Here is a 114459-nt window from a genome sequence, read left to right as displayed (position 1 = left end):
GACGTCGAGATTGATGTTCTTCAGGACCTCGTTGCTGCCAAAGCTCTTGCGCAAGGCCCGGATTTCGATCTTCGTTGTGTCGCTCATTCGCTGACCGCCAGTCGCTTCTCGCCGCGCCGGACGATAATGGTGAGCGGGATCAGGATCGCCGCATAGGCAACCGCAACCGCGGTGTAGGTTTCCAGCGGCCGGTAGCTGTCATGGGCGGCAACCTGGCTCTGATAGACCAAATCAGGCACCGCCAGCACCGAGACCAGCGAGGTGTTCTTGAACTGGATGATCGACTGGTTCATCAGTGCCGGGATCATGCGCTTGATCGCCTGCGGCAGCACGATGCGCCGCATGGCCTGGCTCGGCGTCATGCCGAGCGCGGCGCCGGCCTCCGACTGGCCGCTGTCGATCGAGACGATGCCGCCGCGGATGATCTCCGAATAGAACGAGCCGCCATAGAGCGACAGCGCCAGCGCTGAAGCGGTGATCGGCGTCATCTCGACGCCGGCCAGGATCGGCAGCGCGTAATAGAACCAGATCAGCTGCACCAGGATCGGCGTGCAGCGAAACGCCTCGATGAAGGCCAGCGCAGTCAGCCGCAGCGCCCTGAAGCGCGACAGGCTGCCGAATGCGCCGAGCAGGCCGAACAGCAACCCGCAGACGACGATGACCACGGTGAAGCCGACGGTGACGCCCAGGCCGTTGAGAAAGAGCCAGCGATAGCTCCAGAGGATGCCGAAGTCCCACTGATACATATTTCTTTCGGACCTCAGTCGCAAAATGGCTTGGAAAGTTCGAGCTGCGGGCGCGCTGCACCTCTCCCGCTTGCGGGAGAGGTCGGCGCGAAGCGCCGGGTGAGGGTTCTCTCCTCTTGGGGAGTCTCCCTAGCGGAGACACCCTCTCCCCGACCCTCTCCCGCAAGCGGGAGAGGGAGAGGAACGGACCGCGCTTGCCCCAAACGCATCACTTACAGCGACACGCCCGGCGGAATGTCGGCCTCGGTCACGCCCACGAGCTCCATGTTCGTGATGATCGCGTTGCGGATGAAGCCGAGGCCCTTGTTGAAGTCGATCCAGGTGTTGACGTAGTCGCGCCAGGTCTTGTCGGTCTCGCGGCGGAAGCCGGCATTCGATGTCGTCGCGAAGATCGGCGTCGGCAGCACGAACTGGCCGAGCGAGGGGTTCTTCTTCAGCACGGTGAGCGACAGCATGGTGATCAGGCACTGCGCGTCGACGCGGCCGGTCTGCAGCGCGGCGGTGGCATCATCGGCGGTCTTGAGCCGGGTGATCTGCGCCTTCGGCGTCAGGCGGCTGACGACCTGGTCGTGCGAGGAGCCCTGGTCGACCGCGATCTTGACATCGGGCGAGTTCAGCTCGGCCCAGCTCTTCGGCTTGAAGTCCTTCTTGCAGAGGATGCCGAAGGCGTTGTTGAAGACCGGTACCGAGAAGTCGATCACCAGCGCGCGCTTCGGGGTCGGGTTGAGACCGAAGAAGATGTCGATCTTGTTGGATTGCAGGTCGAGCACCGAATTGCCCCAGGTGGTCTCGGTGATCTCGAGCTCGGCCTCCATGTCGTCGGCGAGGCCTTTCGCAATGTCGATGTAGAAGCCCTTCCACTGGCCGGTGGCGAGGTCCTTCATGTAGTACGGTGCGCCGCCGCCGACCGCGCCGATCCGCATCTTCTTGGTCCGGCGGATGCGGGCGAAGGTCGATTCGTTCGGATCGGCGGTCTGGGCCACCGCCGGCGCAGCCAGCGCGGCCGCCGTCACGGCGCCAAGTCCGACAATCGATGCAACATCACGACGTGTAACCATTGGGATCAATCGCTTTTCTGGTTGGGTGGAGTTCCGGCAGCGTTCTTAGCAAGGTGATCCCGGCAGCGAAAGCACAGCCTATCGGCTGGGCAGGTCCGGAATTGCCCGGATGCTGGGCAAGATCAAGCGGTTCAAGCCGATACCCGCTTGCTTTCCGCGCCCTTTGGCCCCAAATAGGGACCGGGAGATTGGCGGTGGACGAGCCACTCGCCAACCGGGTCAGGTCCGGAAGGAAGCAGCCCTAACGAGGTCCGGATCGGGTCGCTCGTCAGTCTCCTACCTGTTTTTCCGAGCGAATTGCGCCGGCGGGCCTTCCCGCCAGCGCGCTCCTTTCCGCAAAAGCCAGCCGAGAGAGATTTCATTGCGGATCGACCGATGACCGATGCTGGCGCCCCTCCCAATCCTGACAGCGCCGGACCGGCCGGCAACGCGCCCTACCGGGTGCTGGCGCGCAAATACCGCCCCTCCAGCTTTGACGATTTGATCGGCCAGGAGGCCGTGGTCCGCACCGTCTCCAATGCGTTCGAGACCGGGCGCATTCCGCAGGCCTGGATCCTCACCGGCGTCCGCGGTGTCGGCAAGACCACCACTGCGCGCATCCTGGCCCGGGCGCTCAACTACGAGATGCCGGACGGTTCGGTGCAGGGGCCGACCATCCACATGCCGACCCTCGGCGTGCACTGCCAGGCGATCATGGAAAGCCGGCATATGGACGTGCTGGAGATGGACGCGGCCTCGCACACCGGCGTCGACGACGTCCGCCAGATCAATGACAGCGTACGCTATGCGCCGGCCAGCGCCCGCTACAAGGTCTACATCATCGACGAAGTCCACATGCTGTCGACGGCGGCGTTCAATGCCTTCCTGAAGACGCTGGAGGAGCCGCCGGAGCACGCCAAGTTCGTGTTCGCGACGACGGAGATCCGCAAGGTTCCCGTCACGGTGCTGTCGCGCTGCCAGCGCTTTGATCTCCGCCGCGTCGAGGCCGACGTGCTGATGAAGCACCTTGCTAACATCGCCGCGAAGGAAAGCGTCGAGATCGAGGCGGAGGCGCTCGGCATTATCGCGCGCGCTGCCGAAGGCTCCGTGCGCGACTCTCTGTCGCTGCTCGACCAGGCGATCGCGCATGCGGCGGGGCAGGTGAAGGCGGACGCCGTCAGGCAGATGCTGGGCCTTGCCGACCGCACCCGCGTGATCGACCTCTTCGACTCGCTGGCGCGCGGCGATATCGCCGCCGCGTTCAAGGAGTTCCGCGATCAATACGACGTCGGTGCCGATCCGATCGTCGTGCTCTCGGACCTTGCCGAATTCGTCAATTTCGTCACCCGCGTGAAGATCGTGCCGGCGACCGCCGACAACGTCGCCTATGGCGAGACCGAGCGGGTGCGCGCGAAGGATTTCGCCTCGAAAATCTCGATGCGCGTGCTGTCGCGGATGTGGCAGATGCTGCTCAAGGGCATCACCGAGGTGCAGGCCGCAACGCGTCCCGCAGCGGCCGCCGAGATGGTGCTGGTGCGCATCGCCTATGTCGCCGATCTGCCGACGCCGGACGAAGCGATCCGGATGCTGGAGCAGAACGGCGGCGGCTCGCCGGTCGTGAACGGCGGCGGTGCTGCGCGCGGCAGTGCGCCGGCCGCACCGGTTGCTTCGGCATCGCCGGTTGCTTCAGCCGTGCCCGTTCGTATGCCGACGTCGTCGCCGACCGCGTTCGGCGGCGCGGCCCGTCCGCAGATGGCGGCGCCCGCGCCGGATACGCAAGGCGCTGCGCCCCAGCTGCGCATCACCAGCTTCACCCAGCTCGTGGCGCTCGCGGGCCAGAAGCGCGACCTCATGACCAAGGGCGCGCTCGAGGGCGACATGCGCCTCGTCCGTTTCGAGGAGGGCCGGCTCGAGGTCGCGCTCGAGCCGAACGCCTCCAAGACCATGATCTCGGAGCTCGCGAAGAAATTCGAGCTGTGGACCGGCCGGCGTTGGACGGTGATCGTCTCGAACGAGCAGGGCCAGCCAACGCTGCGCTCGGTGAACCAGGCCGCCAAGCAGGAGCATGCGCGTACCGCCGAAGCCGACCCGCGCGTGCAGGAGGTGCTGTCGCGCTTCCCCGGTGCGAAGGTCGTCGAGGTCCGCAGGCTTGCCCCCGAGGCGCCGGAATCCGATATTAATGCGGACTATGGCAGTGACGATCCGCCCGACGGTTCCGACGGCGACGATCTCTGAGCCATTCTTTCCAAGGACAAGGCACCGATGGCTGATTTTCTCGGCATGATGAAGCAGGCGGCGCAACTGCAATCCAAGATGCAGGAAATGCAGGAGCAGCTCGCCAATGTGGAGGTTGAAGGCATCTCCGGCGGCGGTCTCGTCGCCGTGCGCATGACCGCCAAGATGGACGTCAAGGGCATCAAGATCGATCCCTCGCTGATGAAGCCGGAGGAGCGCGAGGTGCTGGAAGACCTGCTCGTCACCGCGCTCAGTGATGCCCGCCGCAAGGCGGAAACCGCGGTGCAGGACAAGATGCAGTCGCTCACCGGCGGGCTCGGCCTGCCGCCGGGGCTGTTCGGCCAGTAACATGGGCGCGGTTGCAGGTCCCGAGATCGAGCGGCTGGTCCAGCTTCTCGCGCGGCTGCCGGGCCTCGGTCCGCGCTCGGCGCGGCGCGCGGCGCTGCATCTGATCAAGAAGCGCGAAGCGCTGATGATGCCGCTGTCGTCCGCCTTGCAGGTCGCGCTGGACAAGGTCCAGGTCTGCAAGACCTGCGGCAATATCGACACGCAAAATCCCTGCACGGTCTGCACCGATCCGAAGCGCGATCCCGCGATCATCGTCGTCGTCGCCGACGTCGCCGACCTCTGGGCGCTGGAGCGGGCCAATGCGACCCAGGGGCGCTATCATGTGCTGGGCGCGACATTGTCGCCGCTCGACGGCGTCGGCCCGCAGGACCTCACCATCGACGCACTGGTGGCGCGTGCGCATGCTGCCGAGGTGCATGAGATCATCCTGGCGCTGAATGCGACAGTGGACGGCCAGACCACGGCGCACTACATCACCGACCTGCTTCAGGACGCCAACGTAAAAGTAACCCGTCTGGCCCATGGTGTGCCGGTCGGTGGCGAGCTTGATTATCTCGACGAAGGTACGCTATCGGCCGCCATGCGGCAGCGGACCCTGTTCTAGCTATCCTACAGATCTCACGGAACGGACGACATGACGAAACTTTTCGCCACACGCTCGGCTTTGGTCGCGACGATGATGCTGCTGGTGACGCCGGCCATCTCCGCGCAGCAGGACGAGGCACCGCCGGCCCCCAAACCCGGCAGGCCGATCAACACGGGCGACGTGCTCTCGGGCGAGCTGAACGCGATGAAGGTGCGCGACGTCAAGAACGCCGGCAAGCGTGTTGCGATGTACCAGATCACCTCCGAGCCGCGCCGCCTGCCGGCGCCGAACGGGCTGTGCAATCTCGAGACCGGGCCCGAAACCTTCCAGCTCGTCACCTCCAGCGATGCGCAGGCCACGCAGCTGAAATCGTTCGTCGGCAAGGAGATCTCGGTCAAGGTCGACGAGGTCGCCTGCGCCAGCGATCCCGGCCAGATGAGCGAGGCCGTGATCACGAAGTGGAGCCTGATCAAGAAGCAGTAGGGGGCGGCGGCGCCTCACAACGAACTGCCGTAGGACCTCCTACCCGTGGTCAAGAGGTAGACGTCCTTGATGGGCGAGCATAGCGCCGTGCTCGCCGCCGTCCAGGACGCTTCGCGCCGGCGTTGCCGGTGCCGACGGCCTCCTGGACAGCGTCTGCGCGCGGCGCTGTGGCGATCGGCAGGTCGGGACGAAGGAATGGTCACACCGGCCGAACAAAGGAATGAGGCTCAGGCTTTAGTGGAGGTCCTTGCGCTATAGTCCGCCTCGTATGGGGTGTGTCGCTTGAGCGTCGTGCACAAGGCAAAGAGCAAGCGATCCCCTACAGTGCGCAGAGCACGCGCGTGGCCATGTCCTCGCTGTCGCAAGGCATCATAGCGTCGCCTGCTGGCCTCATCGTGTTGGATGGCGACCCGCGACCAGTGATGGACGGCGCTCTGTAGCCGCCTGTTGCAGGCGAGGCGACGGATCACGAAGCGTTGCTTGCCGCTTTGCCGCGTCACCGGCGCGGCCCCTGCCAAGGCGCGCAGAGCATGATAATCTCGCCTGCGCAGAGGCTCTGCGGCCTCGGCGAGCAGTGTGGCGAGATGGATCCTGCCGATTCCTGGCCAGGAGCGAAGGATCGTCACGTCGCACTGCTCCGAGCTCTGCCCCGAGGCCTTCTCCTCGCCTTCGATTGCGACGCACAGACGGTCCAGGTTCTGATGCGCCTCCTTGATCTGCTGATTGACCAGGTGCAGTCGTGCCGCCAAGCTGCGGATGTGTGCGCAGGCGGCCTCGGTGGTGCCGGGTGCCACGAACAGCGGGGCCTCGCGTAAAGTTTCAAGCACCCCCGCCGCATCAAGGCGGCGGATGCGATGGGCTTTCAGAACGCGTGCAATTGCCTTCTCGCTGGCCTTGGCCGCACGGGCCGGCGTCGGCACCATCTGCCAAAGCGCCAGGAACCATTCGTCAGCGACATCGTCGGTCAGCTTGGTGGCCTGCGGATAATATCGCCACAACTGCTTGCGCAGCCGGTTGGCAAGACGTGTGCGCTCCTGCTGCAGTTCGTCGGCCAAGCGCGACCACTCGCGCAGCTCGATCATCGTGGGATCGTCGACCACAAGCCGACGGAACGCCGCGCGATCCGTGCGGAGCGAAGCTCCGAGCACATGGGCATCGCGGCGGTCATCCTTGGCACCAGCCACCGTGAAGCGATCACGGAAGCGGTCAAGCTGCTTGGGATTGATCGCGAACACCGCAAACCCGTGTTCGAGCAACACCTCCACCACCGGGCCGTGCGGCATCTCGATCGCCACGGCGATCTGCCCCGGTGCGGCGTTGGTCTTCTGCAGCAGCCAGTCGCGCAACTCCGTCAGGCCCGCACCCTCATGGGCGAACTCGCAGTGAGCAACCTGTCTTCCTTCGGTATCCAGCAGGCAAACGCTATGGCTCTGCGTTGCCCAATCGATCCCGACGAACCAGCGTACATCTTCGAGCATTGTTGGGACCTCCTTGCTCTCAAAAAGCGGGCCACCGCGATCCTGATCGATCCCTGTACTGGCGCTCTCGGCGCGAACCTCCTACTGGATCTCGACCGCGGCCGCTCTGCCGGGGCGCGGCTCCTACGTCGGTGTTCAAGACACAGGTGGGCAAGGCTGCTCCCGGCGGATCGGCCCGTGTTCCAGTCTACACCTTCGACTGGATGCGAACCCCAAAAGGGTACAGGGTGGGCAAAGGCGCAGAGCGCCGTGCCCACCACCTGATTCTGATTCATGGCGTGATGGTGGGCACGCTTCGCTTTGCCCACCCTACGGCAGCGGGGGTGGGACGCGAACAGCCTCAAACCCGCACCGGCCCCAGTGCCTCGAAATGCCCGCGCTTTTGCAGCCAGGCCAGCAGCAGCAGGCTCGGGATCGCCACCAGCACGCAGATCACGAAGAACAGCGGCCAGCCGGTGGTCTCCGCGACATAGCCCGCGCTCGATGACAGATACGTCCGCCCCACCGCCGCGAGCGCGGTAAGCAGCGCATATTGCGTCGCCGTGTGCAGCGGATTCTGGCACAGCGCGGAGAGATAAGCGACGAAGATCACGGTGCCGATGGCACTGGTGAAATTCTCGGCGCAGATGGCGAGCGCCAGCGCCCATTGATTGGTGCCGACCACGGCGAGCCAGGAGAAGGACAGGTTGGCGAGCGCCTGCACCACGCCGCCGATCCAGAGCGATGTCGCCAGCGGGTAGCGCCGCGCGACGAAACCACCGGCGAAGCCGCCGATCAGCGTCGCGGCAAGGCCAACGCCCTTCACGATCGCCGCATAGTCGTTGCGGGTGAAGCCGAGGTCGATCACGAACGGTGCCGTCATGGTGCCCGAGAAGGCGTCGGTGAACTTGAACAGCACCACGAAAGCGAGTGCCGCGAGCGCATCCTTGCGCGTCAAAAATTCCGAGAAGGCGCCGATTGCCGCGTGCAGCACGCGCGTGAACGCAGTCTCGGCCTGTGTCGCCGCCTCGGCCCGCACCGACTGTTCGGGCTCGGTCGCGACCAGCGCCGTGATCGTCCCGATCAGCACCATCGCCGCCATCACCACATAGCCCCACATCCACGCCGAGGTGCGGGTGATGCCGGTGCCCTCGAAGCCCGAGACGATGAACAGCGCGCCCGCGGTCGAGACCAGCATGCCGATGCGATAGGCCGCGACGTAGGCCGCCATGCCGGCGGCCTGCTCGCTCTCGGGCAGGCTCTCGACGCGGAAGGCATCGACCACGATGTCCTGCGTCGACGACGTCGTCGCCACCAGCAGCGCGCCGAGCGCGACGTAGAACGGCGAGCGCGCGGGATCGGTCATCGCCAGCAGCAGGATCGCGACGATCAGCAGCAGCTGCGAGAACACCAGCCAGCCGCGCCGCCGCCCGAACGCGCGGGTGAACAGCGGCACATGCAGCGCGTCCACCAGCGGCGCCCACAGGAACTTCAGCGTGTAGGGCGTGCCGACCAGCGCGAACAGCCCGATGGTCTTGAGATCGACCCCGGCCTCGCGCATCCACACCAGCAGCGTCGATCCCGACAGCGCCAGCGGCAGCCCCGAGGAGAAGCCGAGGAACAGCACGATCAGCACCCGCGGTTGCAGGTACACGGCAAGGCTCTCGCGCCAGGAGGGGGCGGCGGCGCTGGTTTGGACGGTTCCGGAAGTCGCGTCGGGAGCGGTCATGAGGTGGTGTTAGCAGATTCTGGGGGCGCTGCCTCTTCTCCCTCTCCCCGTTCTTACGGGGAGAGGGTTGGGGTGAGGGCCTCTCCCCATGCGGGAGGTGGTCGTGAGGCCTGTACCCCCTCACCCGGATCGCAAGAGCGATCCGACCTCTCCCCGCAGGCGGGGAGAGGTAAGCAAGTCACTCCCCCGCCTGAAGCTTCCGCGGAAACAGCTCGCCCGCGCCGGTTGCCACCAGCCGCGGGCCCTCTGCGGGCGCATCGCTCTTGCTGAAGTCGAGTTCCTCGATCCGCCCCGCGCGTTTCTCGATCTTGTCGGCGGAGATCAGCACCTGGCGCACGTCCTCGTTCACGTCGGCAAAATGCTTCTGCAGCTTCAGCACGCGGTCGCGCAGGCGCCCGAGGTCGTCGCCGAGCTTGATCACCTCGGTGCGGATCTGGTCGGCGGCGTCGCGCATGCGCGCGTCCTTCATGATCTGCTGCATCACCTGGATCGCGAGCATCAGCAGCGAGGGCGACACCAGCACCACGCGGGCGCGATAGGCCTTCTGGATCACGTCGTCGAAGCCGTCGTGGATCTCGGCGTAGACCGATTCCGACGGCACGAACATCAGCGCCATCTCCTGGGTCTCGCCGATGACGAGGTATTTTTCGGCGATGTCGCTGACATGCTTCATCACGTCGCCGCGCAGGCGCTGCGTGGCGATACGCCGTTCCTCGTCGGTGCGGGCGTCGTGCAGCGCCGTCATCGCCTCCAGCGGAAATTTGGCGTCGATGCAGAGCGGGCGCTGGTCGGGGAGGAACACGACGCAGTCGGGCCGTTTTCCGGTCGAGAGCGTGAACTGGAACTCGTAGGATCCCTTGGGAAGGCCGTCCTGGACGATCGCCTCCATCCGCGCCTGGCCGAAGGCGCCGCGCGACTGCTTGTTGGCGAGCACGTCGCGTAGCGTCGTCACCTGCGTGGTGAGGTCGGTGAGGTTCTTGTGCGCGTTGTCGATGATGCCGAGCCGCTCGTGCAGGGCGCGCAGGCTCTCCATGGTGTTGCGGGTCGAATGTTCCATGGACTGGCCGACGCGGTGGGTGACCGAATCCAGCCGCTCATTGACGGCCCGCGCCATCTCGGCCTGCCGGCCCGCCAGCGCCTGGGTCATGGCGTCGACCCGCCCCGAGGCCTCGCTCTGGGCACGAAGCACTTGGGCGAGGCGTTCCTCGAGCTCGTCGGCCCGGATCGCGTGGGCCATGGCGAGCTCCGCGCCGCGCCGCCCGGATCGCGCGATCACCACCGCAATCACCACCAGCAGGATGAGGACGAGCGCGCCGAAGCCGATCAGCGCGTCGATGGTGCGCACCGGCCAGTCGCCAGCCGTGAAAATGATCTCGTTCATGCCAGCTGTTCTAACCGATTCGCCTCAAAGCGCGAACGAAGAGGGAACGGTTGGGGTTAAGAACTCCCTACCTTTTATGGTTAACGAAACCTGACGTTTTATGGTTAGCGGAGCGTTAACGGGGTTCCTCGCCGCATTGACCGCATCCGGCGCGGGGCTTAAATCGCGGCCATGGCCCTACGAGAAATCATCATCCTGCCCGACAGGCAGCTGCGCCTGGTCTCCAAGCCGATCGAGAAGGTCACTTCGGAGATCCGCAAGCTTGCCGACGACATGTTCGAGACCATGTACGACGCGCCCGGCATTGGCCTGGCGGCGATCCAGGTCGCGCAGCCCTTGCGCCTGATCACCATGGACCTCGCCAAGCGCGACGAGAGCGGCGAGACCAAGCACGAGCCGCGCGTGTTCATCAATCCCGAGATCCTGGCTTCCTCCGAAGAGCTCTCGGTCTACGAGGAGGGCTGCCTGTCGATCCCCGAATATTACGAGGAGGTCGAACGTCCCGCGAAGGTGCGCGTGCGCTTCACCGATCTCGACGGCAAGGTGCACGAGGAGGATGCCGAAGGCCTCTACGCCACCTGCATCCAGCACGAGATCGACCATCTCAACGGCGTGCTGTTCGTCGATTATCTGTCGAAGCTCAAGCGCGACCGCGTGATGAAGAAGTTCGAGAAGGCCGCCAAGCGCGCGGGCGAGTAGGCTTTCCGTCGTTCCGGGGCGATGCAAAGCATCGAACTATGGTGCGCAATTGCGCACCTGAGAACCTCGAGATTCCGGGTTCGGCTCTTCGAGCCGCCCCGGAATGACTGTCACTGGATCGCGTCCTTCCGCAGGTTCTTTCCGATGTCCCTCCGCCTCATCTTCATGGGTACGCCCGATTTCTCCGTGCCGACGCTGCTCGAGCTGGTCGCGCATGGCCACGAGATCGCGGCCGTCTACACCCGCGCGCCGAAGCCGGGCGGGCGGCGCGGCCTGCAATTGCAGCCGACCCCGGTTGAAGAAGCCGCGCGAAAACTCGGCATTCCCGTGCTGACGCCGAAGACGCTGAAGACGCCGGAAGCGCTCGAGGAATTTCGTGCGTTCGACGCGGATGCGGCCGTGGTCGTCGCCTACGGCATGATCTTGCCGCAGGCGATCCTCGATGCGCCGAAGCTCGGCTGCTACAATCTGCACGCTTCGCTCTTGCCGCGCTGGCGCGGCGCGGCGCCCATCAATCGGGCGATCATGGCTGATGATGCCGAGAGCGGCGTCATGGTGATGAAGATGGATGTCGGTCTCGACACCGGCGACGTCGCCATGGCCGAGCGCCTTCCGATCACCGACACCATGACCGCGCGCGACCTGCATGATCGTCTCTCGCGCCTTGGCGCCGACCTGATGGTGCGCGCCATGGCCGCGCTCGACCGCGGCGGGCTCCAGCTCAAAAAGCAGAGCGAGGACGGCGTCACTTACGCGGCCAAGATCGACAAGGTCGAGGCGCGGATCGACTGGAGCAAGCCGGCGCGCGCGGTGCTGCGCCACATCCACGGCCTGTCGCCGTTTCCCGGCGCCTGGGCGGAGCTCGAGAGTGCGCGTGTAAAGATCCTGCGCTGCGAGTTGGCGAAGGGCTCCGGCGCGCCGGGCGAGGTGATCGACGACCTCCTCACCATCGCCTGCGGCGAGGGCGCGATCCGCATCATAGAGCTCCAGCGCGAAGGCAAGGCCCGGATGCAGGCCGCGGACTTCCTGCGCGGCGTGCCGCTGAAGGCAGGCGCCAAATTCAACTGACGCTGTCATACCCCGCGAAGGCGGGGTATCCAGTACGCCGAGGCTTCTCGGCTGAATACAGATGCCTCGGCGTACTGGATCGCCCGGTCCAGTGCGCAATTGCGCACAAGGCCGGGCGATGACACCACCCGGATTGAGATGCCCCGCTACAAGCTCACCATCGAATATGACGGCGCGCCGTTCTTCGGCTGGCAGGTGCAGGACACGCTGCCATCGGTGCAGGGCGCGCTCGAAGCGGCCGTGAAGGCGATGACCGGCGCGGATTTGCGGGTGCATGGCGCCGGCCGCACCGATGCCGGCGTGCATGCGCGCGGCCAGGTCGCGCATGTCGATGTCGAGAAACAATTTCCGCCCGGCCGTTTTCGCGACGGGCTCAATGCGCATCTGCGCCCGCATCCGATCGCGGTGCTCGAGGCCGAGATCGTGCCTGATACGTTCGAGGCGCGCTTCTCGGCGGTCAAGCGCCACTACCGCTACCGCATCGTCAACACCCGCGCCAATCTCGCGCTCGACGCCGGCCATGCCTGGCGCGTGCCGCGCCGGCTCGATGCCGAGGCGATGCACATGGCGGCGCAGCGCCTGCTCGGCAAGCACGATTTCACCACCTTCCGCGACACCGAGTGCCAGGCCAAATCGCCGGAGAAGACGCTTGACCAGCTCGATGTCCTCCGCGACGGCCGCGAGATCACCGTGATCACCTCGGCGCGCTCGTTCCTGCACAGCCAGGTGCGCTCGATGGTGGGATCGCTGGTCTGGGTCGGCGAGGGCCGCTGGACCGCGGACGATCTCTCCGCAGCCCTCGCCGCCCGCAACCGCACAGCCTGCGGCATCGTCGCCCCGCCGGACGGTCTGTATCTGATGAGGGTGGATTACGAGTGAGGCGTGATGGCACCCGATGTACGGATACACGATCCGACAAACAAAAAAGCCGGCGCTCGCGCGCCGGCTTTTTGATTGATGAAGGCAAAGCCCTCAGTTCAGCTTCTGCCGAACCTCGTTGATGCCCTTGGCGAGCAGGTCGTCGGCGACCTGGCCCTTGACCGACTGCGACAGGATCGTGGAAGCGGCCTGGACGGCGGCTTCCGCGGCTGCGGCGCGGACATCGGCCAGCGCCTGGGCCTCGGCGAGTGCGATCTTGCTCTCCGCGGTCTTGGTACGGCGGGCGACGAAGTCTTCCATCTTCGCCTTGGCGTCGGCAGCGATGCGCTCGGCTTCGGCCTTGGCGTTGGCGATGATGTCGGCCGCCTCGCGCTCGGCCGTGGCACTGCGCGCCTTGTAGTCGGCGAGCACCTTGGCCGCCTCCTGCTTGAGGCGCGCAGCGTCGTCGAGCTCGGCCTTGATGCGGGCGGCGCGATGATCCAGCGCCGTCATCGCCGACTTGAAGACCCCGAGATAGCCGAACACGATCATCAGGATCACGAAGGCGACGGCGACCCAGGTTTCAGGATCGAAGAACATATCGACTAACCCTTCAAGGACGCATCAACGGCGGCATTCACCGACGCCGCATCCGGAACGAGGCCGGTGAGCTGCTGCACGATGGTGCCTGCCGCATCGGCCGCGATGCCGCGGACGTTGCTCATGGCGGTGGCGCGGGTCGAGGCGATGGATTTTTCCGCCTCGGCAAGCTTGGCCGCCAATTGCTCCTCCAGCGCCTTGCGCTCGGCGTCCGCCTGCGCATTCGCCTTGTCGCGGGATTCGTTGCCGATCGCCTGTGCCCGCGAACGCGCTGAAGCGAGCTCGGCTTCATAGGCCTTCAGCGCCGCGTTGGACTGGTCCTTCAGCGTCTGCGCCTCAGTGAGGTCACCCTCGATCTTGTTTTGACGCGCTTCGATCGCACCGCCGACCTTCGGCAGAGCGAGCTTGGACACGATCACGTAAAGCAGGACGAAGAAGATCGCGAGCGACACCAGCTGTGAAGCGAAGGTGCTGCTCTCGAACGGCGGAAACCCGCCACCGTGGTGACCACCGTCAGCCTCGGTGTGAGCGCCCGCCGTCGGACCTTTTGCGCCGCCATGACTCTCAGCCATGGAGTACTCCCGTTGCTGTCACGCGCCGCTTCGGATGAAGCGGCGCGAAAGAAGTCGTTCTTAGAAAACGAACAGCAGAAGCAGCGCGATCAGCAGCGAGAAAATGCCGAGCGCTTCGGTCACGGCGAAGCCGAAGATCAGGTTGCCGAACTGGCCCTGAGCGGCCGAGGGGTTGCGAACGGCCGCGGCGAGGTAGTTGCCGAAGATCACGCCCACGCCGACGCCCGCACCGCCCATGCCGATGCACGCGATGCCCGCGCCGATAAGTTTTGCTGCTGCCGGATCCATTTTAGACTCCTTGGAAGAAAGATTGGGTTGTGGGTGGAAATTCCCCGGACCGCTCAGTGTCCCGGATGAATGGCGTCGTTGAGGTAGATGCAGGTCAGGATCGCAAACACATAGGCTTGCAGGAACGCGACCAGAATCTCGAGGGCGTACAGCGCAACCGTGAGCGCCAGCGGCAGCACGCCGCCGACCCAGCCGATGGCGCCGAGCGAGAAGCCCAGCATGGCGACGAAGCCCGCGAACACCTTCAGCGCGATGTGGCCGGCCAACATGTTGGCGAACAGACGAATGCTGTGCGAGACCGGCCGCAGGAAGAACGACAGAACCTCGATGAACATGACCAGCGGAAGGACGTAGCCGGGGACGCCGTGCGGAACGAAAATCGAGAAGAATTTCAGGCCGTTCTTGGCGACGCCGTAGATCAGGACGGTGAAGAAGACCAGCAGCGCCAGCCCTGCGGTGACGATCAGGTGGCTCGAGACCGTGAAGGTGTAGGGGATGATGCCGACCAGGTTCGAGACGCAGATGAACATGAACAGCGAGAAGATCAGCGGGAAGAACTTCATGCCTTCCGCGCCGGCCGTCGAACGGATGGTCGAGGCGACGAATTCGTAGGAGATCTCGGCGACCGACTGGAGGCGCCCGGGAACCAGCTGCGTGCCGCTGGCAAGCATCAGGAGCGAGATGATCGCCACCGCCACCAGCATGTAGAGCGACGAATTGGTGAAGGCGATCGTGTGATTGCCGATATGGCCAAGGGTGAAGAGAGGCTCGATGTTGAACTGGTGGATCGGATCGATTTTCATCAGCGCGGCATCTCTTGGTCTGCCGGGCAATGCCGGCTGGTCTCGGTCTACCGGCCGGGCCGGCCCGTACCGGCACTAGGCGCCGGCACGATCACTCCTCTCCTGTGCGGATCGCCTTACGAACCACCGCGCCTGTTTTGACCCGCGCCCGCCGATCTCACCACATTCACCACGCCGGCCACGAAGCCCAGCAGCAGGAACACGATAAATCCGAAGGGCGACGTCGACAGCAAGCGGTCGAACCCCCAGCCAATCCCCGCCCCGACAGCGACACCGGCGACCAACTCGGAGGATAACCGAAAACCAAGCGCCATCGCCGAGGCTCTGGCCGCTCTGTCCTCACCGTCACCTGCGGGTTGCTCGGTCTTGGTGCGGCGGTCGCGAAACTCGGACAACCGCTGATCAAGATTTCCGAGCCGTTCGGAAAGCGCAGCTTCCTCGGGCGATCTATCGCGATCTCCATTCTCGCCGTGTCCCGTGCCCTGTGTCATGCAACGAAGACCCGAAACGCACCGGCTGAATGGAAATTACGCCCGCCACCCTCAAAAGCCGCGCGGACCATACTGATGGCCTATAATCAAGTCAAGCCAAGTCACGATTGCGTCGCTTTCCGCTATGTAGCTGATTTATTTGATGATATTGGCGCGCGCGGCAGCGCTGCGCACAGCGTGACGCCGCACCGCAGCAGCTGTCCTCTTGATCGGTGGACGTGGCCGCCATTTCGCCGCGCTGCAGGGATCAAACGGGCCGGCGGGATCGTTGATTTCGCGCGGGTGTTTTTGGCGGCAGATCGCCGCGCCGCGGTGTAGAATTGCGGACATGCCACCTGCGCGTCGTGGCGGAGAGCGCGATGAGACCAATGACGTCATCCACAGCATCATGGCTCGCGGCGTCCTTCGCTGCTGTGATGGTCGTCAGCGGCAGTCTCGTGGCCGCGCAATCGGCGCCCGACGGCGAAAACGGCCGCTACACCATGACGCCGATCCCGGAGGGGGTGCTGCGGCTCGACACCCGGACAGGAACGATGTCGACCTGCACCCGGAACGGGACCGGCTGGGCCTGCTACGCGGTGCCCGACGAGCGCGCCGCGTTCGATGCCGAGATCGGCCGACTCCAGGCCGAGGTCGAGAAGCTGAAGGGGCAGCTCGCGGCCGGGCCGACCGTGTCGGGCAAGATCGAGGAGGCGCTGCCGAAATCCGATCCGCTGAAGAAGGCGGAGCCGAAGGTCGCCGAGGGCGACCGCAAGATCGAGATCCCGCTGCCGAGCGATCAGGACCTCGATCGCGTGATGTCGTTCCTGGAAAAGGCCTGGCGTCGGCTGATCGACATGGCCAACCGGGTGCAAAAGGACGTGTCGGGGAAGATTTAGCGTGTGACGAGCTGCCGTAGGGTGGGCAAAGGCGCGAAGCGCCGTGCCCACCACCTCGATATCGTCGCGGGGATTGATGGGCACGCTTCCGCCGTCGCTCTTCGAGCTATGGCGGACAAGTCGCTTTGCCCACCCTGTACCCTTTTGGGGTTCGCATCCAGTCGAAGGTGTAGACTGGAACACGGGCCGATCCGCCGGGAGCAGCCTTGCCCACCTGTGTCTTGAACACCGACGTAGGAGCCGCGCCCCGGCAGAGCGGCCGCGGTCGAGATCCAGTAGGAGGTTCGCGCCGAGAGCGCCAGTACAGGGATCGATCAGGATCGCGGTGGCCCGCTTTTTGAGAGCAAGGAGGTCCCAACAATGCTCGAAGATGTACGCTGGTTCGTCGGGATCGATTGGGCAACGCAGAGCCATAGCGTTTGCCTGCTGGATACCGAAGGAAGACAGGTTGCTCACTGCGAGTTCGCCCATGAGGGTGCGGGCCTGACGGAGTTGCGCGACTGGCTGCTGCAGAAGACCAACGCCGCACCGGGGCAGATCGCCGTGGCGATCGAGATGCCGCACGGCCCGGTGGTGGAGGTGTTGCTCGAACACGGGTTTGCGGTGTTCGCGATCAATCCCAAGCAGCTTGACCGCTTCCGTGATCGCTTCACGGTGGCTGGTGCCAAGGATGACCGCCGCGATGCCCATGTGCTCGGAGCTTCGCTCCGCACGGATCGCGCGGCGTTCCGTCGGCTTGTGGTCGACGATCCCACGATGATCGAGCTGCGCGAGTGGTCGCGCTTGGCCGACGAACTGCAGCAGGAGCGCACACGTCTTGCCAACCGGCTGCGCAAGCAGTTGTGGCGATATTATCCGCAGGCCACCAAGCTGACCGACGATGTCGCTGACGAATGGTTCCTGGCGCTTTGGCAGATGGTGCCGACGCCGGCCCGTGCGGCCAAGGCCAGCGAGAAGGCAATTGCACGCGTTCTGAAAGCCCATCGCATCCGCCGCCTTGATGCGGCGGGGGTGCTTGAAACTTTACGCGAGGCCCCGCTGTTCGTGGCACCCGGCACCACCGAGGCCGCCTGCGCACACATCCGCAGCTTGGCGGCACGACTGCACCTGGTCAATCAGCAGATCAAGGAGGCGCATCAGAACCTGGACCGTCTGTGCGTCGCAATCGAAGGCGAGGAGAAGGCCTCGGGGCAGAGCTCGGAGCAGTGCGACGTGACGATCCTTCGCTCCTGGCCAGGAATCGGCAGGATCCATCTCGCCACACTGCTCGCCGAGGCCGCAGAGCCTCTGCGCAGGCGAGATTATCATGCTCTGCGCGCCTTGGCAGGGGCCGCGCCGGTGACGCGGCAAAGCGGCAAGCAACGCTTCGTGATCCGTCGCCTCGCCTGCAACAGGCGGCTACAGAGCGCCGTCCATCACTGGTCGCGGGTCGCCATCCAACACGATGAGGCCAGCAGGCGACGCTATGATGCCTTGCGACAGCGAGGACATGGCCACGCGCGTGCTCTGCGCACTGTAGGGGATCGCTTGCTCTTTGCCTTGTGCACGACGCTCAAGCGACACACCCCATACGAGGCGGACTATAGCGCAAGGACCTCCACTAAAGCCTGAGCCTCATTCCTTTGTTCGGCCGGTGTGACCATTCCTTCGTCCCGACCTGCCGATCGCCACAGCGCCGCGCGCAGACGCTGTCCAGGAGGCCGTCGGCACCGGCAACGCCGGCGCGAAGCGTCCTGGACGGCGGCGAGCACGGCGCTATGCTCGCCCATCAAGGACGTCTACCTCTTGACCACGGGTAGGAGGTCCTACGGGGCTGTCGGAGTTGAGAGAATTTGATGACATCAGGCAAATCCGTAACCCGCTCGGCGCCATCGACGGTGCAAGCCACCACCGTCTCATCGTCGCTGCTCACCGTGCAGACCCCCGGTCGCGGCTTCACCGACCTCACCAGCGAAGCCGCAAAGTTCATCGCCGAGGCGCACGCGCGCGAGGGCGCGTTGACGCTGTTCATCCGCCACACCTCGGCGTCGCTGACGATCCAGGAGAACGCCGACCCGTCGGTGCTGGTCGATCTCACCACTGCGCTGTCCCGGCTCGCGCCGGAGAATGCGGGGTGGACGCATGATACCGAGGGACCGGACGACATGCCTGCGCACGTCAAGACCATGCTGACGCAGACCTCGCTGCAGGTCCCGGTCCTGAACGGCAAGCTCGCGCTTGGCACCTGGCAGGCGATCTATCTGATCGAACATCGCAGCCGGCCGCACCGGCGCGAGGTGGTGCTGCAGTTCGTCGGCAGCAATCAGTAGGGGCAAAACAAAACCGGCCGCGGAGACCGCGGCCGGTTCGTGTTGTCGATCGGTGCCTTCGATCAGGTCGCCTTGATGTCGACGTCCTTGGTTTCAGGCAGGAAGAGGAAGCCGATCACGACGGTGATGGACGCGAAGATGATCGGATACCAGAGGCCGGCATAGATGTCGCCGGTGGAGGCCACGATGGCGAAAGCGGTCGCCGGCAGCAGGCCGCCGAACCAGCCGTTGCCGATGTGGTAGGGCAGCGACATCGAGGTGTAGCGGATGCGGGTCGGGAACAGTTCGACCAGCATCGCCGCGATCGGGCCGTAGACCATGGTGACGAAGATCACCAGGATGAACAGCAGCCCGATGGTCGCGGCCACCTGCGGACGGAAGATGTCGAACGGATGCGCCATCTTCACGATGCCCGCATCGCCGGGCTTCGGATAGCCGGCCGCCTGTACGGCGGCGAGGATGGCCGGATTGCCGTCCTTGGCGTTGGCGTAGGCGACTTCCTTGCCGTTGACCATCACCTTCACGCCGGAGCCGGCCGGACCCGACGTCGTCGTGTACTTGACCGACGATTGCGACAGGTAGGCGCGTGCGGTGTCGCAAGGCGCGGTGAAGACGCGGGTGCCGACCGGGTTGAACAGGTCGCCGCAGCCCGCGGGATCGGCCACCACGTCGACCTTCACCGACTCAATCGCCTTTTCCAGCGCCGGGTTGGCGTTGGTGGTGATCATCTTGAAGATCGGGAAGAAGGTCAGTGCCGCGATCAGACAGCCGCCGAGGATGATCGGCTTGCGGCCGATCTTGTCGGAAAGCACGCCGAACACGATGAAGAAGCCGGTGCCGAGCAGCAGCGACCAGGCGATCAGGAGGTTGGCGGTATAGCCGTCGACCTTCAGGATCGATTGCAGGAAGAACAGCGCGTAGAACTGGCCGGTGTACCAGACCACGCCCTGGCCCATCACGCCGCCGAGCAGGGCGAGCAGCACGAGCTTGCCGTTCTGCCAGTTGCCGAAGGCTTCCGTCAGCGGCGCCTTCGAGCTCTTACCCTCTTCCTTCATCTTCTGGAAGATCGGCGATTCGTTGAGGCGGAGCCGGATCCAGACCGAGATGCCGAGCAGCAGCACCGAGACCAGGAACGGAATGCGCCAGCCCCAGGCCGCGAAGTCGGCTTCGCCGGTCGCGGTGCGGGTGAACAGGATCACCAGCAGCGACAGGAACAGGCCGAGCGTCGCCGTGGTCTGGATGAAGGAGGTGTAGTAGCCGCGCTTGCCGTTCGGAGCATGCTCCGCGACATAGGTCGCCGCACCGCCATATTCGCCGCCGAGAGCCAGGCCCTGGGCGAGGCGCAGCGCGATCAGAATGATCGGGGCCGCGATGCCGATGGTCGCCGCGTTGGGCAGCAGGCCGACGATGAAGGTCGACAGACCCATGATCAGGATGGTGACGAGGAAGGTGTATTTGCGGCCGACGATGTCGCCGATACGGCCGAACACGATCGCGCCGAACGGACGCACCAGGAAGCCCGCGGCAAAGGCCAGCAGCGCGAAGATGTCGCGGGTTGCCGGCGGATAGGCCGAGAAGAACTGGGCGCCGATGATGCCGGCCAGCGAACCGTAGAGGTAAAAGTCGTACCACTCGAAGACGGTACCGAGCGAGGAGGCGAGAATGACGAAACGTTCGTCCTTCGTCATCCCTCCTGCGCCAGACTGAGACACAGCCATTGTCGACATATTGAGTCGCTCCCCGAAATGCGTTTCCTCGCGCCCCCAGGTGTCCGGACATGCCGGATCGCCCCAGGTCTTGCCCGCAAGGTAACATCGGCGTGAAACCCGCCCCAATACGACTTTCGGCCTTGCGCACTGACGCGCACCTGACTGCCCGGTATCGGGCGCCGGTGCGCGCCGCGAAGGCTTGCGGATTAACCCCTTTGCAGCAAAGGGATAATGTGCACTTGCATGCCACGGCCGGGCAGGGAAGAATTGACCTGCCGCGGCATCGACTCGCCGGGCGGTCGCGAACGACAGCAAGAGAACGATGAACGCTCCCTCGACCCATCTCGTCATTGCCGATGATCATCCCCTGTTCCGCGACGCGCTGCGGCAGGCTGTGGCGAGCGTCCTGACCTCGGCCAGGATCGACGAGGCCGGATCGTTCGAGGATCTGACCAAGCTCCTGGAACAGACCTCAGACGTCGACCTGATCCTGCTCGATCTCTCGATGCCCGGCATCTCCGGCTTCTCCGGCCTGATCTATCTGCGCGCGCAATATCCGGCAGTCCCGGTGGTGATCGTCTCGGCCTCCGACGACAGCGCGACGATCCGCCGTTCGCTCGATTTCGGCGCCTCCGGCTTCATCCCCAAGCGCTTCGGCGTCGAGACGCTGCGCGACGCCATTCTCAAGGTGATGGAAGGCGACGTCTGGGTTCCCGCCGACACCGACCTGTCCGCCGCTGTCGACCCCGACATGACGCGCCTGCGCGACCGCCTGGTGACGCTGACCCCGCAGCAGGTCCGGGTCCTGATGATGCTGTCAGAGGGACTGCTCAACAAGCAGATCGCCTACGAGCTCGGCGTCTCCGAAGCCACCATCAAGGCCCACGTTTCGGCCATCCTGCAAAAGCTCGGTGTCGAGAGCCGCACGCAAGCGGTGATTGCGGCCGCGAAGATCGCCGGCGGCCAGTGGAAGCAGGGCACGCCGACGGGGTGAGTCTCCTGTCGTCAACAGACCCGTCATCCTTCGAGGCTCCCGGCGCGATGCTTTTGCATCGCGCCACTCGCACCTCAGGATGACGGGGTTGATAATGTCCGTCGCAGTTCGTTGGCGACCCTAATATCCGCCGTATCAGAACCTTCGGCAAAGCCCTCAAGAACAGATTGAAGCAATCGCTTCGCTTCCTGGTGCCGGCCGCGTTCGGCAAGAAGTCCGGCGAGATCGATCGCTGCCCGGAGCTCCCAGGCTTTCGCGCCCTTGCGGTGGCCAAGTTCGAGCGACTGAATCAGGAGGCCTTCCACGTCGCCGGTGCTTGGCGCCGGGAGCGACAGCTGGACCTTGCCCTTCATCCGCAGCAGCTCGGGCATGTAGAGATGATCGCCACTTTGCTCGACGAGCCGGATCGCATCGTCGATCAGGCACGCGCTCTGTTCGACCTGCCCGAGCGCCAGAAGCCCCTGAACCAGCGCGATGTTGAACGTCGTGGTGAGCAGCTCGTAACCGGCGCCGTGGAGCTCGCGCAGGCTGGCTCTTATCGTCTCGACGCCTGCGGCGGCGTCGCCGCGCCGGATCGCCAGCTCGCCTTTGACGCCCCGGCCGACCGCGAGGTAAGGGCCCATCGAGCGCGACTCGGCATGCGCGATGAAGCGGTCGATGTTCTCTTCCGCATCGTCGAGCTCTCCGCTCCAGAGATCGATCGAAACCGCCCAGATCAGCGCGATGCAAAGCGTGATCGGATGGTCCATCTGCGCGGCCTCGTCGACCGTCTGCCGCGCCAACTGCCGCGCCTCCGCGGGCCGGCCCTGCAACCAAAGCTCCCGTGCCAGCGAGATGCCGGCCCGGTTGCGGTGATCGAAGCCGTGGACCGTGCTGATCCGCTCCGTGCCTGGCCCCTGCCAGGCAGCCTGCAGCATGTTCAGCGCGTCACGATGCTCACCGGCCAGATGCAGCGAAACGCCCAGCAGGGAATGGGCGAGGGCGATCGAGGCGGCATCGCCCAGCGCCTCGGCAACCGTGAGGCTCTGCCGCGCGTAACCAAGTGCGGCGTCGAACTGTCCCATCCGCTCGTGGAAAATGTGCATCCGGCCGAGCAGCTGAAGCTGGTTCGGCGCGTCGCTGCGCGCCTGCGCGATCGCGAGACCCCGGCTCAAGGCCGTGCGCGCCGCCTCGCTGCCGCCGCGCGTGAACATCAAGGTCAGGCCGAGAGCGGCCTGGATGTGCATCTCCTCGGCGCTGCCGCGCGAGGACGCATCGACCGCAAGCAGCGCCCGTTCCGACCATCGCCGGCATTCGATCAGCAGCGACATCGCCAGAAAGATGGGCGCGGCCGCAGCTGCAAGCGCGATGCCGATGCCTGCATCGCCGTTCGCGCCGAAGCACCAGTCCAGAGCGGCGCGCACGTTGTGAAGCGCCGAGAAATGGATGGCCCGTTCGTCGGCGCTCGGCACCGTCGCCCATGTCGTGCCGGCCTGCTCCAGCCATCGCCGGTAGTAGGTCGCGTGGCGCGCCGAGAGTGCCGCGTCGCTTGGCTCGTTCTCGAGCAGATAGGCGCGCGTCGTGTCGAGCAGGCGGTAACGCATCATGGCACCGACCGGTCGCGGCGCGACCATCGACTTGGCGACGAGGCTGTCGATGGCGTCGAACAGCCGGGCGCGGTCGACGTGTTCGTCCGGCACGACCTCGAGCGCGGCGTCGATGGTGAAATGGCCGGCGAAGACCGCGAGCCTGCGCAGCACGAGGCGCTCGATGTCGGACAGCAGCCCGTAGCTCCAGTCCAGCGTCGCCTGCAACGTCCTTTGCCGCGGCGGCGCGGTGCGCTGGCCCTGCCAGAGCAGATTGAGGCGCTCGTCGAGCAGCGCCGCCGTCTGCTCCAGGCCGTAGGCTTCGACCCGGCCGGCGGCGAGCTCGATCGCCAGGGCCATGCCGTCGAGCTTGCGGCAGATGCCGGCGACGATCGCGGCATTGCCGTCGTCGAGCGCAATCTGCGCGCCGGCGGCGGTCGCCCGTTCGATGAAGAGCTGAAGCGCGGGATAGGTCTGCGCGGCCGCAGCAGTCAGTCCGGCACTGTCCGGCGGTACGGCGAGGGGCGCCAGTCGATAGACCTGCTCGCCCTCGACACGCAGGGCTTCACGGCTGGTTGCAAGGATATGGACATGCGGTGCGGCGTGGAAGATCTCCGCCGCCAGCGGTGCCGCCGCGGCGATGACGTGCTCGCAATTGTCGAGGATCAGCAGCATCCGTTTGTCGCGCAGATGCGCGAGCAGCGCGGGCAGGGGATCGTCGGCCTCGGCCGGCAGGCCCAGCATCAGCAGGATCGACGTGATCACAAGATCGGGATCGCTGAGCGCGGCAAGATCGACAAAGTGTGCGGCGTCGGAGAACGTTTCGAGCAGGTCGTGAGCGATCGCCACGGCAACGGCCGTCTTGCCGACGCCGCCCGGGCCGGCGATCGTGACGAAGCGGGCGGTGATGAGCTTGTCCGAGATGGCGGCGACCGCATCGTCGCGTCCGACCATGCGTTGCAGCCGGTTCGGCAGTTTCACCGGCGGCAGCTCCATCCGCGGCGCGGGGCGCGGCTTCGCCGCAATCTCCGTTTGCGAGATCGGCGCCACGAAGCAATAGCCACGGCCCGAGAGCGTGGTGATGTAGCGGGCGCCGTCCTTGCCGTCGCCGAGGACTTTGCGAAGCGCCGCAATGTGAAAGCGCAAGTTGGCCTCCTCGACGGCCATGCCGGGCCAGACCTGCGCCATCAGGTCCCACTTGCTGACGGCCTCGTTCGGCCGCGACATCAGTGCGATCAGCGTATCGAAGCTCTTGGCGCCCATCGGCAGCGCGACGCCGTCGCGCATCACGAGCCTCTCATGCGGCCTCACGGTGAATGGCCCGAACGACAGTGTCGTTGCCGCGGGCGCGGCCGGTTCAGTCATCGCGAAATCTTGCTCATTTGGAAAACCGGATAGCCAGCGGGCGCCGATCCGGCAAGACCGGCCTTGCATCGGCATCAGACCGCGTATGCAGGTCTCCTGACCGGGTTCCCTGCCGGCCTCACAACTTCTCACAAGTCCCAACGGGTGTCCTGCCGGGGCGGCTGATAGTCAGTTGCGCGACGGCAAGGAGACTTTCATGACGCAAGCGGCAAAGCTGCTCTACACGGCCAGGACCCGCACCAGCGGCGGGCGGCAGGATGGCATGTCCCGCAGCTCCGATGGCCGCCTGGATGTCAGAGTGTCGCCGCCGGGCGGTACCGGCATCGGCACCAATCCCGAGCAATTGTTCGCAGCCGGCTGGTCGGCATGTTTCGAAGGCGCCATGGAGATGGCCGCGCGCAAGCGGAAAATCGTGCTTCCCAGAAAAAGTGCGATCGATGCGGAAATCGACCTGCTCCTCGATGAGGGCACTTTCGCGCTGCGTGCGCGGCTCAATGTCAGCCTGCCGGGCCTCGATCGCGAGGTCGCGCGCGACATCATCGATGAGGCGCACCAGACCTGTCCCTATTCCAAGGCCGTCCGCGGCAACATCGACGTCGCGGTCGCGCTGACCTGACGCACCACCACCACCCTCAACGAGGTAACCCATCATGAAGCAGCTCATCGACCAGCACCGCCGCAAGTTCTTTGGCCTCGCCGCCGGAACGGTCGCCGTCGGTCTCGGCGTGATCGACCTTGCCCGCGCCGAAACGGAAGCGCCGCGCGCCTCCACATCGAATGCATCCTTCGGCCCGATCAAGCAGATCGAGGCCGGTGTCCTCAATGTCGGCTATGCGGAGGCGGGTCCATCGAACGGTCCGGTGGCGATCCTGCTGCACGGCTGGCCCTACGACATTCACGCCTTCGTCGATGTCGCGCCGATCCTCGCCAAGGCCGGCTATCGCGTGATCATTCCTTACCTGCGCGGCTACGGCACGACGCAGTTCCTGTCCAGCGAGACGCCGCGCAACGGCGAGCCTGCCGCGATGGCCGCCGACATCATCGCGCTGATGGACAAGCTCGAGATCAAGAAGGCCGTCGTCGCCGGCTTCGACTGGGGCGCGCGCACCGCCGACATCATCGCCGCGCTGTGGCCGGATCGCTGCCGCGCACTGGTGTCGGTCAGCGGCTATCTGATCTCCAGCCAGGCCGCTGGCGGCGCCCCGTTGCCGCCATCGGCCGAGCTGCAATGGTGGTACCAGTTCTATTTCGCCACCGAGCGCGGCCGCGCCGGCTACGAGAAGTATACGCACGATTTCGCCAAGCTGATCTGGAAGCTGGCCTCGCCGCAGTGGAAGTTCGACGATGCCACCTTCGACCGCAGCGCGGCGGCGCTCGACAACAAGGATCATGTCGCGATCACGATCCACAATTATCGCTGGCGGCTCGGGCTCGCCCAGGGCGAGGCGAAGTATGAGGAGCTCGAAAAGAGGCTCGCGGCAGCTCCCGTCATCAGCGTGCCGACGATCACGATGGAAGGTGACGCCAATGGCGCGCCGCATCCCGATCCCAGCGCCTATGCCAAAAAATTCTCCGGCCGGTACGACTTTCGCCTGATCACAGGCGGCATCGGCCACAACTTGCCGCAGGAAGCCCCGCAGGCCTTTGCCAAGGCCGTCATCGACGCCGACGGCGCCTGAGGACTCATTCGATGCCTCGGTCCAGCGCGGCTGGACCGAGGACATTCCGCGATCCCCGTTTGAAGAAACATCATGACGCCTGTCGAACCTGAAACGAAAAAGCGCTCCTACGCTACGGTGATCACGCTTGCCGTGCTCCTTCTCGTCGTTCTCCTGACTTGCGTGCCCTATTTGGTCTCGATCGCCGTTGCCGAAGAACCGGCGCAAAACAACACGGCAGACGCCTCGCCGATCTTCGGCGTCACGATTCCGCAGGGCTACAAGCAGTGGGAGCTGATCGCGCCAGCCGAAGAAGCGGCGCCGCTTGACGAGCTTCGCGCTGTCCTCGGCGACCAGACTGCCATCGAGGCCTATCAGGCCGGCAAGCTTCCGTTTCCGGACGGCACCATTCTGGTCAAGCGCGCCTGGAAGCGGAAACAGTCACCGGAATTCGCATCCGCGACGATTCCCGGCGCCGCCACCACGGTCCAGGTGATGGTCAAGGATTCCAAGAAATACGCCTCAACCGGCGGCTGGGGTTTTGGACGGTTCATCAACGGTAAGCCGGTCGACGAGGCCCAGCACCGCACCTGCTGGGGCTGTCACGAAGCCCGCGCCAGGAGCCGCGATTATGTTTTCACCCGGCTTGCGCCTTGAGACCTTGCGGAGGCCAGCATGAAGACCTGGTTCGTCAGCGGCAGCTCGCGCGGGCTTGGCCGTGCTATCACGGAAGCGGCGCTCGCCGCGGGCGACCAGGTGGTTGCCACTGCGCGGACGCTCGGACCGCTCGAATCGTTGCGGGAACGTTTCGGAAGACTGCGGCTCGCAACGCTCGACGTCACGGATGAAGCTGCCGCGCAAGCAGCCATTGCGCTCGCTGTGACGACGTTCGGTGGCCTCGATGTGGTCGTGAACAACGCCGGCTATGGTGACCTCGGATCGGTCGAGGACACGAGCCTGGACTCGTTCCGGCGGCAGATCGAGGCCAATTTGATGGGGACCATCATCGTCACCAAGGCAGCGATTCCGGTGCTGCGCCGGCAGCGCCGCGGTCACATCGTGCAAGTCTCGTCCGTCGGCGGCCGGATCGGCTCCCCGGCACGCGCGGCCTATTCGGCCGCGAAATGGGGAATCGAGGGCTTTTCGGAGTCGCTGGCGCGCGAGATGGCGCTGGTCGGCGTGCATGTGACGATCGTCGAGCCCGGCGGCTTCCGGACCGGCTTTGCCCAGGCCGCGCACGCGACCGGCGAAGGACGTCCGGAGTACGACGCCGTCGTTGGCGCCGCCGTCAGGATGCAGCGCAACTATGACGGCCGCCAGCCGGGTGATCCGGCCAAGGCGGCCGCCGTCGTTCTGAAGCTCGCCGACTTGGATCGTCCGCCCTTGCGGATTGCGCTCGGCAGCGACGCCGTCAACGCCATCGCCGCGACGGACAGGCACCGCCTCGAGGAATTGGAGAAGTGGCGCTCGCTCAGCGTCTCCACGGACTTCTGAGCAGCGGCGCGTCTTACTCCGCCGCCACCATCTGCTGCGTGCGCCATTGGCCGAGCAGGGCGCGGAGCGAGGCCGGCTTCACCGGCTTGTTGAGCACCGCGATCTTTTCCTCGCGCGCGGCCTGTTGCACGGCGGGGCTGCGGTCGGCGGTGATCAGGATCGCGGGAATGGCATCGCCAAAGCGGCGGCGGACGTCACGGATCGCGGCGATGCCGTTGCCGCGGTCGAGGTGATAGTCGACGAGCAGGCCAGTGACGCGCTTGCCGGCAGTCTCGATCGCGGCGATCGCGGCTTCGGGATCGGCGACGGCGATCACTTCGGCGTCCCAGGCCTTCAGGAGCGTGCGCATGCCGTCGAGGATCGCGGCATCATTCTCGATGCAGACGATCAACGCGCCCGCGATCGGCGTGCGCGCCAGCGGCGTGGCGCTGGTGACGGCGGCGGTGAGGGTGATCGCCTTCGCCGTCGGCACCGTCACCGAGAAGACCGAGCCGCCGCCGACATTGGAACCGATGGCGATGCTGTGGTTGAGCACGCGCGCCAGCCGTTCGACGATCGAGAGCCCGAGGCCGAGGCCGCGCGCAATCCGCGCGCCTTGCTCCAGGCGATGGAATTCCTTGAAGATCTCGCCGCGCTTGACCGGCGGGATGCCGACGCCGGTGTCGTAGACGCAGATCTTGAGCGAGGCGCCCTGGCGTCGGCAGCCGACCAGCACGCGGCCGCGCGGGGTGTATTTGATCGCATTGGAAATCAGGTTCTGGAGCAGGCGCCGCAGCAGCAGCCGATCCGACTGCACCGGCAGCGAGCAGGGCACGAAGGCGAGATCGAGGCCCTTGGCGCGCGCGATCGGCGCGAACTCGATCTCCAGCGAGCGCATCAGATCGGCCATCTTGAAGCTCGAGATCGAGGTCGCCATTGCGCCGGCATCCAGACGGGATATGTCCAGCAGCGCGCCGAGGATCTCCTCGATCGCCTGGAGCGACTCGTCGATGTTCTCGACCAGCCGCGTCTCCTCGCCGCTGTGCTGACGCTCGACCAGGCTCGTGACGTAGAGCCGCGCCGCGTTCAGCGGCTGGAGAATGTCGTGGCTCGCGGCAGCGAGGAAGCGCGTCTTGGAGATGCTGGCATCTTCCGCCGTGCTCTTGGCAAGCGCGAGTTCCGAGTTCAGCCGGGTCAATTCCTCGGTGCGGTCGCGCACGCGCTTTTCCAGCGTCGCGTTGGCGCGCTCCAGCGCTTCCGCTGCCTCGAAGGTCGGCGTGACGTCGGTGAAGGTGATGACGAAGCCGCCGCCGGGCATGCGGTTGGTGAGCACCTCGATCACCATGTGGCGTTCCGGCAGACGCTCGAGATAGGGCTCGCTGTCGGTGGTGTAGGCCACGAGCCGCTGCTCGATCATCGCCTCGCGGTCGGCCTGATTGTCCGGATCGCTCACGCCCATGAATTCCAGGATTTCACGCAAGGGCGTACCGAACTGGATGAAATGCGGGGGGACGTTGAGGAGATCGCCAAACTGCCGGTTGGAGCAGATCAGTTGCAGATCGGCGTCGAACACCGCAATGCCCTGGCGCACATGATTGAGCGCGGTCTGAAGGATTTCGCGGTTGAAATGCAGCGCCGCATGGGAATCGTCGAGCAGCTTCAGCGCGGCTTTGGCGGAGACCGTCCGCTTGCGCAGCAGCAGCGACATCACGAGGCGCGAGGAGGCAGCGCCGATCGACGAGGCGATCAGGTGCTCGGCGTGCTGCAACAGCTCGAAATCGGCGGGTGCCCCGGGCTCCAGCCGCACATTGCGCCGCGCCGTGAAGGCTTCGAAGGAATGCCGGGCGCGGTCGGGCCCCAGATATTGCGCCACCGTGGACTGGATATCCTGCACCGTGACGGTGGTGCGCCAGCGACGGAAATTCGGGGCGATCGGGGCGAGCGTGTTGGGCACGAACAGATCGGCCTGCACCAGCTCGATCGACGACGGCCGCCGCGCCAGCGAGAGCAGCACATAGGTGAGGATGTTGAGCGACAGCGACCAGATCACGCCGTGCATCAGCGGCGGCAGGTCGGCGCCGAACAGCGCCTGCGGCCGCAGCGCCTCGATCCCGAACGGGCCGTGCTGGAGCCACAGGATGCCCGTCGTCGAGGAATCCATGAAGCTCGGCATGAACAGCGTGTAGAGCCACACCGCAAAGCCCACCAGCATGCCGCCGATCGCGCCGCGCGCGGTCGCGCGCCGCCACAACAGCCCGCCGAAGAAGCTCGGTGCGAGCTGGGCGATGGCGGCAAAGGACAACAGGCCGATCGCGGCGAGCTGGGTGTTGCCGAGCGCGCGATAGTAGAAATAGGCCATCACCATGATGGTGAAGATCGCGAGCCGGCGCGAGCGCAGGAGGAAGTCGCTGAAATCGGCGCCGCCGGTGCGTCCCTCCGGCCGTCGTTGCAGCACCAGGGGCACCACGAGGTCGTTCGAGACCATGATGGAGAGCGCGACGCATTCGACGATCACCATCGCGGTCGCCGCCGACAGGCCGCCGACGAAGATGGCGACGCTGAGCAGATCCGCGCCGCCCTCCATCGGCAGCGCCAGCACGTACATGTCGGGGTCGGCCGCACCGAACGGGAAGGTGACGAGGCCGGCGAGCGCGATCGGGATCACGAACAGATTGATGGCGACGAGGTAGAGCGGGAACAGCCAGCGCGCGCGGCCGACCTCGGCATCGCTGGAATTCTCCACCACGCTGACGTGGAACTGGCGCGGCAGCAGCATGATCGCGCACAGCGACAGCAGCGTCATGGTCAGGAAGTTGCCGATCGACGGCGAATAGTTGATCGCGCGCACCGCCTCCGGCGTTTTCATGGCGCGCTCGATCAGCTCGTGCGGCGAGAACATCCAGAAGGTAACGAAGATGCCGGCGGCGAGGAAGGCGACCAGCTTGACGATGGATTCGGTCGCGACCGCCAGCATCAGGCCGTGCTGGTGCTCGGTGGCGTCGGTCTGCCGCGTGCCGAACAGCACCGCGAAGGCCGCCATCGCCAGCGTCACCATCAGCGCCATGTCGCCGAGGATCGGGATGTGGGAGAAGGCCTGGTCCTCGCTCAGGATCGTCTCCAGCGAGGAGGCGACGGCCTTGAGCTGGAGCGCGATGTAGGGCACCGAGCCGATGATCGCGATCAGCGCCACGGTGGCTGCCACTGCCTGGCTCTTGCCGTAGCGCGCGCCGATGAAGTCGGCGGTCGAGGTGATGTTATGAGCCTTCGCGAGCTGGATCACGCGGCGCAGCACGCCGGTGCCGAGCCCGATCATGAGGATTGGACCGACATAGATCGCAAGGAAGTCGGTCGAGGTGCGGGTGGCGAAGCCGACCGAGCCGAAGAAGGTCCAGGAGGTGCAGTAGATCGCCAGCGACAGCGGATAGATCAGCCCGGACGCGCGGCCGGGTCCGGCCAGCGAACGGCGGTCGCCATGGCTCGCCACCAGGAACAGGAAGCCGATATAGCCGAAGGCGGCGGCGATCACGCCCCAGTCGTGCAGCATGGCGAGCGCGCTTCTCCCTGGGCGCCAACGCGCCCGGTCTCATTTTCCCTGCAAATCTAGCGCGTTGGACGGGTGCAGGCGACAGCGAAATGCCGTGCCGGGGGAGGAACTGGGGTTGTCGTTAAGCCGTAAGCCCCAATGTCGTCCTGGCGAAAGCCAGGACCCATAACCACAGCACGTGGTCATGGGCACGCTGGTAGCCCCAGCGAGCTACGACAATCCGCAATCTGGGTAATGGGTCCTGGCTTTCGCCAGGACGACAATCACTCCGCCGCCAGCGACTTCTGCTGCAGCGGCAACCCCAGGCGGTCCCACACTTGCAGCAGGGCCTCGGCGAGCTGATCGATCAGGCCGTCATCGTGATAGGGCGAGGGCGTGATGCGCAGGCGTTCGGTGCCCTTGGGCACGGTCGGGTAGTTGATCGGCTGGATGTAGATGCCGTGCTCTTCGAGCAGCAGGTCGGAGGCCTGCTTGCACTTCTCGGGATCGCCAACGAACAGCGGCACGATGTGGGTGTCGGTCGACATCACCGGCAGGCCGGCGGCGCTGAGGATCGCCTTGACGCGGGCGGCGCGGTCCTGGTGGCGCTCGCGCTCCCAGTTCGAGGTCTTCAGATGCTTGATCGCGGCGGTCGCGGCCGAGCAGATCGCCGGCGGCAGCGCGGTGGTGAAGATGAAGCCGGGCGCGTAGGAGCGCACGGCGTCGATGATCTGGCCGTTGGCCGCGATGTAGCCGCCGAGGCAGCCGAATGCCTTGGCGAGCGTGCCTTCGAGGATGTCGATGCGATGCATGACGCCGTCACGCTCGGCGATACCGCCGCCGCGCGGGCCGTACATGCCGACCGCGTGAACCTCGTCGACATAGGTCATCGCGCCGTACTTCTCGGCGAGATCGCAGATCTTGGCGAGCGGGGCGACGTCGCCGTCCATGGAATAGAGGCTCTCGCAGGCGATCAGCTTCGGCCGGTTCGGGCCCGCAGCCTTCAACTGCGCTTCGAGATCGGCGAGGTCGTTATGGCGGAACACGACCCGCTCGCAGCCGGACTGGCGGATGCCCTCGATCATCGAATTGTGGTTGAGCTCGTCCGACAGGATCAGGCAGTTCGGGATCAGCTTGGCGATGGTCGCGATGCCGGTCTGGTTCGAGACATAGCCCGAGGTGAACAGCAGCGCGGCTTCCTTGCCGTGGAGGTCGGCGAGCTCGGCCTCGAGCTGCACCAGCGGATGATGCGTACCGGCGATGTTGCGGGTGCCGCCGGCGCCGGTGCCGACGCGAGTGGCGGTCTCGACCATGGCGCCGACCACTTTCGGGTGCTGGCCCATGCCGAGATAGTCGTTGGAGCACCAGATCACGACGTCGCGCTTGCCCTTGGGAGAATGCCAGACGGCGTGCGGGAACCGGCCCGCTGTGCGTTCGAGATCGGCGAACACGCGGTAGCGCCGCTCGGAGTGGAGACGATCGAGGGCGGAATTGAAGAACTGGCTGTAATCCATCGGCAAAACCTAAGACGGAACTGACCAAAAGGGCCGCATCTTCTTAGAGCTTTTCCAGCTCCAATGTCTACGCGCTATCCCACATTTGGCCCTGGAGGGCATTTGGGCAAAATGCCCTATCGTGCAAATTGAAACTTGATCCCGATCAAGTTCGCGCGAAATGCAATGTTGCTCTGCAACATCCGTCTGCTCCCTCGTCCCGCCAAGCGGCGAGGCGAAGGCAAGGCTCAGGTCGTCCGGAACTGCAGCACGCCGTCCTTGGTCTCGGCGGTCAGCCGGCCCTCGACGATCATGTAGTTGACGTGGGCGACCAGCTCGCCGGCGGCAAAGCCCATCTGGTGTTCGTCCAGCACGTGCTTGTTGAACACCACGGGCACCAGTTCTCGCGAGGTCTTCGGCTGCTCGCGGCAGGCGTCCGCGATCAGGCGGCAGCGCTCCTCGTGGTGGTCGGCGAGCTGCTTGATGCGGGTCTTGAGGCCGTAGAACGGCACGCCATGGCCGGGCAGCACCAAGAGGTCATAAGGCAGGGAGGTGGTGAGGCTTGCGAGCGATGCCAGATATTCGCCGAGCGAATTCTGGTCGGGCTCGACCGCCCACACGCTGACGTTCGGCGAGATCTTGCTCAGCACCTGGTCGGCGGAGAGGAACAGCTTGTCGTCGGCGCAATAGAGCATCACCTGGTCGAGCGCGTGTCCGCCGCCGGTGATCACCTTGAAGCGGCGCGGGCCGATCACGATCTCGTCGCCATGCGAGATGCGGCGGTAGGACGGCGGCAGCACTGACACCTGCTTGAGATAATCCTGGCCGCGGCCGAGCAGCTTTTCGGTGAGCGACTCGTCCATGCCGTGACGGCGGAAGAACAGCCGCTGCGCGTTGCGACGCTCCTCGGTGCCGCGGTTCTGGTGATAGACCGATTGCAGATATTCGACCTGCGACATCACCAGCGGGCAGTTGAAGCGCTCCACGATCCAGCCCGCGAGCCCGACATGATCGGGATGCGAATGCGTGACGATCAGGCGCGTGATGTTGACGCCCTTCAGCGGGCCGTCGAACAGCTTCGTCCAGGCCTCGACCGTCTCCTCGTTGCCGAAGCCCGCGTCGACCATGGCATAGCCGTCGCCGTCGGCGAGCAGATAGATGTTCACGTGGTTGAGGCGGAACGGCAGTTTCAGCCGCGCCCACAACACGCCGGGCCGGATCTCCACGACCTCTTCGGGGCCGGGATGCTGTTCCCAGGGATAGCGCAGGGCCTCGGCCGAGGACTGCACGGTGTCGGTCTTCGAATGCATCCAATATCGGTACCCGCACATGAGGCGGGACGCCAGCCGAAAAAGGACGAGCCGTGGTCTCCGCATGGCGGTCATACCGGGCGGATTTTTCCGTCATGTGGGACGGCCGTGCCCCGAACTCGCTGCGCCTCTCCCGCTTGCGGGGGAGGTCGACGCGCGTAGCGCGGCGGGTGGGGGTTCTCTCCTCTAGGGGATACTCCAAAATTTCGACGGTCCCATCGCGGAGGCACCCTCACCCCAGCCCTCTCCCGCAAGCGGGAGAGGGAGTGGCGTTCCCGTGTGGCCGGCGTCCTTACGCCGCCCGCATGTTGTTGAGGAACGCGTCGATCTCTCCGCGCAGCATGTCGGCCTCGCGGCGGAGCGCGTCGGAGGCGCCCAGCACTTCGCTCGCAGCCGCGCCGGCCTCCGCAGAGGCGGTGGAGACGCCGACGATGTTGCTGGAGACATCGCTGGTGCCGCCGGCCGCATGCTGGATGTTGCGGGCGATCTCGCGGGTGGCTGCGCCCTGTTCCTCGACCGCGGCTGCGATCGTGGTGGTGACATCGTTGATCTCGCCGATGATCCGGCCGATGCCCTGGATCGCGCCGACCGCAGAGGTCGTGACCTGTTGCATGCTGGCGATCTGGGTGCGGATCTCTTCGGTCGCTTTCGCGGTCTGGCTCGCGAGGCTCTTCACCTCGGAGGCGACCACCGCGAAGCCGCGGCCGGCCTCGCCTGCGCGTGCCGCCTCGATGGTGGCGTTCAGCGCGAGCAGGTTGGTCTGCGAGGCGATGGTCTGGATCAGGTCGACGACGACGCTGATGCGGCTTGCGCTGTCGGCGAGGCTCTGCACGGTGGTGTCGGTTGCGCCGGCCTCGTCGACCGCCTTCTTGGCGATCGCGGCCGAGGTGACGACCTGCTTGCTGATCTCCTCGATCGAGGACGAGAGTTGCTCGGTGCCCGATGACACGGTTTGTACGTTGACCGAGGTCTCCTCCGCGGCGGAGGCGACCGCGTTCACCAGCGCGTTGGACTGGTCGGCGGTGGTCGACATGCTCTGCGCGGTCGACTGCATCGAATTGGCCGATTGCGCGAGATTGTCGAGCGCGGTGCGCACGGTGCCCTCGAAATCGGCGATCCTGGCTTCCATGCGCGCGGCCCGCTCGGCCTTGGCGGCGCGATCCTTGTCCTGCTCGCCGGCGAGCGCGCGGGCCTCGACCATGCTGTCGCGGAACACGGTCAGCGTGTCGGTCATCGCGCCGATCTCGTCACTGTGCTTCGAGCGCGCGATCTCGGTGTCGAGGTCGCCGGCCGAGAGCTGCTGCATGGCGCGCTGGAGACCGGTGATCCGGCGCAGGATGTTGCGGCCGACATAGAGCCAGACGAACAGGGCCGAGCCGACCAGCATCAGCGCGCCCAGCGCCAGCATGACCGAGGTGGCGAGCGAAATCTCCTGGCGCGCCTGGAAGGTCGAGGCGTTGGTCTCCTTCTGCACGCCGTCGACGAGCTGCTGCACGCTGATGCCGAGGCCGACATTGAGCTTGCGCGTCTCGTCCAGGATGGTCTGGCCGTAGTCGATGGAGTCGAGCTCCTTCTCACGCAGATTGAACACGCCGGTCTTGCCGGTGCCGAGCGCGAGCAGCTTTTCCGCCGTCGCGCGCAGCATCTTGTTGCCCTCATTGTCCGGCAGCAGATCGAGGTTCGAGCGCAGGCGTCCCTGCGCGGTCTTGAATTCCTTCTGGATGTCGTCGAGCTTGTCGCTCGTGTTCGCCGACAGCGCCGCGCTCATGTCGGCGGCCGCAAGATTGCCGCTGGCGACGACGTTGCCGAGCTGGCCGACCGTCTGCGCGACTTCGTTGGCATCGTCGGCCGACAGGATCGCCGAGCCGAGAATGGCATTCATCCGCGTCTGCGCCTCCAGCATCGCCGGACTGGCCGCGCCGACGAAGGCGCCCTGCGCGCTGCGCAGCGCGTCATATTGCTTGTCATGGAGGGCCGCGATGTCCAGCCGTTCGCGGGCGGCCTTGGCCAAGCTCTGGGCCGCCTCGTTGATGCTCTTCATGGTCTCGCTGAGTCCGGAGACGACGGCCTTGTCGCCGCCGAGCTCGATGATCTCGTTGAGTTTCTGCTGCGTCTGCTCCTGCAATTCCCTGAGCTTCTTGGTGCGCTCGTTCAGGGCTTCCTCGCTTTGAGCCGCAAGCAGGGCCGGTCCCTGTGCCGCAAGGCTCGCGCTCAGGGCCGACAATTGCAGGCTGGCGGCAAGGCGCGGAATGTCGCGCCCGCTCAGTTCTGTCATGCGTCCGCCGAGATTCTGCAGCGCGAGGCCAGCGCCGGCTGCGATCACGAGGCCCATGCCCGCGACCACCGCGAAGGCCGTGAACAGGCTGCCGCGCACGCCCCATTGTGGCGTTTTGAAACGAGGCTTGAATCGACCTAGCAAACGGCCAGCGCCCAGACGGATCGCCATCGAAAATTCCCCCACGCTCTTGCTTCTGTTTTGTGGCGGGCAGTATCGGCAGGGCCGGTTAAAAAATCGCAATTGGTGCAATTGCTTGCGTTGGTTCCGCACAGCGAAAAAGAAAGGGCCGGCGAGATCGCCGGCCCTTCGTCAAGATAAGGTCTTGCTAACCGATCAGTAGCGCGCGACGGCCGGGCTCGCCCAGTTGAAGCGGTAGTTGAGGCCGGCCTTGACCGTGTGGTCGTCGGTGGTGAACTTGCCGGTGCCCGCCAGCGGACCGCCGGTGAAGCTCGCGTCGCCGAAATTGTAGTACTGGTACTCGGCCTTGGCCGACCAGTTCGGGGCGAACATGTATTCGAGGCCGGCGCCGACGGTGTAGCCGTTGCGGTGATCGCCGGTGATGACGAAAGCGGTCGGCACGCCGCCGACGGTCACCTTCTCGTTGTTGTCGGAATAGGCGTAGCCGCCCTTCACGTAGACGAGGCCCGGGCCCCATGGTGTAGCCGACGCGGCCGGTGATCGAGCCGAGGCCGCGTTGGTCGTTGGTGTAGGCGACGCCGCCCGGAAACACCGCGCCGACGCTGCCGGACAGCCAGGAATACTGGCCTTCGACGCCGACCACGAAGTTCGGGTTGAACTGCCAGTCCGCACCGACCTGCACGCCGCCGAGGAAACGACCGTTGCCGTTGTTGCCGGTGGAGAGGCCGTTGAAATTGTTGTCGCTGGAGAAGGCGCCGCCGAGATGGCCACCGATGTAGAAGCCGGTCCAGTTGTAGATCGGCGCGACGTAGGCCGGCGCGGGCGCCTTGTAATAGTTGCGGTTGCCGAGATCGGCACCGACGGCCGGCGCGGCAGCGCCCGCAACCAGCAGCGCCACGGTCGCAAACAGAATCTTCTTCATCGTCTTGAACTCCAACACTTATGTCCCCGGCTGGCGCGCTTTCCGCGCCGTCGTTGGTTTTGCAGATAGCTTGCTTTTGATGAAAATGCTGTCACATCCGTGGCACAGCGGCACCCAACCTAACTTATTGGGCCGCAGTTGATTTTCGTGCTTAATGCCAGCTTAAGAAATGCTGAAGGAAGGCTTAATTCTGCGCAGCCGGCGAGCTTGCGCGCGCCTTTCGTTAGCCAAGACGCCGCAGCACCTCGTCGCGCATCTGCGCGCGGAACGCGGCGCGCCTGGCCGGCCGATCCTCCTCGCGCACGTCGTGGCGATCGAAGATGTCGAACTTCTCCAGGATCGGATAGCGCTCGCTCGCCATCGCGAGCACGCGCAGCACCTTTGTCGCCGACGGCGTCGGGCCGCTCACCTCCCAGCGCCGGATCGTGTCGGCCCCGCCCTTCTCCGGCAATCCGCAGAGCTTGGCCATATCGGCTGCCGTCAGCTTGCGCTCGATGACGTCGGAAAGGTCGCTGCGAAGCTGCTTCAGTTCAGGGCCGGTCATGTCACTCAGGTCCAGGAAGTCGTTCAGGCAATGCACTAGCGCTGATTCGGGTCCATCCGAAGGCCGCGCGCCCGGCTGCGGCACCTTCGCGTGTGCACGGAGTTATGAACGAGAGGCCTATGGAAATTGTCCGACGAATGATCAGATGACCAAAGGGGCACCCCAGCGAGAAGGGATCAGCCATGACCAGCATCAAGCTCGCCATCGCCGCACTCGTCACGACCGGACTGCTTGCTGCGCCCTTTGCGGCTGAAGCGAAGAAGGCCCGCTCGAGCAGGCATTATTACAACACAAGCGTGGTGGGCCCGACCTATAGCGGTGCCGGCGCGCCAATTGCGCAGCCCAGGGCCGCCTATGGCTCGTCCGGCCAGACCGTCGGCACCGTTACGGCGCCGTCGATCGGATCCTACAATTGGCCTTCCGTCGGCGTGACCAACTCGGTTCCCACCTGGAGCAATACCACGAGATAAGCGCGCCCGTGCGGGTCAGCGCGCCCCGGTCGCGAGACCGGAGAGGAGGTACAGCGCGACAAGCAATGTCGCGACCGACAGCATCGTCGTGACCGAGACCGTGGCCGCGACCAGCTTCTCCTCGACTTTATGCTCATGCGCCAGCACGTACACGGTCTTCGCCGTCGGCACGGCGGCGCATATCACGGCGGCGACGGTGTAGAGCGCGCTGAGGCCGGTGATCACACAAAGGCCGTAGACGATCAGCGGCATGATCACGAGCTTCACGGCCGCGAGCGTGAACGATGCCTTCAGGCTGGACCGCAGGCCTTCGACCGACAGCCCGAGCCCGATGGCAAACAGGGCGCAGGGCGTCAGCGCGGCGGCGATCATGTTGAGATAGGCCGCGACCGGCGCCGGAATCGGCAGGCCCGTGATCGCCCAGACGAGGCCGATCAGGGTCGACAGCACCATCGGATTGAGCAGGATCTGCTTCGCGAGGCCAGCGGACTGCGCGGACGACCCGCGGGCGTCCCTTTCGAGCAGGATGACCGTGATCGGAAACATCACGGCGGCGACGAACACCGTCGCCACCGCAGCAGGCAGCACGGCGGGCTGGCCGTAGATCGCGTGCAGGATCGGCAGCGCCACGAAGCCGGTATTGGTCATCGCCGCCGCCATGCCACGGATCGTGCTGTTGGCGAGATCATGCTTTCCGCCGGCGCGGACCGCCAGGAAGACCAGTGCAAAGCAGATCAGGGAGCCGCCGCCGAAGGCGAGCAGGAAACGCCATTCCAGCAGGTTGCGAGCCGGCTCCTGCGCGATCGTGACGACCAGCAGCGCCGGCATCGCCACATTGTAGGCGAAGTGCACCAGCGCGTCGGCCAGCGATCGTGAGAGATAGCCGAGCTCGCCGGCCAGCCAGCCGGTGACGATGATCGCGAATACGGGAAGAACGAGGCTCGCGACTTCCATCCGGCGTCCCCCTGTGCCAGGCAGCGACATGCCATCCTAGCGTGGAGGTGCGCCGTCGTCACGGTTCACCGGATTGCGCCGTTCAGGTCGGGCTGACCTTACGCGCCCCTGCCGCCCTGCTGACCGATCACGCAGCGCCATCCCGCCAGGCGCTCGGCCGGATGCTGGTTCATCCATTCGGCGAGCTGCGGTGCGCCCATCAGGCAGGACTGCATCGACACATTGGCGAAGTCCGACGTTGTGACGATCTGCTCGTGGCAGTTTCCCGGAGCGGCGAGGCTGCAAAGAACCGCGATGATCTTGATCACGCCAGGTTTCCCGCATCGCCGCCGGCGGTCGCGCGGCTGATCGTCGCCTTGTCGTGCCGTTCGCCGGCCGGATCAGCCGGGAAGATGCTGTCATAGATCGCGCGCGCCTCCTGGATGAGGCGAATACGTTCGCGCTCGGATCGCGAGACAAACTGAATAACCTGGCCCATGTCGGCTCCAAATAGATCGGCAAATCCATCATCAGATGATGGAAATCATTCCATGCGGATATGGGGGCAGGCTTCAGGTTTGCAGCTGTGTGGGCGGTCACGAAGGATAAAAAGCCCGTGACTGCTCCGTTGCGGGAGCGGAACGGGATACCGGAGCGAAACACCCGCTCTCAGGCCGCGGGTGCGCGTTCCTTCCGTCCCGGCACTGCCGCCAACAGCTCACGCGTATAGGTATGCTCGGGCGCGGCGAAGAGCTGCGCGGTCGGCTTCAACTCGACGATGGCGCCGCGCTGCATCACCGCGATGCGGTCGCAGATCTGGGCGGCGACGCGTAAGTCGTGAGTGATGAACAGCATCGACAGGCCAAGGCGCGCCTTGAGGTCTTCGAGCAGCTTCAACACCTGCGCCTGCACCGAGACGTCGAGCGCGGAGACGGCTTCGTCGGCGACGATGATCTCGGGCTCGAGCGCGAGCGCGCGGGCAATGCCGATGCGCTGGCGCTGGCCGCCGGAGAATTCGTGCGGATAGCGTTCGAGTGCGCCGGCATCGAGGCCCACCATCTTGAGGAGATCGCGAGCGCGGTCGAACGCCACCTTCGGATCGGTGCCGGCCGCGATCGGGCCGTCGGCGATGATATGGCCGATCTTGCGCCGCGGATTGAGCGAGGCGAACGGATCCTGAAAAATCATCTGGATGCGGTGGCGCTCGGCCCGCAGCGCCTTGCCCGAGAGTGAGGTGAGATCGGTCTCGCCGATCCGCACCGTGCCGCGGTCGGCCTCGATGAGCCGCATCACGAGGCGCGCCACCGACGACTTGCCGGAGCCGGATTCGCCGACGAGGCCAAGCGTCTCGCCCTTGAGGATGTTGAAGTTGACCGCGCGCGCGGCATCGACGCGGCGGTCCTCGCGAAACCAGCCGCCTGACGTGACATAGGTCTTGTCCAGCCCGATCACCTCGACGGCTCGTGCCTGGTCGTCGACGGGGCTGCGCGCCGGTGGATCCATCGACGGCACGGCGGCGAGCAGCGCCTTGGTGTAATCGTGCTGCGGCTCGCTGAAGACGGCAGCGGCGGGACCTTCCTCCACGACCTTGCCGTGGCGGAGCACCACGACCTGGTCGGCGATATCGGCGACCACGCCGAAATCATGGGTGATGAACATCACCGCCATGTTGCGGTTCCGCTGGAGATTGCGGATCAGCTTCAGGATCTGCGCCTGCGTGGTGACGTCGAGCGCAGTGGTCGGCTCGTCCGCGACCAGCACCGCGGGTTCGAGCGCGAGCGCCATCGCGATCATGGCACGCTGGCGCTGGCCGCCGGAGAGCTGGTGCGGATAGGCGCGCACGATGCGCTCGGGGTCGGGCAGGCCGACCTCGCGCGCCAGCGACAGCGCCTTGGCGCGCCGTTCCTTGGGCGTCAGCAGGCCGTGCGCCTCGAACATCTCCGCCATCTGGTCGCCGATCCGCATCAACGGATTGAGCGCGGTCATCGGCTCCTGGAAGATCATCGCCAGCCTGCGGCCGCGCAGATCGCGCCAGCCATCGTCATCCAGCTTGAGCAGGTCGCGGCCTTCGAACTGGATCTCGCCGGAGGCGACGGACACCGTATCCGGCAAAAGGCCCATCAGCGCATGCGCGCACATCGACTTGCCGGAGCCGGATTCGCCGACGACGCAGACGATCTTGCCGGGCCGCAGGTCCAGCGAGACGCCGTCGACGGCGAAGGGACGCTCGGCGCCCTTGGGCAGCGCGATCCGCAAATTCCTGATGGAGACGGCGGGCGGGGCGGTCATCATCAGCGGCCCTCCCGCGACAGGCGCGGATTGAGCGCGTCATTGAGGCCCTCGCCGATCAGGTTCAGCCCGAGCACCGAAATCAGGATGGCGACGCCGGGGAATACGGTGATCCACCAGGCCTGGCGGATCACGGTGCGGCCGGCGCCGACCATGTAGCCCCATGAGATCAGATTGGGATCGCCCAGGCCAAGGAACGCCAGCGAGGATTCCAGCAGGATCGCGGTCGCCACCATCAGCGAGGCCAGCACGATCACCGGCGACAGCGCGTTGGGCAGGATCTCGCGCAGGATGATCCAGCTGTTGCTCTGGCCGGTCACGACGGCTGCCTGGACATATTCGCGCGTGCGCAGCGACAGCACCTCGCCGCGCACGAGGCGGGCGACCGGCGGCCAGCTCACCAGCGCGATCGAGGCCACGATCGAATAGATCGAGGGCTGCAGGATTGCGACCAGCACGATGGCGAGCGCGAAGCTTGGAATGGTCTGGAAGAATTCGGTGAAGCGCATCAGGGCGTCGTCGACCTTGCCGCCGAAATAGCCGGCCATGGCGCCGATGGGAACGCCGACGAGCAGCGCGACGAGTGTGGAGACGAGGCCAACAAGGAGGGACACGCGTGCGCCAAAAATCATGCCGGCGAACACGTCGCGGCCGAGTGCGTCGGTGCCGAGCGGCACGCTCGAGAGCGTGAAGGGGGGCAGGAACGGCCGCTGCACCATGCGCCAGGGCGAGTTCGGGAACAGCATCGGCCCGAATACCGCGACCGAGATCGCGAGCAGGAGGATGACGAGCCCGATGACGCCGCTGGGGCTCTTCAGCATCGATTTCCAGAACTGTTTCATGTGGCGTATTCGATGCGCCGGATCGACCAGTCGATAGACGAGGTCGGTGATGAGGTTGAAGATTAGCACCATGGCGGAGCAGATCACGAAGACGCCGAGCAGCAGATTGTAGTCACGCTGCAGCAGCGCGTCGTACATCAGGCGCCCGATGCCGGGCCAGGCGAACACGGTCTCGGTGATGACCGCGCCGCCGATCAGTGTGCCGGAATGCACGCCGGCGAGCGTCACGACCGGCAGCAGCGCGTTGCGCAGCACGTGGCGGCGCTGGATCACGGCATCGGAGAGGCCCTTGGCGCGCGCGGTCTTGACGAAGTCGAGCCGCTTCACCTCCAGCATCGAGGCGCGCGTCATGCGGGTGTAGGTCGCCATGAAGAACAGGCCGAGCGTCATCGCCGGCATGATCAGGTGCTTTGCGACGTCGACCGCATGGGCAAGGCCGGTGAGGTTGGCGCCGACCGTCTCGTAACCGAAGCTCGGCAGCCAATCCATGGTGACCGAGAACAGGAGGATGCCCATCAGCGCCACCCAGAAGATCGGCATGGCGTAGAAGATCAGCGCGAATACGGTGATGGCCGTGTCGAGGAAGGTTCCGGCAAAGCGAGCGGCGAATGTGCCGAACAGGATGCCAAGCGTCAGCGAGATCGCGAAGGCGGTCAGCGTCAGCAGCAGCGTCGCCGGCAGCCGTTCACCGATCAGCTTGGCGACCGGCGCCTGCTGGCGAAAGGAGAAGCCGAGGTCGAGGGTGGCGACGCCCTTGACGTAGATGAAGAGCTGCTCGGGCAGCGGCTTGTCGAGGCCGAACTTCTCCCTGAGCTGCTTGACGAAGACCTGGTCACTGGCGCCGGCCTCGCCCGCCATCACGATCGCGGGGTCACCGGGTGCGAGCCGGATCAGGAAGAAATTGAGGACGACGATCGCAAGCAGGACGATCACGCCCTTCACGACACGCTGAGCGACGAAGGAGAGCATCTAGTGAGACATATCTTGTAACGTGACCTGAAGCCACATGGGCAGTGCGCTCCCTCGCCCCGCTCTTGCGGGGAGAGGGTTGGGGTGAGGGGCCTCTCTCCACACGTGAGAATGCCGATGGACCTGTACCCCCTCACCCGCCGCGCTCTGCGAGCGCGTCGACCTCTCCCCGCAAGCGGGGAGAGGTGAAGGAAGGCACACGCTCACTTGTCGAGCCATGCGTCCTTGAAGCCGTCATTGACCCCGATCCCCGTGGTGATCAGGTTCTTGACCTTGCAGCGCGTGATGGTCGGGAATTGCAGCTCCAGCATCCAGGCCACCGGCACGTCCTCGACCAGGATCTTCTGCGCCTTGTCGTAGATCTCCTTGCGCTTGGAATCCGGGGTCGCGGTCGCGCCGTCGGCGAACAGCTTGTCGATCTCCGGGTTGGAGTAGCCCTCGACGTTGTTGAAGACCTGCCCCTTGGCAATGTTGCTGGAGATATAATTGCGGCCGACCCCGAGCGCGGGATCGCCATATTGGTAGAGATAGGTGAAGGCGATGTCATAGTCCCAGTCGCCGATCTTCTGGTTGCCGCCGGCGACGTCGGTGGCGATCGTCTCGATGTTCATGCCGACGTCCTGGAGATTCTGCTTCACCGCTTCACCCCAGCGCTGCCAGGTCTCGCCATAGGCGAGCGGCAGCAGGCGGATCTTCTCGCCCTTGTAGCCGGCTTCCTTCAGCAGCGCCTTGGCCTTGGCCGGATTGTAAGCGTATTTCGGCACGTCATCGGTGTAGAACTTGATGGTCGAGGCGGACGGGCCTGTCGCTACCTTGCCGAGCCCGTTCCAGATCACGTCCTTGGCGAAATCGCGGTCGATCGCGTACATGATCGCCTGTCGCACCCGCTTGTCAGCGAGCGGACCCTGGCGGTTGTTCAGCCATAGCCAGGCGAGCGGCGAGAAGAACTCCCAGCCGGCGCCGGTGACGCAGGTATCCTTCAGCTTGGACAGCCGCGGCACGTCGAAATTCTCGACCGAGCCGCCGGGCAGCACATCGACCTTGCCGGTCTCATACGCCACCGAGCGCGCGGCCGCGTCGGGAATGATCTGCCAGTAGATCTCGTCGAGATAGGGCTTGCCCTTCTCGTGGTAGTTCGGGTTCTTGACCAGGCGGATGAACGAACCCTTCTGCCACTCCTTGAACATGAAGGGGCCGGTGCCGACAGGCGCGTTGTTGTAGGGGTTGGTCTTCCAGTCGGTGCCTTCATAGAGATGCTTCGGCACGATCGGCATCGAGCCGACCTCGAAGATGCCGAGGAACGGGCCGAACGGCTGCTTCAGCGTGAACACCACCGTATAATCGTCCGGCGTCTCGATCTTGTCGACCTGCGCCAGATTGGTGCGGGCACGCGCATGCGTCTGCTTCAGCATCTCCATCGAGAACAGGACGTCGGCGGCGGTGAAGGGCTTGCCGTCATGCCAGGTCACGCCCTTCTTGAGCTTGAAGGTGTAGGTCTTGGCGTCCTCGCTGACGCTCCAGCTTTCGGCAAGCTCCGGCAGCGGCTCGAGCTTGGGGCTGTAGCGCAGCAGGCCTTCGAAGATGTTGCCCGAGACCATCTGGGTCGGGCCGTTCTGGACCTGCGCAAGCATCAGGCCGGGCGGCTCGGGCTGGATCACGGCATTGATCACGCCCCCCGTTTTCGGCTCTTGCGCCAGCGCCGGGGCCGTGAGGCCGCAAGCGAGGAGGAGACCAAGCAACACTCGTTTTGGCATATCGTATCTTTCTCAAGCGCGGCCAGCCGCAAACGCTTCGCGACGTCCTCGCGCGCAAAGCGACGGCCGGCCCATCCCAGTCCCCATCCGGTTTCGAGGCTCACACAGTCTCATTCGGCGCCGCAAGATGAAAGTCTCGACAGGGTTCGCACAAAAAATGTACAGCGCGTCCTGTTTTCACTTGATTCATCCTCCTGTCACGGAGACAAGTCCGCCATGGACAATGCCACGCGCTCCGAACGGTCCCGCAACGCTGCGCTCGAAGCGGCCATCGCGATCATCGCGCGCGACGGACCCGGACGGCTGACGCTCGATGCGATCGCGCGTGAGAGCGGCCTCAGCAAGGGCGGGGTGATGCACCAGTTCCGCACCAAGGAGGCGGTGCTGAAGGCATTGCTCGAGCGGCAGATGGCGCATTTCGAGGAGTTCTCGACCCGCTACATGGCCAAGGTGAGCGCGACCTCGGCAAATCCCAATCTGGCGACCCAGCTTGCCACGATCAGGGAAGCGGCGACCTCGCCGAATTCCGCGGCGCTGGCCCTGGTTGCGGCCATGGTTGAAAATCCCAACCTGATGGCGCTGCCGCGCGAACTCGAGACGAAGCGGATGGCGGCGATCAAGGAAGAGGCTGCCGACCCTGATCTCGCGATGCTGCGCTGGGCCGGAGCGCTCGGACTGCTGCTGAGCTCGTTGTTCGGCATGTCGCCGCTCAGCAAGGACGAGCACCAGCGGCTGTTCGCGCGTCTGCTCGACGACGGGCAGTGGACCGGCCTCGAACAGCCGGCCATGAAGCGTGCCGCAAAAGCCGGAGCGGCATCGGCGGCAAAGGCTGCAACCCCGCGCAAGCGCGCCTGATTCACCGTTAACGAATTCCAACCGGACGCTGCCTAATGCCGCGCCTGCGGCCAAATGCGTCAGGTCGCCGTTTTGAGATTTTACAAACCAACTGGTCGGTTTTATAAACGGAAACACTGAGACGGCTCAGGGCATCCGAAAAGGCCCCGGACGATGCCCTGGGCCGGCAATGGTGAGCGCCGCAGCCGTGTCTGGTCCCAAGCGCGGCTGCGGTCGTCATTGCATCTTTAAAGGTTGGCCTTCCAAGGAAGCCGCAAGAGGAGTCTGGAATGGATCGCTCGATCGCCCTGCGCGGTCTGGGAACGCTGGTGCTTTGCGTTGCCTCGGCCGGCTGCGCCTCGGTCGCGCCGGTGCCCTATTCGGAGATGGCGTCCTCGGCCTACATGGCCCCCGACAAGTCCGACACCTCCGGCCGTGTGCCCTACCGCTATTCCACGCCGGTCGATTGGCGCTCATATAATAAAGTGATCCTCGATCCCGTCGTGGTCTACCGCGGCAGGGATCACCAGTTCGGCGACATGTCCGGCAAGGACAAGGCGACGCTCGCCGCCTACATGCAGAACTGTTTCGCCGACCGGCTGCGCGGCCGCTTCGCGCTGGTGCGCGAGCGCGGGCCGAACACACTGCGCATCAGGCTGACGCTGACCGGCGCCGTCACCAACACGCCGGTGCTCGGCACGCTCTCGCGCTTCGACATGGCCGGCGCGGTCTACAACGGCGTGCAGGCGGCACGCGACGGCGAGGGCATGTTGACCGGCTCGGTCATCTACGGCGTCGAGATCTTCGACGCTTCGACCTCACGCCTGGTCTCGGCCTACGTCACCAAGCAATACCCCGGCGCCTACGACATCAAGGCCAGCGTCGGCGCGCTCGCGGCCGCCACCGCCGGTCTCGACAAGGGCGCCGACGCGCTGATGGCGCAACTGAACTGACGCGGCACCCCGTTCAACGAAAGGCATGCAGATGAACCTTCTCCTTCGCTTCGTGCTGCGCGTCGCGATCACCGTCGTGATGATGATCATCGGTGGTCGCGCCGGCGCGGCCGCCCCGACCGATCCCAGCGGCACATGGCTCGTCGAGGATGGCCGCGCCCGCATCCGCCTCGAGCGCTGCGGCCCGGCGCGCGACCGCATCTGCGGCTTCATCGTCTGGATGAAGGAGCCGGCCGACAAGCGCGGCCAGCCTTATCGCGACAAGGAAAACCCTGATGCCGACAAGCGCGCCCGCACGCTGCTCGGTCACCAGCTCATCATGGGCCTGCAGGCGACGCCCGAGGGACGGTTTGCCGGCGACATCTACAATGCCGAGGACGGCAAGTTCTACTCGGTCTCGCTCTGGCGCGAATCCGCCGATCGCCTGAAGCTGAAAGGCTGCCTCATCAAATTCCTGTGCCAGACCCAGACCTGGCAGCAGACCCTCGACGTGCTTCCCGGCCAGCTCGTCGGCCTGACCGGCGATCTCAACGGCCCGCGCGCCGACAAGGAATGGGCGGCGATGCCGGCCCCGAAGCCGATCCAGGTGAAAGCGAAGTAACCGCCAGGACGTCCGCAGCGCCCGTCGATACCGGGACATTCTGGTTGGGAATAAGCCGGACCGCCCTGCGATAGGTCAGAGGCGGGTCGGCGCCAAATTTGATCCGGATCAAAGCCAGGTCGCCGCTTCTGCGATCGAATAGCAACTGGGATAGCGCGTTGCGCGTCCTGGTTCTTGCAGACGTGAGACGATCGATGGACATGCACGCCACCAATATCCCTGCGGCCGACGACAACGGATCTGACGTCGTCGGACCGGAGGTGGATGAGGGCATGCAGCACTGTCTGCAATTGCTCGTCGATGCCGGCCTGCGGCCGACCCGCCAGCGCCTGGCGCTCGGCCAGTTGCTGTTCCTGCGCGGTCACCGTCACGTCACCGCGGAGAGCCTTTATGAAGAGGCGCTGGCCGCGAACGCCTATCTGTCGCTCGCGACCGTCTACAACACCCTGAACCAGTTCACGGAAGCCGGTCTGTTGCGCCGGATCGCGGCCGACGGCATCAAGTCGTTCTTCGACACCGACACGTCGCTGCATCCGCACTTCTATCTCGAAGGCGAGGATGTGCTGGTCGATGTCGCCGACGGCCTCGCCTTCACCAGGATACCCGAGGCGCTTCCCGGCCACGAGATCGCGCGGCTCGACGTCATCGTCCATTTGCGCCGGAAGCGCGTGGCGTAGCAGCGCTGCGCCTCACCGCAACCCGGCGCGCCGGAATCCCTCCAGATAGTGCTCGCGATCGGCGTCACTGGCCCACGGCAGTTTCGTCGCAATCCAGTGCAGCGAGATGCCCGGCTGGGTGCGGCGGAGCTCGCCGAGCGCCATCTCCGCAAGCGCGCCATCGCCGGTCATGCCGGCCGAAACGGCGAGAACGCGGTAGGCGCCGGTGAGGTCGCCGCGGTGGCGGATCGCCTCGCGCGCAAGCGCGATGGCTTCGTCATATTGCCGCTCGGTGAAGCGCGCATAGGCCGCGATGCCGTGATAGATCGCCAGCGACGGATCGCGCGGCGAGAGCCGGATCGCCTTCTGCGCCGCCGCAAACGCCTCCTTCGACCGTCCGGCATAGGACAGCGCCAGCGCGTGGTAGCCTTGCGCCAGAGAGAAGTTCGGATTGAGCGCGAGGGCCTGCTCGAACTCGGACAACGCGTCCGCAAGCCTGCGTGTCGAGAAGTAGACGCTGCCGAGCGCGGCATGCGCCCAGGCATCCTCATGGTCGCAGCGCACCGCTTTGAGCGCGGCGGCTTCCGCGACCCGGGCAACCGCGGCCAGTTCGACCCAGCCGAGATGCACGCCGAACATGTCATTCGCGGCCAGCACCGACAGCGCCTGGCCGTAATTCGGATCGATTGCGGTCGCGCGCTCGAGCAGCGCCTTGGCGGCCTCGTGGTCCTGCCGGGTGACGCGCCAGTAATGTGACAGCGCGCGCATCAAGAGGTCCCAGGCGTCCAGGCTCGCGGGCGGCTTGCGATGGCTACGAAAATTCTCCGCGGCGTGGATGTGAGGCTCGATCGCCGCGACGATCGCGTTGGTGATCTCGTCCTGCACGGCAAAGACGTCGACCAGCTCGCGGTCGTAGCGCTCGGCCCAGAGATGGCCGCCTGACGTGGCGTCGTTGAGCTGCGCGGTGATACGCACCCGGTTGTCCGCCTTGCGCACGCTGCCTTCGACGATATAGCGGACGCCGAGTTCCTCGGCAATCTGCCTGATGTGGACCGCGCGACCCTTGTAGGTGAAGGAGGAGTTGCGGGCAATCACCATGAACCAGCGCTGCTTCGACAGCGCCGTGAGGATGTCCTCGCTGATTCCGTCGCCAAAATAGTCCTGTGCGGGATCGCCGCTCATGTTCTCGAAGGCTAGCACCGCGATCCCCGGGCGGTCCGTCACTGCGCGCACTGTTGCGGGTTCAGCGGGCGTCGGCGCAGCGGCCACGTCTTCCCGGACATCGCCGACGAAACGAAAGCCCTTGCGCGGAATGGTCTTGATCAGCCGCTGGGTCGCGCCGTCGTCGCCCAGCGCCTTGCGCGCGGCGTTGATGCGGCTGTTCAGGGCGGAATCCGAGACGATCCGGTCGCTCCAGATCTGGCTGATCAGGTCATCCTTGCTGACCACCCGGGCGCGCTCCGCGACCAGGTAAAGCAGGAGATCGAACACCTGCGGCTGCAGCGGCACGGCCACTCCGGAGCAGGTGAGCTCCCGCAGATCGCCGTCCAGCACGTTGTTTTCAAAGCAAAATCGCACGTCTCTGTCGTCTCAAGCAAAAATCAAAGTCGTCTCAGGCGAAAATCAACCCCCCGCGAAAGTCGGGGGACGTCCGATCCGGCATGGTGCGAAGACCAAACAGTGCCGATGCCTCGGCACAACGGAGCGTTCTATGACCCAACTTGATCACCAGGTTCATTCTATCGGCCCGGAAGTTGCGGGCTCACGCATTTTCAAGTTCATCGCCTTTCTGTACGGAATTGCGGCATATCTCGTCTTTTTCGTCACCGTTCTCTATGCCATCGGCTTCGTCATGGGGGTGATGGTGCCGAAGACCATCGACACCGGAGCCGAAGCGCCCGTCGTCCGCGCGGTCATCATCAATCTGCTGCTGATGACGCTGTTCGCGGTTCAACACAGCGTGATGGCGCGCCAGCAATTCAAGGCGTGGTGGACGCAGTTCGTCCCCAAGCCGGTCGAGCGCTCGACCTATGTGTTGTTCGCGAGCCTGTCATTGCTCCTCCTGTTCTGGCAGTGGCGTCCGCTGCCCACGGTCATATGGGAGGTCGAGAACCCCGATCTTGCCGTGACGGTGGTCACGCTGTCCTTTGCGGGCTGGGTGCTGGTCTTCACCTCGACCTTCATCATCAACCATTTCGAATTGTTCGGCCTGTCTCAGGTGACCGATCATCTCGTCGGCAGGGAAGCCGCGCCGCCGCGTTTCAAGACGCCGCTGCTCTACAAGTTCGTCCGTCATCCGATCTATCTCGGTTTCATCATCGCGTTCTGGGCGGCGCCGGTCATGACTGTGGGCCATCTGCTGTTCGCGGTCGTGACCACGCTCTACATCTTCGTCGGCATCGCGCTGGAGGAGCACGACCTCGTCGATCTCTTCGGCGACGAGTACCGGCAGTACAAACAACGGGTGTCGATGCTTATTCCCTGGCGCAGATCAGTATAGTCTCTGCCTCGCGCCACGCGATATCGATCCTTCATCATGGAGACGACCAAAATGAAACATGTCGGAAACTGCTTCTGCGGCGCTGTCACGGTCGAGGTCACGGGCGCGCCGGAGGCGATGGGCTATTGCCATTGCCGTTCCTGCCGGTCCTGGTCCGGCGGACCGGTGAACGCCTTCAGCCTGTGGAAGCCCGAAGCCGTGCGCATCACCGAGGGCGCCCAGCATGTCGAGACCTTCGCCAAGACGCCGCTCAGCCAGCGCAAATATTGCAGGAAGTGCGGTGGCCATCTGATGACCAATCACCCGCCGCTTGGTCTCATCGACGTCTTCACCGCCACCATTCCCACGCTCGCGTTCACGCCCGGCGTCCACGTCAATTACGCCGAGACCGTGCTGCCGATGCGCGACGGCCTGCCCAAGCTGAAGGATTTCCCGGCCGAGTTCGGCGGCAGCGGCGAGATGATGCAGGAGTAGCTGCTCTCTGACCCTCCCCTGGAGGGGGAGGGTCGATCGCGCGAAGCGCGAGCGGGGTGGGGTGATCTCTCAACACGGGCAGTGTCCATTGTGGAGAGACCGTCACCCCACCCCGTCTCACATCTTCGCTACGCTCAGATGCGAGCCGACCCTCCCCCTCCAGGGCAGGGCCATCGCATATGAGCTGGTGGGGCCTGAGCAAGCGCCTCGTCCTTCGAGACGACCGCTCCGCGGTCTCCTCAGGATGAGGCTGACCGGCAGCTTTGGCTGCCGAATTGCCGCCACGTACTCTGTCCTCATCCTGAGGGCCCGCCGGAGGCGGGCGTCTCGAAGGATGGCCGCAGGCGAGCTTCCCGCCACGCTCACCTCATATGCGATAGCCCTACCCTCCAGGGGAGGGTGAACGCCTACCCCATCCCCGCGCGCCGCAATCCCTCGAGGTAATGTTCGCGGTCCTCTTCCCGCAGCATCGGCAGCTCGCGCATGATCCATGCGAGCGAGATCCCGGGCTGGGTACGGCGCAGGCCTTCCAGCGCGGACGCTGCGAGCTCGGGATCTCCCGACATGCCGGCGGCGGCGGTCAGCACGCGATGGGCGCCGACGAAATCGGCGCGCTGACGCATCGATTCCCGTGCCATCTGCATGGACTGCTCGTAGTTGCGGCCGATGAACTGGGCATAGGCGGCAACGCCGCAATAGATCGCCGCGAGCGGATCGCGCGGGCTCAGCCGCAGCGCGCGGCGCGCGGCGGCATCGCCGTCCTGCCATCGACCCGCGTAGCACAGCGTCACGCCGTAGAAGGCGTGCGCCATCGCGAAGTTCGGATTGAGCATCAAGGCCAGCTCGAACTCCGCCAGCGCATCGTCGAAACGGCGGCGGAACAGATAGGTATAGGCGAGGCCGTGATGGGCGAAGGCGTCCTCGCGATCGGCCTCCACCGCGGCGAGCGCGGCGCGTTCGGCGACCGGCACGGTCGCGGCCATGTCGGCCCAGCCCATATGCGCGCCGAAGATGTGGCTGGTCGCGAGCAGGCCCAGCGCCTTGCCATAGGCCGGGTCGATCGCGACGGCCTTCTCGAGCAGCCCCTGCGCCGTCGCATTGTCCTCGCGGGTGATGCGCCAGTAATGCGACAGCCCGCGCATCAGAAGGCCCCAGGCGTCGAGGCTGCCCGGCGGCTTCTGCTGGGCGCGAAAGCTCTCGGCGGCATAGAGCTGCGGCTCGATCGCGGCGACGATCGCCTCGGTGATCTCGTCCTGCACGGCGAAGATGTCGGCAAGCTCGCGGTCATAGCGCTCGGCCCAGAGATGGCTGCCGGTCGAGACGTCGTTGAGCTGGGCCGAGACGCGCAGCCGGTCGCCGCTCCGTCGCACGCTGCCTTCGACCACGTAGCGCACGCCGAGCTCGCGCGCGACCTCGTGGATGTGCACGGCGCGGCCCTTGTAGACGAAGGAGGAGTTGCGCGCGATGACGAAGAACCAGCGCAGCTTCGACAGCGCCGTGATGATGTCTTCGCTGATGCCGTCGGAGAAATAATCCTGCTCGCGGTCGCCGCTCATGTTGGTGAAGGGCAGCACGGCGATCGCGGGCCGATCGGGCAGCGCGAGCACGGCCTGCGGCGCCTGGGTGAGGCGACCGAGCTCCGGCGGAACCGCGCCAAGCTGTGTCTGCACGTCGCCGACGAAGCGAAATCCCTTGCGCGCGATGGTACGGATCAGCGCCTGGTTCGCGCCATTGTCGCCGATCGCCTTGCGGGCCGCGTTGATGCGGCTGGTCAGGGTGGATTCGGAGACGCTGCGCCCGTGCCAGATCTTGTCGATCAGCTCGTCCTTGCTGACCACCCGGTCGCGGTTTTCCATGAGATGGACGACGAGATCGAAAACCTGCGGTTCCACGGCAACGGGAACCTGCTCGCGGCTCAGCTCGCGCAGGTCAGTGTCGAGAAGATGATCCCGGAATAGAAACTGCACGTCGAGACTCAGATCTCACAGCGGTATCGGGCAATAAAAAAATCAAAATAGATTTCGACTTGAAGTCTGTGAGTCTGCCGAGCGGTCTCTCCGGTTCACCACGATCGCGTGATGGTAGCCATGCGATTTTCGAAGAGGAATACAACCTGAAATGACAATCTGGCCGTTTCGGCCAGATTGTTGCGGGCGCTCATGGGTCGAGCGCTGACGGGCTACAGACTATCACCGTCATCCCCGCGCAACCGCGAAGCGGTTGTCGCTGGAGGTGCCGGAGCGTAGCGGAGGCCTCGAAGGATGGACGGCCCGGCTGTATCTCGGCCGTTCATCCTTCGAGGCTAAGCATGCGCTGCTTCGCATCGCACGCTTCGCACCTCCAGCGACAACGGCTGCGCCGTTGCGCGGGGATGACGGAGTTGTCAGCCTGACGCGCGGCGGCGTGATCGTCGCATGCCATTGAACATGTGACGAACGAGGAATGTCCATTGCCGAGCACGGCGACGTGCGTAAGCTACCCGCATACAGAACAACAGCCAAGAAACGCCCATGCCTGCTTTCCACCCCTCGACCACCGTGCTCGACTCCATGCTGTTCCGCGATGCGTTCGGGACGCCCGAGATGCGCGAGGTGTTTTCCGACGTCGCGCTGGTCGGCCGTTATGCCGAGGTCGAGGTGGCACTCGCAAAGGCGGAGGCCAAATGCGACGTGATCCCGCGGGACGCTGCCGATCAGATCGCGGCGCGGACCGATGTTGCCGCGCTCGATTTCGACCTGCTCAGGCAGGAGACCGACATCGTCGGCTATCCGATCCTTCCCTTGGTGCACCAGATGGTGAAGCAGTGCGGCGAGGCCGGCCGCTACGTGCATTGGGGCGCGACCACGCAGGACATCATGGACACTGCCGTGGTGCTGCAACTGCGCGCCGCGCTCGAGATCGTCGAGCGCGACATCGCCGAGCTGCGCAAGATCCTCGCCGACCTCTCCAAGCGCTATCGCGACACGCCGATGGCGGGCCGCACCCATCTGCAGCAGGCGCTGCCGGTCACCTTCGGCTACAAGACCGCGATCTGGCTCGCGATGTTCGACCGCCATGCCGAGCGTCTTAAGCAATTGAAGCCGCGCGTCCTGGTCGGCCAGTTCGCCGGCGCCGCGGGCACGCTGGCCTCGCTCGGCGACAAGGGGTTCGAGGTGCAGGAGGCGCTCTGCGCCGAGCTGCAGCTCGGCGTTCCCGCCTCGACCTGGCATGTCGCACGCGACGGCCTTGCCGAAGCCGTTAACTTCCTCGCCCTCGTCACCGGCTCGCTCGGCAAGATCGCGCTCGACATCATGATCATGGCCTCGACCGAGTTCGCCGAGGTCTACGAGCCCTTCGTCAAGGGCCGCGGTGCCTCCTCGACCATGCCGCAGAAGCGCAATCCGATCTCCTCGGAACTGATGCTTGCGGCGTCCAAGGCGGTGCGCCAGTACGCCGGCCTGATGCTGGACGCCATGGTGCAGGATTTCGAGCGCGCCACCGGTCCCTGGCACGCCGAATGGATGGCGATCCCCGAAAGCTTCGTGCTGACCGCCGGGGCGCTGCACCAGGCGAAGTTCGCGCTCGCAGGCCTGATCGTGGACGAAAGGAAGATGAACGACAATCTCGCCATCAGCCGCGGCCTGATTGTGGCCGAAGCGGTCATGATGGGGCTCGCGCCGCAAATCGGGCGGCAGGAGGCGCATGACGTGGTCTATGACGCCTGCCGCGAGGCCAACGACAAGGGGATCAGCCTTGCCGACGCGCTGTCCGCAGATTCACGGATATCGAGCCGCATCGACCGTGCCACAATCGAGGCGCTCACCTCACCGAAAAATTACCTCGGGCTTGCGCCCGCCATGGTCGATCGGGTGCTCAGATCCTCAACGCGTTGAAAACCAAGATGCGTGAAACCACGTATCTTTCCCGTCTCGCAAGGCGCTCGCATACTTGTGTCTCGCGATGCTAGACTTAGATTGAACGAGAGACTTTCGGCAGAGGACCCGGCATGACCGATCAACGCATCACCGCCACTCCCATCGATCCCGCGAAACTCGACCGGCTGGCCGAGGTGGCGGTGAAGGTGGGCCTGGGCTTGCGGCCGGGACAGGATCTGCTGCTGACGGCGCCGGCGATCGCGCTGCCGCTGGTGCGGCGGATCGCCGTGCATGCCTACAAGGCCGGCGCCGGCATCGTCACGCCGATCCTGTCGGACGAGGAGATGACGCTGGCGCGCTACCGCCACGGTCACGACAACAGTTTCGATCGCGCCGCCAGCTGGCTCTACGAGGGCATGGCCAAGGCATTCTCCGACAACACCGCGCGGCTCGCGATCGTCGGCGACAATCCGATGCTGCTGTCGGACGAGGATCCGTCCAAGGTCGCACGCGCCAGCAAGGCCAATTCCATGGCCTATCAGCCGGCGCTGGAAAAGATCGTCAATTTCGACACCAACTGGAATATCATCGCCTATCCGAGCCCGTCCTGGGCAAGGCAGGTCTTCCCTGGTGATCCCGAGGATGTCGCGGTCGGCAAGCTCGCCGATGCGATCTTCGCCGCGTCCCGTGTCGACCGCGAGGACGCGATCGGCAATTGGGCGAGCCACAATGCGGTGCTGCGCGAGCGCACCAATTGGCTCAATGGCCAGCGTTTTCGCGCGTTGCAGTACTCAGGGCCGGGGACGGACCTCACCATCGGGCTTGCCGACGGACATGAATGGGAGGGCGGCGCCTCGCTGTCCAAGAACGGCATCAGCTGCAACGCCAACATCCCGACCGAAGAGGTCTTCACCACGCCGCATTGCCGCCGCGTCTACGGCCATGTCGTGAGCTCGAAGCCGCTGTCCTACCAGGGCACGCTGATCGACAACATCGCGGTGCGCTTCGAGGACGGCAAGATCGTCGACGCCAAGGCCTCGCGCGGCGCGGAGGTGCTCAACAAGGTGCTCGACACCGACGAGGGCGCCCGCCGGCTCGGCGAGGTGGCGCTGGTGCCGCATTCCTCGCCGATCTCGCAGAGCGGATTATTGTTCTACAACACGCTGTTCGACGAGAACGCCGCCTCGCACATCGCGCTCGGCCAGTGCTATTCCAAGTGCTTCGTCAACGGCGCCCAGCTCACGCCGCAGCAGATCGCCGCGCAAGGCGGCAACCAGAGCCTGATCCATATCGACTGGATGATCGGCTCGGCCGAGACCGACATCGACGGCATTCTGGCCGACGGCAGCAAGGTCCCGGTGTTCCGCAAGGGCGAGTGGGCGAAGTAGCCCGCTTCGCCTTTCACGTAGAAGCAGTGCTAACGCATATGGATGCGGTTTTCCCTGCGGCCATCCTTCGAGACGCCCGCTTTGGGCGGGCTCCTCAGGATGAGGACGGAGTGTGCGGCAGTCACTTCAGCGGGCACCGATGTCGATTAGCCTCATCCTGAGGAGACCGCGGAGCGGTCGTCTCGAAGGACGAGGCGTGCGCACGGGCGAACGCCGGGGCGACAACCTTTCCTGAACGTACTCGCTGCTGGACCGTCTCACGCCGCCGCGTTGCGCAGCATCGGGCTGTTGTCGATGCTGAATCTGTTGAACAGCGTCGTGAACGGGCTGCCGTCGGTGGCCCGCACGATGGCGTCTGAAGCAGCGACCGCCTCGTAGAGCGCGCCGACCGGATCGTCCGCCTCCGGCAGATCGAGGCTTCTGCGGATGTCCTCGCGGGCCTCGTTGATCTCATCCTCGTCGTCCAGCGTCGCCTCCAGCGCATCCGCTGCGCGCCGCATCTCGGCGGGGTCGCCGCCGGCGGAAAATTTCAGGATATCGAGCCAGTAGGGGCGGGCGACGACGAGCTGGATGAATGCCTCGAAGCTTTCCGCGATGATTCCCGCGCGACCCTCCGATGACACGTAAAGCACAGTCTGCGACGGCAGCAGCACGAACGCGCCGCCGGAGCCGTCGCTGCCGATCTGCCGGGGGCTTTCAATGCCGTCGATGGTGAACCAGGGCTCTTCGTCCGGCGCGAAGGAGACGTCGAAGCCGCCGAGCCGGGCGACCACGTCGCCTTTGGCTGTCAGAGCCTCTGGGCTGAGGGGCATCGGTGTGGCTCCTTTTTGATACTTCGCGCACTTTGTCGCACCCCGGAAAAGCTGGGTTCATCTGCGCGAATTTGCAGGGAAATCGTGGCGTTAGCTGCTTCGCACCTGCAACTTACGGCTGATTGTCGGGGCCTGCGTAAGAAAGAATTAAAAACCGCCTACTAGCGTTCCAGCATCTTTCGAAACAATCCGGGCCGAGACCCGGCCATACATATTAATATTTTCCCGGGGAAGTAGATGTCGCGTGCATTGATTGAAATCGGTAGTAGCAGTGTGGAGCTCGAACTGCGGCCGATCGAGCCGTCCTGGATCATCGAAGGCAATCCGGTGTCGCGCTCGCGCGTCCTGTCGACCAGTGCCGACGGCACCGCCCAGACAATCATCTGGCATTGCACCGAAGGGCGCTTCAACTGGTACTACGATATCGACGAGACGATCATGATCATGGAAGGATCGATCGTGCTCGAGAGCGATGGGCTCCCGCCGAAGCGCTATGGCCCCGGCGACGTCATCTTCTTCCGCGACGGCGCGCATGCCAAATGGCATGTCGAAGGCCACGTCAAGAAGATCGCCTTCTGCCGCAAGACCAATCCCGTCGTGATCGGCTTCCTGATCCGCGTCGTCAACAAGCTCAAGAAGATGTTCGTCTCCACCGGCGCGCCTCGTCCGGCCTCGCTGATGGGTGCCGGCTAGTCATCTCATAACGCTTAAGGACGCTTCCCAGCGGCCACGACGAAGAGGGGTCGGGATCAACATCCCGGCCCCTCTTCTCGTCAGGACGCAGATGCTGTCACGACGGCAAATCGAGCCGGTAGAATTCGGTCGCGGTCTGCGAGAACAGCGCCGTCTTCTCGGCCTCGCTCAGGGGCGCGGCGATGCGCTTGAAGGCATTGAAGATCACCTGGTAGCTGCACTGGCCCTTATCCGGCGGAAAATTGCTCTCGAACATTGCGCGCCTTGGGCCGAACGCCTCGATGCAGGTCTCGATATAGGGCCGCCAGGCCGCGGCAAGCTCCTCGGATGACGGCGGCCTCTCGCGCAGATGGAAGTCGTAGCCGAGCAGGCACATCGCAAGGCCGCCGAGCTTCACCACCACGTTCTCGCATGTCGCGATCTCCCGGATCGACGCGCGCCATTGCGGGAATACCTCTTCGCGCCGTCCTGCAAAGCGGCCGACGCCCGCCGGGCCGCCGCAATGGTCGAGCACGATCCTGGTGTCGGGAAAGGCGCGCGCCAGCTCGGTCAGTTCGCCGATCTGCGGATGAAACAGCCAGGCATCGAAGCTGAGGTTTAAGGGCGCCAGACAGGCAAAGCCCTTGCGGAAAGTTGCGTCCTGCAAAAGTCCCTTCGGCCGGTTGGCATACATGCCGGCGACGACGGGGTCTTCGTCCCAGGCCGAGGAATGCCGGATGCCGCGGAAGCGGCCGTTGCCGGCGGCGATCTCGGCCTCCAGCACCGGCTTTGCGGCGTCACCCAGCAGCAGATTGGCGTGGCTGACGATGCCGGCGCAGATCGCAGCCTTGCCGTAAGCGCCGCTCGCACTCATCGCCGCGACGCCGTTGGCGAACTCGACTTCGCCGACCGGCCGGAATGCCTCGGGTCCGTGCGCGCGATACATCGAGCGGCAATCGACATAGACGGTGGCGATGACGTTGTGGCCGCTAGCGATGTCCGCCGCCATCTCCTCGATCAGATAGCGGTGCCCGCGATTCCAGAGATGGTGGTGGGGATCGACGATCGGCCGCAAGGGGTCGATGATCTCCTCCTGACGCCGCGCGAGCCAGTCCTCGCGCGGCTCGACGAACAGCCCGCTCGTATTGGCGGGCAACCCGCTTGCGGTCATCGGCGTTCGCTCCCTTTGTTTTTTTGTGGCGGGAGCCTAGCAGCTCGTCGGTGCATGCAGCAGCGCGCGGCGCGCAACCGCGCCCTTCGTCTTGAGCACAGCGGCGCTGCGACTTGCATGAACTGATCTGGCTCGAATGCCGCCGCGCGGAAGGTGCGCTCCCTCTCCCGCTTGCGGGGGAGGGCCGGGGTGGGGGTGTCTCCGCAGAGAGATTCCCAGTGTGGAGAGAGTCCCCACCCGCGCCTTCGGCGCGACCTCCCCCGCAAGCGGGAGAGGTTGCAGCGAGCCCGGAGCCGGTAGCTTCAGGATCCATTCAATCTTAAGCCTTACGCCGCTTCGCCATCACATCCACGACCAGCCGCCAATCGGCTGCGGCGGCCGGCTTGACCTCGCCCAGCCAGTGGAAGGAGTCGCCGGTGATCTCCGTAAAGCTCCAGCGCGTCAGCTCGCCTGCGTCGGTCGTGCCTTCCTGCACGATGTCATCGCCACGGGGGCGGCCGATCTGCTGGCGGAACACGCAGCGGCCGGGATCGAACCAGGAAATCCGCCACGCGGACATGGAAGGATCGTAGACGCGCAGCGTCGTGCCGTACCAATTGCCGGCGATTGGAAAAGCCGGGCTGCCTGAACGGCGAGGGATGATCCAGACGTCCTGGACGGCGCGGCCCTCCAGCACCCAGCCGAAATGGATTTCGCCGGGCGCGGCGTGTTTCGTTCCATCCGCTCCATGAGCGGTGATCTCGGCGTCCCAATCACCGACAAAGCGGCCGTAAAGCTGAAGTGCCGCCGCGTGCTCGGGGTTCGGTCCGTCCGCGTGCAACAATCGCGCAAAGTCTGTCATGTCGATCTCCTGTTGCGAGGAGATCAGCACGAACGTGCCTTGGGAGACTTGGAGAAAATTGCGCGTCAGACACCGTCGAGAATGATCACCGTGGGCTTCGACGGCAGCGCATCCCGGGACATCCGGAAGGAGCGCTCGTAGCGCCGGTCGATCTCGAACTGCTGGCCGATCCGGCGCATGAAATCGTCGAGCGGGGTGGCGAAGCGGTGCATCGGCAGCACCACCGAGGCGCGCAGGCGCCTGGTGATCTCGGAGATGCCGTCCAGCGACATGGTGTAGGTGCCGTCGATCGGCACCATCACGATGTCGAGCCGGCCGATCTGGGCAAAATGGCTGTCGTCGAGCTTGTGGTGGAGATGGCCGAGATGACCGATGCAGAGGCCGGCGACCTCGAAGATGAAGATCGAATTGCCGTCGCGGATCATGTCGGCACCGGCATCGTCGCCGAAATAGCGGCGGATGTCGGTCGTGACATTGCGGATGAAGGTGTCGCCGACGCGTTCCGACACGATGGCCGGCTTGCCGTCCTCGCCCCAGCCATGCAGCACATGAGGAATGCGCCTGTCGGGAAATAGTGTGTAGTGGGTGCTGTGGGCCCGGTTCATGGTGACGACGTCAGGCAGCCGGCCCACCTGATAGGCGCCGCTATAGTCGGTCGCAATGCGCAGGCCGCCCGGCGTGTCGATGAAATAGGTGGAATGGCCGGCATAGCTGATTTCGACCTCGGCCGAGCCGGCCGCCTGCCGGAATGCCACCGGCATGGCGCGAGGCGCCGTATTCGCCATCGCCAGGCATTCGCTGCGCTGGGGTGATTGCTGGGCGAGGGCAGGCGAGAGAAATGCGCCGAACAGCGCCACAGCTGCCGAAACCAGTCGCCACATGAATCCGTCCCCGAAAACTTCAGGGGAAAGTCTAGCGTGCAATGCAGCGCGTGGCCAATAGGACGCGATCAATAGCGCGTCAGTGTCGCACCTATTATTGGCGCCTTGGGCTGAACTTCCAGGTGATGGCGACGAGGCCTGCGGTGATCAGGCCGCTGATCAGGCCTGCCAGCGGCAGGGCGAGCAGCAGCGCCGCACTCGCGGCCCAGCCGATCGAGGAGAAGGCTTCGGCAAAGGTCGCAAGCCGCGACGAGGTCTGGCGGCGGCGAAACTGGCTGCGCCGGGCCTGGACCCGGAACCAGAGCTGGATCGCGGTGGCGGAGGCCGCGCTGACGATGATCGCTCCGGCGCTCACAGCGGCCTGGAACGGCGAGGCGAAGGCCAGCGCCGCCACCAGCGGGCAGAAGATCACGGCGATCGCGATCAGCACCACTTCGATCTTGGCACGGATGACGCTCGACGGCGTCAGCGGCGCGGTCGCGACCAGGTCGGGCGCGTCCTCGCCCGAGATCGTCAGCCAGGCGAGCCCACCGGCGAGCTGCCCCGCCGCCATCACGATCACGGGCGTGATCAGTGTCAGCGCCGCGGAGCTTTCGGCAAAGTTGCGCCAGAGCAGCAGCGCCGGCGGCACCAGATAGAGCAGCTGCATCAGGGTCTGCGAGATCAGCCAGGGATCGCGCCAGAGCAGCGAGAACTCCTTGCGCCGCAGCGCCTGCTGCCGCGATCCGCCGCGGAACGCGCGCTGCCTCGCGCTGCGGCGGCCGGACCTGCCGTAAGCGGCTGCGTCGATCGCGGTGTCGGCAAAGCGGCCCGAGAAGATCGCCATGACGCTTCCGAGCAGCACGAGAGCGAGCGCGAGAAGCAGCAGCAGCGCCTCGTTGTCGCCCATGGTCGCGCGCGCCGGCCACCACCAGATGCTGTCGATCTCGGGGGCGTGGGCGGCCATGCTGCCGGAGGTCAGGATGGTGAAGCGCGACAGCGTGCCATAGGACATGATCGCCGCGACCTGCAGCGCGATCACGAAGCCGGCGCCGATGATGGCGGCGAGGATCTGCGCCACGAGGCGCGTCCGCGCCGGGCCGATCAGGCGGAATAAGAGGATGGTGACGGCAATCGCGATCGCCGCGGCCGACAGGCCCATCGCGACCACGACGCCGAACGCCGCGAGCCAGCGCGGCCCGCCGCCGATCACGAGCACGTCGATGAAGGGCGTCGAGAACAGCAGCGCCATCGCGGTGACGGTGAGCGCGATCGCGGCGATGCGGACCGAGAACAGATTGGCCAGCGTCGCCGGCGAGGACATGATCAGGTCGAGATCGGCGCGGGCGTAGAACACCCGCGTCACCGATTCGATCGCCTGCGACAGCATCAAGGTCCAGGCGAGAAAGATCGTCGCCGTGATCACGATCAGCGAGGATTTGTCGAGCGGCAGCTGCAGATCGGCGAAGCGGCCGATCACCGCCCAGGCCGGCACGTGCAGCAGGCCTGCGAAGAACAGCAGGCCGACGACGGCGGCGCGCGCCCGCGTGCGTCGTCCGCCGGTCATCATGGCGAACCATTCGCGCCAGGCGAGCCGCAGCTCGTGGCGGGCGAACCAGGACAGCGCGGTCGCCGAGCTCATGCGGCTTCCTGCAGCGTCACCAGCGCGATGAAGAGATCTTCCAGGCTGGTGTCGGCGTGGCCGTTCTGCTGGCGCAGCTCGCTGAGCGTTCCTTCCGCCACGAGGCGGCCCGAGGCGATCACGCCGATGCGGTCGGCCATGCGTTCGGCGACCTCGAGGATGTGCGTGGTCATGATCACGGTGCAGCCGGCGCGGACGCGCTCGCTGAGCAGGCCCTTCACATGGCGGGCGGAGACGGCATCCAGCCCCGTCAGCGGCTCGTCGAGAATGATGAGACGGGGATCGTGCACCAGCGCGCCGGCCAGCGCCACCTTCTGGCGCATACCCTTGGAAAAGCCCTCGCAGCGTTCGTGCCGGTGCGGCTCGAGCCCCAGCGAGCTCAGCAGCTCCTCGGCGACCGGCTCCGAGACCGACGGCGCGATGCCCCAGAGCCCGGCGACGAATTCGAGATATTCGAGCGGGGTCAGCTTGTCGTAGATCATGGGCTCATCGGAGACCCACGCCATCACCTGCTTGGCGGCGACCGGGTTTTGGAGCGCATCGATGCCGAAGATCGAGACCGCGCCGGCATCGGGCCGCAAGAGGCCCGCAACCATGCGCAATGTGGTGGTCTTGCCGGCGCCGTTGGGGCCGACCAGGGCATAGAATTCGCCGGCGTGAATGGTGAGATCGAGGCCGTCGACCGCCAGACGGTCAAAACGCTTCGTTAACCCTCGGACTTCCAGCGCCGAGTTGTCCGGCTTCATGACGGCCACACCATCTGGTTTTGCATCGCCCGCGACCTTGACTTGAAGACGTTTCGGCACCGTGAATCTACGGCCGACAAATTCCGTCATCCGTCTTGGACTAAAGGCAAGTCACCGTTTGTTGACAGCGCGCGGGCGTTCAGGCTGAATTGGCGCCGGGACAAATGGAGCTAACGCAGCGAAACGACTGCGTAGCGACTGGACACAAGATGCGGCGAGGCGGTTGAAGACCCGCTGGTTGCATCGGGAGGAAGCGCGGCGATGCTGGATTTCGTTCAGCAGCTGGTCAGCGGTGTTGCGCTCGGCTGCGTCTACGGCCTGATCGCGCTCGGCTTCGTGCTCGTCTACAAGGCCACCGAGGTCGTTAATTTCGCCCAGGGCGACCTGATGATGCTGGGCGGCTTCTTCGCCTTCACCTTCATCGGCATGATGGGCCTGAACTACTGGATCGGCTTTGCCGGTGCGGTGGCGGCCATGGCGCTGTTCGGCATGCTGGCCGAGCGCGTGGTGGTGCGGCCGATCCTCGGCTACCCGCAATTCTCCATCATCATGGCCACGATCGGCCTCGGCTATTTCCTGCGCTCGATCGCCGGCATGATCTGGGGCACCGACGATCTGAAGATCGAGACGCCGTTCAGCCAGGGCGTGCTGCGGATCGGCTCGCTGGTGCTCGCCTACGACAAGCTGTCGGTGATCGCGGCGACGATGATCCTGTGCACGCTGCTCTATCTATTCTTCAACAAGACCACGCTCGGCACCGCGATGCGCGCCAGCTCCGAGAACATGCTCGCGGCCTATTACATGGGCATTCCGGTCAAGCGGGTGGTGTCGATCGTCTGGGCGATCAGCGCGGCGGTCGCGACCTGCGCCGGCGTGCTGCTGGCGCCGATCACCTTCATCCATTCCAATGTCGGCCTCGTGCTCGGCCTCAAGGCCTTTCCGGCCGCCGTGCTCGGCGGCTTCGGCTCGATCCCGGGCGCCGTGGTCGGCGGCGTCCTGATCGGCGTGATCGAGAGCATGGCCGGATTCTATCTGGCCGAGGGCTGGAAGGACGTCGCGCCCTACATCGTGCTGCTCACCGTGCTGCTGCTCAAGCCCGAAGGCCTGTTCGGCCTTCACGTCCGCAAGAAGGTCTGAACCACCATGCGCTTCCTGTTCAAGACCGACTACGAGGACGACATCAAGCTGTTTCCACATTCGGGCTACGTCGTCACCTACGGCATCCTGCTCGCGCTGCTGCTGATCGCGCCCTATGTGCTTTCCAGCTATCTGATGAGCCAGCTCGTCTTCGTCTGCATCTATGCAACCGTCGGCGTGGGGCTTCTGATCCTGACCGGGTTCACCGGCCAGGCCTCGCTCGGCCACGCCGCGTTCCTCGCGATCGGCGCCTACACCGCGGCGTATTTGCAGAAATACAATGTGCCGTTTCCGGTCTACTTCCTCGCCGCGGGAGTCTTGACCGGCATCATCGGCGCGATGGTCGGCTTTCCCGCGCTGCGCCTGACCGGCATCTACCTCGTGATCGCCACCATCTCCTTTGCCCTGATCGTCGAGGAGATCCTGGCGCGCTGGGAGAGTGTCACCCACGGCAACGAGGGCATGCGGGTCAAGACGCTGTCGCTGCTCGGTGTCGCGGTGCCGCGCGACAGTCCGACCTTCTATTATCTCTGCCTTGCCGTTCTGGTCCTGACCATCGTCGGCACGCTCAATCTGCTGCGCTCGCCGACGGGCCGCGCCTTCGTCGCGATCCGCGACTCCGAGACCGCCGCGCGCAGCATGGGCGTCAATGTCGCGCTCTACAAGGTCAAGTCCTTTGCGATCTCGGCCGCGATCACCGGCTTTGCCGGCGTGCTGTTCGCCCACAAGCTCTCCTTCATCTCGCCGGAGATGTTCACGCTCCAGCTCTCGATCGAGTTCATCATCGTGATTCTGATCGGCGGCACCTTCAGCCTGCACGGCGCGGTGCTGGGCGCGATCTTCATCGTGATGATCGATCCGTTCCTCACCTACCTCAAGGACGACATGCCCGGCATCATCGCCGGCATCGCCGCGACATTCGGTGCGAGCTCGGCGACTGCGGGCAATATCGAGTCCAAGGTTGCGGCCTTTGCCTCGCTCAACGGGCTGAAGGGCGCGATCTACGGCATCATCATCGTCTTGTTCGTGCTGTTCGAGCCGCTCGGGCTCTACGGCCGCTGGCTCAAGATCAAGCTCTTCTTCCAGCTGTTCCCGCTCTACAAGCGCGCCACCTTCAAGCGGCAGAAGATCTACGTGAAGTCGGAGCGCAACCGATGAGTTATTTCCGCGCCGAGAACCTGTCGCTGCATTTCGGAGGCCTCAAGGCGGTCGATGCGGTGTCGTTCGCGGTGGAGAAGGGCGAGATCCTCTCGATCATCGGCCCCAACGGCGCCGGCAAGAGCTCGATCTTCAACCTGATCTCGCGCATCTACCGGCCGACCTCGGGCCGCATCTTCTTCGAGGACCAGGACATCACCGAGCAACCGCCCTACGACATCGCCAAGCTCGGCATCGCCCGCACCTTCCAGAATATCGAGCTGTTCGAGAACGCGACCGTGCTGTCGAACCTTTTGGTCGGCCGCCACCGCCATTCGACCACGCAGCTCTGGCAGGAGCTGCTGTTCCTGCCGAGCGTGCGCGCCAGCGAGAAGGTGCACCGCCGCCGGGTCGAGCAGGTCATCGAGCTCCTCGATCTCGAGCCTTATCGCGACAAGCTGATCTCGGGCCTGCCTTACGGCGTGCGCAAGGTGATCGAGCTGGCGCGGGCGCTGTGCTCGGAGCCGAAGCTCATCCTGCTCGACGAGCCGTCCTCCGGCCTCAACGTCGAGGAGACCGACGACATGTCGTTCTGGATCCGCGACATGAAGAGCGAGCTCGGCGTCACCGTGTTGATGGTCGAGCACGACATGTCGCTGGTCAACCGCGTCTCCGATCGCGTCATTGCGCTGAACTACGGAAGGGTGCTCGCCATGGGCTCGCCCGCCGAGGTGCAGCAGCACCCCGACGTCGTTGCCGCGTATCTCGGAGCCTGACGCATGGATGCTGCCGTGACGCCGGATATCATCTTAAAACTCTCCAACGTCGAGAGCTATTACGGGCCGATCATGGCGATCCGCGGCATCTCGCTGGAGGTGCCGCGCGGCCGCATCGTCACGCTGCTCGGGGCCAACGGCGCCGGCAAGACCACGGTGCTGAAGACCATCTCCGGCATCCTCGATCCGCAGAAGGGCGCGATCGAGTTCATGGGCAAGTCGATCCAGCGCATGGAGGCCGACCGGATCGTGCGGCTCGGCCTCAGCCACGTGCCTGAAGGACGTGAGGTGTTCCCGTTCCTCTCCGTGCGTGAGAACCTGATGATGGGCGCCTATCCGCGCAAGGACCGCGACGGCGTCGCCGAGGACATGGAGCGGGTCTACGGCTATTTCCCGCGGCTGAAGGAGCGCATCAACCAGCCGGCCGGCCAGCTCTCCGGCGGCGAGCAGCAGATGCTGGCGATCGGCCGCGCGCTGATGAACCGGCCGACGCTGCTCTTGCTCGACGAGCCCTCGCTCGGCCTGTCGCCGCTGCTGGTGAAGGAGATCTTCACCATCATCCGCCGGGTCAACGAGGAGCAGGGCATGTCGATCCTGCTGGTCGAGCAGAATGCCAGGGTGGCGCTGGAGACGGCGCATTACGGCTATGTGCTCGAGATCGGCCGCATCGTCATGAACGACAGCTGCGACCGCTTGATGCATTCCCAGGACATCCAGGAGTTCTACCTTGGCGCCAAGGAAGCCGGTGCGCGAGGCGAACGGCGCTGGAAAAAGAAAAAGACGTGGCGTTAGATAGGTGACCATCCGCAACAACAGACCGCCGGCATGGCAGGCTGCGGAGGGGAAGGTGACAAGGAGGAGACGCGCATGGCCCGACCGGCGGTGCTGACGGTCGCTGATACGATCGCAAGGAGCTTCTTGCGCGCCGCGGAGACGCGAGGCGACAGGCCGGCGATCCGCGAGAAGAAGTTCGGCATCTGGCAGCCGACCAGCTGGCGCGAATGGCTGGAGATCTCGAAGGAGATCGCTTACGCGCTTCGCGCCATCGGCTTCATGCCCGGCGACGTCGCCTCCATCATCGCCAATGCCGTGCCCGAATGGGTCTACGCCGACATGGGCATCCTGTGTGCCGGCGGCGTCTCCTCGGGAATCTATCCGACCGATTCATCCTCGCAGGTCGAGTATCTCGTCAACGATTCCGCGACCCGGGTGATCTTTGCCGAGGACGAGGAGCAGCTCGACAAGATCCTCACCTGCCGCGCGCGCTGCCCGTCCCTGCAGAAGGTCATCGTGTTCGACATGGAGGGCCTCAGCGGCTTCTCCGACGACATGCTGATGTCGTTTGAGGAGTTCCGCGCACTCGGCCGCAACCACATGGTCGGCCGCGAGGCGCTGTGGCAGGAGATGATCGACAGCCGCAGCGCTGGCGATCTCGCTGTGCTCGTCTACACCTCCGGCACGACAGGCCCGCCCAAGGGCGCGATGCACGCCAACCGCAGCGTGACGCATCAGATGCGGCACGCCAACGACTTCATCCCGGCGCGGGAGGACGAGGACCGGCTGATCTTCCTGCCGCTCTGCCATGTCGCCGAGCGCATCGGCGGCTATTACATCTCGGTCGCGCTCGGCTCGGTGATGAATTTCGCCGAAAGCCCGGAGACCGTGCCGGACAATTTGCGCGAGGTGCAGCCGACCGTCTTCCTCGCGGTGCCACGGGTCTGGGAAAAATTCTATTCCGCCATCACCATCGCGCTGAAGGATGCGACGCCGCTGCAGCAATGGGTCTATCGCCGCGCCATCGACATCGGCTATCGCATGGTCGACTGCCGGCTCGAAGGCAGGGCGCCGCCGCTGTCGCTGCGCATCGCCAACCGGTTTGCCTACCAGTTCGCCTTCCGCAACATCCGCCGCATGATCGGCCTCGACCGCTGCCACATCGCCTTCACCGGCGCGGCGCCGATCGCGCCGGAATTGATCCGCTGGTATCTCGCACTCGGCATCGACATGCACGAGGTCTACGGCCAGACCGAGAATTGCGGCGTCGCCACGATGATGCCGGCGGAGCGGATCAAGCTCGGCTCGGTCGGCACCGCGGTGCCCTGGGGCGAGGTTACGCTGTCGCCCGACGGCGAGATCCTGATCAAGGGCGACTTCCTGTTCATGGGCTATCTGAACCAGCCGGAGAAGACCGCGGAGACCATCGATCCGCGCGGCTGGCTGCACACCGGCGATGTCGGCACCATCGACAACGAGGGTTTCGTCCGCGTCACCGACCGGATGAAGGACATCATCATCACCTCCGGCGGCAAGAACATCACCCCGTCCGAGATCGAGAACCAGCTCAAATTCTCGCCCTATATCTCCGATGCCGTCGTGATCGGCGACAAGCGGCCGTATCTCACCTGCCTCGTCATGATCGACCAGGAGAATGTCGAGAAGTTCGCCCAGGACCACGACATCCCCTTCACCAATTACGCCAGCCTGTGCCGGGCGACGGAGATCCAGGACCTGATCTGGCGCGAGATCGAAGCGGTCAACGCCAATTTCGCCCGCGTCGAGACCATCAAGCGGTTCTATCTGATCGAGCGCCAGCTCACGCCGGAGGACGAGGAGCTGACGCCGACCATGAAGCTGAAGCGCAGCTTCGTGAACAAGCGCTACGCCGCCGAGATCGACGCGATGTATCGCGAGCGCGCGGTGGCGTGACGCGCATGCCCGAAAGAGGGCGTGCGCGGACGAGAAGCGAAGGAGCGATGGCCCCGCCCTTCGTGCAACATGGGCCTTATGGAGAGGAGACGTCGATGTCGAAATCGTTCAGCGCGTTCGGCCTTGCTGTGAGTGCCCTTGCACTCACCTGTCTGCCGGCCGCCGCGCAAACCAAGATCACCAATGAAGGCATCTCGGCATCCGAGATCGTCATCGGCACCCATCAGGACCTGTCGGGTCCGATCAAGGGCTGGGGCGTCCCCGTCTCCAACGGCATGAAGATGGCCGTCGAGGAGGTCAACGCCGCCGGCGGCGTCAACGGCCGCAAGATCCGGTTGGTGGTCGAGGACAGCGGCTACGATCCGAAGAAGGCCGTGCTGGCTTCGCAGAAATTGATCGAGCGCGACAAGATCTTCGCGATGGTGGGGCCGATGGGATCGCCCACCGTGCTCGCCGCGCAGGATATCCTGCTCGATGCCGGCGTGCTGCAGCTCTTTCCGCTGACGGCGGCCGAGTTCACCTTCAAGTTCGATCCGGCCAAGCCGCAGGAGCGGCTGAAGTTCAACAACCTGCTGCCCTATGTCGAGAGCACGCGCGCAGCGCTCAAATACATGATTGAGGCCAAGAATTTCAAGAAGCCGTGCATCATGCATCAGGACGACGAGTACGGAAAAAACGTGCTCGATGGTTTTAACCAGCAGCTCGCCGCCATGAAGATGCAGCCGGCCTCGATCACGAGCTACAAGCGCGGCGCCTCCGACTTCTCGGCGCAGGTCGCCAAGATGAAGTCCGACGGCTGCGACCTCGTCGTGCTCGGCGCGGTCCTCCGTGAGCCTATCGGCACGATGAGTGAAGCGAAGAAGCTCGGATGGGACGTCACCTTCCTCGGCGCCACGCCCGTTAACGTGCTCGAAGTGCCGGCGCTTGGCAAGGAAGTGGTGGAAGGCTTGTATTCCGCTTCGAACTTCGAAATTCCTTATGAAGACACCGCGAAAGGAAAGGTGAAGGACTGGCTCGTCAATTACAAGAAAATGTTCAACGCCGACGCCAACACCCAGGCGATCATCGGCTACAATGCGGTGATGACGTTCGCGCATTATGCCAACAAGGCTGGCAAGGATCTCACTGGCCAGAAGATGATCGACGCGCTGGAGTCCGGCGACAAGTTCCAGGACATCTTCAATTCGCCGCCGACGGTGTTCTCGAAGACCAATCATCTCGCCACCACCATCACCCAGGTGCAGCAGGTCAAGAACGGCCGCTGGGTTCTGGTGAAGGACAATCTGATGTTTTGATCTCTCGCCTCTCCCCGCGTGCGGGGAGAGGCCGAAATTTGCGACAGCAAATTCCGGGTGAGGGGGAGTCTCCGCGAGTCCGTCCTTCACCGTCTTTGCGGAAGCAGCCCCTCACCCCAACCCTCTCCCCGTAAGAACGGGGAGAGGGAGAGTGCGTAGCCCTACGATCCCCCGCCCGCGTTGCCCGAATTGACCGGGGCCAGCTCGTCTTCCCGGCAGCGCCAGCCGTCGGCGGCTTTGACGAAGGCGAAGGTCCGCTGGATCCTCAGCCGGCGCGTGACATTGAAGGCGTCTGCGGAGCGCTCCTTGTTGCCGGCGCCCGGCTGCGGGCGGCCCGTCCCGGCGTCCCAGCAGGTGCCGGTGCAGCCGGAGGCGACCTTGCTGCAGGTGGTGAAAGGGGCCAGCACCACCATCTCGATCTCGCCGGTGACCTGCGCCTCCTTGTCGGTCACCTGGCTGTCGACGGCATAGACGCGGTTGATGCGCAGGAAATTGCCGCAGGAATTGGCCGCATGGATCCGCGCGGCGCAGAAATCGACGGCGTCGGTGTCGGGCGAGTGGGCCGCGATCTGACGGCCGAACACCTTTTTCGGATCGCCCTTGGCCGCGCGGATCTCGTCGGTCTTGCGCGTGAGGTAGTCGGCGAGACAATCCTCCGCAGGCTCGAGCTCTTGCAGCGGCACGTTCTCCTTGCCGACGAGATTGCACTTCCGATCGCGCTCTCGCGTCCACCTTCCGTATTCGGCGAAGGCAAAGCGCGCCGCGGTCGGGTCCAGCTTGCCGATCAGGCCGAGCACCTGGCCATTGAGCTCGGTTTCCGCAAGCGCCAGTGACGGGTCCGCGCAGATCAGCGCGCCCGCCGCCGTATTGGCGGCGAGACAGTCGAAATCGGGATCGCGCAGGATCGCGGCACGCTCCTCTGTCACCTTGAGCAGGCACGCCTTCACGCGGTCGAACTCGTCGGTGCGGATCGCGGTCTGGCCGACGATGCCGCAACTGAGGTTGCGCTGGCGGCCCCAGATCGCATTCTCCTCGATCGCCGGCAGGCGATCGGGCAGGCGGGCGAGCCGCGCTTCGATTGCCGCGTTCAGCTTCGCGGCGGCGGCGGCAAGCTCGGTGTCACCGCAGAACAATTGATTGCCGGGATCGCGGATCTGCTGGCAGTTGTTCTTCGCGAACAGCGGCAGCCTGTCGGCGATGGCGCGGTCGGATTGCGCGGACGCAGGCGCCGCCGCAAACGCCAGCAGCGCAAGCACAGACAGTACGATGAACCGCATTCCAGTCGCCCCCGCAAAGCCCGTGGCCATGCTAGCGTTCCGGATCGCGCGGTGGAATGGGTTTTTGCTGGGTGAGCGGGCGGCCGGCCCATTACCCCATCTACAAGGATCAGCGCGCCTCGGCGGGCGCCATCGACAGCCGCATCGGCTCGTCGACATATTTCATCACGGCCGACTGGTAGAGCACGAACAGCGGCTGGTAGCTGCGCGCAGCGTCGTCCTCGACCATGGCCATGCGGCGGTTGTCGAGCATCAGCCAGTGGCCGTCCAGCTTTGCGGCTACAACCGCGTGCTCTTCGCCGGCCCTGACGTCGCGCACCACGACGAGGCGGAGGTCCTCGGTGGCGACGCCCGCAAGCCGCAGCGCGGCCAGCTTGGCGATGGCATAGTCTTCGCAATCGCCGGCGCCGCGCGCGAAGGTCGCAAGCGGCGAGCTCCAGACGTCGTCGGTGCCGTCATTGGCGGGGTGGATGGCGAGATTGATGGCGCGGTTGGTCTCGCCCAGCCGGGCGCGGCCATCGCGGGCACGGGCCTGGTCGACGATGGCGAGCAGCTTGAGGGCCGCGGGCGACGCGCAATTGTCGCGGTCGCCGTCGCACAGCGCGAGCTGCACCATGTCGTCGTCGAGCCTGGACTTCAGCGCGGACCATTTCTGCTGGAGGCCGCCGGACGAGATGGCGAAGGCGAACACGCCGAACGGCTCGGCGGATTTGCGCACGAGGACACCGGCGCCCGGCGACAGCAGCGTGCCGGCGCGGAGCTCGGCAGCCGATCCGAGCAGGACCAGTCCGCACAGGACAAGGATTGCGCGCCAGGCGCGCGAGCGAGCAGCGGTCTCCATCTGACATCCCCTTCCGGCTTCGCCCTGGTCTTCCTCGACCTCGACGTGCCGGGCTTTGTTGCTTTCGCGGAGATAGTGCGAGACGGGCCGTTTTGTTCTGCTTAACGCGCCCTGCAGAGGTCCCAAAACCGTGGGGCAGGCTGAAACAAGCCCGCCCAAATTGCGTAAAATTTTACGAATCGGCAGCTACGAGATGACCGCCGGCGGCGAAAGCGGGTCAATTGCAAGCGCAGGTTGTGATGGCGCCGATTCTGCGTCCTATAGCTAACGAGCCCGCGATTTCACGGGGTCTGTTAGTTAGGTCACAGATTTAGTTCCGTATTTGCCGCAGGATGCCGCGGGAAACCCCGCAGAAAAGATAACAAAAGTATCTGCTGTCTGATCTATACAGCAGGTTACTTTGGATCCTTGGAAATGTCCGCAAAAAAGCCGAATTCGACCTCAGAATACTATAATTATTACTTCGCTTCCTTGCCGGAAGCGCGATTTCCCGGGCGTCTATAGGGCCAAGTGATGCGAAATCACACAAGCAATAGATGGTTTCGCTAAGGACTCGGTAATGCTAAGCAAGCTTAGGCGGTCGATACTTTCATAATTATTAACCCTTTTACGGTGCCCCGTTGAATTACGCTGGCAAATTTGACGCCGCGATTCCCTTCCACGGCGAAGGTTCCCACTCGTCCGCCTATGGCCATGTCGATTCCTTTACCGCCAAGGCGCACGGTCACGTTCCCGATGGGGCTGTCGTTGTTCCCGACCCGAACCTGATCTTCAACGGCGAGTTCAAGCGCGCAGGTCTCGACCTCGTGCTGTCCCATGACGGGCGCGACTTCGTCGTTCACGATTATTTTAGGGGCGACAAGCGTGGCGCACTCGCCTCGTCCGATGGCGCCCACCTCACCGGTGACGTCGTCAACGCGCTGACGGGCCATGTCCAGGTTGCCCAGGCCGCGCCGGGCATTGCCGCGGCCCAGGTGATCGGCCACGTCACCAAGCTCTCTGGCAGTGCGACCGCAATCCGCAACGGCGTTTCCGTCATCCTCAACAACGGCGACAATGTCGAGAAGGGCGACGTGGTGTCGACCGGCGCGGATTCGACGCTCGGCATCACTTTCATCGACGGCACCGTGTTCGGCCTGTCCTCCAATGCGCGGATGGTGCTGAACGAGATGGTCTACGACCCCAACGGGTCGAATAACTCCTCGCTGCTGAGCCTGGTCGCTGGCACCATCACCTTTGTCGCCGGCGAAACCGCCAAGCACGGCGACATGAAGGTCGACACGCCGGTCGCGACCATGGGCATCCGCGGCACCGCGGTGCTGACCCAGATCAACTTCGTCGTCCCCGCCGGCGGCGGCGACCCGCAGCCACAGGCGAGCTTCCAGGTGCTGGTCGAGCCGAACGGCACCACGGGCTCCTACATCCTGTTCGACAAGGTCACGCTGCTGCCGATCGCGACGGTCAACCAGGCCGGCCAGATGATCCAGATCAGCGGCGGCAACGTCTCGATCAGCAACGCGCTGATGTCGCCGGACGTGCAGAAGCTGATCACGGACGTGTTCACGCTGAAGTTCACCGACAACAACAGCAACACCAAGCTGACCACGAACTTCACCGACACGATCACGCCGACCACCCAGGATCTGGTGCTCAGGTCGGCGTCAGGCGCCGTCGTGATCGCGACCTTCACGAACCTCAATCGGGGAGAATCGGAAGGGCCCGGCAATTCCACGTCGACCGCAACCCGTATTCCCGGCCAGCCGCTGGCGCAGAGCCTCGATCTCAGTGGCAATGTGAAGACGGCGTTCTCGCTGACCGAGCGCGCGGGCACGACCGGCGACACCACGCATTCCGATACGATCTCCGGCCGGATCACCTTCGTCGATCAGAATCTCGGCGACCGGCCGACGGTGAGCATAAGCCTCGCCGAAGCGCCGAACTACGTCTACAAGAACGCCGGCCAGCAGGACGTCACCGGCTCGCTCAGCGCTCTCCAGAAGCAGGACATCGCGGCCACGCTGATCCAGATCAGCGTGGCCCCCGACGGCGGCAACAACAACAACGGCTCGGCGGTCTGGACCTACACGATCCCCGACAACGTGTTCGATTTCCTCGCGGCCGGCGAAACACTCACGCTGACCTACATGGTCCGCGTCGACACCAATTTCCAGGTCAACCCCGAATCCAGGTTCATCCCGATCACGATCACGATCACGGGCACCAACGACAAGCCGGTGATCACCAGCAGCAGCGTTCCGACCATCACCTTCGAAGGCGGCACCAGCGTGCCGGGCGGCCCGCTCATCAGCGACGAGGCGACCTCGGGCACGCTGACTTTCAACGACGTCGATCTGACCGACACGCACACGGTGTCGGTGGCGCTGACGAGCGCGAGCCTGCCTGATGGCAGCACCGTTCCGCCGGGTCCGCTTGCGGCGTTCCAGAGCGCGATGTCGGTTGCGATCGCGTCGGGGGCGGACAGCACCGGCGATGGCACCGGCACCATCAACTGGTCGCTGGCCGACCTTCCGGTCTATCTCGCCGACTTCATTCCGAGGGGCGAGGTGCTGACGCTGGTCTACACCGTGACGGTCATGGACGCGCAAGGCGCGACCGCGCAACAGACCATCACCGTCACGATCACCGGCACCGATGCGCCCGCCGTGGTGTGGATCGCGACCGAGAAGCAAGGCGCTCCCTCGGGCGGCTTCTGGAAAGACGCGGCGAATTGGGCGACCGGCACCGTTCCGACCATCGACGACGACGTCATCGTCATCACCGATCAATTGCACGGTCTGACGCCGTCTTTCCCGGCCACGATCGACGCGCCGGCCTATGCCAAGTCGATCACGATGAACGATTTCGGCGGTCCGCCGCCGCAGCTGATCAACCAGAGCTCGCTGACCGTCGCGGGCTCGCTCGACATGCGCGCGGACTCGATCTTCACCAACGCCGCGACCGGCACGACGTCGATCGGCGGCCTGGCCGAGATCCTGGACACCAGCGTATTCACCAACGCCGGCTACCTGACGCTCAAGGCCGGCGGCGATTTCGCCGCCGGCACCACGATCACCAATTCCGGCACGCTCGAACTGTTCGGCGGCACGCTGAAGACGCTGGCCGAGATCCACAATGCCGGCGGCACGCTGAAGACCGACGCCGGCGCGAAGTTGATCGTCGACGGCACGACGGTCGACGGCGGCACCGTCACCATTCTCGGCACGCTGGAGCTCGACGGCGTCAGCCTGATCGAGAACGGCACGCTGAACAATTCGGGTGCGGTCAATATCAAGGGCACCGCCGAGTTCGCTGGCGAGACCGTGGACAACACGTCGAGCGGTGTGATCGAGGTGCTGGCAAATGGCTGGCTGACGATCCATCAGGGCTCCAGCGTCACCAATGCCGGCCAGATCACCATCGACGCCTCCGGCAGGCTGGTCGTCAACAACTCGATCATCGGCGGAGCCGGTGAGGTGATCGGTACCAGGAATGGCGAGGGCCAGGGTGGCCCCGTCTTCAACGCCGGTCTCCAGGGCGCCGGCACGATCACCAACGATGGTGAGATCGATCTCACCGGTGACGCTGTCCTCAGCGGCGGCATCCTGAACAACAATGCCCTCTTCAACGTCAGCGGTACCGGCAATGCGTTGAGCGAGGAGACCGTCACCAACGCCGGCCTCATCGAAGTGCTGGCTGGCGGCGCGCTGGCGATCGATCTGGGCTCGACGGTCGACAATTCGAGCGGCAACGTCATCATCGACGGCAATGCCGCGCTGACGCTCGACGACGCCACGATCAGCGGCGGCGCGATCAAGGGTGCGGGCACGATCGAGGTCGCCGGCGCCAGCACTATTGACGGCGGGGCGACGCTGAGCATCAGCACGGTCACCGTCGATGCCGAGCTGACGCTCGACGGGGTCACGGTCTCCGGTACCGATATCACCGACAATTCCAGCATCGTCCTCGGCGGCATCGTCAAGCTCCAGGACGGCGCCAGGATCAAAGGCGGCGCGGTCACCAACACCGGCACACTGGAGATCGCGGGCGTCGCGACGCTGCTCAACGACGTCGTGGCCAACACCGGCACGATCGCAGTCGACGACGGCCAGACGCTGACGCTCTCCGGCACCGAGATTTCGGGCGGCGTCATCAACGGCAGCGGCACGATCGACGTCACCGGTGCCAGCAAGATCGATGGCGGCGCCACACTCAGCAATGGCGCCGTCACGGTCGAGAGCGGCATCACGCTGACATTGGGCGATGCGACCGTTGCTGGTGTCGCGATCGCCAATCATGGCGCCGTCAAGGTCGATGCGGGCAAGACGCTGACGCTGTCGGCCGCGGGCCTGACCGGCGGCGCGCTCACTGTCCAGGGCGCGCTGAAATCGACCGGCGCGACCACGATCACCGACGCCTCCATCACCAATAACGGCCTGATCGAGGCGATTGGCGGCGTGCTGACGCTCGCCACCATGACCTCGGCCAGCATCGGCAATGCCGGCACGCTTCGGGCCAATGGCGGCGAACTCGACATCGACCACGAGGCCGTCACCAACAGCGGCACGCTGGCCTCGGTCAACGGCGGCACGCTGAAGCTGATCTCGACGACGGTGACGAACGGGACCGGCGCGGTTTCGGTCGGCTCCGGCTCGGCGCTCGATCTCGTCGGTGCGGTCATCGACGGCGGCACGGTGACGATCGCGGGAACGCTGGAAGCGACCGGCACCAGCGCGATCGACAATGCCGACATCACCAACACCGGCACGATCACCGTCACCGGCGGCACGCTGACGATCGATCCGGCCACCGTCCACGCCATCACCAATACTGGCTTGATCGGGGCGGTGAACGGCGGCACGCTGAAGCTGACGGCAGCCACCATCACCAATACGGGCGGAACGATCTCGGTTGACGGCACGTCGAAGCTCTATCTGACCGGCGTGTCGATCAACGGCGGCAGCCTGAGCAATGCCGGCAATCTCTACAGCGTCTCGGGCTCCAACACGATCACGGCTGGCGTTACCAACACCGGCGGCACCATCGAAGTTCAGGCCGGCACGCTCAACCTCGCCGGCGGCATCACCGGCGTCGGCACGCTGATCATCGACGACGGCGCGACGCTCGAGCTCGGCGGCGCCGACGCGCAGACCGTCACATTCGCCGGCGGCACCGGCTCGCTGCACCTCGACAAGGTTGCTGGCCAGAGCTTCACCGGTACCATCGCGGGCGACGCGGCGGCCGACGGCACATTCACCGTCACCGGCGACGCCGACATCACGGCGTCGGTTGGCAACGCGCTCGACTTCTCGGTGTCGAACGGGGCGAATGCCAGCATCGTGCTCACGCTGACCGGCAAGGCGACCGGCACCGGGGCCGATTCGGTCGGCGTCCTCGTCGAGAATTCGAATGCCGCCAATGGCGGCGACATCTCGATCACCCAGCTCGGCGGCGCCGTCGGCGGCGCTTACGGCATCGATGCCCTCACCCAGGGCAGCGGCGACATCACCATCGACGCCGGTGGCACCATCACCGGCAGCTCGATCTACGGCATCCGGTCGCGCAGCTATGGCACCGGCGACCAGACCGTCACGACCGAGGCCGGCAGCGTGCTCACCTCGGGCAGCTCCGGCATCGTCGTCGTCAACCGTGCGACCTCGATCGGTGCAGCGGCCGGCAGCACCATCACGGTCAACGCCTACGGCACGATCAATTCCGGCAGCAGCCCGAATCTGAGCGGCACGGCGCCGGCCGGCATCCAGGCCGGCTACACCGGCGCCACGAACGGCACCAGCGCCAACACCGCCGTCAACGGCTCGGTTGTCGTCAACAACCATGCCAACATCACCGCCGCCGCGGGCTACGGCATCCATGCCTATAATTACGGGAACGGCGACGTCACGGTGAACGACGCTGCCGGCACCACCGTCATCGGTGCCGAGATGGGCATCCTCGCCCAGACGCTCAGCGGCGGCACCGGCAACATCGCCGTCACGCTCGGCGCCAACGCCGCGGTGACCGGCACGACCAGCTACGGCATTCTCGCCTACAGCATCGACCAGGGCGACATCAGCGTCACCTTGGCGACCGGCGATCACGTCACCTCGGGCAGTTCCGGCATCGTGGCGGTCAATTACGCGGCCGCGATTGCAGCCGCGGTCGGCAGCACGATCTCCGTCGAGGCGCACGGCACGATCCATTCCGGCTCTGCGCTGAACAGCGACCTGACCACGCCGGGCGCGATCATCGCCGGCTACAAGCCGGGCGGCAGCGGGACGTTCTCGGGCGCGGTCAATGGCGACGTCATCGTCACCAGCGATGCGACGATCACCGCGGATGCCGGCTACGGCATCGAGGCGTTCACCTGGGGTGTCGGCGACATCACCGTCACGACCGGCGCGACCTCGCAGATCACAGCCGCAGGTACCGCGATCGGCGCCTTCGATCACGGCGGCGGCGACGTGACCGTCACCAACAATGGCTCCGCCACCGGCGCCGTCGGCCTGTCGGCCTTAGCGGCGGGCGCGGGCGACGTCACCATCGTCAATCACGGCAGCATCACCGGCACGAGCCTCGCCGGCATCAGCGTCACCCAGAACGACGCCGATGCGGCGGGCGATCCGCGTCGCGACCGGCTCGACGCACATTACCAACAGCGGCTCGGTCGTGGGGGCGACCGGCCATGCGGCGATCTTCATCCAGGAGAGCGCCACCGGTTCTGCGACGATCGACAATTCCGGCACGATCGGGCCGGCCGCCGCCTCGAGCGTGACCGCGACGACCTATGCAATCGTCGAGACCGGCGGCGCCGTCACCATCAACAACACCGGCCACATCAACGGCAACATCTCGGTCGCGAGCGCGACCTTCAACAACCTGGCGACTGGCATCTGGACGGTGTCCGGAACAAGCGTCTTCGGCAACGTGTCCTCGATCGTCAACGGCGGCGAGATCGATCTGCTCAACGGCGCCTCGATTTCCGTGACCGGGCCGGGCATCACCAATTCGAACGAGATCGAGAGCTGGGGCACGGCGTCGATCACGGGCACCATCACCAACAACCACTCCATCGAGGTCCACACCGGCACGCTGACGCTGTTCGGCTCGCTGTCCGGCTCCGGCTCGGTCACGATCGACGCCGGCGCGACGCTCGAGATCAAGAACGCGGTGGCCCAGACGGTCACCTTCGCGGGCGCCGGTGCCGAGCTCGAGATCGACACGACAAGCTTCGGCGGCTCGATCGCCGGCTTCGCCGCCAACGAGAAGATCGACCTGTCGACCGTCATCTGGGACAGCGGGACCACGGCCGTCTACAACTCCGCGACCGGCAATCTCGTCGTGAGCGATACATACGGCCACAGCATCTCGCTCACCCTGATCGGCAACTACAGCGACACGCATTTCATCACCAGCAGCGACGGCGCCGGCGGCACCATCGTCGAGATCGCTCCGGTCGATGAATGGACCAATCCTGCCGGCGGCGACTGGAACACGGCGTCGAACTGGAGCCTGGGCGTGCCAGCGGCCAGCTACGACGTGAAGCTGTTCGCCGCAGCCGAACCCTACACCGTCGACAGCGCGACCGACGTCACGATCCACGACCTCACCGTCGCCTCCAGTGTGACGCTGCTGACCGAGCCCGGCACCGTGTTCACCGTCAACGGCGACGTCGTCCTCGACGGCCTGATCGAGGCCGGCCCGTTCTCCGAAAATGACATTTCGTACATCGACATCAAGGGCAACGTCACCGGCACCGGCGCGATCGAGATCTCCAACAAGGCCGTCGTGGAGATCGAGGGCTCGGTTTCGGGAACGCTGGTCAACGGAGAGTTCTCGGGAATCGTCGTCTATTACGACAACGGGCTCGGCACCCTGATCCTGGACGATTCCAGGGATTTCCACGGGCTGATCTCGGGGTCGCCGGCCGGATCCCCGCTCTCGTCCAACAATCTGATCGACCTGAAGGACCTCGCCTGGACGGCCACGATGTCCGCGCAGGCCGACTACAACGCGGATACGAACATCACCACGGTCGGCTTCTACAACGGCACGACCACCGTGACCCTGTTGTTCCTCGGCAGGGACGTGAACTGGCACCTTCAGAGCGACGGTCAAGGCGGCACCACCGTCTATGATCCGCTCGCCGACGCGCCCATGACGATCGAGAGCGGCACCGTGCTGAACCTCAGCGAGGCTTCGTCACAGGACGTGACCTTCGCCAACAACAGCGGCACCACCGGCACGTTCGCGATCGAGCACGCCGCCGATTTCACCGGCACGATCAACGGCTTTGCCGGCGACGGCACCGTCGCCAATTCGGATCTGCTCGACCTCAAGGACATCGACTTCGCGCACCTGACCGGGGTGAGCTACACCGAAAACGCCGACCATCTCGGCGGCGTGCTGTCGCTGAGCGACGGCACCGACACCGCGAACATCAAGTTCGCCGGCAGCTACAGCATCGACAGCTTCCAGTTCGTGAGCGACGGCAACGGCGGCACGCTGGTCGTCGATCCGCCCACGGGGCCGACCCTCGTCGGGACCAGCGGGCAGGACCAGTTCACCTTCGCGAATTCGTCGCTTCCGGTCCAGAGCACGATCGTCGATTTCGAGCTGGGCCAGGACAAGATCGACTTGCGCGAGTTCGAGAGCATCAAGTCCTTCAGCGACATCGTGATCACGCAGCAGGCGGGTGGCGCGCTGGTCACGCTCGACGATCACCAGTCGATCCTGCTGAAGAACCTCGTCGCGAGCAGCCTGCACGCCAGCGATTTCATCGTTGCGAACCACGCCTGACGGGCATTCGCTCGGATCGGCCGCGGCGTGGCATCCGCGGCGGATTCCAGTATCATAGGCCTAGCCGATTGCGTATTGTCGGCCCTGTTACGGCCGAAGGCGGGCTCCGGGAAACTCGACCAGCATGAGACGTCTCAGGATCTTGCGGCGGTGGTTTGCGCAAAAGTTGGGCTTTGCGCGGCTGATGTGCCTTGCGCTGCTGGTCGCGTTCGCCGGCGCCCGCCTCTGGGACCCGCCGCCGATCCAGGAATTGCGGCTGCGCACCTTCGACATGTTTCAGCTGATCGACCCGCGCCACAAGACGGTGCGGCCGGTCGCCATCGTCGACATCGACGACAGGAGCCTCGCCAAGCTCGGCCAGTGGCCATGGCCGCGGACGCGGATCGCCGACCTGATCCAGAACCTCACCAGCAACGGCGCGGTCGCGATCGGCTTCGACGTGGTGTTCTCGGAACCCGACCGGCTCAACCCGGACCTGGTCGCGGGACAGATGCGCTATCTGGACGATGCCACGCGTGCCAAGCTGCGCGAACTGCCAAGCAACGACCAGATCCTCTCCGAAGCGATCAGGCGCTCGCGCGTGGTGCTGGGCGAGACCGGGCAGTCGCAGATCACGTCGGAGATCGACAAGTCGCTTCCCTTCACAGGGGTGGCGACGGTCGGTGAGGAGAATGCCGAGAGGTTTCTGTTCGAGTTCCCCGGCTTGTTGCGCAACGTGCCCGAGATCGAGAAGGTCGCCGCCGGTCGCGGCCTGTTCACGATCAGAACCGAGCGCGACGGCCTGATCCGCCGCGTGCCGATGGTGATGCGTGCCCAGGGCAACATCATGCCCTCGCTCAGCCTGGAGATCCTGCGGGTCATCACCAGCACGCCGACGCTGCTGGTCCGGACCGACAAGTCCGGCGTGCGGGCCATCCGCCTCAAGGGCGTCGAGATCCCGACCGACAGGAACGGCCAGCTCTGGGTGCATTACGCCCGCTATGATCCCTCGATCTACGTCTCGGCCGCCGACGTGCTCGACAACACGGTGTCGCCGAGCAAGATCGCCGGCAAGCTCGTGCTGGTCGGCACCTCCGCGGTCGGCCTGAACGACATCAAGACCACGCCGGTATCCCGGGCCATGCCGGGTGTCGAGATCCACGCTCAGGTGCTGGAGAGCGTGCTGACCGGCGCGATGATCTCGCAGCCGAACTATGCGCTCGGTATCGAGCTGATCGCTGCGCTCGTGATCGGTCTCCTCGTCATCATCTTCACGCCGAATCTCGGCCCCGTCCGCCTCGTGCTGGCGGGTGCGATGTTCGCCGCGATCCTGGTCGGCACGTCCTGGTTCTTCTACGCGCAGTACCGCCAACTCATCGACTTCACTTACCCGCTGCTCTCGACCACCGCGATCTACCTGACGCTGATCTTCGGCAGCTTCGTGCGCGAGCAGCGCCAGCGCGTGCAGATCCGCGGCATGTTCGCGCAATACATGTCGCCGGTGCTGGTCGAGCAGCTGGCGCAGTCGCCGGAAAAGCTGGTGCTCGGCGGCGAGGAGCGCGAGATGACGATCATGTTCTCCGACGTGCGCGGCTTCACCACGATCTCGGAAAGCTACAAGCAGGATCCGCAGGGCCTGATCGCGCTGATGAACCGCTTCCTGACGCCGCTGACCGACGTCATCATCGAGCAAAAGGGCTACATCGACAAATACATGGGCGACGCCATCATGGCGTTCTGGAACGCGCCGCTCGACGATGCCGAGCACCAGGTCAACGCCTGCGAGGCCGCGATCCAGATGCTCGAGAAGATCGACGAGGTCAACAAGGAGCGCGAGCAGGAGGCCGCCGACGGCGGCCATGTCTACATCCCGCTCAATGTCGGCATCGGCCTCAACACCGGTATCGGCGTGGTCGGCAACATGGGCTCCGACCTCAAGAAGAACTATTCGGTGCTCGGCGACAGCGTGAACTTGGCCTCGCGCCTGGAAGGGCAGACCAAGGAATACGGCTTCCCGATCATCGTCGGCTCCAGGACGGCGCTCGCCGCCAAGGACAAGTTCGCGATCCTCGAGCTCGACTTCATCATGGTCAAGGGCAAGACCGAGCCGGAAGTGATCTACGCCATCGCCGGCCGCGAGGACGTGATGCATTCGGCCGCCTTCCAGCGCCTGCGCAACATCACCATCGAGATGCTCGGCTGCTACCGCAATCGCGACTGGCAGGGCGCCATGAATGCGATCGAGCGTGGCCGCCGAAGCGAAGACGCCGACACGCTGGAAAAGCTGTTCAAGCTCTACGAGGCGCGCATCAAGGATTTCCAGCTCAATCCGCCGCCGGAGGACTGGACCGGCGCGTATGCGCTGCTGACGAAGTAGCGGTCACACACTCGCTGTCGTCCCGGACAAGCGCGCCCTCAAGCGCGCGCCGATCCGGGACCCATAACCCCAGGGAGGAGTTGCGGCGCCGAACTGCTAACCACCAATCTTCGTCAAATTGAATTCGGTGGTAATGGGTCCTGGCTTTCGCCAGGACGACGGTGAAGGGTTTTGCGAGCGCGTCGCCTCACCAAAAGTGTCGTCCCGGCGAAAGCCGGGACCCATACTCCGCAGCCGAAATTGTTGGGCGAGATCGGCAACCGCGAGTCTTCGCCAAACATCTCCCTGTGGCTATGGGTCCCGGGTCTGCGCTGGCGCTTGCCCGGGACGACGGCAGAGGGTTTGGCGCCAGTGTGTCCGCATCAATAACTCCCGTAGGGTGGGCAAAGGCGCGTAGCGCCGTGCCCACGTCTTCTCTCTGGTGGGCACGCTTCCGCCTTCGCTCTTCGAGCTACGGCGGACAAGTCGCTTTGCCCACCCTACGGCAGCTGCGCTCGACGCTCACTCCACGCCGATCGTCGTCAGATCCTGGAACCAGTGCTGCGCCTGCACGAACTGCTTGATCTTGGGCGACAGCGCGTGCGGGTTGGTGTCGTGGACGACCCAGACCAGCACGGCGTCGTCCACGATCAGCGCATGCGCCTGCGCGAGCAATTCGTCCTGCTTGGCGCTGTCGAAGGTCTGCTTGGCCTCGTCGATCAATGCGTCCACCTTGGGATTCTTGTAGCCGCCCCAGTTGACGCCGACCGGTGCGATCTGGCCGGAGTGGAAGAAGCGGACGATGGCGTAGAGCGGGTCCGAGGTGACATAGGCGATGTTGTTGGCGGTGATGCCGGCGTTCATCTCGTCGGCGGCGCCCTTGCGCCAATGCGTATAGAGCGTCTCGAGCTCGACCACCTTGAAGTCGATGTCGATGCCGATCTCTTTAAAGCTCTGCTGCAGGAATTCGTTCATCGGCAGCGACAGCATCTGGCCGGTGCCGCCCTGCGCGATGATGAAAGTAGTCTTCAGCGGCTTTGCTTTCGAATAGCCGGCTTCCTCGACCAGCTTCTTGGCGGTGGCGAGATCATATTTCAGCTCGAAGCTGGGCTTGCCGAACCACGGGCTGGAAGGATCGACCTGGCCCTTGGCGGGTTTGGCGAGGCCGTTCATCAGGCCGACCACCGCATCGCGATCGATCGCGAGGTTCAGCGCCTTGCGCAGGCGGATGTCGGTCCAGGGCGAACCCGGCAGCACGCTGAGATGATAATTCCACACATGCGGCGTGACGTTGTCGACGAGCTTCATGCCGGCCGCCTTCAGCTGCGGCACGGCATCCGGCGCCGGCGTCTCGATCAGATCCACTTGTCCCGCAAGCAGCGCATTGGTGCGCGTCAGCGCTTCCGGCATCGGCACCAGCACGATCTTGTCGACCTTGGGAATGCGCTTCTTGTTCCAGTAGTCCGGATTCTTGCTGAGCTCGGCAAGCTCGCGCGGCACCAGCTTTGTCAGCTTGAACGGGCCGGTGCCGGAGGGCTGGCTTGCGAACTTGTCCCAGTCCTTGCCGAGCTTTTCGTACTGTGCCGGGCTCGAGACCAGGAACCACAGCATCTGATAGGGGAAGAAGGAATCGACCGTCTTGGTGGCGATCTCTACCGTGAAGTCGTCGATCTTGGCGTAGCTGGCGACGGAGGGAAGGCGGGTCTTCACCTGCGCGCTCTGCCGCTTGTCGAATTGCGGCGCCTTGTCGTTGAGCACCTTGTCGAGATTCCAGATCACGGCGTCGGCGTTGAACTCGCTGCCGTCGTGAAACTTCACGCCCTTGCGCAGCGTGAACCGCCACTTCGTCTTGTCGGCATCGTCGACCTTCCATTCGGTGGCGAGGCCCGGCACCAGCTTGCCGGGGCGATCGGCGACGTCCATCTCCCAGGCGACCAGCGGATCGTAGATCGTGTAGGCCGTGAACTGATAGGCGCCGGCGCCGCGATCGGGCTGGCCCGTCGTCAGCGGAATGTCCGCCATCGAGATGCCGTAGCGCACCACCGTTTCGGCGCGCGCCGAGATCGCGGAAACCGTCAGCGCAAGCACGGCGAGACAGGTCGATAGACGAATACGCATGGTCCAAAGCTCCAGGGAGGATCTGGAGCCAAACTTGCAATCTTGATGCCAGAATAGGCAGCGCGCCGGTTTCGCCCGTGCGTCATCACAAGGACTTGTCGTCGCATAGGCAATTTGCAGAACAAGTTTCTCCTTGGCATAGCCATTGCATACGATTGCATCAAAATTAATCATCGAAAGCCGAAGAAGGATCGAGGCGATGCTTATCAAGAACAAAAAGACACGGGCAGCGCTGATCGCGCTCTTGGCGCTTGGCAGCGCGGCCGCATGGCCCCGCGTGGGAGCTGCGGAAACGGTGCTGCGTATCGGGATGACTGCTGCCGATATTCCGCGCACGCTGGGTCAACCCGATCAGGGTTTTGAAGGCAATCGCTTCACCGGCCTTACCATGTATGACGCGCTGACCGGCTGGGACCTGTCCTCTGCCGACAAGCCCAGCGTGGTGATCCCCGGCCTTGCCACCGAGTGGAAGGTCGACGATGCCGACAAGACCAAATGGACCTTCAAGCTGCGCCCCGGCGTGACCTTCCATGACGGCTCGCCGTTCAACGCCGACGCCGTGGTGTGGAATGTCGAGAAGGTGCTGAAGCAGGACGCGCCGCAATTCGACGCCAGCCAGGTCGGCGTCACGGCCTCGCGCATGCCGACGCTGGCCTCCGCCAAAAAGATCGACGACATGACCGTCGAGCTCACCACCAAGGAGCCCGACAGCTTCCTGCCGATCAACCTCACCAATTTGTTCATGGCGAGCCCGGCGAAGTGGCAGGCCTTCTACGACAAGGCCGAAGGCGCCGATGCCAAGGCGAAGTCGCAGGCTGCCTGGACCGCGTTTGCCAAGGACGCCTCGGGCACCGGCCCGTGGAAGATGGCGAGCTTCACCCCGCGCGAGCGGCTCGAGCTGGTGAAGAACGCGAGCTATTGGAACAAGGATCGCGTGCCCAAGGTCGACAAGATGGTGCTGTTGCCGATGCCGGAAGCGAACGCGCGCACCGCGGCGCTGCTCTCGGGGCAGGTCGATTGGGTCGAGGCGCCGGCGCCGGACGCGCTGCCCGAGCTCAAGCAGCGCGGCTTCAAGCTCTACGCCAACGAGCAGCCGCATGTCTGGCCGTGGCAGTTCTCGCGCGTCGAGGGCTCGCCCTGGAACGACATCCGCGTGCGCAAGGCGGCAAACCTCTGCGTCGATCGCGAAGGTCTCAAGGACGGCCTGCTCGCCGGCCTGATGGTGCCGGCCTCCGGCACTTTCGAGCCCGGCCATCCCTGGCGCGGCAAGCCGAGCTTCGAGATCAAGTATGACAAGGCGGCCGCGCAAAAGCTGATGCACGAGGCCGGCTTCGGGCCAGCCAAGAAGCTTGCGGTCAAGATCCAGACTTCGGCGTCCGGCTCCGGTCAGATGCAGCCGCTGCCGATGAACGAATATCTGCAGCAGGCGCTCGCCGAATGCTATTTCGACGTGAAGCTCGACGTCATCGAGTGGAACACGCTGTTCACCAACTGGCGCCGCGGCGCCAAGGACCCCTCGGCCAACGGCTCGAACGCGACCAACGTCACCTACGCGGCGATGGACCCGTTCTTCGCGCTGGTGCGCTTCCTGCAATCGAGCATGGCGCCGCCGGTCTCGAACAATTGGGGCTTCATCAACGATTCCAAGTTCGACGAGCTGGTGAAGAAGGCCCGCCAGACCTTCGATCCGGTCGCGCGTGACGCCGCGCTTGCCGAGCTGCACGCGGCCTCCGTCGATGATGCCGCCTTCCTCTACGTCGCCCACGACGTCGGCCCCCGCGCCATGAGCCCGAAGGTGACCGGCGTCGTGCAGCCGAAGAGCTGGTTCATCGACTTCTCGCTGGTGTCGGTGAATTAGTGAGGTGAGCACGCTCTATCAATACGTCATGCCCGGGCTTGACCCGGGCATCCACGTCTATCCATTTGCTCGGTCATTCCGGGGCGCCCGAAGGGCGAACCCGGAATCTCGAGATTCCGGGTTCGATGCTACGCATCGCCCCGGAATGACGGAGCAAGAAGACCGTGGATGGCCGGGACAAGCCCGGCCATGACGACCCGCGATGTCTACGCACTCAACTGAGTAAAACAACGTGCTCGCCTATACCGCCAGACGCATCGTCTACGTCGTCCCGATCGTCATCAGCGTGGCGCTGGTGTGCTTCCTGCTCGTGCACATCACGCCGGGCGATCCACTCGTCGCCGTGCTGCCGGCCGATGCCTCGCAGGAGCTCGCGGCGCAGCTGCGCGCCGCCTATGGCTTCGACCGCCCGCTGCCGGTGCAGTTCGGGCTTTGGTTGCTGCGTGCCCTTCATGGCGATCTCGGCAATTCCATCGCGACGGGTCGTCCCGTGCTCGCCGAGGTCATGCGCGCGGTCGGCAACACCGTCACGCTCGCGATCGCGGCTGCCATCATCGGCTTCACCATGGGCATACTGCTCGGCCTGATCGCCGGCTATTTCCGCGAGACCTGGATCGACAAGGTCGCGACCTCCTTTGCCATCGCCGGCGTTTCCGTGCCGCATTACTGGCTCGGCATGCTGCTCGTCATCATCTTCTCGGTGCAGCTGAACTGGCTGCCCGCGGTCGGCGCCGGCCCCGGCGGCTCCAATTCCTGGGCGTGGGACTGGGCGCACCTGAAATATCTGGTGCTGCCGGCGATCACGACTTCGGTGATTCCCATGGGCATCGTCACCCGCACGGTGCGCGCGCTCACCGGCGATATCCTCAGCCAGGACTTCGTCGAAGCCTTGCGCGCAAAAGGCCTGCGCGAAACCGGCGTGTTCCGCCACGTCATCAAGAACGCCGCGCCCACCGCGCTCGCGGTGATGGGGCTTCAGCTCGGCTACATGCTCGGCGGCTCGATCCTGATCGAGACCGTGTTCTCCTGGCCGGGCTCGGGCTTCCTGCTCAACTCGGCGATCTTCCAGCGCGACCTGCCGCTGCTGCAGGGCACGATCCTGATCCTGGCGCTGTTCTTCGTCTTCCTCAATCTGTTGGTCGACATCGCGCAAGCCGCGATCGACCCGCGCATCAAGCGGGGCTAGCGGGATGAGCCCAGCAGTCGCCACGCAAACGGTGCGCTCCCTCCCCCGCCTGCGGGGGAGGGGTGGGGAGAGGGTGTCTCCCCAATCGAGAACCCCCAAGAGGAGAAAGCCCTCACCCGCGCCCTCGGCGCGACCTCTCCCGCAAGCGGGAGAGGTGCACCGCGCCCTTGGCGCGCACCGATTGCCCCAATGCTCGCACGAGACTGGCGGGATGAGCCCAAGTACAACCGCAACGACGATGCGCTCCCTCTCCCGCCTGCGGGGGAGGGGTGGGGAGAGGGTGTCTCCCCAATCGAGAACCCCCAAGAGGAGAAAGCCCTCACCCGCGCCTTCGGCGCGACCTCTCCCGCACGCGGGAGAGGTTAGGCGAGCCCGGAGCTTGGGCCGTCTGAAACAATGCCGACCGGGAGCCGGCCGATGAGCGAGCTTCCGTTGTCCGCCACCGCCGATGCCGCGCTGCAGGCCGCGCCTGCCACCAAGGCGCGCGGCTATTGGGCGACCGTCGGCCGGCGCATCATGCGGGACAAGGTCAGCATGGCCTGCGCGCTGGTGCTGCTGCTGATCTTCCTCTCCGCGATCCTTGCGCCGTGGCTCGGTCTCGAAGACCCCTACAAGGGCTCGATGATCCGCCGCCTCCGCCACATCGGCACGGTCGGCTACCCGCTCGGCACCGACGAGCTCGGCCGCGATATGCTGGCGCGGCTGATCTATGGCGGGCGGCTGTCGCTGGTCATCGGCATCCTGCCGGTCATCCTCGCCTTCTGCATCGGCACCTCGCTCGGCATCGTCGCCGGCTATGTCGGCGGCAAGCTCAACACCGCGATCATGCGCACGGTGGACGTGTTCTACGCCTTCCCGTCGGTGCTGCTGGCCATCGCGATCTCCGGCGCGCTCGGCGCCGGCATCCTCAACTCCATCGTGGCGCTCACCATCGTGTTTGTGCCGCAGATCACCCGCGTCGCCGAGAGCGTCACCACCGGCGTGCGCAACATGGACTTCGTCGAGGCCGCGCGCGCCTCCGGCGCCGGCGCCTTCACCATCATGCGCGTGCATATCCTCGGCAACGTGCTCGGCGCGATCTTCGTCTATGCCACCAGCCTGATCTCGGTCTCGATGATCCTGGCGGCCGGTCTCTCTTTCCTCGGCCTCGGCACAAAACCGCCGGAGCCGGAATGGGGCCTGATGCTGAACACGCTGCGCACCGCGATCTATGTCAATCCCTGGGTCGCAGCATTGCCGGGCGCGATGATCTTCGCGGTCTCGATCTGTTTCAACCTCCTCTCGGACGGCCTGCGCAGCGCCATGGACATCAGGAACTAGGCCATGAGCGAAACCAACACTTATGTCGCCATGCTGGAGCAGGTCGAGGACGTCGGCGGCGTCGCGCAGCCGCTGCTCCAGGTCAACGGCCTGACGAAACATTTCCCGGTGCGCGGCGGGCTGTTCGCCGCCAAGCGCACCGTGCGTGCCGTCGACAACGTCTCCTTCTCCGTCGCCAAGGGCGAGACGGTCGGCATCGTCGGCGAATCCGGCTGCGGCAAGTCGACCACCGCGCGCCTCTTGATGCATCTGATGCCGCGCGATGACGGCGACATCATCTATGACGGCATGACCGTCGGCCGATCCTTGTCGCTGCGCGAGCTGCGGCGCGGCATGCAGATGGTGTTCCAGGATTCCTACGCCTCGCTCAATCCGCGTCTGACCATCGAGGAATCGATCGCCTTCGGCCCCAAGGTGCACGGCATGGCCGATGGCACGGCGCGCACCCTGGCGCGCGAGCTGCTCGGCAAGGTGGGCCTGCGCCCGGAAAACTTCGCCAACCGCTATCCGCACGAGATCTCCGGCGGACAGCGCCAGCGCGTCAACATCGCGCGCGCGCTGGCGCTGTCGCCGCGGCTGGTGATCCTGGATGAGGCCGTCTCCGCGCTCGACAAATCCGTCGAGGCGCAGGTGCTCAATTTGCTGGCCGATCTCAAGCGCGAGTTCGGCCTGACCTATCTCTTCATCAGCCACGACCTCAACGTGGTCCGCTACATATCGGACCGCGTGCTGGTGATGTATCTCGGCGAGGTCGTCGAGCTCGGCCCGGTCGACCAGGTCTGGGATAGCCCGGCGCATCCCTACACGCGTGCGCTGCTCGCCGCGATGCCGTCCTCCGATCCTGATCGCCGCACCGAGAAGCCGCCGATCACGGGCGATCCGCCCAATCCGATCGACCCGCCCCCGGGCTGCCGCTTCCATACCCGCTGCGCGTTTGCGGAGCCGCTCTGCGCAAATGCTGCGCCAAAGCTCACGGCCGTCGATACAATGGACCATGAGGCCGCGTGCTACATGGCGATCCCGGGTTCAGGCCATAGCCGCGCGCCCGCAGGGGAAACAGCATGACAAGACCGACACCAAAAGAGATCAAGCCCATCGCGCAAGTCTCGGGCATTCCCGTGGACGATGAGATCGCAACGCGCATCTCGAATTCCATCGGGCCCGCCTTCGAGGGCTTTGCCGCGATCGCCGGCACGTTGCCCTTCGACCTCGAGCCGGCGTCTTACGTGGTTGCGCAGACGCAGAAGGTGTCGAAATGAGCCTTGAACCTGCCTTGATGACGCTCACCGAGGTTGCGCGGGCGATCGCGATGAAGCAGCTGTCCTCGCACGAGGTCACGCGCGCGCTGCTGCACCGCATCGCGCAATGGCAGCCGCATCTCAACGCCTTCATGTCGATCGAGGCGGAGGCGGCGCTGAAGGCGGCCGAGGCCGCCGATGCCGAGCTCGCCAAGGGTAACGTCCGCGGTCCGCTGCATGGCGTGCCGCTCGCGCACAAGGACATGTATTACGACGCCGGCCACGTCGCGACCTGCGGCTCGCTGATCCGCCGCGATTTCGTCGCGACCACGACGTCCACGGCGCTGCGGCGGCTGAAGGACGCCGGTCAGGTCCGCCTCGGCACGCTGCACCTTGCCGAGTTCGCCTATGGTCCGACCGGGCACAACGCCCATTACGGCCCGGTGCGCAATCCCTGGAACGTCGCGCACATCACCGGTGGCTCGTCGTCGGGCTCGGGCTCGGCGGTCGCCGCGCGCCTGACCTATGCGGCGCTCGGCTCGGACACCGGCGGCTCGATCCGCATGCCCGCGCATTTCTGCGGCGTCACCGGCCTGAAAACCACCTGGAGCCGCGTCAGCCGCGCCGGTGCGATGCCGCTGTCGCAATCGCTCGACACCGTCGGCCCGCTTGCCCGTACCGCCGAGGACTGTGCCTTGTTGCTGGCTTTGATGGCCGGTCCCGATCCCGAGGATCCGACCTGCAGCCATGAGCCGCTGTCGGACTATGTTGCCGCGACCAAAGGCTCGCTGAAAGGCCTCAAGATCGGTGTGCCTGCGTCGTTCTATGTCGACGATCTCGACAGCGAGGTCGCGCGCGTGCTGGACGAGACCATCGCGGTGCTCAAGCGCGAAGGCGCCGACATCGTCAAGGTCGAGCTGCCCGACCAGCGGCAGTTGTCCGCGGCAAGCCAGCTGGTGCTCGCCGCGGAAGCCGCCGCCTTCCACAAGCGCTGGATGATCGAGCGTCCGCAGGATTACGGCGCGCAGGTCTTGATGCGGCTCCAGAACGGTCTCACCGTTCCCGCCATCACTTATCTCGAGGCGATGCGCTGGCGTGGGCCTGCGCTCGCCGCGCACAACGCCGCGACATCAGGCGTCGATGCGGTGATCGCACCGGCGTCCCCGGTGCCGGCGCCAACGATCGAGGAGAGCGATGTCGGTGGCGGACCGAACGCGCCGGCGCTGTTGCAGCGGCTGACGCTGTTCACCCGCCCGGTGAATTTCTTGGGCCTGCCGTCGCTGACCGTTCCTTCGGGCTTCACCGGCAGCGGACTGCCTGTTGGCATGCAGCTGATCGGCCGCTCCTTCGATGAAGCGACCCTGCTCACCATCGGCGCCGCCTTCCAGCGCGTCACCGACTATCACGACCGGATACCCAAACTGCCGTCATGACAAAACTCGTCGAGATCTCAGGCCTCAACATCCGCTTCACCGGCGAGCGCACGGTCTATGCCGTGAACGATCTCAATCTCTCGCTCGGCAATAGTGAGGTGCTTGGCCTGCTCGGCGAATCCGGTTCGGGCAAGAGCGTGACCCTGCGTGCCCTGATGCGGCTATTGCCGAAGAAGCGCACGCAGATTTCGGGCACGGTCAATGTGATGGGACAGGACGTGCTCGCCATGAATGACGAGCAGCTCTCGTCGTTCCGCGGCCAGACCGTCTCGATGATCTTCCAGGAGCCCGCGCTCGCGCTCGATCCGGTCTACACCATCGGCGCGCAGATCGCCGAAAGCGTGGTGCGCCATGAAGGCAAGTCTTATGCGGAGGGCAGGGCGCGGGCGCTGGAGATGCTCGAGGTCGTGCGCATTCCCTCGGCCAAGCGACGGCTCGATGCCTATCCGCACGAGATGTCCGGCGGCATGCGCCAGCGCGCGATGATAGCGCTCGCGCTCGCCTGCCGTCCCAAGATCCTGCTGGCGGACGAGCCGACCACCGCGCTCGATGCCACCGTGCAGATCCAGATCCTCTTGCTGCTGCGCGAGCTGCAGCGCGAGTTCGGCATGTCCGTCATCTTCGTCACCCACGACATTGGTGTGGCGATCGAGATCTGCGACCGCGTCGCGGTGATGTATGCCGGCCAGATCGTGGAGCAGGGGACCTTGCGCGACATCGTCCGCAGCCCGGTGCACCCCTACGCCAAGGGCCTGCTCGCTTCCACCATCCACGGCGCCCGGCGGGGGCAGCGGCTGGAGACCATCCCCGGCACGCCGCCTTCGCTGGCCGAAAAACCCCACAACTGCTCCTTCGCCCCCCGCTGCGCCGTGGCGCAGCAGCGCTGCCGAGAGCAACTGCCCGCGAATGTTGAGGTCGGCCCGGGCCGGGCGGCGCGGTGTGTGCTGGCCGAGCCGGTGGTGGCGACTTAAGGGCGGTGCGCTCCCTCGCCCCGTTCTTACGGGGAGAGGGTTGGGGTGAGGGGCCTCTCTCCGCGTATGACCATGTCGAGAGACCTGTACCCCCTCACCCGGCTCGCATCTTGCGATGCGAGCCGACCTCTCCCCGCAAGCGGGGAGAGGTGAAGCGCAGTTTGCTCCTTCCTTTCAAATTCCCCTATGACAACATCGACTTGTCATGGTTCGCCGCCGCATTCCGGCCGAGCGCGTTCTACTGTGCATGGGGTTGTTTTCGACATTTTGTCGGACGGCGCGGCGGGCCGGGAGAAGGTATTCAGACCCCATTCATCCCGGTTCCCGTTCCATGCCGGCGTTCACGGAGAGGGACCTCACTTATGTACATTTCCAATGAAGGCCTGCTCGTCATCCTGTTCGTCGGCCTGGTCGCCGGCTGGCTTGCAGGCAAGGTGGTGCGCGGAACCGGGTTCGGCATCATCGGCGACATCGTGGTCGGCGTCGCCGGCGCGCTGGTCGCGAGCTTCCTGTTTCCGAAGCTCGGCATTCGGCTCGGGACCGGCCTCGTTTCGGAGATCGTCTACTCCGCCATCGGTGCGGTCATCCTGCTGCTGGTGGTGCGCCTGGTGCGCGGCGGCGGTCGCCTCTAGCGTCCCGATTCGGACTTTCAGCCTCGTCCTTTCCCCGGAAGGGGCTGAATGCCTGCAAGAAAAAGCCGCAAGCCTGTGAAATTCCGGACTTGCGCGGAAGGCCGGTCGGGGTAGATGTGGCTCATCGGGGTCCTGGATTAATTCGACTGCGTTGGACGAGCGGAAAACGCGATGTTAATCCGGGTCAAGTACTCCTGAAATTGCCTTTGAAATCAGGGGCTTTGTCCCCTCACCCGAAAGAGAACAGACTGATGGCAGCCGGACCTGGCGTTCGCCGTTCAGAGCTCGGTGACGCTCTGCGCGCCTGTCGCACGGCGTTCATCGGCGTCGGCCTGATGAGCTGCATGATCAACCTGCTCTATCTGACCGGGTCGATCTTCATGCTGGAGGTCTACGACCGGGTGCTGCCGAGCCGCAGCGTTCCAACCCTGGTCGGCCTCATTATCCTCGCCGGCTTCCTCTATATGGCGCAGGGCGTGCTCGACATGATCCGCAACCGGATCCTGGGGCGGATCGGAACCTCGCTCGATGAAGCCCTCAACAAGCGCGTGTTCGACACCGTCGTGCGCCTGCCGCTGCTGGTCGGGAGCCGCAACGAGGGCCTGCAGCCGCTGCGCGACCTCGACAATGTCCGCTCCTTCCTCGGCGGCATGGGCCCGAGCGCGTTCTTCGACCTGCCCTGGCTGCCGCTCTACCTCGCCATCTGCTTCGCCTTTCATGTCATGATCGGGGTGACCGCACTGGTCGGCGCCATCATCCTGGTGGGCTTGACGCTGGTCACCGAATTCATGTCCCGCCAGCCGGCGAAAGAAGCGATGGGCCTTGCCGCGCAGCGCAACGATCTCGCCCAGTCCAGCCGCCGCAACGCCGAGGTGATGGTGGCGATGGGCATGAGCGGGCGGATGAACCAGCGCTGGAGCGAGGCCAACGAAAAATATCTCGATGGCAATCAGCGCGCGAGCGACGTCGCCGGCGGCCTCGGCGCGGTCGCGAAGGTGCTGCGCATGATGCTGCAATCGGCGGTGCTCGCCGTCGGCGCCTATCTCGTCATCCACCAGGAGGCGACCGCGGGCATCATCATCGCCGGCTCGATCCTCTCCGCCCGCGCGCTCGCGCCGGTCGATCTCGCCATCGCGCACTGGAAGTCCTTCGTCGCGGCCCGTCAGAGCTGGCAGCGCCTCACGCGCCTTCTGGAGCAGATGCCGGCGCAGACGATGCCGACCCAGCTGCAGGCGCCGACCAGCCGCCTCTCGGTCGAGGGCATCGCCATGGTGCCACCGGGCGACCAGCGCCTCATCGTGCAGGACGTCAGCTTCGCGCTCGCCGCCGGTAACGGTCTCGGCGTGATCGGGCCGAGCGGCTCCGGAAAATCCTCGCTGATCCGCGCGCTGGTCGGCGTCTGGCAGCCGGTGCGCGGCAAGGTGCGGCTCGACGGCGCGGCGCTCGACCAATGGTCAAGCGACGTGCTCGGCCGCCACATCGGCTATCTGCCGCAGGACGTCGAACTGTTCGGCGGCACCATCGCGCAGAACATCAGCCGGTTCGATCCCGAGGCCACCTCCGACGGCATCATCGCCGCCGCCAAGGAGGCCGGCGTGCACGAGATGATCATCAAGATGCGCGAGGGCTACAACACCCAGGTGGGCGAGCAGGGTACTGCGCTGTCCGCAGGCCAGGCGCAGCGCGTGGCGCTGGCGCGCGCGCTGTACGGCAGCCCGTTCCTGATCGTGCTCGACGAGCCCAATTCCAATCTCGATACCGAAGGCGACGAGGCGCTGACCCGCGCCATCCGCGCCGCCCGCGAGCGCGGCGCCATCGTCATCGTGGTGGCGCATCGCCCCATCGGCGTCGAGGCGGTCGATCAGATTCTGGTGCTGCGCGATGGCCGCATGCAGGCCTTCGGCCCGAAGGAGCAGGTGCTCGCCCAGGTGCTCCAGCCGCGGGTGACGCCGCCGGCACCGATCAAGGTCGTCAGTGAAGGCGGAGTGGCCAAATCATGAGCACAAAGTCATGAGCACGATGGCGATCGGCGGTGCCAAGCCCGCCGCCAAGAAGACCGTACGTGATTCCATCAAGTTTCACTTGATGCTCGGCCTCGGCATCGTGCTGGTCCTCGTCGTCGGCCTCGGCGGCTGGGCATCGACGGTGCTGATCTCGGGCGCGTTGATCGCGCCGGGCCAGGTCGTGGTCGAATCCAACGTCAAGAAGGTGCAGCACCCGACCGGCGGCGTGGTCGGCGAGCTGCGCGCCCGCGACGGCGATCTGGTCAAGGCCGGTGACATCGTGGTGCGGCTCGACGACACCGTGACCAGGGCGAACCTCGCCATCGTCACCAAGAATCTCGATGCCGCGCAGGCGCGCACCGCGCGGCTCCAGGCCGAGCAGCGCGGTCTCGACAAGATCGAGTTTCCGCAATCCCTGCTCGATCGCAGCAACGATCCCGACGTCAAGGCGCTGCTCTCCGCCGAGTCCAAGCTGTTCGACGTCCGCGTCAACGGCCGCGCCGGCCAGAAGGCGCAGCTCCGCGAGCGCGTCCTGCAGCTCAACGAGGAAATCGAGGGCCTGTCCGCGCAGGAGACGGCCAAGGACAAGGAGATCGCGCTGGTCCAGAACGAGCTCACCGGCGTCCGCGATCTCTACGACAAGCGTCTGGTGCAGATCTCGCGACTGACCCAGCTCGAGCGTGACAGTGCCCGCCTCAACGGCGAGCGCGCGCAATACATCGCCTCGCGCGCACAGGCCAAGGGCAAGATCACCGAGACCGAGCTCCAGATCATCCAGGTCGACAAGGACATGGTCAGCGAGGTCTCCAAGGATCTGCGCGAGACCAACGACAAGATCGGCGAGCTGATCGAGCGCAAGGTCGCCGCCGAGGACCAGCTCCGCCGCGTCGACATCCGCGCGCCGCAGGACGGCATGGTGCTGCAATCGACCGTGCACACCGTCGGCGGCGTCGTCACCGCCGGCGACACATTGATGCTGATCGTGCCGCAGGCCGACGACCTCCAGGTCGAGGCCAAGGTCAATCCGGTCGACATCGACAAGCTCCAGATCGGCCAGAAGACGCTGCTGCGCCTGTCCGCCTTCAACCAGCGCACCACGCCCGAGCTCAACGGTGTCGTCAGCCGCGTCTCGCCCGACGTCACCACCGAGCAGCGCACCGGCCAGAGCTACTACACCATCCGCGTCTCGATGCCGCCGGAGGAGATCGCCCGTCTCGGCGACGTCAAGATCATCCCCGGCATGCCCGTGGAAGCCTTCGTCCAGACCGGCGACCGCACCATGCTGTCCTATCTGATGAAGCCGCTGCACGACCAGCTGATGCGGGCCTTCAGGGAGAAGTGACGCGCGGAAAGCGCGTCATCCCGGAGCGCGCTTGGCGCGCATCCGGGATCTCGAGCGACACACTCGATCCCGTAGGACCTCCTACCCGTGGTCAAGAGGTAGACGTCCTTGATGGGCGAGCATAGCGCCGTGCTCGCCGCCGTCCAGGACGCTTCGCGCCGGCGTTGCCGGTGCCGACGGCCTCCTGGACAGCGTCTGCGCGCGGCGCTGTGGCGATCGGCAGGTCGGGACGAAGGAATGGTCACACCGGCCGAACAAAGGAATGAGGCTCAGGCTTTAGTGGAGGTCCTTGCGCTATAGTCCGCCTCGTATGGGGTGTGTCGCTTGAGCGTCGTGCACAAGGCAAAGAGCAAGCGATCCCCTACAGTGCGCAGAGCACGCGCGTGGCCATGTCCTCGCTGTCGCAAGGCATCATAGCGTCGCCTGCTGGCCTCATCGTGTTGGATGGCGACCCGCGACCAGTGATGGACGGCGCTCTGTAGCCGCCTGTTGCAGGCGAGGCGACGGATCACGAAGCGTTGCTTGCCGCTTTGCCGCGTCACCGGCGCGGCCCCTGCCAAGGCGCGCAGAGCATGATAATCTCGCCTGCGCAGAGGCTCTGCGGCCTCGGCGAGCAGTGTGGCGAGATGGATCCTGCCGATTCCTGGCCAGGAGCGAAGGATCGTCACGTCGCACTGCTCCGAGCTCTGCCCCGAGGCCTTCTCCTCGCCTTCGATTGCGACGCACAGACGGTCCAGGTTCTGATGCGCCTCCTTGATCTGCTGATTGACCAGGTGCAGTCGTGCCGCCAAGCTGCGGATGTGTGCGCAGGCGGCCTCGGTGGTGCCGGGTGCCACGAACAGCAGCGGGGCCTCGCGTAAAGTTTCAAGCACCCCCGCCGCATCAAGGCGGCGGGATGCGATGGGCTTTCAGAACGCGTGCAATTGCCTTCTCGCTGGCCTTGGCCGCACGGGCCGGCGTCGGCACCATCTGCCAAAGCGCCAGGAACCATTCGTCAGCGACATCGTCGGTCAGCTTGGTGGCCTGCGGATAATATCGCCACAACTGCTTGCGCAGCCGGTTGGCAAGACGTGTGCGCTCCTGCTGCAGTTCGTCGGCCAAGCGCGACCACTCGCGCAGCTCGATCATCGTGGGATCGTCGACCACAAGCCGACGGAACGCCGCGCGATCCGTGCGGAGCGAAGCTCCGAGCACATGGGCATCGCGGCGGTCATCCTTGGCACCAGCCACCGTGAAGCGATCACGGAAGCGGTCAAGCTGCTTGGGATTGATCGCGAACACCGCAAACCCGTGTTCGAGCAACACCTCCACCACCGGGCCGTGCGGCATCTCGATCGCCACGGCGATCTGCCCCGGTGCGGCGTTGGTCTTCTGCAGCAGCCAGTCGCGCAACTCCGTCAGGCCCGCACCCTCATGGGCGAACTCGCAGTGAGCAACCTGTCTTCCTTCGGTATCCAGCAGGCAAACGCTATGGCTCTGCGTTGCCCAATCGATCCCGACGAACCAGCGTACATCTTCGAGCATTGTTGGGACCTCCTTGCTCTCAAAAAGCGGGCCACCGCGATCCTGATCGATCCCTGTACTGGCGCTCTCGGCGCGAACCTCCTACTGGATCTCGACCGCGGCCGCTCTGCCGGGGCGCGGCTCCTACGTCGGTGTTCAAGACACAGGTGGGCAAGGCTGCTCCCGGCGGATCGGCCCGTGTTCCAGTCTACACCTTCGACTGGATGCGAACCCCAAAAGGGTACAGGGTGGGTTAGGCGAAGCCGTAACCCACCGCTTCTCTATCCGCGGAAGCAGAAGTGGTGGGTTACGCTGCGCTAACCCACCCTTGTATTAGCCCGATCGCGTATATTGAGCCGTTCCGTGAGGAATGGCCCAGCCCGGGTGGCCGCCCGAGCTGGGTCGCCGTTCGATCGGATCGGTACCCATCGAAGCCTTGAGGGCTGTCTGACGTAGCGAGATCGCGATCGGCACTTCATCGGGACCCGAATGGTTGAACGAACTTTGAGGTTCGCATCACAAGGGAGGGATCGACGAAGATGGCCAAGCATACCACGATCTGTGCCGGGATCGATACCGGCAAACGGAAGCTCGATGCGGCGATTGAGGGCTGCCGCGAGCAGTTGCAAGTGAAGAACACGCCGGAAGGCCACGAGGCTTTGTTGGCGTGGCTGCGACAACATCGCGTCAAACGCATCGGCATCGAGGCGAGCGGCGGTTACGAACAGCCTGTCGTCACCGAACTGCGGCGCAAGCGGTTTGTGGTTGTGGTGTTTCAGCCGGCTCAGGTCCGGGCCTATGCCAAATTCCTCTTGCGACGCGCCAAGAACGACAAGATCGATGCCGCGCTCATTGCAGCTTGCACCGCAGCGGTGCGGAAGATCCATGCCGCCCCCGATCCTCGGTTGTTGCCGTTCGCCGAGCAACTGACCATGATCGATCAGATCGGCGAGGATATCGCGCGCCTCAAGAACCGGATCGAGAGCTGTCGTAATGTAGCGATCAACAAGCTCTGGCACGAGGATATCACTCGCCTCGAGCAACGCGAGAAGGCCGCACTCAAGGCTCTGGTCGCCTCGATCCGCAAGCATCCCGACCTTGCCAAGAGGCTTGCACTGATCCACAGCGTCGACGGCATCGGGCTGCCGACCGCCGTGGCCATCCTGGTGCGTCTGCCTGAGATCGGCCGGATCACGCGGGAGCAAGCTGTCGCTCTCGCCGGGCTTGCGCCCTATGACGACGATAGCGGCGACCAGCTCGGGGTTCGGCATATCGAGGGCGGACGAAAGCGGCTGCGGCGCGCCCTTTATACGGCTTCACTGGCGGCATCGTTTCGATGGAATCCGCAGCTCATCCAGCTCTACCAACGGCTGACCGCAGCCGGAAAGGAACACAAGCGCGCGCTCGTTGCCTGCGCCAGGAAGATGCTCATCTTCGCCAACACGGTGGTGGCTCGCGGCACACCGTGGTGCGGCGAACCGCCGGTGCGATCGTTCTCGGTTTCTTAGTTCGACCGGGACGCGTTTCTTCGTCCCGACCTACAGCCCCTCATGACGTCGCGCGCAGCGTCCGTCAAGGATGGCCGTCGCCCGCCCGAACCTCACATGATCTGCCGCCAGGCCACGCCTTGACGGACGCGAGCACGGCGTCATCATGGCAGGCGCCGACGATCCGAACGGGCACAAAACACAGCCCGCCCTTTAATGGTTGCTACGGCACCGCCTTCTTTGCTATAGTTCGGCTCAAGCCCCCAGCAACCCGGCGGTCGAACAATGCAGTCCCCTCCGTCCATCGCCACCAAATCCTTCTCCGATGCGTCTCTTGCCGTCGCCCGGCTCGAAGAGATCTACGAGCGCAACACAAAATTCCTGCGCGACCGGTTCGAGGCCTATGTTGGCGGCGAAGCCGTCACCACGCGGGTGCGGGCCTATTATCCCTTCGTCCGTCTCACCACCGCGACGCATGCGCGGCTGGATTCGCGGCTGTCCTACGGCTTCGTCGCCGGCCCCGGCGTGCACGAGACCAGCGTCACGCGGCCGGATCTGTTCCGCGCCTATCTGACCGAGCAGATCGGCCTGTTGATCCAGAACCATGGCGTGCCCGTGGAGATCGGCGAGTCGGCCGAGCCGATCCCGATCCACTTCGCCTATCGCCGCGACATCAACATCGAAGCCGCCATCACCACCAGCGAGAACTCGTCCGTCACGCGCTCGCTGCGCGATGCGTTCGACGTGCCTGACCTCGCCACCATGGACGATGCCATCGCCGACGGCACCTTCGAGCTGCAGCCGGGCGCGCCCGAGCCGCTGTCCCTGTTTCGCGCCGCACGCGTCGACTACTCGCTGCGCCGGCTCTACCACTACACCGGCACCGATCCCGAGCATTTCCAGAACTTCGTGATTTTCACCAACTACCAGTTCTATATCGACGCCTTCGCGCAGCTCTGCCAGCAGCGGCTTCAGTCCGGCGAAGCCGGCCTCGAAGCTTTCATCGCGCCCGGCAACGTCATCACGCGTGCCGGTGGCGCGACGACGGGGGCCGCGCCCGTGCGCACGCCGCAGATGCCGGCCTTTCATCTCGTCGAACCCGATTATCGCGGCATCACGCTCATTAATATCGGCACCGGCCCATCCAATGCGCGCAATGTCACCGACCACGTCGCGGTGCTGAGGCCGCACGCCTGGCTGATGCTCGGCCATTGCGCGGGCCTACGCAACACGCAGCGGCTCGGCGACTACGTGCTCGCGCACGGCTATGTGCGCGAGGACCACGTGCTCGATCGCGAGTTGCCGCTCTGGGTTCCGATCCCGGCGCTCGCCGAGATGCAGGTCGCCCTCGAGGAGGCGGTCGAGGACGTCACCGGCCTCGAAGGTTTTGAGCTGAAGCGCCTGATGCGCACGGGAACGGTCGCCAGTGTCGACAACCGCAACTGGGAAATCTCCGGCCCGGAGGTGATCCGCCGCATGTCGCAGTCGCGCGCGGTGGCGCTCGACATGGAATCGGCCGCGATCGCCGCCAACGGCTACCGCTTCCGCGTCCCCTACGGCACGCTGCTGTGCGTCTCCGACAAGCCGCTGCATGGCGAGATCAAGCTCGCTGGCATGGCCAGCGAATTTTACCGCCGCCGCGTCGGCCAGCATCTCGAGATCGGCCTGAAAGCGCTGGAGCGGATCAAGCAGCAGGAATCCGAGCGCCTGCATTCGCGAAAGCTGAGAAGCTTTGCCGAAGTGGCCTTCCAGTAAAGGACAACAGAACTGTCGTAGGAACGCTGACGTCTCCGTGAACGTGGCGTCCCGGAATATCGCTGCCGAGGCAGGGTTATCAATTCGTCCGGGGCCGCTTGAAGCAGGACAGGAGACGAAGATGTTCACTGGGATGATCAGGCTCGTCACGCTAGGTGCATTTGCGGCCGCCTTGTTGAGTTCACCGGCGTTCGCCGCGGGCGGAGGCGGCGGTGGTGGAGGAGGCGGTGGCAGCATCAGCTCCACCGATCCCTATGCCGGCGCCTATTCCGATCAGAAGCCGCAGCCAACCTATCCGAAGCGGCCGGGCACCAAGGCAACCCAGAAGGGCAAGAAGCAAGGCAACCAGTCCAGCATCGGCGATCCCGCTTTCGCCGCCGGCTACCGCGCTGCCTATGATACCATCTACGAGCGCAACGACTATGCGGCCGCGATCGCGCAGTTGCAGTCGCTCGGCCATGACGAGCATCCGAACGTCGCCAACCTCATCGGTTACTCCTACCGCAAGCTCGGCGACTACGAGCAGTCGCAGGTCTGGTACGAGCGCGCCTTGCAGGCAGATCCGAACCACGTGCTGACTTGGCAATATTATGGACTGTGGCAGCTCGAGCGAGGCAACCGCGAGCAAGCGCTCTATCACCTCGATCGGATCGCATCCATCTGCGGGACGGACTGCGAGGAATATCGATCGCTGGCTGCGGCACTGGACAAGCCGACGGGAACGGCGCTCGTCTACTGACGTCGGAGTGTGGTCGGCTGACGGCAGCGCGCTGTTGAAGAGCGTCGTATGACCGCCATGTCCCCTGGCGCGGGTGGTGACAACGCGTCAGATTTTCAGCATTGTCCCGTTCGGGGGCGCGAACGGGACAATTGGATGCCGCTGACGCGCGACAGGATTATCGGCCACGACCTCGAACGTCTGGCCTTTCGCTTCACCATGCTGAACGATGGTGATGTCGTGGATTGTCAGATCTCCGACGCCGCGATGGACGAACTCGCGGGCATGCAGGGCACCGAGAGCAGCGCGCGGCAGGCGCAATTCCTGTCCTTGCGCGAAACCATCGAACGCATCGCGTCGGACCTCTACGACGAGGCGCCGCGGGTGCAGGGCCATGTGGTGCGGATCTTCATGAGACATTTGGGGCGATGACGTCGATCGTCGCTGCGAGCAGAAATTTCTCACCGTCATCCTGAGGTGCTCCCCTTGCGAAGCAAGGGGAGCCTCGAAGGGCGACGGCCCGGCTGCATCTCGGCCGTTCATCCTTCGAGGCTCGTCACGTGGCGCGTTGCGCCGCGTGTCTCGCACCTCAGGATGACGGATTACCCCTCCAGCTTCCTCAACAGCAACTTCAACGCCGTCGCCGCAAACACCTGCATGTTCGCGAACCGGTCATTGCTATCAGTCTCCAGCGTCATCACCTCCGACGCAGGTCCCGCGACCGCCATGCAGCTATGGCCGGCGGCGTCGCCGTAGCGGTTGCCGGTGGGGCCGGCGGCGCCGGTCTCGGACAGGCCCCAGTCGCTGTTGAAGCGGTTGCGCATCTGATCGGCGAGCAGCTTTGCGTAAGGCTCCGATGAGGAGCGAAAGCCCTTCATTCCTTCGTCCGAAATATCCATCAGCACGCGCCTGGCATCGCGGGTGTAGACCACGGCGCCGCCGAGGAAATAGGCGGACGCGCCGGGCACAGCGAGCAGGCTGGCCGAGATCAGTCCGCCGCCGGACGATTCCGCCACCGCAATGGTCTGTTTGCGCGCGATCAGTTTTGCCGCGACCTGTTCCGCAATGCCGATGAGCTCTTTCATCCCTTAAGACCCCTTATTCCTTCGCAACCGAGCTCAGCCTTCCTAGCATATGACAGCAGGCTTGGCCGAGTTGCGGGCGACGGGCAGGCCTGCTTCAATGGTGGGTGCAAGGCAGCCGCGAAGCGCTGCCAAGACAAGACGAGGAAACGTGAGAAGGGAGACGTCATGGCGTCCCTGATTGCCGGCGGCATCGATTGCGATGTGCATCCGGCCGTGCCGCATCTGACCAGCCTGCTGCCGTACCTGAACGATTATTGGCGCGATCAGGTGACGACGCGCGGCATGGTCGATCTCGTCTCGCAATCCTATCCGCAGAACTCGCCGATCACGGCGCGACCCGATTGGCGGCCCGAAAGCGGCAAGCCGGGCGAGAGCCTGGAGGCGATGCAGCGCCATGTGCTCGATCCCTTCCAGCTCAAGCATGTGATCTGCAATCCGCTCTACGGCGTGCAAATGGTGTTCTCCGAGGACATGCAGGCCGCCTTCTGCCGCGCGCTGAACGACTGGCTCGTGAAGGAATGGCTCGATCGCGATTCACGGCTGCGCGGCTCGATCGTGATTCCCACGCAAAGCGTCGAGAAGGCCGTCGCCGAGATCGAGCGCTGCGCGCCAGATCGTCGCTTCGTGCAGGTCTTGATGCTGGTGATGGGCGACACGCCGCTTGGCAAGCGCGCGCTGTGGCCGATCTATGAAGCCGCCGAACGGCTCGACCTTCCGATCGGCATCCACGCCGGTTCCTCCTATCACAATCCGCCGACTGCGGTGGGATGGGGCTCCTATCACATCGAGGACTACGTCGGTCAGGCCCAGGCGTTCCAGACTCAGCTCACCAGCCTGATCGTCGAGGGTGTGTTCGCCAAATATCCGCGGCTGAAAATGGTGATGCTGGAGTCCGGTGTCTCCTGGATCGCGCCGTATCTCTGGCGGCTGCACAAGTTCTGGCGCGGGGTGAGGATGGAGACACCGTGGGTCGATCGCGCGCCGCTGGAACTTGTGCGCAGCAACATCCGTTTCTCGTTACAGCCATTTGATGCGCCGCCGGAACCCGAGACATTAATTCGCCTGTTTGAGCATATGCAGTTGGACGAATTGGTCTTATTCTCCACGGACTATCCGCACTGGCAGTTCGACGCCCAGGACGCGCTGCCCGAAGGTCTGTCCCCCGATCTCGTGCGCAAGATCATGATCGACAATCCGTATGCAACCTATCCCCGCCTGACGTGAGCCCGCTGCCAAAGGAGGCAAGGCGATGAATATCCAGTTCCGCGATAGCCAAGAAGCCGCTTCCCCACTGACCGTCAAAACCGCGATCGCCGACTGCGACATCCACCCGGCACGCGCCACCCGCACCGAGCTCTATCCCTACCTCGCCAAGCGCTGGCAGCATCATCTCGAGGTCTATGGCGTCCATGCCTATCAGGGCATGATGGAAGGTCCGCCCTATCCGAAGGCGCAGCCCAATGCCTCGCGCCGCGACGCCTATCCGCCGGAGGGCGGCCCGCAGGGCTCCTCGCTCGCTTTCATGCAGAAGCAATTGCTCGACCCCAACAATGTGCAGCTTGGCGTGCTCAATCCGCTCAACACCGGGCAGGGCATCCGCAATCACGAGCTCTCGGCGGCGCTGTGCTCGGCGATCAACGACTGGCAGATCGACAAATGGACCAGCAAGGACAAGCGGCTGAAGGCATCCATCGTCGTCGGCAATGAGGACGGCCTGTCGGCCGCCGCCGAAATCCGCGAGCGCGCCGGCGACAAGAACTTTGTGCAGGTGCTCTTACTCAGCCGTAACGTCGAGCCGATCGGCCAGCGCCGTTACTGGCCGATCTATCAGGCCGCGGAAGAGGCTGGTCTTCCCGTCGGCGTGCACGCCTTCGGCTTCGGCGGCAACCCGATCACGCCGTCGGGCTGGCCGAGTTACTACATCGAGGAGATGGTGGGGCATTCGCAGTGCCAGCAATCGGCGCTGGCGAGCCTCGTGCTGGAGGGCGTGTTCGAGCGCTTCCCGAAACTGAAGATGGTGATGATCGAGGCCGGCTTCGGCTGGGCGCCGTCACTGGCGTGGCGGCTCGACAAGGCCTGGCAGCGGCTGCGCAGCGAGGTCCCGCATGTGAAGCGGCCGCCCTCCGAATATATCCGCCAGCAGGTGTGGTGGACCACGCAGCCGATGGAGGATCCGGAACGGCGCGAGGATCTGTTCGACGTCATCAAATGGATCGGTTGGGACAAGTTGCTGTTCGCGACCGACTATCCGCATTGGGACTATGATGAGCCCTCGCGCGTGCTGCCGGCGGGTGTCAGCGAGGCCGACCGCGAGGCGTTCTATCTCGGCAATGCGAAGAATCTCTACGGAATAAATTGATGGCGCGTCACGTCATTGCGCCCGTCGACGAGCTTCCGCCGGGCACGCGAAAATTCCTGGAGATCGACGGCCGGCCGATCGCGGTCTTCAACATCAAGGGCGAATATTTCGGCCTGATGAACCGCTGCCCGCATCAGGGCGCGGCATTGTGCGAGGGCCCGCTGATCGGCCTCGCGCAGTCGAGCAATCCCGGCGAGATCGAATACACCAAGCTCGGCGAGATCATCCGCTGCCCCTGGCACGGCTGGGAATTCGACATCCGCACCGGACAGTCCTACTGCGCCCCCCGCCGCTTCCGCGTGAAGGCCTATCCGGCCCATGTCGAGCCGGGCGCGAGCGTGGTGAAGGGGCCGTATGTTGCGGAGACTGTCACGGTGAAGGTCGAGAGCGATTACGTGGTGGTGGAGCTGTAGGCTCTCGCCGCGCCGAAGGTGCGCTCCCTCGCCCCGTTCTTACGGGGAGAGGGTTGGGGTGAGGGGCCTCTCTCAACACGAGCGGTCGTCGTGAGACCTGTACCCCCTCACCCGGATCGCAAGAGCGATCCGACCTCTCCCCGCAAGCGGGGAGAGGTGAAGACCCCTCAACGCCCCGCAACCGGCTCCGCCGCCGTGTCATACGTTGGCACCGCCTTGCCGCCGTCGCGATAGACGATCGAGGCCGCGATGATGCCGAGCAGTGCGGCGAACATCAGCCAGGCGCCGGGCGCGGCCTTGTTGCCGGTGTAGTCGATCAGCCAGGTCGAGGCGAACGGCGTGAAGGTCCCGAACAGCGCGGCAGCGAGCGCGAAGGCGAGCGAGAAGCAGGTGGTGCGCACATGCGCCGGCACGATCTCGACGAGGGCGCCGAGCATGGTGCCGCTGTACATGCCGAAATAGAACGAGAACATCATCTCGACGGCGAGCAGCTTGCCGAAGGTCGGCGCGGCCACCAGCCATGACAGCGCCGGATAGGCGGTGACAAGCGCAAGGCCCGCAATCCCGATCAGCACCGGCTTGCGGCCGATGCGGTCGGACAGCGCGCCGCCAACCGGATTCCAGATGAAATTGGTGACCGCCACGAGCAGTGTCACGAGCAGCGCGTCATGCGTCGATAGCTTCAGCACCGTCTTGCCGAAGGTCGGCGTGTAGACGGTGACGAAGTAGAACGTCGTCGTGGTCAGGATCGCGATCATCATACCGAGCAGCACGATGCGCCAGTTGGCGAGCGCGGAGGCGAATACCTCGCTGGCGGTCGGGTGCTTCTTCATGGCGAGGAATGCCGGCGTTTCCTCAAGCGTCCGGCGCAGGACAAAGATCAAGGGAATGATCAGGCAGCCGACGAAGAACGGAATACGCCAGCCCCAGGACGCGACGGTATCTGCCGGCATCACCTCGGACAGGAGATAGCCGAGGATCGACGCCACGAAGATGGCGACCTGCTGGCTCGACGACTGGAACGAGGTGTAGAAGCCGCGGTTGCCGGGCGTTGCGATTTCCGCGAGATACACCGACACGCCGCCGAGCTCGACGCCGGCGGAGAAGCCCTGCAGCAGGCGGCCGATCAGCACGATGACCGGCGCTGCGATGCCGATGGTCGCATAGCTCGGGCAGAACGCGATGACGACTGTGCCGAACGCCATGATGCCGAGCGTGACGATCAGGCCCTGGCGGCGGCCGATGCGGTCGATATAGGCACCCAGCACGATGGCGCCGACGGGCCGCATCAAGGCGCCGAGCCAGAACACGCCGAAGGTGTTGAGCAGTGAGGCGGTCTCGTTGGTCGAGGGGAAGAACGCCTTGCCGATCGCGGCGGCGTAGAAGCCGAACAGGAAGAAATCGAACTGCTCGAGGAAATTGCCGCTCGTGGCGCGCAGGATCGCGCCGATGCGGGACTTGATCACGGGCGGATTGGTTGAGGTGGCTGGTCCAGCCATGACGTTGCTCCCCTTGGAAAGACGTGGCCGGACCGGAACTCATTTCACGGCAAGGCGACAGATTGAAGCTGCGACAATCTGTCATACCCCTTCCTCCGCGAGGCGGGGGGAGTCAACCGGTTTTCCCGAGGAAGCTGATGATTTTTCAGGCTTTATTTTGCGTTGCAGCGAGGATCCATTGGCGAAACGCGGCAAGCTTCGGCGCCTCTCGGCGGCTGTCGGGAGAGACCAGGTAAAACCCTGCATCCGCCGGCAGCGCGATCTTGAAGGGGACCACCAGCCGTCCCTTGGCGATGTCGTCCTGGACGTAGGAGGTCCGTCCCATCGCCACACCCATGCCGTCGATCGCCGCCTGCACCGTCATGAGGGTCATGTCGAAGGTGATGCCGGGCTGCTGGGAGATGCCGGCCGAAAGGCCTGCCGCGGTCAGCCAGAGCCGCCAGTCGTCACTGACGTTGGTGTGCAGCAGCACGTGGTCCTTCAGATCCTCCGGACGACGCAGCGGCTTGTCACCGCGCAGCAGCGAGGGGCTGCACACTGGAAACAACTCGTCGGCCATCAGCCAGTCGGCGCGCAGGCCCGGCCATTGGCCGCGGCCGTAGCGGATCGCGACATCGACATTGTCGCGCTGGAAGTCGACCAAGCTGGTCGAGGTGGTGATGCGGACGTCGATGCCGGGATGGCTCTCCTGGAAATCGGTCAGGCGCGGCAGCAACCACTTTGCGGCAAGCGAGGCGATCGTCGACACCGTCAGCACCTTGTCATCGTCCTTGCGCAAGAGGCGATCGGTGGCAAGGCGCAGGTCGTTGAAGGCGGCGCGCACGCCCGGCAGGTAGTCACGCGCCTCCGGCGTCAGCGCCAGCGCGCGGTTCTGCCGGATGAACAGGCGGATGCCGAGCTCCTCCTCGAGCCTGCGGATCTGATGGCTGATCGCGGTCTGGGTCACATTCAGCTCGCTGGCCGCCAGCGTGAAGCTGAGATGGCGCGCGGCGGCCTCGAACGCCCGCAATCCGTTCAGGGAGGGCAATCTGGCAGTCATCTGGCAGCAGGATGCATGACGTTATTTCATGCGAAAGGGTACAAATTGTCGTTTGTCGCAGCGCACGCGGAAGCAGATATTAGCGTCTGACTTAGCTCCAGGAGCTGAAAATGTCTACCTTGACCGACAATTCGATGACAAATCATCATGCGCACGGCCTGCTCTACCAGATCGGCGAGACGCTTCACGTCTGGCATGAGCGCTACCGGACCCGGCGCGAGCTGACGCACTGGACCGCCCGCGATCTCCATGACGTCGGGCTGTCCTGGTCCGACATCGCCTATGAGGCCGACAAACCCTTCTGGCGGGCCTGATTGGCCGCCAGGCCGGCGCCGCCTGACTGTGGGGGCGCCGGCGGTCCCTTTTTCTCGAGGGCTAATTTCTTAAAGGCTCGTGTCATGAGCATCCTTCGCCTCGAAGACCTGAAGCAATATTCGGATACGCTGCGCACCCGCGACGGCACGGCGCTCAACGTCCGCTTCGTCGAGCCGCGCGACACCGAGGAGCTCCAGCACTATTTCCGCTCGCTTTCGACCCGCTCCCGCTACAATCGCTTCTTCGGTGCGATCAGCGAATTGCCGAAGGGCCTGCTGCACGATTTCCTCGAGGTCGGTGAGCGCGAGCGTTTCACCATCGTCGCGACGATGATGGTCGACGGCTTCGAAACCATCGTCGCCGAGGCGCGCTACGCGTTGCATGCGGAAACCGCGACGCTCGAATTCGGCCTGTCGGTCGATGACCGCTGGCACGGCCACGGCATCGCCACCGCGCTCATGAAGAACCTCGAATGCCGCGCGGCCGCGCTTCGAGCCGACCACATGTTCGGCGACACGCTGCGCTCCAACGACGCCATGATCTCGCTCGCGCGCAATTCCGGCTTCGCTTTCGTCAACCATCCCGACGACTGGAAGCTGGTGCGCTTCGACAAGGAGATCAGCGTCGCGCCGAAAGAGATCCCCTGCGCGAGCTGGCGCCTCGCCGCCCTTTCCCGTCAGGCCGACAGCCCCTCAGCCTCGGCCTGACACTACTGCAAGCCCGGCCCTGGTCATTCAGAGCCGGGCATTTTTTTGCCTCTATTTTGCATCGTCGTCGGTGAAGTCGGTCGAGGTCGCGACCGAGCGCCACCCCGCCAGCTCGCGCGCCACGAAGGTGTTCTTCGCTTCGATCCGCTCTACGGTGTCGCTGCCGAGCGGCAGGCGCAGCGGCGGGGTCTTGGCATCAGCGAGCTTCAGGAAGGCCTGCGCCAGCTTGCGCGGATCGCCGCGCTGGCCGCCATTGACGTCGGCCGCATGCGCACGGGTCCTGCCGACGCTCTCGTGGTAATCGTCGATCACCTGCGCGGTGCGCGACAGCGAGCTCTCGTCGAGGAAGTCGGTGCGGAAGAAACCGGGTTCGACCACGGTGACCTTGATGCCGAGCGGTGCGACTTCGCCGGCCAGCGCTTCGCTCAGTCCTTCAACCGCGAATTTGGTCGCACCATAGACGCCCCAGCCGGGATAGCCGGCGTAGCCGCCGACCGACGAGATGTTGATGACGTGGCCGGAACGCTGGCGCCGCATATGCGGCAGCACCGCGCGGGTGACGCTGAGGAGGCCGAACACATTCGTGCCGAACAGCTTTTGCGTTTCCGCATCGCTGGCTTCCTCGATTGCGCCCAGAAGGCCGTAGCCGGCATTGTTGACGAGGATGTCGATGCGCCCGAACTTCTTCACGGCCTGGCCGGCAGCTTCGTGTGCTTCTGCTTCGCTGGTGACGTCGAGCCGGGTGGCCAGCAGTCGCTCATGCGTGCCCAGCCGCGCGGTGACGGTCGACGGATCGCGGGCGGTCGCGACCACGGCATCGCCGGCCTTCAAGGCGGCTTCCGCGATCAAAGCACCAAATCCGCGGGATGCTCCCGTGATGAACCAGACACGCATGATGTTGCCCTTTCCATTTGGGCCCGGCGATGTGCCGAAGCCGATAGGCAAGGTGTAGCGGCTCGCCATAGCTGAGATAATCCGCTATATATTTCGCGAGCTCTTGAGAAAAATTCATCAATGCGGATCGACCCGTCCGACCTCGCGACCTTCCTCGCCATCGCCCGCCACCGCAGCTTTCGCGCCGCGGCGACCGAGCTTGGCGTCACGCCCTCGGCGTTGTCCCATGGCCTGCGCAATATCGAGGAGCGGCTCGGCCTGCGGCTCGTCAACCGCACCACCCGCAGCGTCGCGCTCACCGAGGCCGGCGAGCTTCTGTTCGCCCGCATCACGCCCGCCTTCCGCGACATCGACGACGCGCTCGAGGACCTCAACAATTTTCGCGGCAAGCCCGCCGGCACGCTGCGCTTCACCGCCGCGCGCCAGTCGGCGCAATTGGTATTACTGCCGATCGTGACGCAGTTCCTGAAGGAATTTCCCGATGTCAGCGTCGAGATCGTCATCAACGATTCCCTGATCGACATGGTCGCGGCCGGCTTCGACGCCGGCGTCCGCTTCGGCGAGACCATTGCCGCCGACATGATCGCCGTGCCGATCGGCCCGCGCCACCGGTTTGCCGTGATCGGCTCGCCCGCCTTCTTCAAATCCCACAAGGCGCCGAACACGCCGCACGACCTGAAGGGCCTGCCCTGCATCCGCTACCGCTTCACCTCCGGCGCGCTCTATCACTGGGAATTCGAGCGCGGCGGTATCGAGCTCGCGATCGATGTCACGGGGCCACTGACCATGAACGACCAGGATTTGATGGTCGATGCCGCGCTCGACGGCGTCGGCCTCGCTTACGTCTTCGAGCAGCAGGTCGAAGCGCTGCTGGCAAAGCGCAAATTGATGCGCGTGCTCGCCGACTGGTGCCCTGCCTATCCCGGCTTCTTCCTGTACTACCCCAGCCGCCGCCAATTGCCGGCCGCGCTGCGCGCATTCGTGGATTTTGCGCGGGCGCCAGCTATGTAGGCACCCTGTCTCCCCAACGTCGTCCTGGCGAAAGCCCATGGGCGCTAAAATAGTTGCATTGCTTGATAGCGACGTTTTCGTCTTGGTGGTTCGTGTAGATGCCGTCCGAGCGTGGAGCGAAGTCTGCGCAGGCAAGCAATCGCGGGTTGGGGCATGATTGCTTGTCGGAGCGAGGCGACGAGTTGGCGGAGCAGACGCCAGGTCCCTGGACGGGTCAGGCGGCCTCGGCCAAGCGGGGAGAGTCCTCGAGTTCGTCGACGAGTGGCTCGAGCAGGAGAATGATCAGCAGATGAGCGAGGATGTGGGGCCTGGCGGACCGCTCGTCAGTTCCGGGAGGGCCCTTCAGGCCAATCAAACTCTTGAGCCGCTTGAAGCCGAGTTCAATGCGCCATCGCAGCCGATAGAGGGCAAGGACATCGCTCGTTGAGAAGTCCTCCGGTGCGAGCGAGGTCACCAGGATCACCCAATCTGCAGCGTCAAGTGTTTGCCTGGAGAGCTGGTGGCCTCCCTTTTGGGCCGTTCGGCGCGCCTTGCGTCGTGCGACCGCGGCCGCTTGCGCCGGCTTCTTGACGGCAACCAGACGCAGAGCGAGCAGCGGTGCGCCAGACTTGCGTTTTATCCAGATCGGTCGATCGATCAGGCCACATGCCGAAGCCTTGCGCAGTTCGGCCGTCAGATCGACCAGACCACCTTTGGCATCAACCCAACGCGCGCTCTTCCAGCCGGACCGGATCACGAAGTCCGCGCCGGCATCGACGAGACGTGCCATGCGCTCCGGTTGCAGATAAGCGCGGTCGCCAAGACGGATTTCGCCGGCAATCACCGGTATCCGGTCCAGCGTCTCGCCCGCTCGCTGATCGGTCAGCTCGAAGTGACCAAAGCGCTCCTGCGGAAGATCGAACGCGCTGTGTATGCGCCACACCGCGTTCTTGTTCCTGCCGCTCGTCCCAGCCTTCGGGACCGTCGTGGCGTCAACAATGCGGATCAGGCGGCCGTGGCTCGCCTTCGGCGCACCGCTCGCCAGTGCTTGGCCTATCAACTTCGCCAGCCAATCTCCGCACTGACGCAACCGATACAACAGAGCCACGTTGGAGATATCGACAAGGCCCACCGACGTGGCCCATGCCGCCGTCAACCGCAGACCTCGCTCGCCAAGGCAATACGCCAGGATCAAGCGCAGCAAATCCACCGCATTGCTGATTTCCCGCGGGCGGACAAACGCCTTCGTCTCGCGCGCGCTAACGTTGAGCGCTTCGGCGCCGCCAAGCCGGGCGACAACACGCGCCCAGTCCTCGTTCACAAGCGATTCGTGTGCCATCCCAATTTGGAATCACAAGCCAATCCAATGCGCAAATCCTATTTTAGCGCCCATGGGCGAAAGCCGGGACCCATTACCCCAGGGAGTAGTTTGGCGAAGACAGGGCGTTCGGTACTGCGATCGAGATCCACCGAGAGATCACGCGGTATGGGTCCTGGCCTTCGCCAGGACGACACCGAGTGCGTAGCACCCGCGGGATGCCTACTTCCCCGTGAACACCGCCTTGCGCTTCTCGATGAACGCCTGAACCGCTTCCTTGTGGTCGGCGGTCGTGGTCAGGCGGATCAGCCGTTCGGCTTCGTGATCCCGGGCGGTTTCGAAGTCGAACAGCACGGCCTCGTCGAGATTGTCCTTCATGTAGCGCAGGGCGAGGCGTGGGCCTTCGGCGAGCGATCTTGCCAGCGCGAACGCCTCAGTCTGCAATTTGTCGTCGGGCACGACGCGGTTGATGAGGCCGATCGCCTCGGCGCGCGCGGCGTCGACGCGATCGCCGGTGAACATCAATTCGCGCGCCCGCGCGGTGCCGACGAGGCGGGTCAGCAGCCAGGCGATGCCGTAGTCGCCGCTGAGCGCGATGCGGGCATAGCCGGTGGCGACGAAGGCCGATTGCGCGGCGATGCGGATGTCGCAGGCCATGGCGATGGCAAGCCCGGCGCCGACCGCGGGGCCGGGCAGTGCGGCGATGGTCGGCTTGCGCACCGACACCAGCGCGCCGGTGAGCAGCCGCTGCCGCTCCTGCAGATCGGCGATGCGATCGTCCAGCGACATCTCCAGCTTTTTGGGATCGCGATGCGCGCCCATGCCCTTGACGTTGCCGCCGGCGCAGAACGCTTCGCCCGCGCCGGTGAGCAGCAGCGCGCCCACGTTCGGATCTTCGGCGCAGGTCCGGATCATGGTGCGCAGCGCCGGCGTCAGCGCATCCGACAGCGAATTGCGCGCCTCCGGCCGGTTCAGCGTGATGACGGCGACGCGGTCGCGGATGACGCAGAGGAGTTCATTGGTGCCGGTGTCGATGGTGGTGTCGCTGCTCATTGTTCCTCCCTGCTCTCGTAGGGTGGGCAAAGCGAAGCGTGCCCACCATTGCTTATCGTGCCCGAGATGGTGGGCACGGCGCTATGCGCCTTTGCCCACCCTACGGCAGCTCGACTTCAAAACTT

At 65.0% G+C, this 114459-nt stretch carries 98 protein-coding genes, 1 other RNA gene and 2 pseudogenes (2 of these 101 cut by a window edge); 55 read left to right on the top strand and 46 right to left on the bottom strand.

What is annotated here, in order from left to right; translation table 11 throughout:
• The 3 genes from ACVJ19_RS09110 to ACVJ19_RS09100 form a co-directional block, all read right to left on the bottom strand.
• A protein-coding gene (locus ACVJ19_RS09110) for an amino acid ABC transporter ATP-binding protein (protein ID WP_453949264.1) crosses the window boundary here: on the bottom strand, positions 1-87 show its 5' end (the start). Its footprint begins 708 nt before the window's first position; 87 of the gene's 795 nt are visible here — the first part of the coding sequence; the start codon lies at positions 85-87; its stop codon lies off the left edge, out of view.
• Positions 84-746: an amino acid ABC transporter permease gene (locus ACVJ19_RS09105; RefSeq protein WP_453949265.1), complete on the bottom strand. Its 663-nt coding sequence runs from the start codon at positions 744-746 to the stop codon at positions 84-86. Before ACVJ19_RS09105 ends, ACVJ19_RS09110 begins: the two co-directional genes overlap by 4 nt.
• 212 nt (positions 747-958) lie before the next feature.
• On the bottom strand, positions 959-1804 hold the full coding sequence (locus ACVJ19_RS09100) for a transporter substrate-binding domain-containing protein (RefSeq protein WP_453949266.1): 846 nt from the start codon (positions 1802-1804) through the stop codon (positions 959-961).
• A gap of 183 nt (positions 1805-1987) precedes the next feature.
• Between ACVJ19_RS09100 and ffs the strand changes: the two genes are divergently transcribed.
• From ffs to ACVJ19_RS09075, 5 genes are all read left to right on the top strand, one after another.
• Positions 1988-2084: signal recognition particle sRNA small type (gene ffs, locus ACVJ19_RS09095), an RNA gene on the top strand.
• Between the two features lie 95 nt (positions 2085-2179).
• Positions 2180-4018 carry a DNA polymerase III subunit gamma/tau gene (locus ACVJ19_RS09090; RefSeq protein ID WP_453949267.1) on the top strand — a complete coding sequence of 613 codons (1839 nt, stop codon included), beginning with the start codon at positions 2180-2182 and terminating at the stop codon, positions 4016-4018.
• A 27-nt stretch (positions 4019-4045) separates the two neighbouring features.
• Positions 4046-4366 (top strand): YbaB/EbfC family nucleoid-associated protein, encoded by a 321-nt coding sequence (locus ACVJ19_RS09085; protein WP_211405301.1) that lies wholly within the window; start codon positions 4046-4048, stop codon positions 4364-4366.
• A gap of 1 nt (position 4367) precedes the next feature.
• Entirely contained in the window at positions 4368-4970 is a 603-nt protein-coding gene (gene recR, locus ACVJ19_RS09080) for a recombination mediator RecR (RefSeq protein ID WP_027561562.1), read from the top strand.
• Positions 4971-5000: 30 nt separating this feature from the next.
• A complete protein-coding gene (locus ACVJ19_RS09075; protein ID WP_453949268.1) occupies positions 5001-5435 on the top strand; it encodes a hypothetical protein in 435 nt (144 codons plus the stop codon).
• A gap of 227 nt (positions 5436-5662) precedes the next feature.
• On the opposite strand, the gene ACVJ19_RS09070 is transcribed toward ACVJ19_RS09075, so the two are convergent.
• The 3 genes from ACVJ19_RS09070 to ACVJ19_RS09060 form a co-directional block, all read right to left on the bottom strand.
• Positions 5663-6913 (bottom strand): IS110 family RNA-guided transposase, encoded by a 1251-nt coding sequence (locus tag ACVJ19_RS09070; RefSeq protein WP_453948482.1) that lies wholly within the window; start codon positions 6911-6913, stop codon positions 5663-5665.
• A gap of 340 nt (positions 6914-7253) precedes the next feature.
• A complete protein-coding gene (locus tag ACVJ19_RS09065) occupies positions 7254-8621 on the bottom strand; it encodes an AmpG family muropeptide MFS transporter (protein WP_453949269.1) in 1368 nt (455 codons plus the stop codon).
• A gap of 178 nt (positions 8622-8799) precedes the next feature.
• Positions 8800-10002 (bottom strand): DNA recombination protein RmuC, encoded by a 1203-nt coding sequence (locus ACVJ19_RS09060; protein WP_453949270.1) that lies wholly within the window; start codon positions 10000-10002, stop codon positions 8800-8802.
• A 171-nt stretch (positions 10003-10173) separates the two neighbouring features.
• On the opposite strand from ACVJ19_RS09060, the gene def reads away from it, so the two are divergent.
• The 3 genes from def to truA all read left to right on the top strand — a co-directional run bounded on the left by def (position 10174) and on the right by truA (position 12648).
• On the top strand, positions 10174-10701 hold the full coding sequence (def, locus tag ACVJ19_RS09055; protein WP_453949272.1) for a peptide deformylase: 528 nt from the start codon (positions 10174-10176) through the stop codon (positions 10699-10701).
• 144 nt (positions 10702-10845) lie between these two features.
• Positions 10846-11769: a methionyl-tRNA formyltransferase gene (gene fmt, locus ACVJ19_RS09050; RefSeq protein ID WP_453949273.1), complete on the top strand. Its 924-nt coding sequence runs from the start codon at positions 10846-10848 to the stop codon at positions 11767-11769.
• 138 nt (positions 11770-11907) lie between these two features.
• Positions 11908-12648: a tRNA pseudouridine(38-40) synthase TruA gene (gene truA / locus ACVJ19_RS09045; RefSeq protein WP_453949274.1), complete on the top strand. Its 741-nt coding sequence runs from the start codon at positions 11908-11910 to the stop codon at positions 12646-12648.
• Between the two features lie 93 nt (positions 12649-12741).
• On the opposite strand, the gene gspM is transcribed toward truA, so the two are convergent.
• The 5 genes from gspM to ACVJ19_RS09020 form a co-directional block, all read right to left on the bottom strand.
• The gene (gspM, locus tag ACVJ19_RS09040; protein WP_172786056.1) at positions 12742-13227 is read right to left on the bottom strand and encodes a type II secretion system protein GspM; all 486 of its coding nucleotides are present in this window, start codon (positions 13225-13227) and stop codon (positions 12742-12744) included.
• Positions 13228-13232: 5 nt separating this feature from the next.
• Complete coding sequence (locus ACVJ19_RS09035; RefSeq protein ID WP_453949275.1) at positions 13233-13799, bottom strand: F0F1 ATP synthase subunit B family protein; 567 nt, start codon at positions 13797-13799, stop codon at positions 13233-13235.
• Positions 13800-13859: 60 nt separating this feature from the next.
• Entirely contained in the window at positions 13860-14087 is a 228-nt protein-coding gene (locus tag ACVJ19_RS09030; protein ID WP_018643436.1) for a F0F1 ATP synthase subunit C, read from the bottom strand.
• Positions 14088-14140: 53 nt separating this feature from the next.
• Positions 14141-14890, bottom strand: a complete 750-nt coding sequence (locus ACVJ19_RS09025) for a F0F1 ATP synthase subunit A (protein WP_453949276.1) — start codon at positions 14888-14890, stop codon at positions 14141-14143.
• 116 nt (positions 14891-15006) lie between these two features.
• On the bottom strand, positions 15007-15381 hold the full coding sequence (locus ACVJ19_RS09020) for an AtpZ/AtpI family protein (protein WP_453949277.1): 375 nt from the start codon (positions 15379-15381) through the stop codon (positions 15007-15009).
• Positions 15382-15456: 75 nt separating this feature from the next.
• Between ACVJ19_RS09020 and ACVJ19_RS09015 the strand changes: the two genes are divergently transcribed.
• From ACVJ19_RS09015 to ACVJ19_RS09000, 4 genes are all read left to right on the top strand, one after another.
• On the top strand, positions 15457-15699 hold the full coding sequence (locus ACVJ19_RS09015; RefSeq protein WP_453949278.1) for a hypothetical protein: 243 nt from the start codon (positions 15457-15459) through the stop codon (positions 15697-15699).
• Between the two features lie 41 nt (positions 15700-15740).
• On the top strand, positions 15741-16259 hold the full coding sequence (locus tag ACVJ19_RS09010; protein ID WP_453949279.1) for a hypothetical protein: 519 nt from the start codon (positions 15741-15743) through the stop codon (positions 16257-16259).
• A 360-nt stretch (positions 16260-16619) separates the two neighbouring features.
• Positions 16620-17870 carry an IS110 family RNA-guided transposase gene (locus tag ACVJ19_RS09005; protein WP_453948482.1) on the top strand — a complete coding sequence of 417 codons (1251 nt, stop codon included), beginning with the start codon at positions 16620-16622 and terminating at the stop codon, positions 17868-17870.
• Between the two features lie 224 nt (positions 17871-18094).
• A complete protein-coding gene (locus tag ACVJ19_RS09000) occupies positions 18095-18568 on the top strand; it encodes a secondary thiamine-phosphate synthase enzyme YjbQ (RefSeq protein ID WP_453949280.1) in 474 nt (157 codons plus the stop codon).
• Between the two features lie 62 nt (positions 18569-18630).
• Here the strand turns inward: ACVJ19_RS09000 and ACVJ19_RS08995 are convergent, their stop codons facing one another.
• The gene (locus tag ACVJ19_RS08995) at positions 18631-20256 is read right to left on the bottom strand and encodes an MFS transporter (RefSeq protein ID WP_453949281.1); all 1626 of its coding nucleotides are present in this window, start codon (positions 20254-20256) and stop codon (positions 18631-18633) included.
• 343 nt (positions 20257-20599) lie between these two features.
• Here ACVJ19_RS08995 and ACVJ19_RS08990 point away from each other — a divergent pair, with 343 nt between their 5' ends.
• Entirely contained in the window at positions 20600-21271 is a 672-nt protein-coding gene (locus ACVJ19_RS08990) for a response regulator (RefSeq protein WP_453949282.1), read from the top strand.
• A 74-nt stretch (positions 21272-21345) separates the two neighbouring features.
• On the opposite strand, the gene ACVJ19_RS08985 is transcribed toward ACVJ19_RS08990, so the two are convergent.
• The gene (locus tag ACVJ19_RS08985; RefSeq protein WP_453949283.1) at positions 21346-24201 is read right to left on the bottom strand and encodes an ATP-binding protein; all 2856 of its coding nucleotides are present in this window, start codon (positions 24199-24201) and stop codon (positions 21346-21348) included.
• Between the two features lie 196 nt (positions 24202-24397).
• Between ACVJ19_RS08985 and ACVJ19_RS08980 the strand changes: the two genes are divergently transcribed.
• The 4 genes from ACVJ19_RS08980 to ACVJ19_RS08965 all read left to right on the top strand — a co-directional run bounded on the left by ACVJ19_RS08980 (position 24398) and on the right by ACVJ19_RS08965 (position 27353).
• Positions 24398-24817: an organic hydroperoxide resistance protein gene (locus ACVJ19_RS08980; RefSeq protein WP_453949284.1), complete on the top strand. Its 420-nt coding sequence runs from the start codon at positions 24398-24400 to the stop codon at positions 24815-24817.
• A 34-nt stretch (positions 24818-24851) separates the two neighbouring features.
• The gene (locus ACVJ19_RS08975; protein WP_453949286.1) at positions 24852-25880 is read left to right on the top strand and encodes an alpha/beta fold hydrolase; all 1029 of its coding nucleotides are present in this window, start codon (positions 24852-24854) and stop codon (positions 25878-25880) included.
• Positions 25881-25952: 72 nt separating this feature from the next.
• The gene (locus ACVJ19_RS08970) at positions 25953-26516 is read left to right on the top strand and encodes a cytochrome P460 family protein (RefSeq protein ID WP_453949287.1); all 564 of its coding nucleotides are present in this window, start codon (positions 25953-25955) and stop codon (positions 26514-26516) included.
• A gap of 18 nt (positions 26517-26534) precedes the next feature.
• Positions 26535-27353, top strand: a complete 819-nt coding sequence (locus ACVJ19_RS08965) for an SDR family NAD(P)-dependent oxidoreductase (protein WP_453949288.1) — start codon at positions 26535-26537, stop codon at positions 27351-27353.
• 13 nt (positions 27354-27366) lie between these two features.
• Here ACVJ19_RS08965 and ACVJ19_RS08960 read toward each other — a convergent pair whose 3' ends face one another.
• The 6 genes and pseudogenes from ACVJ19_RS08960 to ACVJ19_RS08935 form a co-directional block, all read right to left on the bottom strand.
• The gene (locus tag ACVJ19_RS08960; RefSeq protein WP_453949289.1) at positions 27367-30876 is read right to left on the bottom strand and encodes a PAS domain-containing hybrid sensor histidine kinase/response regulator; all 3510 of its coding nucleotides are present in this window, start codon (positions 30874-30876) and stop codon (positions 27367-27369) included.
• Between the two features lie 263 nt (positions 30877-31139).
• The gene (hemA, locus tag ACVJ19_RS08955; protein WP_453949291.1) at positions 31140-32369 is read right to left on the bottom strand and encodes a 5-aminolevulinate synthase; all 1230 of its coding nucleotides are present in this window, start codon (positions 32367-32369) and stop codon (positions 31140-31142) included.
• Between the two features lie 227 nt (positions 32370-32596).
• A complete protein-coding gene (locus tag ACVJ19_RS08950; protein ID WP_453949292.1) occupies positions 32597-33658 on the bottom strand; it encodes an MBL fold metallo-hydrolase in 1062 nt (353 codons plus the stop codon).
• A gap of 292 nt (positions 33659-33950) precedes the next feature.
• Positions 33951-36104 (bottom strand): methyl-accepting chemotaxis protein, encoded by a 2154-nt coding sequence (locus tag ACVJ19_RS08945; RefSeq protein ID WP_453949293.1) that lies wholly within the window; start codon positions 36102-36104, stop codon positions 33951-33953.
• 165 nt (positions 36105-36269) lie between these two features.
• Positions 36270-36996 (bottom strand): annotated as a pseudogene (locus ACVJ19_RS08940) (outer membrane protein).
• Positions 36997-37219: 223 nt separating this feature from the next.
• On the bottom strand, positions 37220-37540 hold the full coding sequence (locus ACVJ19_RS08935) for a hypothetical protein (protein WP_453949295.1): 321 nt from the start codon (positions 37538-37540) through the stop codon (positions 37220-37222).
• Positions 37541-37722: 182 nt separating this feature from the next.
• Between ACVJ19_RS08935 and ACVJ19_RS08930 the strand changes: the two genes are divergently transcribed.
• Complete coding sequence (locus tag ACVJ19_RS08930; protein WP_453949296.1) at positions 37723-38010, top strand: hypothetical protein; 288 nt, start codon at positions 37723-37725, stop codon at positions 38008-38010.
• A 15-nt stretch (positions 38011-38025) separates the two neighbouring features.
• Here ACVJ19_RS08930 and ACVJ19_RS08925 read toward each other — a convergent pair whose 3' ends face one another.
• The 7 genes and pseudogenes from ACVJ19_RS08925 to ACVJ19_RS08895 form a co-directional block, all read right to left on the bottom strand.
• A complete protein-coding gene (locus ACVJ19_RS08925) occupies positions 38026-38994 on the bottom strand; it encodes an AEC family transporter (protein WP_453949297.1) in 969 nt (322 codons plus the stop codon).
• Positions 38995-39062: 68 nt separating this feature from the next.
• Positions 39063-39272, bottom strand: a complete 210-nt coding sequence (locus ACVJ19_RS08920) for a hypothetical protein (protein ID WP_453949298.1) — start codon at positions 39270-39272, stop codon at positions 39063-39065.
• On the bottom strand, positions 39269-39442 hold the full coding sequence (locus ACVJ19_RS08915) for a hypothetical protein (RefSeq protein ID WP_453949299.1): 174 nt from the start codon (positions 39440-39442) through the stop codon (positions 39269-39271). Before ACVJ19_RS08915 ends, ACVJ19_RS08920 begins: the two co-directional genes overlap by 4 nt.
• Positions 39443-39612: 170 nt before the next feature.
• Positions 39613-41232, bottom strand: coding sequence for an ABC transporter ATP-binding protein (locus ACVJ19_RS08910; RefSeq protein ID WP_453955118.1), 1620 nt, complete (start codon positions 41230-41232; stop codon positions 39613-39615).
• A 2-nt stretch (positions 41233-41234) separates the two neighbouring features.
• Positions 41235-42074, bottom strand: coding sequence for an ABC transporter permease (locus ACVJ19_RS08905; RefSeq protein ID WP_453949300.1), 840 nt, complete (start codon positions 42072-42074; stop codon positions 41235-41237).
• Positions 42071-43043, bottom strand: a pseudogene (locus tag ACVJ19_RS08900) (ABC transporter permease). Before ACVJ19_RS08900 ends, ACVJ19_RS08905 begins: the two are co-directional and overlap by 4 nt.
• Before the next feature lie 203 nt (positions 43044-43246).
• Entirely contained in the window at positions 43247-44797 is a 1551-nt protein-coding gene (locus ACVJ19_RS08895; protein WP_453949301.1) for an ABC transporter substrate-binding protein, read from the bottom strand.
• A 216-nt stretch (positions 44798-45013) separates the two neighbouring features.
• Here ACVJ19_RS08895 and ACVJ19_RS08890 point away from each other — a divergent pair, with 216 nt between their 5' ends.
• The 4 genes from ACVJ19_RS08890 (at position 45014) to irr (ending at position 47862) form a co-directional block, all read left to right on the top strand.
• Positions 45014-45652, top strand: a complete 639-nt coding sequence (locus ACVJ19_RS08890) for a TetR/AcrR family transcriptional regulator (RefSeq protein WP_453949302.1) — start codon at positions 45014-45016, stop codon at positions 45650-45652.
• Between the two features lie 269 nt (positions 45653-45921).
• Positions 45922-46584 (top strand): DUF3313 domain-containing protein, encoded by a 663-nt coding sequence (locus ACVJ19_RS08885; protein ID WP_453949303.1) that lies wholly within the window; start codon positions 45922-45924, stop codon positions 46582-46584.
• A 31-nt stretch (positions 46585-46615) separates the two neighbouring features.
• Positions 46616-47185, top strand: a complete 570-nt coding sequence (locus ACVJ19_RS08880; RefSeq protein WP_453949305.1) for a DUF2147 domain-containing protein — start codon at positions 46616-46618, stop codon at positions 47183-47185.
• 194 nt (positions 47186-47379) lie between these two features.
• Positions 47380-47862 carry a Fur family transcriptional regulator Irr gene (irr, locus tag ACVJ19_RS08875; RefSeq protein WP_453949306.1) on the top strand — a complete coding sequence of 161 codons (483 nt, stop codon included), beginning with the start codon at positions 47380-47382 and terminating at the stop codon, positions 47860-47862.
• 12 nt (positions 47863-47874) lie between these two features.
• Here irr and ACVJ19_RS08870 read toward each other — a convergent pair whose 3' ends face one another.
• Positions 47875-49419: a winged helix-turn-helix domain-containing protein gene (locus ACVJ19_RS08870; RefSeq protein ID WP_453949307.1), complete on the bottom strand. Its 1545-nt coding sequence runs from the start codon at positions 49417-49419 to the stop codon at positions 47875-47877.
• Between the two features lie 133 nt (positions 49420-49552).
• Here ACVJ19_RS08870 and mddA point away from each other — a divergent pair, with 133 nt between their 5' ends.
• Positions 49553-50341, top strand: a complete 789-nt coding sequence (mddA, locus tag ACVJ19_RS08865) for a methanethiol S-methyltransferase (protein WP_453949308.1) — start codon at positions 49553-49555, stop codon at positions 50339-50341.
• A gap of 51 nt (positions 50342-50392) precedes the next feature.
• On the top strand, positions 50393-50815 hold the full coding sequence (locus ACVJ19_RS08860; protein ID WP_212342341.1) for a GFA family protein: 423 nt from the start codon (positions 50393-50395) through the stop codon (positions 50813-50815).
• A 407-nt stretch (positions 50816-51222) separates the two neighbouring features.
• Here ACVJ19_RS08860 and ACVJ19_RS08855 read toward each other — a convergent pair whose 3' ends face one another.
• Complete coding sequence (locus ACVJ19_RS08855; protein WP_453949309.1) at positions 51223-52782, bottom strand: winged helix-turn-helix domain-containing tetratricopeptide repeat protein; 1560 nt, start codon at positions 52780-52782, stop codon at positions 51223-51225.
• A gap of 543 nt (positions 52783-53325) precedes the next feature.
• Here ACVJ19_RS08855 and pcaB point away from each other — a divergent pair.
• Together pcaB and ACVJ19_RS08845 are read left to right on the top strand one after the other, a co-directional pair.
• Positions 53326-54687: a 3-carboxy-cis,cis-muconate cycloisomerase gene (gene pcaB, locus ACVJ19_RS08850; protein WP_453949310.1), complete on the top strand. Its 1362-nt coding sequence runs from the start codon at positions 53326-53328 to the stop codon at positions 54685-54687.
• A gap of 113 nt (positions 54688-54800) precedes the next feature.
• Complete coding sequence (locus ACVJ19_RS08845) at positions 54801-56057, top strand: aminopeptidase (protein WP_453949311.1); 1257 nt, start codon at positions 54801-54803, stop codon at positions 56055-56057.
• Positions 56058-56314: 257 nt separating this feature from the next.
• Here ACVJ19_RS08845 and ACVJ19_RS08840 read toward each other — a convergent pair whose 3' ends face one another.
• Complete coding sequence (locus ACVJ19_RS08840; RefSeq protein WP_453949312.1) at positions 56315-56869, bottom strand: hypothetical protein; 555 nt, start codon at positions 56867-56869, stop codon at positions 56315-56317.
• Positions 56870-57106: 237 nt separating this feature from the next.
• Between ACVJ19_RS08840 and ACVJ19_RS08835 the strand changes: the two genes are divergently transcribed.
• A complete protein-coding gene (locus tag ACVJ19_RS08835; protein ID WP_453949313.1) occupies positions 57107-57562 on the top strand; it encodes a cupin domain-containing protein in 456 nt (151 codons plus the stop codon).
• Between the two features lie 97 nt (positions 57563-57659).
• On the opposite strand, the gene ACVJ19_RS08830 is transcribed toward ACVJ19_RS08835, so the two are convergent.
• From ACVJ19_RS08830 to ACVJ19_RS08810, 5 genes are all read right to left on the bottom strand, one after another.
• Positions 57660-58712, bottom strand: coding sequence for an amidohydrolase family protein (locus ACVJ19_RS08830; protein WP_453949314.1), 1053 nt, complete (start codon positions 58710-58712; stop codon positions 57660-57662).
• Positions 58713-59031: 319 nt separating this feature from the next.
• Positions 59032-59553: a hypothetical protein gene (locus ACVJ19_RS08825; protein ID WP_453955119.1), complete on the bottom strand. Its 522-nt coding sequence runs from the start codon at positions 59551-59553 to the stop codon at positions 59032-59034.
• A gap of 65 nt (positions 59554-59618) precedes the next feature.
• Positions 59619-60434 carry an MBL fold metallo-hydrolase gene (locus ACVJ19_RS08820; protein WP_453949315.1) on the bottom strand — a complete coding sequence of 272 codons (816 nt, stop codon included), beginning with the start codon at positions 60432-60434 and terminating at the stop codon, positions 59619-59621.
• A gap of 94 nt (positions 60435-60528) precedes the next feature.
• Entirely contained in the window at positions 60529-62055 is a 1527-nt protein-coding gene (locus tag ACVJ19_RS08815; RefSeq protein ID WP_453949316.1) for a permease, read from the bottom strand.
• Positions 62052-62801, bottom strand: a complete 750-nt coding sequence (locus tag ACVJ19_RS08810; RefSeq protein ID WP_453949317.1) for an ABC transporter ATP-binding protein — start codon at positions 62799-62801, stop codon at positions 62052-62054. The genes ACVJ19_RS08815 and ACVJ19_RS08810 overlap by 4 nt, the downstream gene beginning before the upstream one ends.
• A 261-nt stretch (positions 62802-63062) precedes the next feature.
• Here ACVJ19_RS08810 and ACVJ19_RS08805 point away from each other — a divergent pair, with 261 nt between their 5' ends.
• From ACVJ19_RS08805 to ACVJ19_RS08780, 6 genes are all read left to right on the top strand, one after another.
• A complete protein-coding gene (locus tag ACVJ19_RS08805) occupies positions 63063-63938 on the top strand; it encodes a branched-chain amino acid ABC transporter permease (RefSeq protein ID WP_260387773.1) in 876 nt (291 codons plus the stop codon).
• A gap of 6 nt (positions 63939-63944) precedes the next feature.
• The gene (locus ACVJ19_RS08800; protein WP_453949318.1) at positions 63945-65096 is read left to right on the top strand and encodes a branched-chain amino acid ABC transporter permease; all 1152 of its coding nucleotides are present in this window, start codon (positions 63945-63947) and stop codon (positions 65094-65096) included.
• Positions 65093-65851: an ABC transporter ATP-binding protein gene (locus tag ACVJ19_RS08795; protein ID WP_018643391.1), complete on the top strand. Its 759-nt coding sequence runs from the start codon at positions 65093-65095 to the stop codon at positions 65849-65851. The genes ACVJ19_RS08800 and ACVJ19_RS08795 overlap by 4 nt, the downstream gene beginning before the upstream one ends.
• A gap of 3 nt (positions 65852-65854) precedes the next feature.
• A complete protein-coding gene (locus tag ACVJ19_RS08790) occupies positions 65855-66643 on the top strand; it encodes an ABC transporter ATP-binding protein (protein WP_453949319.1) in 789 nt (262 codons plus the stop codon).
• A gap of 75 nt (positions 66644-66718) precedes the next feature.
• Positions 66719-68557 carry an AMP-dependent synthetase/ligase gene (locus tag ACVJ19_RS08785; RefSeq protein WP_453949320.1) on the top strand — a complete coding sequence of 613 codons (1839 nt, stop codon included), beginning with the start codon at positions 66719-66721 and terminating at the stop codon, positions 68555-68557.
• A gap of 95 nt (positions 68558-68652) precedes the next feature.
• A complete protein-coding gene (locus ACVJ19_RS08780) occupies positions 68653-69852 on the top strand; it encodes an ABC transporter substrate-binding protein (protein ID WP_453949321.1) in 1200 nt (399 codons plus the stop codon).
• Between the two features lie 161 nt (positions 69853-70013).
• On the opposite strand, the gene ACVJ19_RS08775 is transcribed toward ACVJ19_RS08780, so the two are convergent.
• Together ACVJ19_RS08775 and ACVJ19_RS08770 are read right to left on the bottom strand one after the other, a co-directional pair.
• Entirely contained in the window at positions 70014-71129 is a 1116-nt protein-coding gene (locus tag ACVJ19_RS08775) for a lysozyme inhibitor LprI family protein (protein ID WP_453949322.1), read from the bottom strand.
• Between the two features lie 109 nt (positions 71130-71238).
• Entirely contained in the window at positions 71239-71970 is a 732-nt protein-coding gene (locus ACVJ19_RS08770; protein ID WP_453949323.1) for a transglutaminase-like cysteine peptidase, read from the bottom strand.
• A gap of 620 nt (positions 71971-72590) precedes the next feature.
• On the opposite strand from ACVJ19_RS08770, the gene ACVJ19_RS08765 reads away from it, so the two are divergent.
• Together ACVJ19_RS08765 and ACVJ19_RS08760 are read left to right on the top strand one after the other, a co-directional pair.
• Complete coding sequence (locus ACVJ19_RS08765; RefSeq protein ID WP_456739375.1) at positions 72591-79427, top strand: FecR domain-containing protein; 6837 nt, start codon at positions 72591-72593, stop codon at positions 79425-79427.
• Positions 79428-80887: 1460 nt separating this feature from the next.
• Positions 80888-83119 carry a CHASE2 domain-containing protein gene (locus ACVJ19_RS08760; RefSeq protein WP_453949325.1) on the top strand — a complete coding sequence of 744 codons (2232 nt, stop codon included), beginning with the start codon at positions 80888-80890 and terminating at the stop codon, positions 83117-83119.
• 501 nt (positions 83120-83620) lie between these two features.
• Here the strand turns inward: ACVJ19_RS08760 and ACVJ19_RS08755 are convergent.
• Positions 83621-85216: an ABC transporter substrate-binding protein gene (locus ACVJ19_RS08755; RefSeq protein ID WP_453949326.1), complete on the bottom strand. Its 1596-nt coding sequence runs from the start codon at positions 85214-85216 to the stop codon at positions 83621-83623.
• Between the two features lie 199 nt (positions 85217-85415).
• On the opposite strand from ACVJ19_RS08755, the gene ACVJ19_RS08750 reads away from it, so the two are divergent.
• The 10 genes from ACVJ19_RS08750 to ACVJ19_RS08705 all read left to right on the top strand — a co-directional run bounded on the left by ACVJ19_RS08750 (position 85416) and on the right by ACVJ19_RS08705 (position 97199).
• The gene (locus ACVJ19_RS08750; RefSeq protein ID WP_453949327.1) at positions 85416-87074 is read left to right on the top strand and encodes an ABC transporter substrate-binding protein; all 1659 of its coding nucleotides are present in this window, start codon (positions 85416-85418) and stop codon (positions 87072-87074) included.
• 232 nt (positions 87075-87306) lie between these two features.
• Positions 87307-88260: an ABC transporter permease gene (locus tag ACVJ19_RS08745; RefSeq protein ID WP_453944355.1), complete on the top strand. Its 954-nt coding sequence runs from the start codon at positions 87307-87309 to the stop codon at positions 88258-88260.
• A 417-nt stretch (positions 88261-88677) separates the two neighbouring features.
• The gene (locus ACVJ19_RS08740; RefSeq protein ID WP_211405358.1) at positions 88678-89580 is read left to right on the top strand and encodes an ABC transporter permease; all 903 of its coding nucleotides are present in this window, start codon (positions 88678-88680) and stop codon (positions 89578-89580) included.
• Positions 89581-89583: 3 nt separating this feature from the next.
• Positions 89584-90645, top strand: a complete 1062-nt coding sequence (locus ACVJ19_RS08735; RefSeq protein WP_453949328.1) for an ABC transporter ATP-binding protein — start codon at positions 89584-89586, stop codon at positions 90643-90645.
• Entirely contained in the window at positions 90642-90839 is a 198-nt protein-coding gene (locus tag ACVJ19_RS08730) for a hypothetical protein (protein ID WP_453949329.1), read from the top strand. The genes ACVJ19_RS08735 and ACVJ19_RS08730 overlap by 4 nt, the downstream gene beginning before the upstream one ends.
• Positions 90836-92251 carry an amidase gene (locus tag ACVJ19_RS08725; RefSeq protein WP_453949330.1) on the top strand — a complete coding sequence of 472 codons (1416 nt, stop codon included), beginning with the start codon at positions 90836-90838 and terminating at the stop codon, positions 92249-92251. The genes ACVJ19_RS08730 and ACVJ19_RS08725 overlap by 4 nt, the downstream gene beginning before the upstream one ends.
• Positions 92248-93222 carry an ABC transporter ATP-binding protein gene (locus ACVJ19_RS08720; protein ID WP_453949331.1) on the top strand — a complete coding sequence of 325 codons (975 nt, stop codon included), beginning with the start codon at positions 92248-92250 and terminating at the stop codon, positions 93220-93222. Before ACVJ19_RS08725 ends, ACVJ19_RS08720 begins: the two co-directional genes overlap by 4 nt.
• A gap of 362 nt (positions 93223-93584) precedes the next feature.
• Positions 93585-93854: a GlsB/YeaQ/YmgE family stress response membrane protein gene (locus tag ACVJ19_RS08715; protein WP_063696276.1), complete on the top strand. Its 270-nt coding sequence runs from the start codon at positions 93585-93587 to the stop codon at positions 93852-93854.
• A 251-nt stretch (positions 93855-94105) separates the two neighbouring features.
• Positions 94106-95854 carry a type I secretion system permease/ATPase gene (locus ACVJ19_RS08710; protein ID WP_453949332.1) on the top strand — a complete coding sequence of 583 codons (1749 nt, stop codon included), beginning with the start codon at positions 94106-94108 and terminating at the stop codon, positions 95852-95854.
• 10 nt (positions 95855-95864) lie between these two features.
• Complete coding sequence (locus ACVJ19_RS08705) at positions 95865-97199, top strand: HlyD family type I secretion periplasmic adaptor subunit (RefSeq protein ID WP_453949333.1); 1335 nt, start codon at positions 95865-95867, stop codon at positions 97197-97199.
• Positions 97200-97468: 269 nt separating this feature from the next.
• Here ACVJ19_RS08705 and ACVJ19_RS08700 read toward each other — a convergent pair whose 3' ends face one another.
• Positions 97469-98071 (bottom strand): transposase, encoded by a 603-nt coding sequence (locus ACVJ19_RS08700; protein WP_456739374.1) that lies wholly within the window; start codon positions 98069-98071, stop codon positions 97469-97471.
• A gap of 10 nt (positions 98072-98081) precedes the next feature.
• Positions 98082-98723, bottom strand: coding sequence for an IS110 family transposase (locus ACVJ19_RS08695; RefSeq protein ID WP_456739373.1), 642 nt, complete (start codon positions 98721-98723; stop codon positions 98082-98084).
• 518 nt (positions 98724-99241) lie between these two features.
• On the opposite strand from ACVJ19_RS08695, the gene ACVJ19_RS08690 reads away from it, so the two are divergent.
• The 4 genes from ACVJ19_RS08690 (at position 99242) to ACVJ19_RS08675 (ending at position 103094) form a co-directional block, all read left to right on the top strand.
• Positions 99242-100210 carry an IS110 family RNA-guided transposase gene (locus tag ACVJ19_RS08690; protein WP_453948106.1) on the top strand — a complete coding sequence of 323 codons (969 nt, stop codon included), beginning with the start codon at positions 99242-99244 and terminating at the stop codon, positions 100208-100210.
• A gap of 264 nt (positions 100211-100474) precedes the next feature.
• Positions 100475-101944 carry an AMP nucleosidase gene (locus ACVJ19_RS08685; RefSeq protein ID WP_453949334.1) on the top strand — a complete coding sequence of 490 codons (1470 nt, stop codon included), beginning with the start codon at positions 100475-100477 and terminating at the stop codon, positions 101942-101944.
• Between the two features lie 121 nt (positions 101945-102065).
• Complete coding sequence (locus tag ACVJ19_RS08680; protein WP_453949335.1) at positions 102066-102683, top strand: tetratricopeptide repeat protein; 618 nt, start codon at positions 102066-102068, stop codon at positions 102681-102683.
• Positions 102684-102818: 135 nt separating this feature from the next.
• Positions 102819-103094, top strand: a complete 276-nt coding sequence (locus ACVJ19_RS08675; RefSeq protein WP_453949336.1) for a DUF1488 family protein — start codon at positions 102819-102821, stop codon at positions 103092-103094.
• Positions 103095-103264: 170 nt separating this feature from the next.
• Here ACVJ19_RS08675 and ACVJ19_RS08670 read toward each other — a convergent pair whose 3' ends face one another.
• On the bottom strand, positions 103265-103747 hold the full coding sequence (locus ACVJ19_RS08670; RefSeq protein WP_453949337.1) for a CinA family protein: 483 nt from the start codon (positions 103745-103747) through the stop codon (positions 103265-103267).
• Positions 103748-103912: 165 nt separating this feature from the next.
• On the opposite strand from ACVJ19_RS08670, the gene ACVJ19_RS08665 reads away from it, so the two are divergent.
• Genes ACVJ19_RS08665 through ACVJ19_RS08655 form a run of 3 tightly spaced genes read left to right on the top strand, consistent with a single transcriptional unit; the run spans position 103913 to position 106519 of the window.
• Entirely contained in the window at positions 103913-104971 is a 1059-nt protein-coding gene (locus tag ACVJ19_RS08665) for an amidohydrolase family protein (protein WP_453949338.1), read from the top strand.
• 25 nt (positions 104972-104996) lie between these two features.
• Positions 104997-106106 carry an amidohydrolase family protein gene (locus tag ACVJ19_RS08660; protein ID WP_453949339.1) on the top strand — a complete coding sequence of 370 codons (1110 nt, stop codon included), beginning with the start codon at positions 104997-104999 and terminating at the stop codon, positions 106104-106106.
• Positions 106106-106519 carry a Rieske (2Fe-2S) protein gene (locus ACVJ19_RS08655; protein WP_453949340.1) on the top strand — a complete coding sequence of 138 codons (414 nt, stop codon included), beginning with the start codon at positions 106106-106108 and terminating at the stop codon, positions 106517-106519. The genes ACVJ19_RS08660 and ACVJ19_RS08655 overlap by 1 nt, the downstream gene beginning before the upstream one ends.
• A 167-nt stretch (positions 106520-106686) precedes the next feature.
• On the opposite strand, the gene tcuC is transcribed toward ACVJ19_RS08655, so the two are convergent.
• A complete protein-coding gene (gene tcuC / locus ACVJ19_RS08650) occupies positions 106687-108018 on the bottom strand; it encodes a tricarballylate/proton symporter TcuC (protein WP_453949341.1) in 1332 nt (443 codons plus the stop codon).
• Between the two features lie 145 nt (positions 108019-108163).
• Positions 108164-109057, bottom strand: a complete 894-nt coding sequence (locus ACVJ19_RS08645; RefSeq protein WP_453949342.1) for a transcriptional regulator GcvA — start codon at positions 109055-109057, stop codon at positions 108164-108166.
• A 110-nt stretch (positions 109058-109167) separates the two neighbouring features.
• On the opposite strand from ACVJ19_RS08645, the gene ACVJ19_RS08640 reads away from it, so the two are divergent.
• Together ACVJ19_RS08640 and ACVJ19_RS08635 are read left to right on the top strand one after the other, a co-directional pair.
• Entirely contained in the window at positions 109168-109371 is a 204-nt protein-coding gene (locus tag ACVJ19_RS08640) for a DUF1127 domain-containing protein (RefSeq protein ID WP_018643363.1), read from the top strand.
• An 84-nt stretch (positions 109372-109455) separates the two neighbouring features.
• Entirely contained in the window at positions 109456-110079 is a 624-nt protein-coding gene (locus ACVJ19_RS08635; protein WP_453949343.1) for an N-acetyltransferase family protein, read from the top strand.
• 51 nt (positions 110080-110130) lie between these two features.
• Here ACVJ19_RS08635 and ACVJ19_RS08630 read toward each other — a convergent pair whose 3' ends face one another.
• A complete protein-coding gene (locus ACVJ19_RS08630) occupies positions 110131-110973 on the bottom strand; it encodes an oxidoreductase (protein ID WP_453949344.1) in 843 nt (280 codons plus the stop codon).
• Positions 110974-111093: 120 nt separating this feature from the next.
• On the opposite strand from ACVJ19_RS08630, the gene ACVJ19_RS08625 reads away from it, so the two are divergent.
• Positions 111094-111984 (top strand): LysR family transcriptional regulator, encoded by an 891-nt coding sequence (locus ACVJ19_RS08625; protein ID WP_453949345.1) that lies wholly within the window; start codon positions 111094-111096, stop codon positions 111982-111984.
• Positions 111985-112198: 214 nt separating this feature from the next.
• On the opposite strand, the gene ACVJ19_RS08620 is transcribed toward ACVJ19_RS08625, so the two are convergent.
• The 3 genes from ACVJ19_RS08620 to ACVJ19_RS08610 all read right to left on the bottom strand — a co-directional run.
• Positions 112199-113302 (bottom strand): IS4 family transposase, encoded by a 1104-nt coding sequence (locus ACVJ19_RS08620; RefSeq protein ID WP_453947895.1) that lies wholly within the window; start codon positions 113300-113302, stop codon positions 112199-112201.
• Between the two features lie 201 nt (positions 113303-113503).
• Positions 113504-114334, bottom strand: coding sequence for an enoyl-CoA hydratase (locus ACVJ19_RS08615; RefSeq protein ID WP_453949346.1), 831 nt, complete (start codon positions 114332-114334; stop codon positions 113504-113506).
• A gap of 116 nt (positions 114335-114450) precedes the next feature.
• On the bottom strand, positions 114451-114459 hold the final stretch of the coding sequence (locus ACVJ19_RS08610) for an SDR family NAD(P)-dependent oxidoreductase (RefSeq protein ID WP_453949347.1). It continues 693 nt past the right edge of the window; only the last 9 of its 702 coding nucleotides appear in the window; its start codon lies beyond the right edge, outside the window — the gene reads right to left on this strand; its stop codon occupies positions 114451-114453.

The sequence above is a fragment of the Bradyrhizobium sp. USDA 376 genome, assembly GCF_054063675.1.
Note: the sequence above shows the minus strand (reverse complement) of the source record. Positions and strands in the feature narration are given on the sequence as shown.

Bases quoted from the DNA above. Each gene is read 5' to 3' on its own strand.
- ACVJ19_RS08820 (WP_453949315.1), bottom strand. From the start codon at position 60,434: ATGTGGCGACTGGTTTCGGCAGCTGTGGCGCTGTTCGGCGCATTTCTC.
- ACVJ19_RS08655 (WP_453949340.1), top strand. From the start codon at position 106,106: ATGGCGCGTCACGTCATTGCGCCCGTCGACGAGCTTCCGCCGGGCACG.
- ACVJ19_RS08660 (WP_453949339.1), top strand. From the start codon at position 104,997: ATGAATATCCAGTTCCGCGATAGCCAAGAAGCCGCTTCCCCACTGACC.
- ACVJ19_RS08860 (WP_212342341.1), top strand. From the start codon at position 50,393: ATGAAACATGTCGGAAACTGCTTCTGCGGCGCTGTCACGGTCGAGGTC.
- ACVJ19_RS09005 (WP_453948482.1), top strand. From the start codon at position 16,620: ATGCTCGAAGATGTACGCTGGTTCGTCGGGATCGATTGGGCAACGCAG.
- ACVJ19_RS08675 (WP_453949336.1), top strand. From the start codon at position 102,819: ATGCCGCTGACGCGCGACAGGATTATCGGCCACGACCTCGAACGTCTG.
- ACVJ19_RS08960 (WP_453949289.1), bottom strand. From the start codon at position 30,876: ATGCTGCACGACTGGGGCGTGATCGCCGCCGCCTTCGGCTATATCGGC.
- ACVJ19_RS09075 (WP_453949268.1), top strand. From the start codon at position 5,001: ATGACGAAACTTTTCGCCACACGCTCGGCTTTGGTCGCGACGATGATG.
- ACVJ19_RS09020 (WP_453949277.1), bottom strand. From the start codon at position 15,381: ATGACACAGGGCACGGGACACGGCGAGAATGGAGATCGCGATAGATCG.
- ACVJ19_RS08790 (WP_453949319.1), top strand. From the start codon at position 65,855: ATGGATGCTGCCGTGACGCCGGATATCATCTTAAAACTCTCCAACGTC.
- ACVJ19_RS08880 (WP_453949305.1), top strand. From the start codon at position 46,616: ATGAACCTTCTCCTTCGCTTCGTGCTGCGCGTCGCGATCACCGTCGTG.
- ACVJ19_RS08780 (WP_453949321.1), top strand. From the start codon at position 68,653: ATGTCGAAATCGTTCAGCGCGTTCGGCCTTGCTGTGAGTGCCCTTGCA.
- ACVJ19_RS09000 (WP_453949280.1), top strand. From the start codon at position 18,095: ATGACATCAGGCAAATCCGTAACCCGCTCGGCGCCATCGACGGTGCAA.
- ACVJ19_RS08645 (WP_453949342.1), bottom strand. From the start codon at position 109,057: ATGACTGCCAGATTGCCCTCCCTGAACGGATTGCGGGCGTTCGAGGCC.
- ACVJ19_RS08840 (WP_453949312.1), bottom strand. From the start codon at position 56,869: ATGCCCCTCAGCCCAGAGGCTCTGACAGCCAAAGGCGACGTGGTCGCC.
- ACVJ19_RS08665 (WP_453949338.1), top strand. From the start codon at position 103,913: ATGGCGTCCCTGATTGCCGGCGGCATCGATTGCGATGTGCATCCGGCC.
- ACVJ19_RS08980 (WP_453949284.1), top strand. From the start codon at position 24,398: ATGACGCAAGCGGCAAAGCTGCTCTACACGGCCAGGACCCGCACCAGC.
- hemA (WP_453949291.1), bottom strand. From the start codon at position 32,369: ATGGATTACAGCCAGTTCTTCAATTCCGCCCTCGATCGTCTCCACTCC.
- ACVJ19_RS08810 (WP_453949317.1), bottom strand. From the start codon at position 62,801: ATGAAGCCGGACAACTCGGCGCTGGAAGTCCGAGGGTTAACGAAGCGT.
- pcaB (WP_453949310.1), top strand. From the start codon at position 53,326: ATGCCTGCTTTCCACCCCTCGACCACCGTGCTCGACTCCATGCTGTTC.
- ACVJ19_RS08625 (WP_453949345.1), top strand. From the start codon at position 111,094: ATGCGGATCGACCCGTCCGACCTCGCGACCTTCCTCGCCATCGCCCGC.
- ACVJ19_RS08710 (WP_453949332.1), top strand. From the start codon at position 94,106: ATGGCAGCCGGACCTGGCGTTCGCCGTTCAGAGCTCGGTGACGCTCTG.
- ACVJ19_RS08965 (WP_453949288.1), top strand. From the start codon at position 26,535: ATGAAGACCTGGTTCGTCAGCGGCAGCTCGCGCGGGCTTGGCCGTGCT.
- ACVJ19_RS08680 (WP_453949335.1), top strand. From the start codon at position 102,066: ATGTTCACTGGGATGATCAGGCTCGTCACGCTAGGTGCATTTGCGGCC.
- ACVJ19_RS09025 (WP_453949276.1), bottom strand. From the start codon at position 14,890: ATGAAAATCGATCCGATCCACCAGTTCAACATCGAGCCTCTCTTCACC.
- ACVJ19_RS08795 (WP_018643391.1), top strand. From the start codon at position 65,093: ATGAGTTATTTCCGCGCCGAGAACCTGTCGCTGCATTTCGGAGGCCTC.
- ACVJ19_RS08705 (WP_453949333.1), top strand. From the start codon at position 95,865: ATGAGCACGATGGCGATCGGCGGTGCCAAGCCCGCCGCCAAGAAGACC.
- ACVJ19_RS08910 (WP_453955118.1), bottom strand. From the start codon at position 41,232: ATGACCGCCCCGCCCGCCGTCTCCATCAGGAATTTGCGGATCGCGCTG.
- ACVJ19_RS09065 (WP_453949269.1), bottom strand. From the start codon at position 8,621: ATGACCGCTCCCGACGCGACTTCCGGAACCGTCCAAACCAGCGCCGCC.
- ACVJ19_RS08990 (WP_453949282.1), top strand. From the start codon at position 20,600: ATGAACGCTCCCTCGACCCATCTCGTCATTGCCGATGATCATCCCCTG.
- irr (WP_453949306.1), top strand. From the start codon at position 47,380: ATGGACATGCACGCCACCAATATCCCTGCGGCCGACGACAACGGATCT.
- ACVJ19_RS09090 (WP_453949267.1), top strand. From the start codon at position 2,180: ATGACCGATGCTGGCGCCCCTCCCAATCCTGACAGCGCCGGACCGGCC.
- ACVJ19_RS08890 (WP_453949302.1), top strand. From the start codon at position 45,014: ATGGACAATGCCACGCGCTCCGAACGGTCCCGCAACGCTGCGCTCGAA.
- mddA (WP_453949308.1), top strand. From the start codon at position 49,553: ATGACCCAACTTGATCACCAGGTTCATTCTATCGGCCCGGAAGTTGCG.
- ACVJ19_RS09035 (WP_453949275.1), bottom strand. From the start codon at position 13,799: ATGGCTGAGAGTCATGGCGGCGCAAAAGGTCCGACGGCGGGCGCTCAC.
- ACVJ19_RS09070 (WP_453948482.1), bottom strand. From the start codon at position 6,913: ATGCTCGAAGATGTACGCTGGTTCGTCGGGATCGATTGGGCAACGCAG.
- ACVJ19_RS08805 (WP_260387773.1), top strand. From the start codon at position 63,063: ATGCTGGATTTCGTTCAGCAGCTGGTCAGCGGTGTTGCGCTCGGCTGC.
- ACVJ19_RS08830 (WP_453949314.1), bottom strand. From the start codon at position 58,712: ATGACCGCAAGCGGGTTGCCCGCCAATACGAGCGGGCTGTTCGTCGAG.
- ACVJ19_RS08925 (WP_453949297.1), bottom strand. From the start codon at position 38,994: ATGTCGCTGCCTGGCACAGGGGGACGCCGGATGGAAGTCGCGAGCCTC.
- ACVJ19_RS08620 (WP_453947895.1), bottom strand. From the start codon at position 113,302: ATGGCACACGAATCGCTTGTGAACGAGGACTGGGCGCGTGTTGTCGCC.
- ACVJ19_RS09105 (WP_453949265.1), bottom strand. From the start codon at position 746: ATGTATCAGTGGGACTTCGGCATCCTCTGGAGCTATCGCTGGCTCTTT.
- ACVJ19_RS08670 (WP_453949337.1), bottom strand. From the start codon at position 103,747: ATGAAAGAGCTCATCGGCATTGCGGAACAGGTCGCGGCAAAACTGATC.
- ACVJ19_RS09015 (WP_453949278.1), top strand. From the start codon at position 15,457: ATGGCCTATAATCAAGTCAAGCCAAGTCACGATTGCGTCGCTTTCCGC.
- ACVJ19_RS08935 (WP_453949295.1), bottom strand. From the start codon at position 37,540: ATGACCGGCCCTGAACTGAAGCAGCTTCGCAGCGACCTTTCCGACGTC.
- ACVJ19_RS09030 (WP_018643436.1), bottom strand. From the start codon at position 14,087: ATGGATCCGGCAGCAGCAAAACTTATCGGCGCGGGCATCGCGTGCATC.
- ACVJ19_RS08730 (WP_453949329.1), top strand. From the start codon at position 90,642: ATGACAAGACCGACACCAAAAGAGATCAAGCCCATCGCGCAAGTCTCG.
- ACVJ19_RS08740 (WP_211405358.1), top strand. From the start codon at position 88,678: ATGAGCGAGCTTCCGTTGTCCGCCACCGCCGATGCCGCGCTGCAGGCC.
- ACVJ19_RS08760 (WP_453949325.1), top strand. From the start codon at position 80,888: ATGAGACGTCTCAGGATCTTGCGGCGGTGGTTTGCGCAAAAGTTGGGC.
- ACVJ19_RS08815 (WP_453949316.1), bottom strand. From the start codon at position 62,055: ATGAGCTCGGCGACCGCGCTGTCCTGGTTCGCCCGCCACGAGCTGCGG.
- ACVJ19_RS09010 (WP_453949279.1), top strand. From the start codon at position 15,741: ATGAGACCAATGACGTCATCCACAGCATCATGGCTCGCGGCGTCCTTC.
- ACVJ19_RS08970 (WP_453949287.1), top strand. From the start codon at position 25,953: ATGACGCCTGTCGAACCTGAAACGAAAAAGCGCTCCTACGCTACGGTG.
- ACVJ19_RS08985 (WP_453949283.1), bottom strand. From the start codon at position 24,201: ATGACTGAACCGGCCGCGCCCGCGGCAACGACACTGTCGTTCGGGCCA.
- ACVJ19_RS08725 (WP_453949330.1), top strand. From the start codon at position 90,836: ATGAGCCTTGAACCTGCCTTGATGACGCTCACCGAGGTTGCGCGGGCG.
- ACVJ19_RS08895 (WP_453949301.1), bottom strand. From the start codon at position 44,797: ATGCCAAAACGAGTGTTGCTTGGTCTCCTCCTCGCTTGCGGCCTCACG.
- ACVJ19_RS08930 (WP_453949296.1), top strand. From the start codon at position 37,723: ATGACCAGCATCAAGCTCGCCATCGCCGCACTCGTCACGACCGGACTG.
- ACVJ19_RS08615 (WP_453949346.1), bottom strand. From the start codon at position 114,334: ATGAGCAGCGACACCACCATCGACACCGGCACCAATGAACTCCTCTGC.
- ACVJ19_RS08905 (WP_453949300.1), bottom strand. From the start codon at position 42,074: ATGAAACAGTTCTGGAAATCGATGCTGAAGAGCCCCAGCGGCGTCATC.
- ACVJ19_RS08715 (WP_063696276.1), top strand. From the start codon at position 93,585: ATGTACATTTCCAATGAAGGCCTGCTCGTCATCCTGTTCGTCGGCCTG.
- tcuC (WP_453949341.1), bottom strand. From the start codon at position 108,018: ATGGCTGGACCAGCCACCTCAACCAATCCGCCCGTGATCAAGTCCCGC.
- ACVJ19_RS08800 (WP_453949318.1), top strand. From the start codon at position 63,945: ATGCGCTTCCTGTTCAAGACCGACTACGAGGACGACATCAAGCTGTTT.
- ACVJ19_RS08720 (WP_453949331.1), top strand. From the start codon at position 92,248: ATGACAAAACTCGTCGAGATCTCAGGCCTCAACATCCGCTTCACCGGC.
- def (WP_453949272.1), top strand. From the start codon at position 10,174: ATGGCCCTACGAGAAATCATCATCCTGCCCGACAGGCAGCTGCGCCTG.
- ACVJ19_RS08690 (WP_453948106.1), top strand. From the start codon at position 99,242: ATGGCCAAGCATACCACGATCTGTGCCGGGATCGATACCGGCAAACGG.
- ACVJ19_RS09100 (WP_453949266.1), bottom strand. From the start codon at position 1,804: ATGGTTACACGTCGTGATGTTGCATCGATTGTCGGACTTGGCGCCGTG.
- ACVJ19_RS08995 (WP_453949281.1), bottom strand. From the start codon at position 20,256: ATGACGAAGGACGAACGTTTCGTCATTCTCGCCTCCTCGCTCGGTACC.
- ACVJ19_RS08845 (WP_453949311.1), top strand. From the start codon at position 54,801: ATGACCGATCAACGCATCACCGCCACTCCCATCGATCCCGCGAAACTC.
- ACVJ19_RS08835 (WP_453949313.1), top strand. From the start codon at position 57,107: ATGTCGCGTGCATTGATTGAAATCGGTAGTAGCAGTGTGGAGCTCGAA.
- ACVJ19_RS08635 (WP_453949343.1), top strand. From the start codon at position 109,456: ATGAGCATCCTTCGCCTCGAAGACCTGAAGCAATATTCGGATACGCTG.
- ACVJ19_RS09060 (WP_453949270.1), bottom strand. From the start codon at position 10,002: ATGAACGAGATCATTTTCACGGCTGGCGACTGGCCGGTGCGCACCATC.
- ACVJ19_RS08695 (WP_456739373.1), bottom strand. From the start codon at position 98,723: ATGCTCGAAGATGTACGCTGGTTCGTCGGGATCGATTGGGCAACGCAG.
- ACVJ19_RS08685 (WP_453949334.1), top strand. From the start codon at position 100,475: ATGCAGTCCCCTCCGTCCATCGCCACCAAATCCTTCTCCGATGCGTCT.
- ACVJ19_RS08945 (WP_453949293.1), bottom strand. From the start codon at position 36,104: ATGGCGATCCGTCTGGGCGCTGGCCGTTTGCTAGGTCGATTCAAGCCT.
- ACVJ19_RS08640 (WP_018643363.1), top strand. From the start codon at position 109,168: ATGTCTACCTTGACCGACAATTCGATGACAAATCATCATGCGCACGGC.
- ACVJ19_RS08915 (WP_453949299.1), bottom strand. From the start codon at position 39,442: ATGGGCCAGGTTATTCAGTTTGTCTCGCGATCCGAGCGCGAACGTATT.
- ACVJ19_RS08735 (WP_453949328.1), top strand. From the start codon at position 89,584: ATGAGCGAAACCAACACTTATGTCGCCATGCTGGAGCAGGTCGAGGAC.
- ACVJ19_RS08755 (WP_453949326.1), bottom strand. From the start codon at position 85,216: ATGCGTATTCGTCTATCGACCTGTCTCGCCGTGCTTGCGCTGACGGTT.
- ACVJ19_RS09085 (WP_211405301.1), top strand. From the start codon at position 4,046: ATGGCTGATTTTCTCGGCATGATGAAGCAGGCGGCGCAACTGCAATCC.
- ACVJ19_RS08775 (WP_453949322.1), bottom strand. From the start codon at position 71,129: ATGCGGTTCATCGTACTGTCTGTGCTTGCGCTGCTGGCGTTTGCGGCG.
- ACVJ19_RS08885 (WP_453949303.1), top strand. From the start codon at position 45,922: ATGGATCGCTCGATCGCCCTGCGCGGTCTGGGAACGCTGGTGCTTTGC.
- ACVJ19_RS08975 (WP_453949286.1), top strand. From the start codon at position 24,852: ATGAAGCAGCTCATCGACCAGCACCGCCGCAAGTTCTTTGGCCTCGCC.
- ACVJ19_RS08630 (WP_453949344.1), bottom strand. From the start codon at position 110,973: ATGCGTGTCTGGTTCATCACGGGAGCATCCCGCGGATTTGGTGCTTTG.
- ACVJ19_RS08785 (WP_453949320.1), top strand. From the start codon at position 66,719: ATGGCCCGACCGGCGGTGCTGACGGTCGCTGATACGATCGCAAGGAGC.
- ACVJ19_RS08950 (WP_453949292.1), bottom strand. From the start codon at position 33,658: ATGCATTCGAAGACCGACACCGTGCAGTCCTCGGCCGAGGCCCTGCGC.
- recR (WP_027561562.1), top strand. From the start codon at position 4,368: ATGGGCGCGGTTGCAGGTCCCGAGATCGAGCGGCTGGTCCAGCTTCTC.
- fmt (WP_453949273.1), top strand. From the start codon at position 10,846: ATGTCCCTCCGCCTCATCTTCATGGGTACGCCCGATTTCTCCGTGCCG.
- ACVJ19_RS08825 (WP_453955119.1), bottom strand. From the start codon at position 59,553: ATGACAGACTTTGCGCGATTGTTGCACGCGGACGGACCGAACCCCGAG.
- gspM (WP_172786056.1), bottom strand. From the start codon at position 13,227: ATGTTCTTCGATCCTGAAACCTGGGTCGCCGTCGCCTTCGTGATCCTG.
- truA (WP_453949274.1), top strand. From the start codon at position 11,908: ATGCCCCGCTACAAGCTCACCATCGAATATGACGGCGCGCCGTTCTTC.
- ACVJ19_RS08750 (WP_453949327.1), top strand. From the start codon at position 85,416: ATGCTTATCAAGAACAAAAAGACACGGGCAGCGCTGATCGCGCTCTTG.
- ACVJ19_RS08770 (WP_453949323.1), bottom strand. From the start codon at position 71,970: ATGGAGACCGCTGCTCGCTCGCGCGCCTGGCGCGCAATCCTTGTCCTG.